Origin of the sequence: Geothrix alkalitolerans (assembly GCF_022808885.1) — a bacterium.
Classification (GTDB): Bacteria; Acidobacteriota; Holophagae; order Holophagales; family Holophagaceae; genus Geothrix; species Geothrix alkalitolerans.
In genome coordinates this window covers 1-112,071 of record NZ_JAKZLE010000002.1, presented here as the reverse complement: position 1 = coordinate 112,071, position 112,071 = coordinate 1, and the positions used below count along the sequence as shown (strand labels likewise).

At 68.9% G+C, this 112,071-nt stretch carries 103 protein-coding genes and 1 tRNA gene (1 of these 104 only partly in view); 56 read left to right on the top strand and 48 right to left on the bottom strand.

Annotation, left to right across the window (positions count from 1 at the left end; translation table 11 throughout):
• The 3 genes from metG to MLJ35_RS04565 form a co-directional block, all read right to left on the bottom strand.
• On the bottom strand, positions 1–435 hold the 5' end (the start) of the coding sequence (metG, locus tag MLJ35_RS04575; RefSeq protein WP_243383225.1) for a methionine--tRNA ligase. The gene continues 1,467 nt to the left of window position 1, outside the view; 435 of the gene's 1,902 nt are visible here — the first part of the coding sequence; the start codon lies at positions 433–435; its stop codon lies beyond the left edge, outside the window.
• A gap of 59 nt (positions 436–494) precedes the next feature.
• Positions 495–1,058: a DNA-3-methyladenine glycosylase I gene (locus MLJ35_RS04570; RefSeq protein WP_243383224.1), complete on the bottom strand. Its 564-nt coding sequence runs from the start codon at positions 1,056–1,058 to the stop codon at positions 495–497.
• A 69-nt stretch (positions 1,059–1,127) separates the two neighbouring features.
• Positions 1,128–1,595 carry a peptidylprolyl isomerase gene (locus tag MLJ35_RS04565; protein WP_243321052.1) on the bottom strand — a complete coding sequence of 156 codons (468 nt, stop codon included), beginning with the start codon at positions 1,593–1,595 and terminating at the stop codon, positions 1,128–1,130.
• Positions 1,596–1,651: 56 nt separating this feature from the next.
• Between MLJ35_RS04565 and MLJ35_RS04560 the strand changes: the two genes are divergently transcribed.
• From MLJ35_RS04560 to MLJ35_RS04545, 4 genes are read left to right on the top strand one after another with little or no spacing between them, the layout of a single operon-like run.
• Positions 1,652–2,119, top strand: a complete 468-nt coding sequence (locus MLJ35_RS04560) for a hypothetical protein (protein WP_243383223.1) — start codon at positions 1,652–1,654, stop codon at positions 2,117–2,119.
• Positions 2,120–2,166: 47 nt separating this feature from the next.
• Positions 2,167–2,592: a hypothetical protein gene (locus tag MLJ35_RS04555; protein ID WP_243321048.1), complete on the top strand. Its 426-nt coding sequence runs from the start codon at positions 2,167–2,169 to the stop codon at positions 2,590–2,592.
• Between the two features lie 11 nt (positions 2,593–2,603).
• Entirely contained in the window at positions 2,604–2,900 is a 297-nt protein-coding gene (locus tag MLJ35_RS04550) for a 2Fe-2S iron-sulfur cluster-binding protein (protein ID WP_243383222.1), read from the top strand.
• A gap of 56 nt (positions 2,901–2,956) precedes the next feature.
• Positions 2,957–3,865: an alpha/beta hydrolase gene (locus MLJ35_RS04545; RefSeq protein WP_243383221.1), complete on the top strand. Its 909-nt coding sequence runs from the start codon at positions 2,957–2,959 to the stop codon at positions 3,863–3,865.
• 34 nt (positions 3,866–3,899) lie between these two features.
• Here MLJ35_RS04545 and MLJ35_RS04540 read toward each other — a convergent pair whose 3' ends face one another.
• From MLJ35_RS04540 to MLJ35_RS04530, 3 genes are all read right to left on the bottom strand, one after another.
• Positions 3,900–4,637, bottom strand: a complete 738-nt coding sequence (locus tag MLJ35_RS04540) for a CsgG/HfaB family protein (RefSeq protein WP_243315857.1) — start codon at positions 4,635–4,637, stop codon at positions 3,900–3,902.
• Positions 4,638–4,664: 27 nt separating this feature from the next.
• Positions 4,665–4,961 carry an HU family DNA-binding protein gene (locus MLJ35_RS04535; RefSeq protein WP_279341050.1) on the bottom strand — a complete coding sequence of 99 codons (297 nt, stop codon included), beginning with the start codon at positions 4,959–4,961 and terminating at the stop codon, positions 4,665–4,667.
• A gap of 146 nt (positions 4,962–5,107) precedes the next feature.
• Positions 5,108–6,580, bottom strand: coding sequence for a leucyl aminopeptidase (locus tag MLJ35_RS04530; protein ID WP_243383220.1), 1,473 nt, complete (start codon positions 6,578–6,580; stop codon positions 5,108–5,110).
• 157 nt (positions 6,581–6,737) lie between these two features.
• On the opposite strand from MLJ35_RS04530, the gene MLJ35_RS04525 reads away from it, so the two are divergent.
• Entirely contained in the window at positions 6,738–8,021 is a 1,284-nt protein-coding gene (locus tag MLJ35_RS04525; protein WP_243383219.1) for a chorismate-binding protein, read from the top strand.
• A 118-nt stretch (positions 8,022–8,139) separates the two neighbouring features.
• Here MLJ35_RS04525 and MLJ35_RS04520 read toward each other — a convergent pair whose 3' ends face one another.
• From MLJ35_RS04520 to MLJ35_RS04485, 8 genes are all read right to left on the bottom strand, one after another.
• Positions 8,140–8,571, bottom strand: coding sequence for an HNH endonuclease (locus tag MLJ35_RS04520; protein ID WP_243321039.1), 432 nt, complete (start codon positions 8,569–8,571; stop codon positions 8,140–8,142).
• A 129-nt stretch (positions 8,572–8,700) separates the two neighbouring features.
• Positions 8,701–9,999, bottom strand: coding sequence for a DNA recombination protein RmuC (locus tag MLJ35_RS04515; RefSeq protein ID WP_243383218.1), 1,299 nt, complete (start codon positions 9,997–9,999; stop codon positions 8,701–8,703).
• A gap of 6 nt (positions 10,000–10,005) precedes the next feature.
• On the bottom strand, positions 10,006–10,440 hold the full coding sequence (gene tsaE, locus MLJ35_RS04510) for a tRNA (adenosine(37)-N6)-threonylcarbamoyltransferase complex ATPase subunit type 1 TsaE (protein ID WP_243383217.1): 435 nt from the start codon (positions 10,438–10,440) through the stop codon (positions 10,006–10,008).
• Positions 10,433–11,827, bottom strand: a complete 1,395-nt coding sequence (locus MLJ35_RS04505) for an NAD(P)H-hydrate dehydratase (RefSeq protein ID WP_243383216.1) — start codon at positions 11,825–11,827, stop codon at positions 10,433–10,435. Before MLJ35_RS04505 ends, tsaE begins: the two co-directional genes overlap by 8 nt.
• Positions 11,828–11,836: 9 nt before the next feature.
• Complete coding sequence (purN, locus tag MLJ35_RS04500) at positions 11,837–12,466, bottom strand: phosphoribosylglycinamide formyltransferase (protein ID WP_243383215.1); 630 nt, start codon at positions 12,464–12,466, stop codon at positions 11,837–11,839.
• Positions 12,415–13,419, bottom strand: a complete 1,005-nt coding sequence (gene pta / locus MLJ35_RS04495) for a phosphate acetyltransferase (RefSeq protein WP_243383214.1) — start codon at positions 13,417–13,419, stop codon at positions 12,415–12,417. The genes purN and pta overlap by 52 nt, the downstream gene beginning before the upstream one ends.
• Complete coding sequence (locus MLJ35_RS04490; RefSeq protein WP_243383213.1) at positions 13,416–13,778, bottom strand: hypothetical protein; 363 nt, start codon at positions 13,776–13,778, stop codon at positions 13,416–13,418. The genes pta and MLJ35_RS04490 overlap by 4 nt, the downstream gene beginning before the upstream one ends.
• A gap of 21 nt (positions 13,779–13,799) precedes the next feature.
• The gene (locus MLJ35_RS04485; RefSeq protein WP_243383212.1) at positions 13,800–15,137 is read right to left on the bottom strand and encodes an aldehyde dehydrogenase family protein; all 1,338 of its coding nucleotides are present in this window, start codon (positions 15,135–15,137) and stop codon (positions 13,800–13,802) included.
• 138 nt (positions 15,138–15,275) lie between these two features.
• On the opposite strand from MLJ35_RS04485, the gene MLJ35_RS04480 reads away from it, so the two are divergent.
• Positions 15,276–15,461: a hypothetical protein gene (locus tag MLJ35_RS04480; RefSeq protein ID WP_243321023.1), complete on the top strand. Its 186-nt coding sequence runs from the start codon at positions 15,276–15,278 to the stop codon at positions 15,459–15,461.
• Positions 15,462–15,479: 18 nt separating this feature from the next.
• On the opposite strand, the gene MLJ35_RS04475 is transcribed toward MLJ35_RS04480, so the two are convergent.
• Together MLJ35_RS04475 and MLJ35_RS04470 are read right to left on the bottom strand one after the other, a co-directional pair.
• Positions 15,480–16,781: an MgtC/SapB family protein gene (locus MLJ35_RS04475; RefSeq protein ID WP_243383211.1), complete on the bottom strand. Its 1,302-nt coding sequence runs from the start codon at positions 16,779–16,781 to the stop codon at positions 15,480–15,482.
• A gap of 19 nt (positions 16,782–16,800) precedes the next feature.
• Positions 16,801–17,274 carry a hypothetical protein gene (locus MLJ35_RS04470; RefSeq protein ID WP_243383210.1) on the bottom strand — a complete coding sequence of 158 codons (474 nt, stop codon included), beginning with the start codon at positions 17,272–17,274 and terminating at the stop codon, positions 16,801–16,803.
• Positions 17,275–17,350: 76 nt separating this feature from the next.
• Between MLJ35_RS04470 and bshC the strand changes: the two genes are divergently transcribed.
• From bshC to ftsW, 7 genes are read left to right on the top strand one after another with little or no spacing between them, the layout of a single operon-like run.
• On the top strand, positions 17,351–18,520 hold the full coding sequence (gene bshC / locus MLJ35_RS04465) for a bacillithiol biosynthesis protein BshC (protein ID WP_243383209.1): 1,170 nt from the start codon (positions 17,351–17,353) through the stop codon (positions 18,518–18,520).
• The gene (gene bshB1 / locus MLJ35_RS04460; RefSeq protein ID WP_243383208.1) at positions 18,517–19,236 is read left to right on the top strand and encodes a bacillithiol biosynthesis deacetylase BshB1; all 720 of its coding nucleotides are present in this window, start codon (positions 18,517–18,519) and stop codon (positions 19,234–19,236) included. The genes bshC and bshB1 overlap by 4 nt, the downstream gene beginning before the upstream one ends.
• A complete protein-coding gene (gene tilS / locus MLJ35_RS04455; protein ID WP_243383207.1) occupies positions 19,233–20,252 on the top strand; it encodes a tRNA lysidine(34) synthetase TilS in 1,020 nt (339 codons plus the stop codon). The genes bshB1 and tilS overlap by 4 nt, the downstream gene beginning before the upstream one ends.
• Before the next feature lie 4 nt (positions 20,253–20,256).
• The gene (gene ftsH / locus MLJ35_RS04450) at positions 20,257–22,185 is read left to right on the top strand and encodes an ATP-dependent zinc metalloprotease FtsH (protein ID WP_420843019.1); all 1,929 of its coding nucleotides are present in this window, start codon (positions 20,257–20,259) and stop codon (positions 22,183–22,185) included.
• Positions 22,182–22,997, top strand: coding sequence for a dihydropteroate synthase (folP, locus tag MLJ35_RS04445; protein WP_243383206.1), 816 nt, complete (start codon positions 22,182–22,184; stop codon positions 22,995–22,997). The genes ftsH and folP overlap by 4 nt, the downstream gene beginning before the upstream one ends.
• A gap of 9 nt (positions 22,998–23,006) precedes the next feature.
• Positions 23,007–24,326 carry a phosphohexomutase domain-containing protein gene (locus tag MLJ35_RS04440; RefSeq protein ID WP_243383205.1) on the top strand — a complete coding sequence of 440 codons (1,320 nt, stop codon included), beginning with the start codon at positions 23,007–23,009 and terminating at the stop codon, positions 24,324–24,326.
• Between the two features lie 8 nt (positions 24,327–24,334).
• A complete protein-coding gene (gene ftsW / locus MLJ35_RS04435; protein ID WP_243321005.1) occupies positions 24,335–25,453 on the top strand; it encodes a putative lipid II flippase FtsW in 1,119 nt (372 codons plus the stop codon).
• Here ftsW and MLJ35_RS04430 read toward each other — a convergent pair.
• Positions 25,445–26,503 (bottom strand): TIGR03936 family radical SAM-associated protein, encoded by a 1,059-nt coding sequence (locus MLJ35_RS04430; RefSeq protein ID WP_243383204.1) that lies wholly within the window; start codon positions 26,501–26,503, stop codon positions 25,445–25,447. The two genes, ftsW and MLJ35_RS04430, sit on opposite strands and share 9 nt — an antisense overlap.
• Positions 26,504–26,871: 368 nt before the next feature.
• On the opposite strand from MLJ35_RS04430, the gene MLJ35_RS04425 reads away from it, so the two are divergent.
• Positions 26,872–27,582 carry a lipopolysaccharide kinase InaA family protein gene (locus MLJ35_RS04425; RefSeq protein WP_243383203.1) on the top strand — a complete coding sequence of 237 codons (711 nt, stop codon included), beginning with the start codon at positions 26,872–26,874 and terminating at the stop codon, positions 27,580–27,582.
• Here MLJ35_RS04425 and MLJ35_RS04420 read toward each other — a convergent pair.
• Positions 27,557–28,135 carry a peptidylprolyl isomerase gene (locus tag MLJ35_RS04420; RefSeq protein ID WP_338028439.1) on the bottom strand — a complete coding sequence of 193 codons (579 nt, stop codon included), beginning with the start codon at positions 28,133–28,135 and terminating at the stop codon, positions 27,557–27,559. The genes MLJ35_RS04425 and MLJ35_RS04420 overlap by 26 nt on opposite strands.
• Before the next feature lie 137 nt (positions 28,136–28,272).
• Between MLJ35_RS04420 and MLJ35_RS04415 the strand changes: the two genes are divergently transcribed.
• The 6 genes from MLJ35_RS04415 (at position 28,273) to MLJ35_RS04390 (ending at position 35,126) form a co-directional block, all read left to right on the top strand.
• Entirely contained in the window at positions 28,273–28,734 is a 462-nt protein-coding gene (locus MLJ35_RS04415) for a (2Fe-2S)-binding protein (RefSeq protein WP_243383202.1), read from the top strand.
• Complete coding sequence (locus MLJ35_RS04410) at positions 28,731–30,878, top strand: xanthine dehydrogenase family protein molybdopterin-binding subunit (protein ID WP_243383201.1); 2,148 nt, start codon at positions 28,731–28,733, stop codon at positions 30,876–30,878. The genes MLJ35_RS04415 and MLJ35_RS04410 overlap by 4 nt, the downstream gene beginning before the upstream one ends.
• A gap of 69 nt (positions 30,879–30,947) precedes the next feature.
• Positions 30,948–31,421, top strand: coding sequence for a (2Fe-2S)-binding protein (locus MLJ35_RS04405; protein WP_243383200.1), 474 nt, complete (start codon positions 30,948–30,950; stop codon positions 31,419–31,421).
• Entirely contained in the window at positions 31,418–33,568 is a 2,151-nt protein-coding gene (locus MLJ35_RS04400) for a xanthine dehydrogenase family protein molybdopterin-binding subunit (protein WP_243383199.1), read from the top strand. The genes MLJ35_RS04405 and MLJ35_RS04400 overlap by 4 nt, the downstream gene beginning before the upstream one ends.
• Positions 33,569–33,588: 20 nt before the next feature.
• Positions 33,589–34,569: an XdhC family protein gene (locus MLJ35_RS04395; RefSeq protein WP_243383198.1), complete on the top strand. Its 981-nt coding sequence runs from the start codon at positions 33,589–33,591 to the stop codon at positions 34,567–34,569.
• Positions 34,566–35,126, top strand: coding sequence for a nucleotidyltransferase family protein (locus MLJ35_RS04390; protein WP_243383197.1), 561 nt, complete (start codon positions 34,566–34,568; stop codon positions 35,124–35,126). Before MLJ35_RS04395 ends, MLJ35_RS04390 begins: the two co-directional genes overlap by 4 nt.
• A gap of 325 nt (positions 35,127–35,451) precedes the next feature.
• Here MLJ35_RS04390 and MLJ35_RS04385 read toward each other — a convergent pair whose 3' ends face one another.
• On the bottom strand, positions 35,452–35,850 hold the full coding sequence (locus MLJ35_RS04385; RefSeq protein WP_243293811.1) for a winged helix-turn-helix transcriptional regulator: 399 nt from the start codon (positions 35,848–35,850) through the stop codon (positions 35,452–35,454).
• Between the two features lie 105 nt (positions 35,851–35,955).
• Between MLJ35_RS04385 and MLJ35_RS04380 the strand changes: the two genes are divergently transcribed.
• The 7 genes from MLJ35_RS04380 (at position 35,956) to MLJ35_RS04350 (ending at position 41,728) form a co-directional block, all read left to right on the top strand.
• The gene (locus MLJ35_RS04380; RefSeq protein ID WP_243383196.1) at positions 35,956–36,507 is read left to right on the top strand and encodes a flavodoxin family protein; all 552 of its coding nucleotides are present in this window, start codon (positions 35,956–35,958) and stop codon (positions 36,505–36,507) included.
• 67 nt (positions 36,508–36,574) lie between these two features.
• A complete protein-coding gene (trxA, locus tag MLJ35_RS04375) occupies positions 36,575–36,895 on the top strand; it encodes a thioredoxin (protein ID WP_243383195.1) in 321 nt (106 codons plus the stop codon).
• A 32-nt stretch (positions 36,896–36,927) separates the two neighbouring features.
• Entirely contained in the window at positions 36,928–37,578 is a 651-nt protein-coding gene (locus MLJ35_RS04370; RefSeq protein WP_243383194.1) for an NAD(P)H-dependent oxidoreductase, read from the top strand.
• A 157-nt stretch (positions 37,579–37,735) separates the two neighbouring features.
• A complete protein-coding gene (locus tag MLJ35_RS04365) occupies positions 37,736–38,725 on the top strand; it encodes an aldo/keto reductase (RefSeq protein ID WP_243383193.1) in 990 nt (329 codons plus the stop codon).
• A 23-nt stretch (positions 38,726–38,748) separates the two neighbouring features.
• The gene (locus MLJ35_RS04360; protein ID WP_243383192.1) at positions 38,749–39,609 is read left to right on the top strand and encodes an MBL fold metallo-hydrolase; all 861 of its coding nucleotides are present in this window, start codon (positions 38,749–38,751) and stop codon (positions 39,607–39,609) included.
• A 53-nt stretch (positions 39,610–39,662) separates the two neighbouring features.
• On the top strand, positions 39,663–41,327 hold the full coding sequence (gene hutU / locus MLJ35_RS04355) for a urocanate hydratase (RefSeq protein ID WP_243383191.1): 1,665 nt from the start codon (positions 39,663–39,665) through the stop codon (positions 41,325–41,327).
• A gap of 2 nt (positions 41,328–41,329) precedes the next feature.
• Entirely contained in the window at positions 41,330–41,728 is a 399-nt protein-coding gene (locus MLJ35_RS04350; protein ID WP_243383190.1) for a YchJ family protein, read from the top strand.
• A gap of 10 nt (positions 41,729–41,738) precedes the next feature.
• Here MLJ35_RS04350 and MLJ35_RS04345 read toward each other — a convergent pair whose 3' ends face one another.
• The 4 genes from MLJ35_RS04345 to MLJ35_RS04330 all read right to left on the bottom strand — a co-directional run bounded on the left by MLJ35_RS04345 (position 41,739) and on the right by MLJ35_RS04330 (position 46,750).
• On the bottom strand, positions 41,739–41,915 hold the full coding sequence (locus MLJ35_RS04345) for a hypothetical protein (protein WP_243383189.1): 177 nt from the start codon (positions 41,913–41,915) through the stop codon (positions 41,739–41,741).
• A 392-nt stretch (positions 41,916–42,307) separates the two neighbouring features.
• A tRNA-Thr gene (locus MLJ35_RS04340) sits at positions 42,308–42,383 on the bottom strand.
• 40 nt (positions 42,384–42,423) lie between these two features.
• Positions 42,424–44,565, bottom strand: a complete 2,142-nt coding sequence (locus MLJ35_RS04335) for a prolyl oligopeptidase family serine peptidase (protein WP_243383188.1) — start codon at positions 44,563–44,565, stop codon at positions 42,424–42,426.
• An 85-nt stretch (positions 44,566–44,650) separates the two neighbouring features.
• Positions 44,651–46,750 carry a prolyl oligopeptidase family serine peptidase gene (locus MLJ35_RS04330; protein WP_243383187.1) on the bottom strand — a complete coding sequence of 700 codons (2,100 nt, stop codon included), beginning with the start codon at positions 46,748–46,750 and terminating at the stop codon, positions 44,651–44,653.
• 123 nt (positions 46,751–46,873) lie between these two features.
• Between MLJ35_RS04330 and MLJ35_RS04325 the strand changes: the two genes are divergently transcribed.
• The 7 genes from MLJ35_RS04325 to lpxC all read left to right on the top strand — a co-directional run bounded on the left by MLJ35_RS04325 (position 46,874) and on the right by lpxC (position 54,463).
• Positions 46,874–48,205: a PhoH family protein gene (locus MLJ35_RS04325; RefSeq protein ID WP_243320966.1), complete on the top strand. Its 1,332-nt coding sequence runs from the start codon at positions 46,874–46,876 to the stop codon at positions 48,203–48,205.
• A 9-nt stretch (positions 48,206–48,214) separates the two neighbouring features.
• A complete protein-coding gene (locus MLJ35_RS04320) occupies positions 48,215–48,769 on the top strand; it encodes a hypothetical protein (RefSeq protein ID WP_243383186.1) in 555 nt (184 codons plus the stop codon).
• A 45-nt stretch (positions 48,770–48,814) separates the two neighbouring features.
• A complete protein-coding gene (tyrS, locus tag MLJ35_RS04315; RefSeq protein ID WP_243383185.1) occupies positions 48,815–50,014 on the top strand; it encodes a tyrosine--tRNA ligase in 1,200 nt (399 codons plus the stop codon).
• Positions 50,011–51,672 (top strand): DUF4388 domain-containing protein, encoded by a 1,662-nt coding sequence (locus MLJ35_RS04310; protein WP_243383184.1) that lies wholly within the window; start codon positions 50,011–50,013, stop codon positions 51,670–51,672. Before tyrS ends, MLJ35_RS04310 begins: the two co-directional genes overlap by 4 nt.
• Positions 51,673–51,810: 138 nt before the next feature.
• Positions 51,811–52,656 (top strand): SPOR domain-containing protein, encoded by an 846-nt coding sequence (locus MLJ35_RS04305; RefSeq protein ID WP_243383183.1) that lies wholly within the window; start codon positions 51,811–51,813, stop codon positions 52,654–52,656.
• A gap of 61 nt (positions 52,657–52,717) precedes the next feature.
• Positions 52,718–53,425, top strand: coding sequence for an IspD/TarI family cytidylyltransferase (locus MLJ35_RS04300; RefSeq protein ID WP_243383182.1), 708 nt, complete (start codon positions 52,718–52,720; stop codon positions 53,423–53,425).
• A gap of 117 nt (positions 53,426–53,542) precedes the next feature.
• Entirely contained in the window at positions 53,543–54,463 is a 921-nt protein-coding gene (lpxC, locus tag MLJ35_RS04295) for a UDP-3-O-acyl-N-acetylglucosamine deacetylase (RefSeq protein WP_243383181.1), read from the top strand.
• Between the two features lie 13 nt (positions 54,464–54,476).
• Here lpxC and MLJ35_RS04290 read toward each other — a convergent pair whose 3' ends face one another.
• Positions 54,477–56,084: a hybrid sensor histidine kinase/response regulator gene (locus tag MLJ35_RS04290; protein ID WP_243383180.1), complete on the bottom strand. Its 1,608-nt coding sequence runs from the start codon at positions 56,082–56,084 to the stop codon at positions 54,477–54,479.
• A 215-nt stretch (positions 56,085–56,299) separates the two neighbouring features.
• Here MLJ35_RS04290 and hisD point away from each other — a divergent pair, with 215 nt between their 5' ends.
• The 9 genes from hisD (at position 56,300) to hisG (ending at position 64,368) form a co-directional block, all read left to right on the top strand.
• Positions 56,300–57,586 carry a histidinol dehydrogenase gene (gene hisD / locus MLJ35_RS04285; protein ID WP_243383179.1) on the top strand — a complete coding sequence of 429 codons (1,287 nt, stop codon included), beginning with the start codon at positions 56,300–56,302 and terminating at the stop codon, positions 57,584–57,586.
• Between the two features lie 82 nt (positions 57,587–57,668).
• Positions 57,669–59,444: an aminotransferase class I/II-fold pyridoxal phosphate-dependent enzyme gene (locus MLJ35_RS04280; RefSeq protein WP_243383178.1), complete on the top strand. Its 1,776-nt coding sequence runs from the start codon at positions 57,669–57,671 to the stop codon at positions 59,442–59,444.
• Complete coding sequence (hisB, locus tag MLJ35_RS04275) at positions 59,441–60,025, top strand: imidazoleglycerol-phosphate dehydratase HisB (protein WP_243383177.1); 585 nt, start codon at positions 59,441–59,443, stop codon at positions 60,023–60,025. The genes MLJ35_RS04280 and hisB overlap by 4 nt, the downstream gene beginning before the upstream one ends.
• Positions 60,022–60,651, top strand: coding sequence for an imidazole glycerol phosphate synthase subunit HisH (gene hisH, locus MLJ35_RS04270; protein ID WP_243383176.1), 630 nt, complete (start codon positions 60,022–60,024; stop codon positions 60,649–60,651). Before hisB ends, hisH begins: the two co-directional genes overlap by 4 nt.
• Complete coding sequence (locus tag MLJ35_RS04265) at positions 60,642–61,355, top strand: 1-(5-phosphoribosyl)-5-[(5-phosphoribosylamino)methylideneamino] imidazole-4-carboxamide isomerase (protein WP_243383175.1); 714 nt, start codon at positions 60,642–60,644, stop codon at positions 61,353–61,355. The genes hisH and MLJ35_RS04265 overlap by 10 nt, the downstream gene beginning before the upstream one ends.
• Positions 61,355–62,107, top strand: coding sequence for an imidazole glycerol phosphate synthase subunit HisF (gene hisF / locus MLJ35_RS04260; protein WP_243383174.1), 753 nt, complete (start codon positions 61,355–61,357; stop codon positions 62,105–62,107). Before MLJ35_RS04265 ends, hisF begins: the two co-directional genes overlap by 1 nt.
• Position 62,108: 1 nt before the next feature.
• The gene (hisIE, locus tag MLJ35_RS04255; protein ID WP_243383173.1) at positions 62,109–62,756 is read left to right on the top strand and encodes a bifunctional phosphoribosyl-AMP cyclohydrolase/phosphoribosyl-ATP diphosphatase HisIE; all 648 of its coding nucleotides are present in this window, start codon (positions 62,109–62,111) and stop codon (positions 62,754–62,756) included.
• Positions 62,756–63,724 carry an ATP phosphoribosyltransferase regulatory subunit gene (locus MLJ35_RS04250; protein ID WP_243383172.1) on the top strand — a complete coding sequence of 323 codons (969 nt, stop codon included), beginning with the start codon at positions 62,756–62,758 and terminating at the stop codon, positions 63,722–63,724. The genes hisIE and MLJ35_RS04250 overlap by 1 nt, the downstream gene beginning before the upstream one ends.
• Positions 63,721–64,368: an ATP phosphoribosyltransferase gene (hisG, locus tag MLJ35_RS04245; protein WP_243383171.1), complete on the top strand. Its 648-nt coding sequence runs from the start codon at positions 63,721–63,723 to the stop codon at positions 64,366–64,368. Before MLJ35_RS04250 ends, hisG begins: the two co-directional genes overlap by 4 nt.
• Positions 64,369–64,381: 13 nt before the next feature.
• On the opposite strand, the gene MLJ35_RS04240 is transcribed toward hisG, so the two are convergent.
• On the bottom strand, positions 64,382–64,918 hold the full coding sequence (locus MLJ35_RS04240) for a GreA/GreB family elongation factor (protein ID WP_243383170.1): 537 nt from the start codon (positions 64,916–64,918) through the stop codon (positions 64,382–64,384).
• 122 nt (positions 64,919–65,040) lie between these two features.
• Between MLJ35_RS04240 and MLJ35_RS04235 the strand changes: the two genes are divergently transcribed.
• Positions 65,041–65,985, top strand: a complete 945-nt coding sequence (locus MLJ35_RS04235; protein WP_243383169.1) for an ion channel — start codon at positions 65,041–65,043, stop codon at positions 65,983–65,985.
• Positions 65,986–65,999: 14 nt separating this feature from the next.
• Here MLJ35_RS04235 and MLJ35_RS04230 read toward each other — a convergent pair whose 3' ends face one another.
• The 9 genes from MLJ35_RS04230 to MLJ35_RS04190 form a co-directional block, all read right to left on the bottom strand.
• The gene (locus tag MLJ35_RS04230; RefSeq protein WP_243383168.1) at positions 66,000–67,100 is read right to left on the bottom strand and encodes a CofH family radical SAM protein; all 1,101 of its coding nucleotides are present in this window, start codon (positions 67,098–67,100) and stop codon (positions 66,000–66,002) included.
• A 2-nt stretch (positions 67,101–67,102) separates the two neighbouring features.
• On the bottom strand, positions 67,103–67,267 hold the full coding sequence (locus MLJ35_RS04225) for a hypothetical protein (RefSeq protein WP_243286011.1): 165 nt from the start codon (positions 67,265–67,267) through the stop codon (positions 67,103–67,105).
• A 74-nt stretch (positions 67,268–67,341) separates the two neighbouring features.
• Entirely contained in the window at positions 67,342–67,665 is a 324-nt protein-coding gene (gene hpf / locus MLJ35_RS04220) for a ribosome hibernation-promoting factor, HPF/YfiA family (protein ID WP_243286010.1), read from the bottom strand.
• 68 nt (positions 67,666–67,733) lie between these two features.
• A complete protein-coding gene (gene rpoN / locus MLJ35_RS04215) occupies positions 67,734–69,299 on the bottom strand; it encodes an RNA polymerase factor sigma-54 (protein WP_243383167.1) in 1,566 nt (521 codons plus the stop codon).
• Positions 69,300–69,301: 2 nt separating this feature from the next.
• Positions 69,302–70,039: an LPS export ABC transporter ATP-binding protein gene (gene lptB / locus MLJ35_RS04210; RefSeq protein ID WP_243383166.1), complete on the bottom strand. Its 738-nt coding sequence runs from the start codon at positions 70,037–70,039 to the stop codon at positions 69,302–69,304.
• Positions 70,040–70,116: 77 nt separating this feature from the next.
• Positions 70,117–73,383, bottom strand: coding sequence for a sialidase family protein (locus MLJ35_RS04205; protein WP_243383165.1), 3,267 nt, complete (start codon positions 73,381–73,383; stop codon positions 70,117–70,119).
• Between the two features lie 52 nt (positions 73,384–73,435).
• Positions 73,436–75,184: a hypothetical protein gene (locus MLJ35_RS04200; RefSeq protein ID WP_243383164.1), complete on the bottom strand. Its 1,749-nt coding sequence runs from the start codon at positions 75,182–75,184 to the stop codon at positions 73,436–73,438.
• A complete protein-coding gene (locus MLJ35_RS04195; RefSeq protein WP_243383163.1) occupies positions 75,181–76,863 on the bottom strand; it encodes a single-stranded-DNA-specific exonuclease RecJ in 1,683 nt (560 codons plus the stop codon). Before MLJ35_RS04195 ends, MLJ35_RS04200 begins: the two co-directional genes overlap by 4 nt.
• Before the next feature lies 1 nt (position 76,864).
• Positions 76,865–77,824 (bottom strand): acetyl-CoA carboxylase carboxyltransferase subunit alpha, encoded by a 960-nt coding sequence (locus tag MLJ35_RS04190; protein WP_243293846.1) that lies wholly within the window; start codon positions 77,822–77,824, stop codon positions 76,865–76,867.
• A gap of 105 nt (positions 77,825–77,929) precedes the next feature.
• Here MLJ35_RS04190 and coaE point away from each other — a divergent pair, with 105 nt between their 5' ends.
• Genes coaE through MLJ35_RS04165 form a run of 5 tightly spaced genes read left to right on the top strand, consistent with a single transcriptional unit; the run spans position 77,930 to position 84,285 of the window.
• Positions 77,930–80,014, top strand: coding sequence for a dephospho-CoA kinase (coaE, locus tag MLJ35_RS04185; protein ID WP_243383162.1), 2,085 nt, complete (start codon positions 77,930–77,932; stop codon positions 80,012–80,014).
• Positions 80,011–80,541 carry an O-acetyl-ADP-ribose deacetylase gene (locus MLJ35_RS04180; RefSeq protein WP_243383161.1) on the top strand — a complete coding sequence of 177 codons (531 nt, stop codon included), beginning with the start codon at positions 80,011–80,013 and terminating at the stop codon, positions 80,539–80,541. Before coaE ends, MLJ35_RS04180 begins: the two co-directional genes overlap by 4 nt.
• A gap of 1 nt (position 80,542) precedes the next feature.
• The gene (locus MLJ35_RS04175; protein WP_243383160.1) at positions 80,543–81,931 is read left to right on the top strand and encodes a TldD/PmbA family protein; all 1,389 of its coding nucleotides are present in this window, start codon (positions 80,543–80,545) and stop codon (positions 81,929–81,931) included.
• Entirely contained in the window at positions 81,931–82,536 is a 606-nt protein-coding gene (locus tag MLJ35_RS04170) for an SAM-dependent methyltransferase (protein WP_243383159.1), read from the top strand. The genes MLJ35_RS04175 and MLJ35_RS04170 overlap by 1 nt, the downstream gene beginning before the upstream one ends.
• Before the next feature lie 48 nt (positions 82,537–82,584).
• The gene (locus MLJ35_RS04165; protein WP_243383158.1) at positions 82,585–84,285 is read left to right on the top strand and encodes a phospho-sugar mutase; all 1,701 of its coding nucleotides are present in this window, start codon (positions 82,585–82,587) and stop codon (positions 84,283–84,285) included.
• 60 nt (positions 84,286–84,345) lie between these two features.
• On the opposite strand, the gene MLJ35_RS04160 is transcribed toward MLJ35_RS04165, so the two are convergent.
• The 6 genes from MLJ35_RS04160 to MLJ35_RS04135 all read right to left on the bottom strand — a co-directional run bounded on the left by MLJ35_RS04160 (position 84,346) and on the right by MLJ35_RS04135 (position 93,510).
• Positions 84,346–84,579, bottom strand: a complete 234-nt coding sequence (locus tag MLJ35_RS04160) for a cytochrome c3 family protein (protein WP_243285998.1) — start codon at positions 84,577–84,579, stop codon at positions 84,346–84,348.
• Positions 84,580–84,753: 174 nt separating this feature from the next.
• Positions 84,754–86,928: a cytochrome b/b6 domain-containing protein gene (locus MLJ35_RS04155; RefSeq protein ID WP_243383157.1), complete on the bottom strand. Its 2,175-nt coding sequence runs from the start codon at positions 86,926–86,928 to the stop codon at positions 84,754–84,756.
• Between the two features lie 54 nt (positions 86,929–86,982).
• Complete coding sequence (locus MLJ35_RS04150) at positions 86,983–88,845, bottom strand: cytochrome c3 family protein (protein ID WP_243383156.1); 1,863 nt, start codon at positions 88,843–88,845, stop codon at positions 86,983–86,985.
• A 218-nt stretch (positions 88,846–89,063) separates the two neighbouring features.
• Positions 89,064–89,315, bottom strand: a complete 252-nt coding sequence (locus MLJ35_RS04145) for a hypothetical protein (RefSeq protein WP_243293854.1) — start codon at positions 89,313–89,315, stop codon at positions 89,064–89,066.
• A gap of 108 nt (positions 89,316–89,423) precedes the next feature.
• Positions 89,424–91,079: an acyl-CoA mutase large subunit family protein gene (locus MLJ35_RS04140; protein WP_243383155.1), complete on the bottom strand. Its 1,656-nt coding sequence runs from the start codon at positions 91,077–91,079 to the stop codon at positions 89,424–89,426.
• 52 nt (positions 91,080–91,131) lie between these two features.
• On the bottom strand, positions 91,132–93,510 hold the full coding sequence (locus MLJ35_RS04135) for a putative bifunctional diguanylate cyclase/phosphodiesterase (protein ID WP_243383154.1): 2,379 nt from the start codon (positions 93,508–93,510) through the stop codon (positions 91,132–91,134).
• A 252-nt stretch (positions 93,511–93,762) separates the two neighbouring features.
• Here MLJ35_RS04135 and MLJ35_RS04130 point away from each other — a divergent pair, with 252 nt between their 5' ends.
• The 4 genes from MLJ35_RS04130 to MLJ35_RS04115 all read left to right on the top strand — a co-directional run bounded on the left by MLJ35_RS04130 (position 93,763) and on the right by MLJ35_RS04115 (position 97,942).
• Complete coding sequence (locus MLJ35_RS04130) at positions 93,763–95,376, top strand: amidohydrolase (protein WP_243383153.1); 1,614 nt, start codon at positions 93,763–93,765, stop codon at positions 95,374–95,376.
• Positions 95,377–95,513: 137 nt separating this feature from the next.
• Positions 95,514–96,200, top strand: a complete 687-nt coding sequence (rpe, locus tag MLJ35_RS04125) for a ribulose-phosphate 3-epimerase (RefSeq protein ID WP_243383152.1) — start codon at positions 95,514–95,516, stop codon at positions 96,198–96,200.
• Entirely contained in the window at positions 96,197–96,952 is a 756-nt protein-coding gene (locus MLJ35_RS04120; protein ID WP_243383151.1) for a hypothetical protein, read from the top strand. Before rpe ends, MLJ35_RS04120 begins: the two co-directional genes overlap by 4 nt.
• 378 nt (positions 96,953–97,330) lie before the next feature.
• Positions 97,331–97,942, top strand: coding sequence for a hypothetical protein (locus MLJ35_RS04115; RefSeq protein ID WP_243383150.1), 612 nt, complete (start codon positions 97,331–97,333; stop codon positions 97,940–97,942).
• Here MLJ35_RS04115 and MLJ35_RS04110 read toward each other — a convergent pair.
• From MLJ35_RS04110 to MLJ35_RS04080, 7 genes are read right to left on the bottom strand one after another with little or no spacing between them, the layout of a single operon-like run.
• The gene (locus tag MLJ35_RS04110; RefSeq protein ID WP_243383149.1) at positions 97,926–98,177 is read right to left on the bottom strand and encodes a GIY-YIG nuclease family protein; all 252 of its coding nucleotides are present in this window, start codon (positions 98,175–98,177) and stop codon (positions 97,926–97,928) included. The genes MLJ35_RS04115 and MLJ35_RS04110 overlap by 17 nt on opposite strands.
• The gene (locus tag MLJ35_RS04105) at positions 98,174–99,649 is read right to left on the bottom strand and encodes a hypothetical protein (protein WP_243383148.1); all 1,476 of its coding nucleotides are present in this window, start codon (positions 99,647–99,649) and stop codon (positions 98,174–98,176) included. The genes MLJ35_RS04110 and MLJ35_RS04105 overlap by 4 nt, the downstream gene beginning before the upstream one ends.
• Positions 99,646–100,461 (bottom strand): hypothetical protein, encoded by an 816-nt coding sequence (locus MLJ35_RS04100; RefSeq protein WP_243383147.1) that lies wholly within the window; start codon positions 100,459–100,461, stop codon positions 99,646–99,648. The genes MLJ35_RS04105 and MLJ35_RS04100 overlap by 4 nt, the downstream gene beginning before the upstream one ends.
• 1 nt (position 100,462) lies before the next feature.
• Complete coding sequence (locus MLJ35_RS04095; protein ID WP_243383146.1) at positions 100,463–101,320, bottom strand: hypothetical protein; 858 nt, start codon at positions 101,318–101,320, stop codon at positions 100,463–100,465.
• The gene (locus MLJ35_RS04090; protein WP_243383145.1) at positions 101,317–106,074 is read right to left on the bottom strand and encodes an alpha-2-macroglobulin family protein; all 4,758 of its coding nucleotides are present in this window, start codon (positions 106,072–106,074) and stop codon (positions 101,317–101,319) included. The genes MLJ35_RS04095 and MLJ35_RS04090 overlap by 4 nt, the downstream gene beginning before the upstream one ends.
• A gap of 1 nt (position 106,075) precedes the next feature.
• Positions 106,076–107,026 carry a DUF1175 family protein gene (locus tag MLJ35_RS04085; RefSeq protein ID WP_243383144.1) on the bottom strand — a complete coding sequence of 317 codons (951 nt, stop codon included), beginning with the start codon at positions 107,024–107,026 and terminating at the stop codon, positions 106,076–106,078.
• Positions 107,023–109,179 (bottom strand): hypothetical protein, encoded by a 2,157-nt coding sequence (locus MLJ35_RS04080; RefSeq protein ID WP_243383143.1) that lies wholly within the window; start codon positions 109,177–109,179, stop codon positions 107,023–107,025. The genes MLJ35_RS04085 and MLJ35_RS04080 overlap by 4 nt, the downstream gene beginning before the upstream one ends.
• A gap of 108 nt (positions 109,180–109,287) precedes the next feature.
• On the opposite strand from MLJ35_RS04080, the gene hutI reads away from it, so the two are divergent.
• Positions 109,288–110,496: an imidazolonepropionase gene (gene hutI, locus MLJ35_RS04075; RefSeq protein WP_243383142.1), complete on the top strand. Its 1,209-nt coding sequence runs from the start codon at positions 109,288–109,290 to the stop codon at positions 110,494–110,496.
• A gap of 81 nt (positions 110,497–110,577) precedes the next feature.
• Here hutI and MLJ35_RS04070 read toward each other — a convergent pair whose 3' ends face one another.
• Positions 110,578–110,811, bottom strand: coding sequence for an HP1242/YdcH family protein (locus MLJ35_RS04070; protein ID WP_243293868.1), 234 nt, complete (start codon positions 110,809–110,811; stop codon positions 110,578–110,580).
• Between the two features lie 147 nt (positions 110,812–110,958).
• Between MLJ35_RS04070 and MLJ35_RS04065 the strand changes: the two genes are divergently transcribed.
• Both MLJ35_RS04065 and MLJ35_RS16095 read left to right on the top strand, forming a co-directional pair.
• Positions 110,959–111,897: an oligopeptide/dipeptide ABC transporter ATP-binding protein gene (locus MLJ35_RS04065; RefSeq protein WP_243383141.1), complete on the top strand. Its 939-nt coding sequence runs from the start codon at positions 110,959–110,961 to the stop codon at positions 111,895–111,897.
• Between the two features lie 51 nt (positions 111,898–111,948).
• On the top strand, positions 111,949–112,071 hold a 123-nt coding region (locus tag MLJ35_RS16095), incomplete at its 3' end, for an IMP dehydrogenase (RefSeq protein WP_243383837.1).

The following is a 112,071-nucleotide window of genomic DNA, read 5'->3' as shown; positions in this document are numbered from 1 at the left end:
CTGTGCCTGCAGCTCCTTGGCCTGGGTCTCGGTGACATAGGCCTCGTCGCTGACGGAGTACAGCCCCTTGTAGGTGGCCTTGTAGATGTCGCCCTTGTCCAGCAGGCGCTTGAAGAGGCGCTGCACCTGCTCGCGGTGGTCCTGGTCCGTGGTGCGGATGAAGCGGAAGTGGGTCATGCCCATGCGCTGCCAGAGGTCCGTGTAGTTGGCCACCACCTCGTCCGCCAGCTGCTTGGGCGTGATGCCCCGGGCGGCGGCGGCCTTCTCCACCTTCTGGCCGTGCTCGTCCGTACCCGTGAGGAAGTACACCTCCTCGCCACGCATGCGGTGGAACCGCGCGATCACGTCCGCCAGCACCGTGGTGTAGGTGTGGCCGATGTGGGGCCGGTCGTTCACGTAGTAGATGGGCGTGGTGATGTAGAAGGGCTTGGACACGGGGGCTCCGGATCCTTCAGTCTATCGTTTTCCGGCTCTTTTCGCGTTCGCGAAAAGAGCTAGGCTGGCTTGCGCCAGCAGATGGTGAGGTGATCGTCCACCAGGCCCATGGACTGCAGGTAGGCGTACATGATCGTGGGCCCCACGAACGTGAAGCCCCGCTTCTTGAGGGCCTTGGACAGAGCCTCAGCCTCGGGGCTCACGGCGGGCACCTCCGCCAGGGTCTTCGGATGGTTCACCTTCGTCCTCCCGCCCACGAAGGCCCACAGGAAGGCGTCGAAGCTGCCGCATTCTTTCTGAACGGCCAGAAAGGCCTGCGCGTTCTTGCGGGCCGAGAAGACCTTGAGCCGGTTCCGGACGATCCCCGGGTCCTGGAGGACGGACTCCAGCTCGGCGTCCGTCATGGCGGCGACCTTCACCGGATCGAATCCGTGGAACAGCCTCCGGTAGGCCTCCCGCTTGCGCAGGACGGTGATCCAGCTCAGCCCCGCCTGGGCCCCCTCCAGCACCAGCTTCTCGAAGAGGCGTCGGTCATCGTGCTGGGGAACGCCCCACTCCTCGTCGTGGTAGGCCACGTAGAGCGGGTCTGTCCCGCACCACCCACAGCGAATCTTCCCGTCCATGCCTTCGTCCCTCCCCTACAAAAACAGGGCGGCGACGCCGCCCTGTTTTTCGCATGAACGTCAGGAAGCTTAAGCCTCCACCACCGTCGCCTTGATGATGCGGTCGTTGGCGCGGATGGCCTGGACCACCTTGATGTCGGCGTCGGAGGCGCACTGGCCGAAGACCGTGTGCACGCCATCAAGATGCTGGACATTGCGACGGTCGCCGTTCACCACGAAGAACTGGCTGCCGCCGGTGTCCTTGCCGGCGTGGGCCATGGAGAGGGCGCCCAGCTTGTGCTGGTGGGGGTTGCCGGCGGTCTCGCACTTGATCTTCCAGCCGGGGCCGCCGGTGCCGGGCATGCCCGAGGCGCCGGGACGGGTGTTGGGGCAGCCGCCCTGGATGACGAAGTCGGGGATGACGCGATGGAAGGCCAGGCCGTCGTAGAAACCCGACTCGATGAGCTTCACGAAGTTGGCCACGGTGCCGGGGGCCTCCTTGGGGAAGAGATCCAGGTTGATGTCGCCCTTGTCGGTCTGGAACAGCACACGGGTCATGGTTCACCTCTCTGCGTCAAACCACCAGAATAGAAGGCGGATCCCCCGGAGTCAGCATGAACTTCCTGCGCGCCCTGCCCTGCCTCTTCCTGGCCTTCGGCCTCCGGGCCCAGACCCCCGGGCTCGAGGCCGTGGTCCGCGGGGGTGGAGAACTCACCCTCGATGGGATCCCCTATCGCCTGGAGCTGGCCTCCGTGGCCTCCATTCCGGCCCGGTCGGGCCTGCCGCCCCTGATCCGCCTGACAGGCCGCCTGGTCCCCGAGGAGCCCGCCCGCGCCTTCGATCTGGAGCTGAGCGTCCTCAAGAACGGTACCCTCTACCTGCTGCGTGTGGTGCGTCAGAAGTCCGGCGGTTACCCCGACTCCTGGGCCGCCACGGGGAAGACCCGGGTGCGGTTCACGCGGCTGGAAGACCGCAGCGGAGGGCGGCTGGAGCTGGCCTGCTCCGGTCCACTGACCGGCGTCATCGGCCGGAAGCCCAGGAACGCCACCTGGCATGGCTCCCTCTGGGCCGAGCTGCCCTGAGACCTCGGGGCCGTTGATCGCATATCATCAAAGGTTCCGGAGGTTTCATGAAGCTCCACCCCCTCGTTCCCGCCCTCGTGCTGCTGGGATCCGTCTCCTTCCTGGGTTGCCGCAAGATGCCCCTGACGCCCAAGACGCCCATCCCTGCGGGAACGGTCGTGTTCCGCTTCACGCGGAAGGTGCAGGGCCCGGTGGAGCTGAGTCTTGACGGAGCCCGCATCCCGGTCCAGCAGCTGCCCAAAGGGGCCACCAGTCTCATCGTGAAGGGCCTCGCCTCCGGCAAGCACCGCTTCTTCCTCACCAGCCAGCACGAGACCTTCAGCCCCGATCTCGGCGAGCTGGACATGGCTGGAGACAAAGGCCTCTACCAGATCACGCTGGTCCAGAAGCTGGATGCCGTCCTCTACGGCAAGCCGGATCCCCTGCCCACCGCCGAAGGGCTCCCCGGGGTGACCGCGGCCCTCGCCAGGTAGCGATGGCGCTGGTGGCCCGCACCCGTCAGGCGAACCTCACCGCAGACCTCATCATCGGAGGGCGGGGGACCCTGATGGACCGGTTCCTGGCCGCGGGCCTGCCCGTGGCTTCGGCCTGCTCAGGCCGGGGAGCCTGCGCCCGGTGTGTGGTCACGATCCTGAGCGGCGCCGCCCACCTGACGCCGCCCCGCCCCCATGAATCCCAGACGTTGGCTCGCAACGACGCAGGACCGGACCAGCGGCTCAGCTGCCAGTGCCAAATCACGGATCCGACCTCTGAGGTCCTGGCCACGACGGGCTACTGGTGAAACGCGGGGCCTGGTTGTCCCTGGGCACCCTGCCCCTCCTGGCTGTGGGGGGATTCATGGCATGGAAGTCCCGGGCCGTCGCCAGAGAGCTGGTGGACCCGCCCTTCTACCGTCCCCAGCCTCTGTCGCGGGTGGAGGCCACCTACCGGGAGCTCGCCACTGGCGGGGATGGAGACCCCGGCGGCGTCTGGTCCTTCGAGGAAGTGGACGGCCTCCAGCTCTGGCGCCTCCATCGGCGCGCGCCCTCCCCCGGCATCGTGCTGCTCCTCCACGGGTTCGGCGATGACCGCTGGGGCACGAGCCCGGCCCTGAAGTGGTTCCCCGAACTCGATGCGGCGATCTTCACCTACCGGCGGCGGGACGACGCCCTGCGTGCAGGCAGCACAGCCCCCGCCGTGACCTTCGGCGTGAGCGAATCCCAGGAGGTGGTCCGCATGGTCCACCACCTGGAGGCCTCAGGCCTCCCCCGCCGGAGGATCCTCCTCATGGGCCGGAGCCTGGGCGCCTCCGTGGCCCTCCTGGCCCTGGCGGACTTGGAGCGGGAGGGCCGCGGGCCCCTCGCCGGCCTGATGTGGGAAGGGGCCCCCGCCAGCAGCCGCAGCTTCGCGGAGCGCCTGGTGCGCGGACCGGCGGACCGGTGGTGGCACCTTCTGGCTCCCCCCATCGGGGCCATGGCCAGCCGAGGTGCGGGCCACATGGGCGGCTACGATCCCGCGGACACGGATCTCCTGCGCCGCACCAAGGGCCTCCGCTTCGCCACGCCCAGCCTCTGCTTTCTCGCCACCCAGGACCGCCTGGCCCCTCCCGAGGTGCAGCGGGCCATGGCCGCCCGTTTCCTCACCAGCCAGGTGATCGAAGTGCCGACCTGGCACCTCCACTGCTCCGAGGTGCTGGGCCCCCGGTATGCCGGAGCCATCCGCGAGGCCACGGACGCCTGGTTCCGGAATGAGGAAGGGGGCCGCTGAGGGCCCCCTTTCCAGGTCGCGACGGATGGACGGGCTAGTCTTCCTCGTGGGCCGCGACCGTGGCGCGCAGCAGCTTGGGCGTGATGCGCTGGACGATGGGCTCGAAGACCTTGTTCACCAGTTCCTCGTCGTACTGGACCTCGGCGCCGGTGCCCGCCACCTTCACGCTGGTGTCGTTGACCTTGTCCTCGTCCTTCCAGGCGCCCAGGATCTCGCCGGTCTCCACTTCGATGAGACGGATGTCCAGACGGCCTGAGAACGAGGCCTTCTTCACGTTCACGCTGCCGGCCACCGCGCCAGCCGTGCTGTCGCCCGTGAGCTTGCCCACCAGGGCGCCCACGCCCCAGCCGGTGCCGAAGCCGCCCTCCTTGTAGGCGAAACGGGTGACCTTGCCGGTCATCACGTACTTCACGCCCAGCAGCTTGCCGATCTTCTGGACCGTGCTCGTGTCCACCTCGCCGCTCTGCTGGAAGTTCAGCTCCTCGCGGATCTCGGAGAGCCGCTCGCGCTCGATGACGCGGATCTTGCCCCGGCCCTTCTCCATGATCTCCGTGGTGAAGAGGTCGCGGAGCTGATTGGAGATGGTGCCCATCTGGTTGCCCCAGCCGCCGAAGCGCCAGCCGTGCCAGGCATCCGGTGCGGCTTTGAATTCGAGAATGGCGATGCGGGGCAGCTTGGCCTTCTCTTCCTTGGAGAGTTTCTTCTGGGCAAGGGCCGGCGTGGCGACAGCCAGGGTGGCCAACAAGGCCAGGAGCAGCTTGCGGAAACGCATGGGGACTCCGAGGGTGGGGGTAGTTGGCTACTCGTCGATCAGCTTGCTGCGAAGCTCCTTGCCGAGCTTGAAATAGACCACGCGCTTCGGCGGCACCTGGATGCTTTCGCCGCTGCGGGGGTTCCGCCCCTGCCGCGCCCGCCGGTCCCTCAGGCGGAAGCTGCCGAACCCGCGGAGTTCCACCCCTTCACCGGTCCGTAGGGACTCGATGATGCTCTCCAGGAACGTGTTCACCAGGAGATCCGCATCCTTCTTTCCCAGTTCGAGCCGCTCCATCAAGTGCCGGGAGAGGTCAGCTTTGGTGAGGGTCTCCATCGCTTCCATGGGAACTCCGAAGGGGGTGAGGGCTCAGGTGGCTTGAAGGCAGTCCTCAATAAATCCCCATCCATGCCTTCCGGTCAAGGGGGATATCTTCACCCATTTGAAAAAAAGGGGGGCGATGCCCCCCTTTGACCAAGTCATCGGGCAGATCAGTCCATGAGCCATTCGAGAAGGAACCGGGGGCCCTCGCCGCTGGCGCCGTGGGTCCGGTAGTCCCGTTCCTTGCCCGACCAGCTGCCGGCAAGATCCACGTGCGCCCACGAGGCGTCGCCCACGAACTCCCGGAGGAAGAGACCGGCGGTGATGGTGCCGCCCCACCGGATGCCGGTGATGTTCTTCAGGTCGGCCAGCGGGCTCTTCAGCAGCTCGGCATACTCCTCCACCAGCGGCAGCTGCCAGAGATGCTCACCCGCGGCGCTGCCGGCATCCAGCAGGCGGTCCACCAGCTTCTGGTCCGTGCCCATGACCGCTGACACGCCATCGCCCATGGCCACCAGGGCCGCCCCAGTGAGGGTGGCCAGATCCACCACGTGATCCGCGCCCAGTTCCCCGGCGTAATGGAGGAGGTCCGCCAGGACGAGCCGGCCCTCGGCATCCGTGTTGAGGACCTCGATGGTCTTGCCGCTGCGGCTGCGGAGGACGTCCCCGGGCTTGTAGCTGGTGCCCGAGGGCATGTTCTCCACCAGGCCCATGAGCCCAGTCACCTGGACCGGGATCTCCAGCTGGGCACAGGCGGCCAGGGTCGCGAGCACGATGGCGGCGCCGGTCATGTCGTCCTTCATGGTCTCCATGCCCGAGGCGTCCTTGAGGGACAGGCCGCCGGAGTCGAAGCAGACGCCCTTGCCCACCAGCACCACGTGCTTCTTGGGCTTCTCCTTCGGCTTGTACTCGAGTTTCACCACCCTCGGGGTGCGCGGGCTCCCCTGCCCGACCGCCAGGACCGAACGGAAGCCACCCTTTTCCAGGGCGGGAACATCCAGCACCTCGCAATGGAGCTTGTGCTGCTTGGCCAATTTCACGGCCATTTCGGCGAACACTTCCGGATAGAGATCGCCCGCGGGGGTGTTGGCCAGGTCGCGGACGCGATGGCAGGCGGCCACGCCGGCCTCGATGGCAGGCAGCTTGCGGCGGGCCTTCCGGGTATCGTCGCCGTTGGTGAAGATCTCGATGGACGAGAACTGCTTCGGGTCCTGTTTCCCGCCCTTGAACGTCACGAGGTCGTAGTTCGCGAGCAGCGTGCCCTCGGCCACGGCGGCCTGCACGGCGTCGTGGTCCAGGGTGGACGTGGATGGCGAGAGCACCCCGATCTTCTTCCACTTCTTCTTGAGGCAGAAGCGACCAGCGGTTCCCACCGCCTTCCGGATCTTGTTGAGCGTGACCTTCTCTTCGTCGCCGAGGCCGACAAGCACCATCCAGCGGCTCTCCTTGACGCCATTGGGATGATGAAGCGGCACAACTTCGAGATAGTCCGCCTTGAAATCCTCTTCATCCATCACCTGGCGTGCGACCTTGCTGATGGCAAGTGGCAGGCGATGGCGTTCACGCCCCGAGAACACGGGGACGATCAAGGCGTCTCCCGCGAAGTCCTTACCCGTCTGTGAGCTGATATCCACTGAAGGCATGGAGGTTCCTCCTGGCCCAAGAGCCTAGGTCCTGATCGAAAAAAAGAAAAGCCTGTTTTTCGTCATTATTTGTCATGAACATCTGATTTATTAGCTGCGACTTTTTCAACACTAGCCATTAGAAGGAATTCCGGCCTCCAGTGGGATGATGTCCTCCATGGACCTGACCCCCCGGCACCGCCGGCCCATCCCTCTTCCCGGCCCCTGGCCCGACTGCGCCCAGGACCTGCTGAGGCGCGGGGCCGTCTGGCTCCATACCGGCTGCACCGGGGACGGGCTCCTCGGTCTGCCGGGGGGGCCGATCCTGGCTTCCCGGTGGTCCGGCGCCGCCTGGGCCAGCCGCCTGGATGGCAGGCCCTGGCCGGGCTCCCCCTGGAAAGCCCTGGAAGCGGCGCTCCCGGAACACCCCGGACCCTGGATCGGCGCGGCCTCCTTCGAACTGGCCTGCGATGAGGCTTCGCTGCCCCGCCAGGAGTGCGCTCCCGGCACCCTGGGTCAGCATTGGCAGGGCATCCAACAGGCACTGCACGTCCAGAACGGGGAAGCCGAGCTGTGGTCCTGGAGCGAGGTGCCCCCGGACCCGGAGGCCTGGACATCCTTTCTCTGCCCGGGGGCCCCTTTCGAATCACCGTCCTTGAGCCTCCAGGCCCGCTGGACCGAGGCCGAGCATCGGGCCGCCGTGGAAACGGTCCGAGAGCGCATCCTCGAGGGTGGCTTCTATGTGGCCAACCTCTGTGTTCCCTTTGATTCCATCTATCCTGGAGATCCCGTGGACCTGGCCCTGGGGGCCTTCAGGCGGGCCCGCCCGCCCTTCGGCGCCCTGCTGGACCTGGACGGCCTCCGGCTCCTCTCCTTGAGCATGGAGGGGCTCCTGTCTCGCCGGGGGAAACGGATCTGGTCCCAGCCCATCAAAGGCAGCGTTCCCCTGACTGGCGATGCGACGCAGGACCAGCTCGCCGCCGAGGCCCTGGCGGCGGATCCCAAGGAGCGGGCCGAGCACACGATGATCGTGGACCTGGTGCGCAACGACCTGGGTCGCCTGGCACGGACCGGCACCGTCACCGTGAGCCGCGCCATGCGCGTAGAACGCTATCCCACCGTCCAGCACCTGGTGAGCACGGTGGAAGCCGAGACCCGTCCGGGGCTGGGACTGGCCGACCTGCTCCGCGCGGTCCTCCCCGGTGGCAGCGTCACGGGGGCTCCCAAGCAGGCTGTCTGTGCGCATTTGGCCCGAACCGAAGCGGCGCCCCGGGGGTTCTATTGCGGGGCCCTCGGGTGGATCGCCCCCAACGGCGACCTCGACCTCGCCCTGCCCATCCGCACCGCCCAGATCCGCGGCGAAGCCCTCACCTACTGGGCCGGAGGGGGCATCACCCGGCGCAGCGACCCGGCCCGCGAGTGGGCGGAGCTGTTCCTCAAGACGCGGGCGCTGACGGGGTGAGTGGGGTGCCAGCTCCAAAAAGGGGGAAGACTTCCACGGAGGACAGGTAGAAATCGCGTCCTTCGACTGCCAGCAGGGCTCTTCGTGGAGGCATTTCAGGACGAAGCGAACACTCGCCTCAGGCGGCGCTGGCCCGCTTCAGCAGCTCTTCGAAGCGCTCGAAGAGGTGGGCCCTGGGGCCCTTGGGCTGGCGCTTGAGGACCATGCCCGCCTGATCGGGGGTGCGTCCCCCCTTGTTCTGGTTGCAGATGAGGCAGCACCCCACCAGGTTCTGCCAGGTGGTGGAGCCGCCCTGGCACAGGGGGACGACGTGATCCACGGTCGTGGCCTTCCGCTGGCACCCTTCGTACTGGCAGAGGTAGTGATCCCGGCGCAGGACGCGGCGCTCCAGCCGCCCGATGAGAAGCTTGGAATCGCTGCAGGCCTGAACGTTCGGGAAGATGATGAGTTCGAGACTCCCCTCCAGGCTCCCGTGCCGCTCGAAGGTGGCGGGGTTGAGCACGTGGGCCCGGCCTGCGACCACGGCGCAGAGGGCGCGCCTTCGGCTCACTTCCTGCATCGGGACATAGTTCCGGTCGACGGCAATCACCTCACCTGCCCCGTGACGTTCCCGGCCCTTCAGCATCACACCCCCGGATTGGGCCGTATCCTAAGGCATTCCTCCGATTTGTGAAGTGAATTATTCTGTTTGATTGGATAAATAAGGCATAAATGATTCCTGAAGCTCCAGTGACAGGCCCGCTGGGCCGACCTCCGGGGCCGCCTCCACGCCGGCAAGCTTCTTTTCCATCTGGTCCCGCCGGGCCGCGACATCCCCCAGCTTGCCGCTGGCCTCCTCCAGCTTCCTCTGGACCGTCGCGAGGGCCGCGCCGAAGCGGCTGAACTCCGCCTTCACCTGGCCGAGCACCTTCCAGATCTCGCTGGTCTGCCGGCTGATGGCCAGGGTCTTGAAGCCCACCTGGAGGCTGTTGAGGAAGGCCGTGAGGGTCGTGGGACCCACCAGGATGACCTTGCATTCGCGCTGCAACCGCTCGAAGAGACCCGGACGACGGAGGACCTCCGCGTAGAGTCCCTCGAAGGGTAGGAAGAGCAGCGCGAAGTCCGTGCTGCTCGGCGGCACGATGTACTTGTCGCGGATGTCCCGGGCCTGGGAGAGCAGCCGGATCTCCAGGGCCTTGCCGGCAGCCTCCACGGCGGCGAGGTCGCCGGTTTCGTAGGCTTCGGTGAGGCGCTGGTAGTCCTCCAGGGGGAACTTGGCGTCGATGGGAAGCCAGACCGGACCGTTCTCGTCAGGCCCAGGCAGCTTCACCGCGTATTCGACCACCTCCGGGGACCTCGGGCGGATGTGGACATTGGCCTGGTACTGCCCCGGCGACAGGAACTGCTCCAGCAGGGCTCCCAATTGCGCCTCGCCCAGGACACCCCTGGCCTTCACATTGGTCAGGGCCCGCTTGAGCCCGCCCACGTCCTGGGCCAGTCCCTGCATCTCGCCCAGGCCGCGCTGAACTTGCTCCAGCCGCTGGGCGACCAGGTTGAAGCTCTCGCCCAGGCGCTTCTCCAGGGCCTCGTGGAGCTTCTCGTCCACGGTGCGGCGCATCTGCTCGAGCTTCGCCTCGTTGGCCGCCTGGATGGCGTCGAGCCGTTCCTGGACCTGCTGCTGGACCTGCCCGAGCTGGGCCGCCTGTTCAGCGCGGGAGGACCGCAGGGCCTCCTGGATCGTGGCCGAAAGCAGGCGGAACCCTTCCGCCAGCTTCTCGGCCTGAGCCGTCCGGAGCTCCCCGAGCTCCGCCAGCAGAGGCCTGATCTGGGTCGAGAGCGCCTGGTGCGATTCGGCACGGTCCCTGGAAGCCAGCTCCTCGGCGTGGCGTCGCAGCGCTTCGAAGGGCGCAGGATCGGGGGGAGTCCGGCGCATGGCCGACCACGCGGCGAAGAGAGCCGCCAGACAGGCCATGAGGGAGAGGGCGAGGGAAAGGCTCATGCCCCATCATCGTCCGCTGGATCCGTCAGGGTATGTCCATTCGGCCCGGCGCCCTTCGCCCTCGGGAACCAGCACTAGCTCGGCCACCCAGTCCGTGGGCCAGGGGCCGTCCTGGCCCGCCCACTCGACCACCAGCCGGTCCCCGGGACCGATGGTCTCCTCGAGCCCCAGAGCCCAGGCGCCTTCAGGGCCCGGCCGGTAGAGATCCAGGTGGAAGAGGCGCCCCTCCGGCAGATCGTAGCGGTGGAGCACGGCATAGGTGGGCGAGGCCACCTCCTCCGGGTCGCCGCCCAACCCCCGCAGGAAGCCCCGGGTCCAGGTGGTCTTGCCCGCGCCCAGCTCGCCTCGCAGCAGCCAGGTTCCGCCCGGCGGCGTGACCTGGGCCAGGGCCTCGCCCAGGGCCTCGGTGGCGGCATCGTCGGCGAGGTAGCGCTCAGCCACGCAGCAGCCCCGGCAGCTGGTCCGCCAGGTCTCGCGGCAGCAAGCCCGCCCCCGGAAGAAGATCGGCCGCGGCCCCATGGAACCAGGCGGCGGCGGCCACGGCCTCGCGCATGGGCAGGCCCTGGGCACGGAAGCCCGCCACCATGCCCGCCAACAAGTCGCCGCTGCCCCCGGTGGCCAGACCGGGATGGCCCGTGGGATTGATCCACAGGTCCTCGCTGGCGCCACCGGCCAGCACGCTCTGGGCACCCTTGAGCAGCAGGACGCCTGGCTTTCCGGCGGCCACTTGGCGGGCCTGGGCCAGGCGCTCATCCATCAGCAACGGCCGGGGCAGCCGGAACAGGCGCGCGAACTCGCCGGGATGGGGCGTGATGGCCGTGCCAGGGCGTTCCATCCAGCGCCCCCCTTCACCCTCCTTCAGGGCGGACGCGTCCAGCACCAGGGGCCCGTCCCAGTCGGGCACCTGGGAGATGCCCCCTGGACCGGCGAGGAGGACATCGGCCTCGGGGGGCACGCTCCCTTGCCAAGGCCGCACCATGGCCTCGGGCACCTGGGCGGCCACCTCGGCTCGAACCTCGGGATCCGTCAATACGGTCACGAGGCCCGCGCCCACGCGCAGGGCTCCCAGGGCCGAGAGCACGGCGGCACCGCTCATGCCCAGGCTGCCCGCGCGGATGGCCACATGCCCGAAGCTGCCCTTGTGGGCGTCCCAGGCGCGCGGCGGGAGCGCGGGACGCTCCAGAAGCTGCAGGGCGGCCCTGGGCGTCCGATCGAGGGGAATGGGCACCACGGTGATGTCGCCGCAGGCCTCCCGCGCGGGCATCAGTCCGTGGCAGACCTTGCGGTGCCCGAAGCAGGCCGTCCGCGTCGCGCGGACGGCTTCGCCCGGGATCTCCGCAGAACTGGGGTCCAGGCCGGAGGGCAGGTCCAGGGCGAGCACCGGAAGGCCGGACGCGTTCAGGGCCCGCGCCCAGGCCAGGGCCGTCCCCTCCAGAGGCCGCGAGGTACCCAGACCGAACAGCCCATCCACCACCCACCCGCGCCAGAGCTGCATGGCCTCGGTAGGGGCCGCCGAGGTGCGGATTTCGCCACCAAGTCCCTTCCAGAGGCGGGCCTGGTGGGCCGCGTCGCCGCGCCACCCCGGCTGCGCCGATGGGGACCACACGGACACCTCCCGGCCCTCCAGGCGCGCGAGGCGAGCCAAGGCCAGGGCGTCGCCGCCGTTGTTGCCCGGGCCCGCCAGCACATGCACGGGTTCGCCTGCGGGAATCAGGGCCAGGGCTCCGAGGGCCGCATGCTCCTGGAGCACCAGGGACGGGATGCCCCAGCCTTCGATGGCCTGGCGCTCCGCGGCCCGCATGTCGTCGGCGGTGAGGAGGGGAATCATGGGAGCAGTCTAAGGCTCTTCAGCCAGATATGCCCGCAGTGCCTTCGGATAGAGTTCCATCTCCGCCGCATAGACCCGCCTCTGGAGATCCTCGGGGGTGTCGCCAGGAAGGACGGGGACGCGCATCTGGTCCAGGATCCGGCCATGGTCGTACTCGGCATCCACCAGATGCACGGTGGCCCCGGACTCGGCTTCGCGGGCTTCCAGCACAGCCCGGTGGACGTGCATGCCGTACATGCCAGGTCCGCCGAACCGTGGCAGAAGGCCCGGGTGGATGTTGAGGATCCGCCCCTCCCAGCGCCGGGGCACCGTCAGCTTCTTCAACCACCCGCAGAGGCAGATGACCTCCGCGCCGGCGGCCTCGGCAGCCAGGTAGCAGGCATCCGAAAACGCTTCGTCGGAATCGAAATCCTTTCTGACGACCGAGACCGTGGGCAGCCCCTCCGCCTCGAGCCGGGGGATGCCCCCGGCCTTGGCGGTGGAGGCGAGGCCCAGGACCGGAACGGCGGGCACACGGCCTTCCTGGCAGGCCCTGAGCAAATTCAGGGCGTTGCCGCCGGTCCCGGAGATGAAGAGCGCGATCCGCTTCACTGGAGGGCCGTCAACACCGCCACGTCCGCGATGTCCTGGGGGCTGCATCCGCGGCTGAGGTCGTTGGCCGGGCGGGCCAGTCCCTGGAGCAGCGGACCCAGAGCCACGGCGCCGCCCAGGCGCTCGGTGAGCTTGTAGGAGATGTTCCCCGCGTCCAGATCAGGGAACACCAGGACGTTGGCCCGACCCGCCACCGGCGATCCCGGCGCTTTCCGCTGGCCCACGGAGGCCAGGAGCGCGGCGTCCGCCTGCAGCTCGCCATCCACGGCGAGGTTCGGCGCCCGCTCCTTGATGAGAGCCAGGGCGGCACGCACCTTGTCCACCCGGGCATGCTCGGCGGAACCGCGGGTGGAGAAGCTCAGGAGGGCCACGCGGGGCTCCACGTCCAGCACCCGGCGTGCATTCTCCGCCGAGGCCAGGGCGATGTCCGCCAGCTGCTCCGGTGTCGGATCCGGCACCACGGCGCAATCCGCGAAGATCATGGCGCCCTGCTCGCCGAAGGCGGTATCGGGATGGATCATCAGGAAGAAGCTGGAGACGGTCTTGATGCCGGGCGCGGCGCCGATGGCCTGGAGGCAGGCGCGCACCGTTTCCGCGGTGGTGTTCAGGGCGCCCGCCACCATGCCGTTGCAGGAGCCCGCCTGCACCATCATGGCCCCGAACCAGAGCGGGTTCTTCACGGCTTCCAGCGCCTGGGCCTCCGTGATGCCCTTGGACTTGCGGCGCTCGAAGTAGGCCCCGGCCAGCTCGGGCAACAGGGGACTGGCGAGGGGATCCACCATCGCCGCCCCCTTCAGGGAGAGGCCCTGGGCCGCGCCCCGCTTCGCCATGTCGGTGGGATCACCCAGCAGGGTGATGCGACCGAGCCCCTGGTCCAGCAGCAGCTGGGCGGCCTGGAGGGTCCGGTCGTCCCGGCCCTCGGGCAGCACGATGTGGCGCTTGAGGACCTTGGCGCGATCGCGGAAGCGCGCCATCCAGCGGGCGTGATTGGCGTGGCTCATGGAAGTCTCCGGTGTCGGGTGGAGGGTTTGGGTGAGGGCGGGTCCGCCAGGAAGAGATGCGGGTCCTGGCCCGTCCGGTCGCAGAACGTGTCCGCCAGGCTGGGAGCCCCGGAACTGGGCTCATCGAGATACAGCGTCTCGACACGGTGCATGGGCAGGAAGCGGGTGCTGAGGGCCACCTGGTCGGTCTGGCCCGTACGGACCAGGGTGAGGACCTCCGCCCAGGGCGCGAGGTCGACACCCCGGATGGCGATGCCCGCGGCCTCGAGTCCCAGGAGCCTGCCCCACACCCGCTCCCGCGGGGAGTGCAGCACGACCACCACGAGATCGCCGGAACGGAAGGGCATGGACAGAGGCATGGGTCGGCTCCAGGTCGATTCTTACAGGGCCGGGCCTTCGACGATGAGGCGGCCTTCCGTGAAGCCCTCCATCGCCCACCGGGGACCTTCGAATCCATTGCCGCTGGCCCGCACCCCGCCGAACGGGGCCGCGTCCAGCCGGAAGGTGGGCGGCAGGTTCAGCAGGACGCCCCCGGCCCGCAGGCTCGCCTCCGCCAGGCGGAGGTGCCGCTGGTCCCGGCTGTAGGCGCTGGCCCGCAGGCCATAGCGCGTGGCGGCGGCCCGGTCGAGGCCCTCCTCGAAGCTATCCACAGGCGTGAGCACCGTGATGGGGGAGAATGCCTCCTCGCATTGGAAGGGGTCGTCTTCGGGCAGACCCGCAAGGATGGCGGGCGGCAACAGCGCCCCCTGCCGGGATCCTCTCAGGAGCACCTCGGCGCCCGCGGCCACCGCCCGGTCGAGGCCCTCGTCCATGCGGCGGGCCGTGGCCTCGTCGATGAGGGGACCGACCACGGTGGCGGGATCCATGGGATCGCCCACGGGCAGGGCCTTCACGGCCGCCACGAAGGCCGGGGCGAAAGACTCCCAGAGATTCCGGTGCACATAGATCCGCTGGGCCTTGGAGCAGCTCTGCCCTGCTCCGGCCACGGCGGCGGGTGCCAGCGAGCGCGCCACAGCCGCGGAATCCACCCCTTCATCCACCACCACGGCGCCGTTGCCGCCCAGCTCCAGCAGCAGCCGCTTGCCGGCGAGCACCTGCTCAAGGTGGCGCCCTACCCGCTCGGAGCCGGTGAAGCTGACCGCCGCGATGCGCGGATCCTTCGACATGGCCTCGGCCGCGACGGGATCCGAGGGCGCCAACTGGAGCAGGCCGGCGGGGGCCCCGGTGCCCCGGCGGGCCGTCTCGAACGTGTCCCAGAGCAGCTTCGAGGTGAGCGGCGCCTGGGGGCACGGCTTCCAGATGGCACTGCAGCCCGCGGCCAGGGCCGGTCCGAGCTTGTGGACCGCCAGGTTCACGGGGAAGTTGAAGGGCGTGATCGCCAGGACGGGGCCCACGGGAAAGCGCCGGAGGACCGCCCGGCAGCCATCCGCGCCGGCCATCAGGTCGTAGGGCACCGCCTCCTCCCCGAAGGTTCCGATCGCCTCGGCGGTGGCCCGCAGGGTCGCCTCGGCCCGGCCCACCTCGCCTCGTGCCAGGGTGATGGGCTTGCCGGTCTCCTGGGTCAGGAGACGCGCGAGTTCTTCTCTCGCGTGGCCCACCTCCCCGAGCCAGGCGTCGATGAGCCGCCTGCGCTCCAGGCGGGAGGCGGCCCGCCAGGCGTCAAAGGAGCCCAGGGCCGCTTCAACCATGCGTTCCCCCGCCGCTGTCACCATGGTCATCCCCCCAGGAAGGCCCAGGCTGCGCCCCGCCTCGATCCAGATTAACCCCGGCTGGGGAGCATGCGATTTGAGGTCAGTCACATCCGCGCCGACGGGGCATTGGCATGCTGGGCTAGAATCGAAGCCAGGAGCACTCCCATGACCAAGCCACTCGTCCCCGCCGATCTCCTGAAGCAGGTCCAGGCCGCGGACAAGCCGGTCCCAGTGTCCACCACCGGAAAACCGAAGGCCGATGCCCACCCCAAGCCTGTGGTCAAAGCTTCCGCCCGGCCCCAGGGCAAGAGCGGCGTCGCTCATACGCGAATGAGCAACCGCGGGAAATAGGCCCGGCGGGCACAGGTTTCAGAGAACCACCATCGCCAGGGCCGCCACCAGCGAGGCAGCCAGCATGGCCGTCAGGCGCATGCCGAAGGCACGGCCGCCGGAGATCCACGAGAATCCGGCCTTGGCGAGGGTGTTCGCGCCGATGGCCAGGACGATGGCCAGGACGGCCGTCCGGGAATCCAGGCCGATCGAGTGGACCTGGCTGCTCACCGCCAGGGTAATGGGCGTCACGTCCGCCAGCCCCGAGATCCCGGCGGTCACCAGCAATCCCCGATCCCCGAACCAGGCACGGGCCGCGGCCGACAGGAGCAGGACCGTGGCCAGGGCCAGGCCCCAGGCGAGGGCGCGTTTCAGGTGGAAGGGGTTGCGCAGGGGCATGTCGTCCGTACCGACACCCAGGCCCTCGCCGGACCGGTACATCCACCAGGTCGCAGCCAGCAAGGTCGCCACCATGGCTGCCATGGGCAGCAGGAGCGGACGGAGGAGACTCCCTCCGCCGACGACTCCCGCGAGGAAGGCCACGCGAACCGCCATGGTGGCGCAAGCCAGCATCACGGCCACCTGGCCGGCGCTCCGCATCGAAGGGTGCTCCCGGGCCTGCCTGGACATGGTGACGGCCACCACCGTCGAACTGACCATCCCGCCCACCAGGCCCGTCAGCGCGGCCCCACGCCGGGACCCGAGCACGCGGCTGAGGGCGTACCCGAGAAAATCCACGGACGCCACCAGGGCCACCATCCACCCCACCTTCTGGGGCGAGAGCACGCCCCACGGATCCAGCACCCGGGACGGCAGCAGCGGCAGAAGGATGGCGAAGACGAGGAGCAGCTGCATCGCCGCGATCAGGTCTTCGCGATGGAGCCGGGGGATCCAGGCGCGGATCCAGGGCTTGGACAGCAGGAGCAGGGTCATGATTACGGCCAGCGCCACCGCCAGCAGGGCATCCCGGGTGAGGAGCATGCCCAGCAACGGCGCGGCCAGGGCGGCGACCTCCGTGGTCAGCCCGCGGTCCGGCGAACTGGTCCGAAAATAGAAGAGGCCGATCAGGATCGCCGCGAAGGCCTGGACGGCGATGGGCATGGCAAGGCTTCCGCCCCCCACCTTCACCGAAATCCAGCCCAGAAGGGTCAGCAGGGCGAAGGTGCGCGCGCCCAGGGCGCCCTGAAGGCCCTCGACGCGGTCGGTCTCGCGGCGGTTCAGGGCCTCCTGGCTCTCGCGGCTTCGTTCGAACCCGCTGCTCTCCCGCTCCAGCCCCATCATCAGGCCCAGGGCGGCGGCCATGATGGCTTCCTTCAGGGTGGAGAAGTCGAGGGTCAGCATGGTGCGCTCCCGTTGGTCTCTAATCGGCGGGATGCCAGGTTTGGATGTGACTGATGCGTTTCAGGACTTCGGAGACCAGGCCCGGGGCCTCCGGACCGAGGCTCCGGACCCGGAACTGGTCACTGCCGGAGAGGCGGACCACATGGACCGCTGCACCGCCCGGGAAATCCGGATGCAGGCGGAGAGGGCGACCCAGGGACTCGAGATCCAACCCCTCAAGCCAGTCCTCCGGCAGCGGTGCGGTGCGGGCGCCGGGCACCCGTGCGCCGACCTCCCGGGCCTGGACCAGCACCAGGTGCCACCGACCCTCATCTTTCCCGCGCCAGCACAGGAAGGGGGGAAGGTTGCCGAACCCGATGCCGCCCTTACGGATGTCCGGCCAGGCCCTCAAGGAAGCCAAGCCGGCCGCGTCCGCCGCCTCCATGGCCAGCGCCCCGAGATCCGGCGAGGCGGGGGGAATCCAGGGTTCCACGCTCCACATGCCGTCGAGCATGGCAGATCGGTTAGGCTGGGCCCATGGGTACGACGCGCCGACTGAGAAGGCCCGAGATGAACAGAGGGGGAAGGCCGTGAATCCCAAGCCCGTCATCGCCACCGGCCAGCAGATCGGCGCCGGTTGGAGCCCCGCCCTGTCCGTGGCCAAGGCCCTCGCGGCCCTGGCCGAGGCCCGCCGAACCGGGGCCGAGGCGGTCTATTGGCTGGCCGACGAAGACCACGATCGGGCCGAGGTGGCGTCCGTCGTCGGCGTGACTGGGGGACGCCTCGCGCGGCACCGCTTCCGGTTCGACGCGAGGCTGGGCACCGCCACCGGCTGGCTGCCCTGGACTTCTGTCCACCAGGCCGAGGCGGAGGCCCTCTGGGGCCCCGTGCCGACGCCCGATGAGCCCACCCTACGCGGCCATGTCCTGGCCCTGGGTCGGGCTCTCTGGGATCGCGGTCTCCGTCCCTTCTCCCCCACGAACCCCACCGTGCGCCAGTCCATCCAGGCGGAACTGGAGCGCTGGCGGAGCCTTGGCCTGGAAGCCGACCTGGTCCGGCAGGCGGGGCGGCTGGAGGCGGAAGGCGCCCCTCTGCCCCTGGATCCACGCGTGCAGGCCGCCTGGTTCTCGCTGGACCCCCGGACCGGCCTTCGCGAGCGCCTGGACCCCGGCCAAACCCTGCCCGCGGGCCGTTGGATCAGCCCTGGGGCGGCCATCCGTCCCCTGATGCAGTCCCTGCTGATGCCCGTGGCCGCGGTGGTCCTGGGGCCTTCGGAGCGTGCCTACTGGCGGCTCTGCGAGCCTCTCTGGGAACGCGTGGACCTTCCGTCGCCGAAGATCCTTCCGCGCCCCAGTGTCTACGTGGTGCCGACGGGCTTCCATGCCACCCCGGGCCACCTGGAGGCCCTGCGCCTGGGCGCCTGGGACCGCCTCACCGCCTGGCCGGGCGAGCTCCCGAGTTCCATGTTCCAGACCACGAATCCGGACGAAAGGTGGCCGGCCTCCCTCCAGGCCCGATTCCGGCAGGAGCAGGAGCGCACGCGACAGCGGCTGGCGAAGCTGGACCGGCGCCTGCACAGAGAAGCGGCCGCAGCCATGGTGGGCGGTGACCCCGAGCGGCTCCGCCAGGCCCTCTTCCCTTTCGGCGCCCCCCAGGAGCGGGTCATCCCGGGCCTCACCTGGCTGAGGAACGAAGCCCTGCTGGAAGCCATCCTGGCGCGCATGGACGGCGCCCCCGTGATCTTGGTGGAGGAACCATGAGCCACGATCTGGATCTGCTCGCCCTGGGCGCCCACCCCGACGACGTGGAAGTCCACGTGGGCGGGATCCTGGCCCTGGCCTCGGATCGGGGGATGAGGGCGGCCATTCTGGATCTCACCAGCGGCGACCTCGGCACCCGCGGTACTGCGGAGACCCGTCGCGCCGAGGCGCAGGAGGCGGCGCGAATTCTCGGCGTGACCCGCACGGTCCTCGATTTCCCCGACGGGAGGTTCACGGAGGATGAGGCCTTCCGAATCCGCCTCATGGCGGAGATCCGCCGGATGCGGCCCCGGGTGCTGGTCCTCCCGGCCCCGGACGACCGCCACCCCGATCACCGCCGGGCCCATCGGCTGGCCCGGGAAGCCGCCTACTACGCGGGTCTGAAGAACTACCCCTGCCCCGGAACGCCCTGGCGGCCGGAGGCGGTGGCCTGGGCCGGCGGCGAGAACCCGGCCCAGCCGAACCTGCTGGTCGACGTGAGCGCTGTGTGGACCCGCCGCATGGCCGCCTTCGACGCCTTCGGGAGCCAGTTCAACCAGGATCCCTCCCAGCCCGTCACGCGGATCGCCCATCCCGCCTTCCGCCGAGGTGTCGTGGGCCGGGCCATGCACTGGGGCTCCCTGCGCATGTGCGAATGGGCCGAGGCGCTCTGGTGCGACCTGCCCGTGCCGAAGGCGCTGCTGGAACTCGTGACCCGGCTGGAACCCCCCGCATGAACCGATTCGAATCCGACCTGCTCGCGCAGATCCAGCGCCGGGGCGATGGCGTTCATGGCCGCGTGCTGGTGGCCTGCTCGGGCGGCGGGGATTCGACCGCGCTCCTCATGCTCCTGTGGACGCTCCGGAAGAGCCTGGACCTGGATCTGGCCGTGCTCCACGCGGACCACGGCCTGCGGGCGGAATCGGGGGAGGATGCGGACTTCGTGCGGCAGCTCTGCCGCGCCCTCAACTTGGATCTCGCGGAGGCCACCCTCGGCGTCAGGGCTCACGCGGATGCCCACCGGCTTGGCCTCGAGATGGCCGCCCGGGCCCTCCGGTGGGATTGGTTCCGCCAGGAAGCCAGGCAGAGCGGCGCGACAGCCGTGGCCACGGGCCACACCCTGGACGACCACACTGAGACCGTCTTCCTGCGCCTGACCCGGGGCGGCGGCCTGGGCTGCCTGCAGCCTCTGGCGCCGCGTCAGGGCCTCCGTTGGTCGCCCCTGGCGGAGATCCGCCGCGCCGACCTGAGGTCCTATTTGGCGGCCCGGGGCATCCCCTGGCGGGAAGACGCCAGCAACGCCGAGCCCTTCACGGCGCGGAACCGCTGGCGGCCCCTCCTCGACACCCTGCGGCGAGAGGCGCCCGACCTGGACCGCCATCTGTTCGAGACCCATCTCCAGGCTGAGGAGGCCAAGCACCTGGCGGGTCTGCTCATCGCTGGCTGGGAGGGCACCCGCTGGTTCATTGCCGATCATGGAATCACCTTCCGGCGAGGCGCGTGGGCCGAGCCGGAGCTGCGCTGGACGCTGGAATGCGCCTTCCGACGTCTCGACTGGCCGCGGGAGGCGGCCCTGTTGCGGGGCCTCGCGCCCTGGCTCGCCGCGCGCCTTGAGAGGGGCCGCAAGCCTTCCTCCTGGGGGAATTTCCATCTGGATTCCGAACCAGAGGGCGATTACGTGCATCTTAGGTTCAGCCGCCTTCCGGGGCCTAGTACACTGGAAGGACACTTGGGCGAAGGCCCGAAGGAGTGACCCTTTGAATTCCATGATGAAGAGCGTGCTGGTCTGGCTGGGCATCATCGCCCTCTTGGTGCTGGCCTTCCGCCAGATCCCCCAGAACAGCCGCCAGATCGAGATCCCCTTCTCGACCTTCTACACCGAGGGCGTCAGCGGCAAGTACAAGTCCGTGACGCTCTCCGGCTTCGATGTCGAAGGCACCTACAAGCAGCCCGACAAGAACCCCAAGACTGGCGAGGTCATCGAGAAGTTCCGCACCGTGGCCCCCCCCATGCAGGACCTGGGCAAGGTCATCCTCAGCTGGAAGACCGAGGGCCAGCTTGATGAGTTCAAGGCCGCCAAGCCCAGCGAGAACAACTTCGCCTATGTGCTCATGTTCTGGGCGCCCCTGCTCGTCTTCGTGGTGCTCTGGTTCGTGTTCATGCGCCAGGCCCAGATGGGCGGCAACAAGGCCCTGAGCTTCGGCAAGGCCCGCGCCAAGGGCCTCTCCAGCAGCGCCAAGCGCGTCACCTTCGCCGACGTCGCCGGCTGCGACGAGGCCAAGGAGGAGCTGAAGGAGATCGTGGAGTTCCTGAAGGACCCCGCCAAGTTCGTGAAGCTGGGGGGCAAGATCCCCAAGGGCGTCCTGCTCATGGGCCCTCCGGGGACCGGCAAGACCCTCCTGGCCCGCGCCATCGCCGGCGAGGCCAAGGTCCAGTTCTTCTCCATTTCGGGCTCGGACTTCGTGGAAATGTTCGTGGGCGTGGGCGCCAGCCGCGTGCGCGACCTCTTCGAGCAGGCCAAGAAGAGCGCCCCCTGCATCGTGTTCATCGATGAGATCGACGCCGTGGGCCGCCATCGCGGCGCCGGTCTGGGCGGAGGCCACGACGAGCGCGAGCAGACCCTGAACCAGCTGCTGGTGGAAATGGACGGCTTCGAGGGCAATGAGGGCGTCATCCTCATCGCCGCCACCAACCGCCCCGACGTGCTGGATCCCGCCCTGCTCCGCCCCGGCCGCTTCGACCGGCGCGTGGTGGTGGACCGCCCCGACGTAAAGGGCCGCCACGAGATCCTGAAGGTGCACACCACCGACAAGATCCCCCTCAGCCCGGACGTGGACCTGGAAGTCATCGCCCGCGGCACTCCCGGCTTCGCCGGCGCCGACCTGGCCAACCTCTGCAACGAGGCTGCCCTCACCGCCGCCCGCGGCAGCAAGAAGTGGGTCGAGATGATCGACTTCGAGAACGCCAAGGACAAGGTCTACATGGGCGCCGAGCGCCGCAGCCTGGTCATGACCGAGGCGGACAAGCGCATCACTGCTTACCACGAGGCCGGCCACACGGTCGTGGCCCACGTGGTGCCCGACAGCGATCCGCTCCACAAGGTCACCATCATCCCCCGGGGCCGCGCCCTGGGCGTCACCTGGCAGCTCCCGACCACGGACCGCTACAACACCACCCGCGACTACATGGAGAGCCGGATCGCCATCGCCATGGGCGGCCGCATCGCCGAGGAGATCTTCTTCAACCAGCTCAGCACCGGCGCCGCCAATGACATCCAGCAGGCCACCGAGATGGCCCGCTCCATGGTCACGGAGTACGGCATGAGCGACAAGCTGGGCCCGCTGAACTTCGGCGGCGGCCAGCACGAGGTCTTCCTGGGCCGCGACTTCGCGCAGCACCGGGAGATCTCCGAGGACACCGCCCGCCTCATCGACGTGGAGGTGCAGGAGTTCGTGCTCCGCAACTACCGCCGCGCCAAGGCCGCCATCGAGGCCCACCGCGACAAGCTGGTGGCCATCGCCGAGGCCCTCCTGGTGCGCGAGACCCTCGACGGCGAGGACATCGACATCCTCATGAAGGGCGGCACGCTGCCCCCGCCCAAGGGGGGCGGCACGCCGTCCGCCCCGGCCACCGTGGAGGGGCCAAAGGCCGATCCCGGCCTGAACCCCGCCCTCAAGCCCGCGTGAAGTCCGCACCGTTTCAATGGGGACCGCTCCTGGAGAGTGGTCCCCTTTTCCTTGGCATCCTCAATCTGACGCCGGACTCCTTCAGCGACGGGGGACGCTACCTGGATCCCTCGGCGGCCCTGACCCAGGCCCGGCACCTCGTGGCCGCCGGGGCCTGCATGCTCGACCTGGGTGCCGAAAGCACCCGCCCCGGATCCGCGGTGGTGGACGCCACCACGGAATGGGGCCGCCTGGAGCCTGTGCTCGCGGCGCTGGGGGGTGCTCTGCCGGGCATCCCCCTCAGCCTGGACACCCGGCACGCCGCCGTGGCTGCGAAGGGCCTGGACGCGGGGATCGCCGTCATCAACGACGTGTCTGGCCTGGCCGACCCCGGCATGCTGGAGCTGGCCGCCGGCTCCGTCTGCGGCCTCATCGCCATGCGCAGCCGGCGCCAGGGCGAGGGCTTTCTTATGCCCCCCTATGACGATCCCGCCCCCAAGGACGCCTCCCTGGCCATCGCGGAGCTGATGGGGGTCCGAGACCGCTTGCGGGGCGCCGGCATCGTGGACCAGCGCGTACTGCTGGACCCCGGCTTCGGCTTTGGCACCACCTTCGCCGAGGACCTTGCCCTCTGGAACGCCCTCCCCCGGCTGCCGGAGGCGCTTGCGTGGTCCGCCGCACGAATGTGCATCGGCATCTCTCGCAAGCGGTTCCTGGTGGCCCGCGCCGGCATGTCCCTCGCCCCGGATCAGCGCGACGGCCTCACGGCCGCCGCCCACGCCGAGGCTGCGAGGTGGGGATACAAAGTCTTCAGGACGCACGCCATCAGGTAAACTTCCGGCATGAGTCTCTGCTACTTCGGAACCGACGGCATCCGCGGGGTCGCCTTGCGCTCCCCCCTCACCCTGGAAGAGGTCTCCCGCTGGGGCGCCGCCTGGGCCCAGGTGGCCCGGAAAGCCGGCGTGAAGCGGATGGTGATCGGCTGGGATCCCAGGTCCAGCTCCGGCCCCATGTCCGAGGCTTTCATCCTGGGCCTCGGGATGGGACTGAGGGTGCTGGTCCTCGGCATGGTCCCGACCCCGGCCGTGGCCTGGACCGTGGCCCAACTGAGCGCGGAGGGCCCCAAGACCTGGGGTCTCATGATCTCCGCCAGCCACAATCCGCCTGAGGACAACGGCCTCAAGGGCTTCAATGAACTGGGCGAGAAGCTGGAGGAAGATCAGGAACAGGCCATCGAGACCGCCTTCGAGGCCATCCCCGAGCCGACCACCATCTCGATCCCCCCGGAGCATCTGGACCTCGGGCCCTACCTGAGGCACCTGGGCGGCATCGACCTGCCCCGGAACTTCGGCGTGGTCATCGACTGCGCCCATGGAGCCACGGCGGAGGCGGCCCAGGAGCTCTTCCGGGGCCCTGCCATCGACTGGATCGGTGTGCCCGCCGATGGCCCCTCCATCAACGTGGGCGTGGGTTCCACGCATCTCAACGCCTTGTCCGCGGCCGTGGTGGCTCGCGGCGCCCAGCTGGGCATCGCCTTCGACGGCGACGGAGACCGCTGCCTGCTGGTGGATGGCCGGGGCGACCTGGTGGACGGCGACCAGATGGTATGGCTGCTCGCCCAGGACCGCAAAGCCTGCGGGGACGCGCCGCCAGGCGTGGTGGGCACCGTGATGACCAACGGGGGCCTGGCCCAGGCCCTGGCCAGCGCGGAGATCCCCTTCGTCCGCACCCCCGTGGGGGACAAGTTCCTGCTGCGGGAGATGGCCAAGCGAGGCTGGGATCTGGCTGCGGAGGCTTCGGGGCACCTCATCCAGAAGCGCGTGGGCCCCAGCGGTGACGGCATGGCCGCCGCCCTCGGCGTCCTCCGCGCGCTCCTGCATCGGCCTGCGGATCGCCGCTGGGCCTGGGCCTTCCGCCCCTGGCCCCAGCGTCTGGTGAATGTGGTCGCCAGAGACCGCCGCGAGGTGGCGGACTGCACGGACCTGGTCGCCGCCATGGCCGCCATCGACGCCCGCTGGGGCGAAGGCGTGCGCCAGGTGGTGCGCTGGTCCGGGACGGAGCCCAAGCTCCGCCTCATGGTGGAAGCCCAGGAGACCGCCTGGGTGGACCAGGCCCTCCACGAGCTCGAGACCGCCGCCCGCCGCGACCTGGCGCTGGCCTAGGAGCGGACATGGCCCCGGATGTCCGCCGCCCCGTCGACCGCTGGCTGGTGCTGTTCGCACTCGCGCTGGTGGCGGTCGGCATGGTGTGGATCTACTCCGCCTCCGCCATCAAGGCTTCCCAGAACCACGCGGCGGCCACCGCCTTCCTGACCCGCCAGCTCATGGGTGGCGTCATCGGCATCGCCTTCATGCTGGCGCTCTCCCAAGTGGACCTGGCGCCGCTCCAGGACCATTCCCGCCCGCTCCAGATCACCTACGGGATCCTGGTGCTCCTGCTGGTGGCGGTGCTCCTCTTTGGCCCCAAGGTCAACGGCGCCCACCGCTGGATCCGCCTGGGGGCCATGAGCCTCCAACCCTCGGAGCTGTTCAAGCCCCTGTCGGTGCTCCTCGCCGCCGGTTGGATGGTGCGCCACCGCGAGGCCTGGTCGAGCCATCGCGACGCCCTGCCCAAGCTCCTGGGCCTGGCCGGCATCATGCTGGTTCCTCTGGCTCTCATCCTGCGCGAGCCGGACTTCGGGACCTCGTTCCTCATTGTCTTCGTGACGTTGATGGTGGTGTTCCTCGGCGGTGCTCCGAAGTGGATCTTCGCCGTGGCCATCCCCGTCCTGGGCGCGCTGGGAACCGCCTTCGTGGTGCTGTCGCCCTACCGCCTGGCCCGGGTGACGAGCTTCCTCAATCCCTCTGCGGACCCTCTCGGCAAGGGGCACCAGGCGCTCCAGAGCCTCGTGGCTGTCGGCAACGGCGGCTTCATGGGCGTGGGCCTCGGCGGCGGCAAGCAGAAGCTCTTCTTCCTGCCCGAGGCGCACACGGATTTCATCTACGCGGTGATCGCCGAGGAGGCCGGCCTAATCGGGACTGTGGCGATCCTGGCGCTCTTCCTCGCGATCCTCTGGCGCGGCCACCGCATCGCCCGGCGCGTGAACGACCCGTTCCTGAAACTGTGCGCCATGGGCTTTGTGCTGCTGCTGGTGGTGCAGGCTCTGATGAACATGAGCGTGGTGCTGTCCCTGGCCCCCAACAAGGGCATCCCCCTGCCCTTCATCTCCTTCGGCCCCAACAGCCTCATCGCCAGCCTGGTCTGCCTGGGGCTCCTGCTGGCCATCAGCAAGGAGGCCGGTTCAGCCTAGCTGGATCGGCTCGTCATCATCCTCGTCCACCAGGATGATGTTGGAGCCGCCGCCGAGCAGCACCGCGTCCTCGTACATGTTCTTGAGCTTGGGTTCGAAACGGTCTGCCTGGGCCAGGCGCGGGTCGGGCTTCAGGTCCAGGGCCAGGCGCACGAGACCGCGGAGCGCGGCCGGTTCGAGCCCCAGGATCGCCGCATGGATCTTCAGGGGGTTGCCTGCTTCGGAGCTCCTGGTGCGGGTCGTGCTGACGAGAACGTCTCCCTCCCATCGCAGCTCCATCACGAGCGGCCGCAGATTCAACGGCTTGACCTGCTTGCGGCCCTCGATCCGCCCCTCTTTCTCCCAGAGCCATTCTGTCGCGGACAAGAAGCCCCTGGTCCGCTGCCTGGCTCCGTTCGCCAGGTCCGCGGGGCAGGTCCAGCGCCAATGGGAAGCCTCGGCCAAGTCTGCCAACGACGAAGCGTAGGGGGGATGGGGCTCCCAGCGGTGGATCCGCAGGCCTTCTGGAAGGCGGTTGCTCAGGGCTGACATCAGAGCCTCGGGCGAACCGGCTGGTTCCACCCGGAGGACCACCGCCGCCCATTCGCAGCGTCCACCAGCCCCTGAGGGAAGCGGCAGTTCGAGATGCAGCGCTGGGTGGGGCCGCTTGCCAAGATCCAACGCCAACCGGATCCCCTCCAAGCGGAAGGCCTGGAGGAGAATCGCATGCACCTCACCCTCATCGAAATCGATGGCCTCGCCCTCTTTCGCATAGCCCACACGCACGCAGGCGCGCCGGGTGTCCAGCTGCCATGTCGCTTCGCGCCGCTTCTGGGACCGGGATGCCAGAGGCGCCAGGAGCGCGGAGATCTGCTGGAAGGATTGCGGGTCTGCAAGGTGGCGATCGGCGCGAATCAGGCAGGCCCCTTCTTCGATCAGGTCCTCTTCCACCAAAGATTGGATGAGGGCCGCCGGGTCGAAGTGCTCTCCGCGCAAGGCGTCCTGAAGAGCCCGCAGAGCGGCTGGCTCGCGGCTGGCTGATCCCTGCTCCATGGCGGCCAGAAGCGCCAAGAGCCGGGCCTGCCGGGCCAAGGCCTCGGCGGGGATGGAGGGATGGTGAGTGCGCGCGTCCACGACTCCAGAATAGTGACGCCGAACCGGATGCGCCGATGAAACCCCACTTGGATGGGCGTGCAGAAATCGAGAAAGAATTCACCTCGTTACCGAGAAGAGGTGTTGGGATTTCCACATCCTTTGTGGGAAGCGCGACTGCAATCCGGAAGAATTCCTTCCATCTCAAGCCACTTGGGTCCGTGCTGATTTTTGGTGGCAGGTTCCCGCCTGCGGCGGCAGTTGACAGCTGTCGTCGGACTCGTTCCACCGATCAATCGGACACATCCTTTGCCTTCCGCCTGCGGACCCGCCAAGCTGGAATCCACATGATCCATGACCCTTACATCGTCCCTCCCCTGCCGGCCTCCTGGCCGTACGAACCCGGCAAGCCACTCAAGCCGCTGGGCTGCCGTATCAACCTCGACCTGCCCGGTCTGGGCGGTGGCTGGCGCATCTGCACGCCGGGCGGACAGCTCATCACAGGCGAGGCCGTTCCCCTGGAAGGCGCCTTCGGCCGTGGGGGGATCCTGCGCGTCGGCGACCTGGTGATGCGCCCCTACCGCCGCGGCGGCCTGCTGCGCCACCTGAACGAACGGACCTACCGCACCCACCTCCGGTTCGCCGCGGAGCACGCGGTCCACCGCGGCCTCTGGGAGGCCGGCTTCCCCACCGTCGAGCCGCTCGGCTATGCCTGGCGCCCCAGCGGTCTCGGAGTGGAAGGCGTGCTCTTCACGCGGTTGGCCGAAGGCGATGCCTGGCCGCGCCGGTGGGACTTGAGCCTCGAACGGGCCGAGGACATCCGGCGAGCCATCGCCGCCCTCGGCGAATGGGGCCTGTGGTCACCCGATCTGAACGCCACCAACATCCTCCTGCCTCCCGGCGGCGGAGCCCTGGTCCTCGATTGGGATCGGGCCCAATTCGAGCCCTCGGGCACCGACCTGCGCCCCCGCTACCGCCGACGGCTCGAACGCAGCCTCCGGAAGCTGAGTGCGCCTGCGGAGGCCCTGGCCGTCATTGGATCTGCACCGCTTCCTTGATGAGCACCGGCTTCACGGGCAGGTTCAGGAAGTCGCTGCGCTTGTTGCTGGTCTTCACAGCCTTGATGCGATCCACCACGTCCATGCCCTTGAGGACCCGGCCGAACACGCAGTAGCCCCATGTCTTGTCGTTGGCCTTGCCCTTGAAGTCCAGCGAGGGGTTGTCCACCACGTTGATGAAGAACTCCGCGGCGGCGCTGTGGGGATCCGGGGTCCGCGCCATGGCCACGGTGCCGCGCTTGTTCCTGAGCCCCGCCGCCAAGGCGCGGTCGGCCTCATTGGGGATGGAGGCATCGGTGCGCTTCTTCCCGAGGTAGTCCACGTAGCCGCCGCCCTGGATCATGAATCCTGGAATGACGCGATGGAAGATGGTGCCGTTGTACTGGCCCTTCTTCACGTACTTCAGGAAGTTCTCCACGGTCCGGGGCGCCGCCTGTGGCTCCAGTTCCATGACGATCACGCCCATGGACGTGGTGAGCTTCACCTGAGGCTTGGGGCTCGCGCTCAGGGCCATGGCGGCGAAGGACAGGAGGGCGGCGATCAAGGGTCGCATCGGGGATTCTCCAGGGGGGGTTCCCCAGCATAGCGTCACCTCACCCCAGGTGCGCCAGAGGACAGACCCGCCGTTGCAGGCAGATCGCCGGCGGCGTAGGGTGGAAGCCTCGCCACACGATATTTCAGGGAGCTGCCATGCCCGCCACCCAGCTCACCGTGAACGGCCGCACCCGAACCGTGGATGCCGACACCGACACGCCGCTTCTCTGGGTCCTCCGGGACAACCTCGGACTCACCGGCACCAAGTTCGGGTGCGGCCAGGGCGTCTGCGGCGCCTGCACGGTGCACCTGGACGGCCAGGCCGTGAAGTCCTGCCAGACGAGCCTGAAGGAGGCTGCCGGTCGCAACGTCGTCACGGTGGAGGGCCTGTCGAAGGATCGCTCCCATCCTGTGCAGAAGGCCTGGATCGCCGAGGACGTGGCCCAGTGTGGCTACTGCCAGCCGGGCATGATCATGACCGCTGCGGCCCTGCTCAAGCGCAAGGCCCATCCCACAGACCACGACATCGACGAGGCCTTCGCCGACCACATCTGCCGTTGCGGAACCTACCCCCGCATCCGCAAAGCCGTGAAGCGTGCTGCCGGAGGTGTGCAATGACCAGCCGGCGCGACTTCCTGAAGGTGACCGCCGCCGCGGGCGCGGGACTCGTGCTCGGACTCCATCTCGAAGCCAGACCCCGGTCTGGAGAGACCACCAAAACCGCCTTCCACCCCAACGCCTTCCTGGCCATCCGGCCCGATGGCACGGCGCAGATCACTGTGCCCAAGACGGAGATGGGCCAGGGCGTGCGTACGGCCCTGCCCCTGGCCGTGGCCGAGGAACTGGACCTCGACTGGTCGAAGGTCGAGGTCGTCACCGGCCAGCCCGGCCTGGATTTCAAGTCCATGCAGACCGGCGGAAGCACCAGCGTGAGCACCACCTGGACGCCCCTGCGCAAAGCCGGAGCAGCCGCCCGCGAGATGCTCAAGGCCGCCGCGGCCGCCCGGTGGAAGGTGGACACGGCCCACTGCCGCACCGAGAGAGGGTTCGTGCTTGGGCCTGACGGACAGAAGCTCGGCTATGGCGACCTCGCCCAAGCCGCGGCGAAGCTGCCTATGCCGAAGGACGCCCCTCTGAAGAAAGCCGCGGACTACCGCCTGGTCGGCAAGCGCACGCCCCGATTCGACGGCCCGGCCATCGTCACCGGCAAGGCCATCTTCGGCCTGGATGTGCGTCGCCCCGGCCAGCGCTTCGCTGCCGTGCTGCGCTGCGCCGTGATCGGAGGGCAGCCGAAGGCCTGGGATGATGCCAAGGCCAAAGCCGTGCGGGGCGTGAAGGCGGTGGTGAAGGTGCCCACGGGCCTGGCCGTGATCGCGGACAGCACTTGGGCCGCCTTCAAGGGCCGGGACGCCTTGGCCGCCACGACCACCTGGGAAGAGGGAGCCGCGCGGGACTTCAGTTCCACTGCACTCGAGGCCAAGATGCGAGCCGCCCTCACGGGCCCCGCCGACGACGCCCGCCGCGAAGGTGATCCCGCCAAGGTCCTGGCCGCAGCCGCCAAGCTGCTGGAGGCGGAGTACAGCTTTCCCTACCAGGCCCACGCCACTGTGGAGCCCATGAACGCCACGACCGCCCTGAGCGAGGGCGCGGCTGAGATGTGGATGGGCAGCCAGTCACCGAACCGGGCTCAGGAGCGGGCCGCCGCCACCCTGGGGCTCAAGCCAGAGCAACTGAAGGTGAATGTCGCCCTCATCGGCGGCGGCTTCGGGCGCCGGCTCGGCACAGACTTCAGCACCGAGGCCGCCCAGGTGGCCAAGGCCGCCGGCGGCGGGCCCATCCAGGTGGTGTGGGACCGGGAGGACGACCTCCGCCATGACCTGCACCACCCTGCGACGCTCCACCGCCTGCGGGCGGGGATCGACGGCGCGGGTGCCCTCGCGGCTTGGACCCACCGCATCGCCGGCCCCGCCGTGCTGCGCTCCTGGACAGGAGGCCAGAAGGCACCCTCGCAGGCCACCACGGAGACCAATGGCGCCTGCGACATCCCCTACGCCATCCCTGCCGTCGCCGTGGACTTCGCGGAGGTCGAGGCGCCCACGCCGCTGGGCTGGTGGCGCGGCATCCAGATCGTGCCCAACGTCTTCGCCCGGGAGTGCTTCCTGGACGAAGTGGCCCACGCGCTCGGAAAGGACCCGCTCCGCTTCCGACTGGATCTGCTGGGCGACCGGGGCATCGTCAAATTCGGCCGGGACGAGGCCGACATCCGTCGCCTGAAGAAGGTGCTGGAGGTGGCTGCCGCCAAGGCCGGCTGGGGCCGCAAGCTGCCCACAGGCCATGGGCTGGGCCTCGCCTGCCACGCCTACGACGGCCGCACCTACGCCGCCGAGGTGGCGGAGGTCTCCGTGGTGAAGGGCCGGCTCAAGGTCCACAAGGTCACCTGTGCCGTGGACTGCGGCCTGGTGGTGAACCCGTCGGGCCTCGAGGCCCAGGTGGAGGGCGGCATCGCCTTCGGCCTCTCCGCGTTGTTCTCTCAGATCACCTGGGAGAAGGGCCGCACGGTGCAGACGGGCTATCACGACTTCCCCGTGCTCCGCCTGGCGGACATGCCTGTGGTCGAGATCCATGTGATCCCCAGCGCCGAGGCCCCATCCGGCATGGGCGAACCCCCGGTGCCGGTGGCCATCCCAGCGGTGCTGAACGCGGTCTTCGCGGCCACTGGGAAACGGATCCGGAAAGTTCCCATTGAAGATGGATTGATCTAGTTTTTCATATCGCACCCTCGATGGAGAAAAGGCGTAGCATGGGGGCCGCCATCCCAGATGGAGGTGCCCATGGCGGAGTACACCCTCTCGGTCAACGGCCAGTCCCATACGGTCGAAGCCTCCCCGGACATGCCCCTGCTGTGGGTGCTCCGCGACCGCATCAAGCTCACAGGCACCAAGTTCGGGTGCGGGCAGGGCCTCTGCGGCGCCTGCACCGTCCATCTGGGCGGGGAGGCCGTGCGGTCCTGCGTGACGCCGGTGAGCGACGTCGGCGCGAAACGAATCACCACCATCGAGGGTCTGGACCCCCACGGCGCCCACCCCCTTCAGAAGGCCTGGATCGAGACGGACGTGGCCCAGTGCGGCTACTGCCAGACGGGCCAGATCATGACCGCCGCGGCCCTGCTGGCCAGGCATCCCAAGCCCACGGACCGGGACATCGACCAGGCCATGGGCGAGAACGTCTGCCGCTGCGGCACCTACCTGCGCATCCGCGAGGCCATCCACCGGGCCGCAGGCCAGCGGAAGGAGGTGGCCCCATGAGCACCACCCGCCGTGACTTCCTCAAGACCACCGGCGCCCTCACCCTGGCCTTCGCCCTGCCTGTGCGGCTGAAAGGCACGGCGGCGCAGCCCACGGAATCCGCGTTCCAGCCCAGCGGCATGCTTCGCATCGACCCGGACGGCTCCGTCACCATCTGGGCCACGCGCACGGAAATGGGCCAGGGCGTCCGCACCAGCATGGCCATGGCCATCGCCGAAGAACTTGAAGCGGATTGGTCCCGCGTGAAGATCCTCCAGGCCTCCACCGCGCCGAGATTCGGCGACCTCGGCGTCACCGGCGGCAGCCAGACCACCCTCTCCACCACCCAAGCCCTGCGCAAGGTGGGCGCCCAGGCCCGGGAGATGCTTCTCCAGGCCGGCGCGGACACCTGGGGCGTCCCCAAATCCGAATGTCTTGCCCGGGGCGGCCACATCCAGCACCCGCCCACGAAGCGGAGCCTGGCCTATGGCGACCTGGTGGCCCGCGCCGGCAAGCTTTCGCCACCGCCGGAGCCGACGCTGAAGGCGCCCAAGGACTTCCGGATCCTCGGTAAGGATGCACGGCGCCTGGACGGCTGCGACATCGTGGCCGGCAGAGCGCAGTTCACCACAGACCTGCACCTGCCTGGCATGCTCGTGGCCAGCATCGAGCGCTGCCCGGTGTTCGGCGGGAAGGTGAAGTCCTTCGACGCCTCGGCCGCCCTGAAGGTGCCCGGCGTGAAGCAGGTGCTGGAGGTGCCCAGCGGCGTGGCCGTATTCGGCGAGGACACCTGGGCGGCCTTCGCGGGTCGCGAGGCCCTGAAGGTCCAGTGGGACGAGGGGCCGGCCGCCAAGATGGACAGTGCCTCCATCCGCAGGCAGTACGAGGAACGGCTCAAGACACCCGGCAAGGTGGTGCGCCAGGCCGGTGATGCGGCCCAAGCCCTGCCGAAGGCCGCCAAGCGCATCAAGGCCACGTACGACGCGCCCTTCCTGGCCCACGCGACCATGGAGCCCATGGTCGCCGTGGCCGACGTGAAGCCCGGCCGCTGCATGATCTGGGCGCCCACCCAGGCCCCGGGCATGGCCCTGCCCGCCGTCGAACGGATCACCGGCCTGAAGGCCGACCAGATCGAGATCCAGGTCATGCTGGCGGGCGGCGGCTTCGGCCGCCGGGCCATGGCGGACTTCATCGCGGACGCCGTGGCCTGCTCCAAGGCCGTCGGCGCCCCCGTGAAGGTGCAGTGGACGAGGCCCGACGATTTCCGACACGACGGCTACCGCCCTGCCACGCTGCACGAGCTGGAGGCGGGCCTGGACGCCCAGGGGCGGCCCTTGGCCTGGATGCACCGGTTCGTGGGGCCTTCCATCGCCGCCTCGAACCACTTCCCCTGGCCGCCGGAGGCCACCGAGCTGGCGGGCGCAGCAGACCTGGCCTACGACATTCCGAACTTGCACGTGGAGTGGGGCCAGAGCGACACGCCCGTGCCCATCTGGTTCTGGCGCGCCGTGCCCGCCAGCTTCAATCCCTTCGTCACCGAGTGCTTCCTGGATGAGCTGGCCCACGCGGCCGGCAAGGACCCCCTGGCCTTCCGCCTGGCGCACCTGCCGAAGGCCCCCCTGAAGCTGGGCCAGCACACCTTCGATCCCGCCCGCTACCGCGCTGTTCTGGAACTGGCCGCGACCAAGGCCGGGTGGCACACCCGCAAGCTGCCCAAGGGCCGGGGCCGAGGCATCGCGGCCCACGCCTACCTGGACTGCGGCACCTATGTGGCCCAGGTGGCGGAGGTGGAAGCCAAGGCGGGCGGCGGCATCCGCGTCCATCGCGTGGTCTGCGCCGTGGACTGCGGCATGACGCTGAACCCGGGAAACGTGAAGGCTCAGATGGAGGGCGGCATCGCCTTCGGTCTCAGCGCGGCCCTTTACGACGAGATCACCCTCAAGGACGGCCGTGTGACCGCCGACAGCTTCTCGGACCATCCGATCCTCCTGCTCCCGTCCATGCCCAAGGTGGAGGTCCACATCGTGCCCAGCGAACTGCCGCCGGGTGGCGTGGGCGAGCCGGGCCTGCCGCCACTGGCGCCCGCCGTGGCCAACGCGGTGTTCGCGGCCACCGGCAAGCGCCTGCGCAGCCTGCCGCTCCTTCCCCCGGCGCTGCGCAAGGCCTGATCGCAGGGCATAATCCCCTCATGCACAAGGAACTCCAGGACATCCTGGCGCTCGTCCGGGGCCGCGGAATGCCCGTGGCCCTGGCCACGCTGGTCCGCGTCGAAGGCTCCAGCTACCGCCGCCCCGGCTCCCGGCTTCTGACTGATGGCGAGCGGATCCTGCGCGGCTCCCTCAGCGGCGGCTGCCTCGAAGGCGAGGTCATGGCCCGCGCCCGGGAGGCCCTTGCCGACAGCCAGCCCCGCCTGCTCCGCTACGACCTGCGGGGCGACGCGGATCTCGTCTGGGGCAGCGGCAGCGGCTGCGAGGGCCTGCTGGACATCCTGGTGGAACGCATCGATCCCGCCATGCCACCCGAGTGGCTGGCCTGGGTCGAGCGGGCCCTCAGCTCGCGAACCCCTCTCACCCTCCACACCGACCTGGCGCCTGACCACTTGGCAATGCGCAGCATCTTCAATCAGCCGGACGCGCCGACATCCGGCTTCACCGAGACCTTCACCCCGGCGATCGCCCTTTGGATCCTGGGCGCCAGCGACGACAGCCGGCCCCTGGTGCGGATGGCCAAGGAACTGGGCTGGCGGGTGGGCCTGCTGGACCACCGGCCCGCTTTCGCCCGGCCTGAGCGCTTCCCCGAGGCGGACGCCGTTCTCTCGGGCCATCCGGCCCAGCGGATCCCTGGGCTGGGACTGGACGCGCGCAGCGCGGTGGTCCTCATGACCCACAATTACTTGAAGGATCTGGAAGCCCTGCGCGCGCTGGCGGCCTCAGGAGCCAGCTATCTCGGCCTCATGGGCAGCCGAGCCCGTAGCGCGAAGATCCGCGAGGAGCTCGCCGCGGAAGGCATCTTCCCCGGAGACCGCCTGCACAGCCCTGTGGGCCTGGACCTGGGCGCGGAGGATCCCGAAACCATCGCCCTTGCGGTGCTGGCTGAGATCCAGGCCTCCTTCCGAGGCCGGACCGGCAGCTCCTTGCGCGCCACGCGCACCACGGTATCGGCCCCGTGACCGCCGCCATCATCCTCGCCGCGGGCGAGGGCCGCCGCATGGGCGGCCCCAAGGCCCTGCTGCCCTACGAGGGAGAGACGCTCCTCCACCGCGCCGCCCGGACCGCCCTGGAAGCCGGGTGCAGCCCGGTGATCGCCGTGGTGGGCGATTGGAACCCGGGGCTCGAGGGTGTCGAGGTGCTGCCTGTCCTCAACCCCGTGGCCACGGAAGGCATGGCCAGCTCCATCCGGACGGGCATCGCCGCCCTCCCGCTGAAGATTCCGGCCGTCCTTCTCCTCACGGTGGACCAGCCTGCTGTGGACACCTCCCTTCTGCGCCGCCTCCTGGCCCTGGCCGCCACTGATCCCGACCGTCCCGCCGCCTGCGCCTACGCGGGCACCCTCGGAATCCCGGCGGTGCTGCCCCGGCGCTGCTTCCCCGACCTTCTCGCGCTGCGCGGAGATGTGGGCGCCAAGGCCATCCTCCTACGGGAAGCCGCGCAAGGCCTCCCCTTCTCCGAAGGCGCCCGCGACCTGGACTTCCCCGAGGACCTTCCCCCGGACAGCATCAGGCGCTGAGGGCGGGCTCTGCCCGACCAAAGCGCGGGGGCCCGGGGGGACATCGCGAGCGAAGCAAGCAGGCGGTCCCCCGGACAGCATCAGGCGCTGAGGGCGGGCTCTGCCCGACCAAAGCGCGGGGGCCCGGGGGACATCGCGAGCGAAGCGAGCAGGCGGTCCCCCGGACAGCATCAGGCGCTGAGGGTGGGCTCTGCCCGACCAAAGCGCGGGGGCCCGGGGGACATCGCGAGCGAAGCGAACAGGCCTCCGCCTGGCGCCTCGCTCCCGCGAGGCTCCTGCTTCCGCTACGCGGCTCGCAGAGGCGGAGCCTCCCCCCCGGACAGCATCAGGCGCTGAGCGGGGGCTTCTTCTGCAAGTGGTCGTAGCGCTTGCGAGCCTGCTCCAGCTCGGACAGGTGAGTGCCGGCCCACTCGCACAGGGCACCGAGGGGCCCGATCAGCGTGTGACCCAGCTTTGTCAGCTCGTACTCCGTGCGGGGCGGCACCTCTGGATAGACATGCCGGGACACGAGTCCGTCCCGCTCGAGCTTCCGCAGAGTCTGGGTGAGCATCTTCTGGCTGATGCCGCCCACCTGGCGGTGCAGGTCGCCGTAGCGCTGCTTCCCCTTCGCCAGCAGGTAGATGAGCAGGGTGGTCCACTTGTCCGCGATGAGATCCAGCGCTTGGCGCGTGGGGCATTGGGCGCTCAGGACGTTGGGTTCGAGGGAGCAGGCTTTACGAACCATGGGGTTCCTACCTTCCGAAATAGTGCCTACTTTCTTTTGGAATGTAAGCTCCCTAAGTTTGGGTCACGGGCCGATTGAATGCAATCGTCCAGACAGGAGCCAAAGATGACCCAGATCTCCATCGTGTTCCACAGCGGCTACGGCCACACCAAGGTGCTGGCCGAGCAGGTCAAGGCCGGTGCTGAGACCGTGCCTGGCGCCAAGGCCACGCTCATCCCCGTCGAGGACATCGAGGCGCACTGGGGGGACCTGGAGGCGGCGGATGCCATCGTCTTCGGCAGCCCCACCTACATGGGCAACGTGAGCGGCCCCTTCAAGACCTTCATGGACGCCAGCTCCAAGGCTTGGTACGAGCGCAAGTGGAAGGACAAGCTGGCGGCCGGCTTCACCATCAGCGGCAGCCCCAGCGGCGACAAGCTGAACACCCTCCAGTCGCTGATGATCTTCGCCATGCAGCACGGCATGGTGTGGATCGGCACGGCGGACCTGCCCGGCAGCGAGGAGGGCATCAACCGCCTGGGCAGCTTCTCCGGCCTCATGGCCCAGGCCGGCCAGGTCGCCCCGGAGATCGAACCCAACGAGGCCGACCGCAAGAGCGCCGCCCGCCTGGGCCAGCGCCTAGCGGAAGCCACCGTCCGGTGGGCCAAAGGCGCCTGAGGCGATTGTCATGACCGGAGATCCCGTCAAATCCGTTATTCTGGATGGGTTTCGCAGGAGCCTCCGAATGTCCGATCACATCCAGCACCTGACCGACCAGACCTTCACCGAGGGCGTCGCCCATGGCTACACAGTGGTGGATTTCTGGGCCCCCTGGTGCGCACCCTGCCGCGAGCTGGCTCCCCTCACCGAGACTCTGGCCGTGGAGCTCGCGGGCAAGGTCCGTTTCGCCAAGCTGAACGTGGACGATTTCACTCCCCTCTCCGAGCAATACGACGTCCTCAGCATGCCGACCCTGGTGATCTTCAAGGATGGCGAACCGATCGACCGGATCGTGGGCTCCATGCCCATCGACCAGCTGCGGGCCCGTATCCAGCGGTCCATCTGAACCTCATTCCCACATCTGAATCCGAGGTAACCGTGAGCATCATTCCCGGCGACAGCCTGCTCCAACAGCTGAACTGGCGCTACGCCACCAAGAAGTTCGACCCTGCCAGGAAGATCTCTCCCGCTGACTGGGCGAGCCTCGAAGAGGCCCTGATCCTTACGCCTTCCAGCTACGGCCTCCAACCCTGGAAGTTCATCGTGGTCACTGACAAGGTCCTCAAGGCCAAGCTGCGCCCCGCCTCCTGGAACCAGTCCCAGGTCGAGGACTGCAGCCACCTGGTGGTCCTCACCGCCAAGCAGGACATCACCGAAGCCGATGTGGACCGCTTCGTGGCCCGCATCGCCGAGGTGCGTGGCGTCTCCACCGAGAGTCTGGCCGGCTATAAGGGCTACATGGTGGGCGACCTGGTGAAGGGCCCCCGCCACGCCGTCATCCAGGAATGGGCCGCCCGCCAGACCTACATCGCCATGGGCAACCTGCTGACCGCCGCCGCCCTGCTGGGCGTGGACGCATGCCCCTTCGAGGGCATCGAGCCCGCCAAGTACGATGAGATCCTGGGCCTCAAGGGCAGCGGCTACACCACCATCAGCGCATGCCCCCTGGGCTACCGGGCGGCGGACGACAAGTACGCCGCCACCCCCAAGGTCCGGTTCGAAGCCAAGGACGTCGTCGAGCACCGCTGAACCAGCCCGATCGCGGCACACAGATCTGGAAAAACTTTTTCACCACCAAGGCACCAAGACACCAAGAAAAGCGGGCGCCCCTGCTCATGCAGTTCTTGGTGCCTTGGTGCCTTGGTGGTAAGTCTTTTTCTCACGTATCAAGAGCGGAGGAGGTCCCATGCTGACCCGCACCCTCGGAACCCAAGGGCTCACGGTGTCGGCCCTCGGCCTCGGCTGCATGGGCATGTCGGACTTCTACGGCCATCGAGATGATGCCGAATCCATGGCCACCCTCCGCCACGCCGTGGACCGGGGCGTCACCCTCTTCGACACGGCCGACGTGTACGGCCCCCACACCAATGAGGTCCTGGTGGGCAGGGCCCTGGCTGCGGTACGGGACAAGGTGGTCATCGCCACCAAGTTCGGCATCCTGCGCGACCCGACCAATCCCGCGGCTCGGGGCGTCTGCGGGCGTCCCGACTACGTCCGCAGCTCCTGCGAGGCCAGCCTGAGGCGCCTGGGCGTGGAGGTCATCGACCTCTACTACCAGCACCGGCAGGATCCGGAGGTTCCCGTGGAGGACACCGTCGGCGCCATGGCAGAGCTCGTGAAGGCCGGGAAGGTCCGCTTCCTGGGCCTGTCCGAGGTGAGCCCCGCCACCCTGCGCCGGGCCCACGCGGTGCACCCCATCAGCGCCGTGCAATCCGAGTATTCGCTGTGGACCCGCGATCCCGAGGGCGGGCTGCTTCAAGCCTGCCGGGAGTTGGGTGTGGGTCTTGTGCCCTACAGCCCCCTGGGCCGCGGATTCCTCACGGGCCAGATCAAGCGGTTCGAGGACTTCGAGCCGGACGACTACCGCCGGAACTCGCCCCGCTTCCAGGGGGAGAATTTCCAGAAAAACCTGGACCTGGTGGCCCGTCTCCAGGACATGGCAGCCGCCCGGGGCTGCACCGCCTCCCAGCTGGCCCTGGCCTGGGTGCTGGGCCAGGGGGCCGATGTGGTGCCCATCCCCGGCACCAAGCGCCGCAACCGTCTGGACGAGAACCTGGGCGCCCTGGACCAGGTGCTCTGCCCCGGCGAACTGGTGGAGCTTGGCGGCCTTTTCCCCCCGGGGGCTGCCGCAGGCGCCCGGTATCCCGAATCCATGATGCGTCTGGTGGGCCGGTAGCATCCAAGAAGACGGGAGGCGCCATGGCCCGCCGCACGGATGTCCCAGCTGACAATGTCCCCGGCCCCTTTTTCGTGGACCGCACCTGCATCGACTGCGGCACCTGCTATCAGTTCGCCCCGGAAACCTTCGCGGGCGGAGATGACCGGGCGCGGGTGCATGCGCAGCCAGGCGATACCGAGGCGCGCCTTCGAGCTTCCATGGCCCTGGTGGCCTGCCCCGTGGGCTCCATCGGGACCGACGACAGGACCAGTGTTCCCGCGGCCACCAAGGCCTTTCCGCATCCCGTGGCGGAAGACGTCTATTTCTGCGGCTACACCAGCGAGAAGAGCTTCGGCGCCTGGAGTTACCTGATCCGGCGGCCCGGGGGCAACGTGCTGGTGGATTCCCCCCGGGCCTCTGAACCGCTCATGAAGAACCTGGAGGCTTTGGGGGGAGTCGCGATGATGGTCCTCAGCCACAAGGACGATGTGGCCGACCATGCGGCCTACCACGCCCGGTTCCAGTGCGAACGGATCATGCACGTGGCGGACGGCTTCACCGGACTGGAGCACCCGGTGGACGGCGACGAGCCCATCCCGCTGGCGGAGGACCTTCTCCTCATCCCCACCCCGGGCCACACGGCCGGGAGCGTGTGCCTGCTGCACCGGGACAACCTCTTCACCGGCGACCACCTGTGGTGGAACCCGGTCCAGGGGCGACTCTCCGCGTCCCGCACCTATAACTGGCACTCCTGGGCACAACAGCTTGACAGTCTGGAAAGACTGCTCACCTTCGAGTTCACCTGGGTGCTGCCGGGGCACGGGAGCGTCCACCATACGGATTCCCCGGCGGCCATGCGGGCCGATCTGCAACGGGCCCTGGCTCTCCTCCGACGGTCTTGATCGCCGTCCCGGGCGGGCCGTGGGAAACTAGGGGCCCTCCGTCGGAGTCCCCCATGACCACCGCATCCGAAGCCCCCGTCCTCTCCGCGCCCCGCGGCACCCACCTGCACTGCAAGGGCTGGGTGCAGGAGGCGGCCCTGCGGATGCTCATGAACAACCTGGATCCCGAGGTGGCCGAGCGCCCCGAGGACCTGGTGGTCTATGGCGGCCTGGGCAAGGCGGCCCGCAATTGGGACTGCTTCCATGCCATCGTGAAGGAGCTGAAGCACCTGAACGACGACGAGACGCTGCTGGTGCAGAGCGGGAAGCCCGTGGGCGTGGTGAAGACCCACCCCGACGCGCCCCGCGTCCTCATCGCGAACTCCAATCTGGTGCCCAAGTGGGCCACCTGGGAACACTTCCGCGAGCTCGACCAGAAGGGCCTCATGATGTACGGCCAGATGACGGCCGGGAGCTGGATCTACATCGGCAGCCAGGGCATCGTGCAGGGCACCTACGAGACCTTCGCCGAGGCGGCCCGCCAGCACTTCAAGGGCACGCTGGCCGGCACCTGGACGCTGACCGCCGGCCTGGGCGGCATGGGCGGCGCCCAGCCCCTGGCCGTCACCATGAACGGCGGCGTCGCCCTCTGCGTCGAAGTGGACCAGACCCGCATCCAGAAGCGACTGGATACCCGCTACCTCGACGAGTGGACGGACAACCTTGACACCGCCCTGGCGCTGGTCCAGCAGTACGTGGACGCCCACGAGGCCCGCAGCATCGGCCTGCTGGGGAACGCCGCCGAGGTGCTGCCCGAGATCCTGAAGCGCGGCTTCCAGCCGGACCTCGTCACCGACCAGACCAGCGCCCACGACGAGTACAACGGCTACATCCCCGCGGGCCTCAGCCTGGAGCAGGCCGCCGCGATGCGGAAGGACCAGCCCGAGGCCTATGTGCAGCGCGCACTCTCGTCCATGCGCACCCACGTGGAGGCCATGATCGAGTTCCAGTGCCGCGGCGCCGTCACCTTCGACTACGGCAACAACATCCGTGCCCAGGCCCAGCGCGCCGGCTGCGGGAACGCCTTCGCCTTCCCGGGGTTCGTGCCCGCCTTCATCCGGCCGCTCTTCTGCAAGGGCATCGGTCCCTTCCGCTGGGCGGCCCTCTCGGGTGATCCCGAGGACATTGCAGTCACCGACGCCGCCATGATGGAGCTGTTCCCCCAGAACGAGGGAATGATCCGCTGGCTGAAGGCCGCCAAGGAGAGGATCGCCTTCCAGGGCCTGCCCGCGCGCATCTGCTGGATCGGCGCCGGCGAACGCCACCTGGCGGGCCTCAAGTTCAACGAGCTGGTAAGGACCGGCAAGGTGAAGGCCCCCATCGTCATCGGCCGCGACCATCTCGACAGCGGCAGCGTGGCAAGCCCCAACCGCGAAACGGAGGCTATGAAGGATGGTTCCGATGCCGTGAGCGACTGGCCGTTGCTGAACGCCATGACCGCCGTGGGAGGAGGCGCCTCCTGGGTGAGCTTCCACCACGGCGGCGGCGTGGGCATGGGCTACAGCCAGCACAGCGGCGTGGTCATCGTGGCCGACGGCACCGAGCGCGCCGACCGCTGCATCGCCCGAGTCCTCTGGAACGACCCCGCCATGGGCGTCTTCCGCCACGCCGACGCCGGCTACGAGAGCGCCCGCGACCACGCCGAAGCCATCGGCCTGCACATCCCGATGAAGGGCTGACCATGTCCCGTCCCTGCCCCTGCACGTCCAAAAAGCCCTATGACCGCTGCTGCGGCCCCTTCCATGCGGGCACGGCCGCGCCGGAGACGGCGGAGGCCCTGATGCGCTCCCGCTTTTCCGCCTACGCCCTTGGCAAGGTGGACTACCTCATCGCCACCCGACCCGAGGCCAAGCGGGACGAGGAGAACCGCGACGAGCTGCTGCAGTACTGCAAGTCCGTGAGCTGCGTGGGGCTCAAGATCATCAGCAGGGAGAAGGGCGCCAAGGGCGACGACACCGGCGTGGTCACCTTCCACGCCAGCCTCCAGGCCAACGGACGCCGCACCCTCCACATCGAAACCAGCACCTTCGCCCGGGAGAACGGCCGCTGGGTGTACGTCGACGGGGTCGTGAAGTCCTAGGACCCGCCGTTCAGAAGACAACCAGGGTGCGAGTGCGCAGCTTCTGCACCAGCAGGCCCAGGGGGATGAAGAAGATCCGGAGCGCGGGGCTGTGCCGACGGCGGTCGTCTCGAGAGCGCAGGGCACGTCGCTCGGTTCCGGCTTCGCGATCGTAATTCAAGGGGCTCTGACTGATCCGTCGATTCATCTTCGGGTCCCCTCCCGGCTAGAAATATACGGCAAGAAGGTAGGGTCCGCCCTAAATCGCTTCCATCACACGGGAATTGCCTGCCCGTCGGCCAAGTCGGTCTGCAGCAGGAGGCCGACCCACTCAGCGGGGTTCGAACCGGCGCCTGGCTTTGCCGGGTGCAGGTCCCGCTTCGGATTTGAGGGGGGGGGGCGCTGACCTACTCCAGCGGGATTCGAACCGCACCCGGCTACGCCGGGCGCCGGCCTTCTGCGGCGCGACATCCAGTCGCGCCTCGGGCGGTCCCACTGGACCTCAGATCCTCGCGAGGCATGCGTCGCGGGGGCAGGTTCGAATCCCGAAGGGATTACTCCAGAGAAAAGGGCCCCCCGCGTGCGGGGGGCCCTTTTCTCTGGAGCCAACTACAGGATTCGAACCTGCGACCTGCTGATTACGAATCAGCTGCTCTACCAGCTGAGCTAAGTTGGCGCTGGCCTCCCAGTTTGCCCTGGGAGGCCGCTGGAATCAACTACTGGAGGAAGCCGGAGGGCAGCTTCATGTGGAGGTTCTTGACGAGGAAGGCCCACAGATCGGCGCGCTCGGCGATGAGCTTGCGGGTGGGCTTGCCAGCGCCATGGCCCGCGTTGGTCTCGATGCGGGTGAGGACCGGGGCGGGGCCAGCCTGATCGGCCTGGAGGGTGGCGATGAACTTGTGGCTGTGGGCGGGCACCACGCGGTCGTCGTGGTCGCCTGTGGTCACCAGCGTCGGGGGGTACTTCACGCCGGGCTTCAGGTTGTGGAGTGGCGAGTACTTGATGAGGTTGGCGAAACCCTCCGGCGTGTCGCTGGACATGTAGTCGCTCTTCCACATCCACCCGATGGTGAAGGTGTGGTACCGCAGCATGTCCATGACGCCAACGGCGGGCAGGGCGGCGCCGAAGAGATCCGGGCGCTGCGTCATGCAGGCGCCCACCAGCAGGCCGCCGTTGGAACCGCCCTGGATGGCGAGCCGGGGGGTGCTGGTGTACTTCTGCGAGATGAGCCACTCGGCGGCGGCGATGAAGTCGTCGAAGACGTTCTGCTTCTTCTCCCGCTTGCCGGCTTCCCACCATTCCTTGCCGTACTCGCTGCCACCCCGGAGGCAGGCCACGGCGTAGACGCCGCCCATCTCCATCCAGACCTGTGAAATGGGCGAGTAGCCGGGGGACTGGGCGATGTTGAAGCCGCCGTAGGCGTAGAGGAGCGTGGGGTTGGTGCCATCCAGCTTCAGCCCCTTCTTGTAGGCGAGGAACATCGGCACTTTCGTTCCGTCCTTGCTGGGATAGAAGACTTCCTTCACCTCGTACTCGGCGGGCTTGATGTCCACCTTGGGCTGGCGGAACACCGTGCTCTTGCCGGTCTTCAGGTCGTAGCGGTAGAGCGTGGGCGGCTGGTTGTAGGAAGTGAAGGTGTAGAAGGTCTCGGTGTCCTGGCGGCGGCCGTTGAAGCCGCTGAGGTTGCCGAGCCCCTCCGGCTTGATCTCCTTGAGAAACCGGCCCTTCAGGTCATAGAGCTTCACCACGTTGAGGGCATCCACCTTCCAGGTGATGGCCAGGGTATCGCCGAACAGATCAGCTCCCGCCAGGACGTCCCGACCCTTCCCTTCAGGGACGATGGTTCGCCAGGCCTTCGGGCTCGGGTCCCTCAATTCCACGGCCACGATGCGATGGCGCGGCGCGCCGGCGTCGGTGTGCACGTAGAACGTGTCGCCGTCATTGCCAAGGATGGAATAGGATCCGTCGTACTTGTCGAAGAGCGGCACGACGGGACTGCCGGCCTTGCGGAGGTCTTTCAGGAAGACGCGGTTCTTCCGCTCAGTGCCCTGGCGCTGGAAGATGACGAGCCAGTGGCCGTCGTCGGTGACCTGCGCGCCGAAGCCCCAGTCCGGCTGATCGGGACGCTCGTAGACCACCGCGTCCTTCCCGGCGGGATCGCCCAGCTTGTGGAAGAACAGCTTCTGGTTCTTGTAGACGGCGGTCAGGGCCTTGCCGGCCGCCACTTTGGGATAATCGGTGTAGTAGAACCCGCTGCCGTCCTTGGCCCAGTCGTTGACAGCCATGCGCCCGGCCGGGAAGGCATCCGGAAGATCCGCGCCCGTGGCCACGGTGCGAACCTTCCAGGTGCTCACGTCGGAGCCGCCCTTGGACAGGCTGTAGGCCACGAAGGCGCCGTCCTCGCTGAAGCGCAGCCCACCCAAGGCCACGGTGCCGTCCTGGCTCAGGGCATTGGGATCGAAGAGCACGCGGCCCTTCTCCTCCAGCCGCTCCGTGAGGTAGACCACGGCCTGGTTCTGGAGGCCGGAGTTGTAGGAGTAGACGTAGTACTTCCCGTGCTTGCTGGGCGCACCGTACTTCTCGTAGTTCCAGAGGCGGGTCATCCGGGCCTCGATGGCCTTGCGCTCGGGGATCTGCGCCAGATAGGCCTGGGTCACCTGGTTCTGGGCCGCAACCCAGGCCGCGGTCTCGGCGGAGTGATCATCCTCCAGCCAGCGATAGGGGTCGGCCACCTTGGTGCCGAAGTAGTCGTCCACCACGTCCGCCTTGCGGGAGGCGGGATAGCTCAGCGGCGCCTGGGCCATGAGGGCAGTCGCCGCCAGGGCCAGCGCGCACGCGCGGGATCGGATGCAGGTCATCTGGGAACCTCCGGAAACATGGGGAGGCTCCCAGCATACCTCGCATCACTATGTTTTCTGCAGGAAACGCATCGAAAATCGCGGATCAGGGGGTCTTCATGCCCAGGTTCTTCACCAAGAAGGCCAGCACATCGGCCCGCTCTTCGATGACCTTGGCCGTGGGCTTGCCTGCGCCATGTCCTGCGCTGGTCTCGATGCGGGTGAGGATGGGCGCGGGTCCTGCCTGGGCCGCCTGGAGCGTGGCCGTGAACTTATGGCTGTGGGCGGGCACCACGCGGTCGTCGTGATCGCCCGTGGTGATGAGCGTCGGCGGGTACTTCGTGCCGGGCTTGATGGTGTGCAGGGGCGAGTATTTCATGAGGGTCTCGAAGCCCTCCTTCGTCTCGCTGCTGCCGTAGTCGCTCTTCCAGCCCCAGCCCAGGGTGAACTTGTGGAAGCGCAGCATGTCCATCACGCCCACCTCCGGCACCGCGGCACCGAAGAGGTCCGGGCGCTGGGTGAGGCAGGCGCCCACCAGCAGGCCGCCGTTGCTGCCGCCGTTGATGGCCAGCTTCGGTGTGGAGGTGATCTTGTGGGCGATGAGCCACTCGGCGGCGGCGATGAAGTCATCGAAGACGTTCTGCTTCTTGTCTTTGCGGCCTGCGTCGTACCACTCGAGGCCGTACTCGCCACCACCGCGGAGGTTCGGCATGGCGTAGACCCCGCCCATCCCCAGCCAGACCATCCGCGAGACGGAGAAGGCAGGCGTCAGCGACACGTTGAAGCCGCCGTAGCCGTACAGCAGGGTCGGGTTCTGGCCGTCGAGCTTGATCCCCTTCTTGTGCACCAGGAACATGGGGATCTTCGTGCCGTCCTTGCTGGGGTAGAAGACCTGCTCCACCTCGTAGTCCGCGGGCTTGAAGGCCACCTTCGGCGCTCGGAAGACGGTGCTCCTGGCGGTCTTCAGGTCCAGGCGGTAGATGGTACCGGGGTAGGCGAAGCTGCCGAAGGTGTAGAAGGTTTCGGTGTCCTGCCGCCTCCCGCTGAAGCCGGTGACCGTTCCCAGGGTGGGCAGGGCCAGCGCGCCGGCCTTCTTCCCCTTCATGTCATAGAACTCCACGGCGGAATGGGCATCGCGCATCCAGGTGGCGATGAAGCGGTTCCCCACGAGGGAGACAGATTCCAGGACATCCCGGCCCTTGGCCTGGGGAATGATCTCGGTCCAGTTCGCGGGCTCAGTCTGGCCCTTCCGGATGGCCACCAGCCGGTTGCGGGGCGCCCCCTGGTTGGTGACGACGAAGAAGCGGTCACCCTCGTTGTCGACCACGCCATAGGAGGCGTCCATGCGGTCCAGGAATGGCTCCACGGGGCTGCCGGGCTTCGTGAGGTCCTTGAGGAACACGCTGGTCTCGGGGTTGGTGCCCTTGTTCCCGGTGATGACGAGCCAGCGGCCGTCGTCCGTGACGGTGCCGCCGAGGTACCACTCGGGCTGATCCGGGCGCTGGTAGATGAGCGCGTCCTCGGACTGGGGGGTGCCGAGCTTGTGGAAGTACAGCAGGTGGTTGTTGTTCACGCCCGTGAGCGCTCCGCCTTCCTTCGGGGCCTCGTAGCGGCTGTAGAAGAAGCCGGTGCCATCCTTCAGCCAGGAGGCGCCGCTGGCCTTGGACCAGCGGATCTCGTCGGAGAGATCCTTCCCGGTGGCCACGTCCCGCACCTTCCAGGTCTGCCAGTCCGAGCCGGCCACGGAGACGGAATAGGCCATGAGGCCCCCATCCTCGGTGAAGCTCGCGCCGCTGAGGGCCACGGTGCCGTCCTTGCTCAGGGTGTTGGGATCAAGGAGCACCCTTCCCTTCGCCTTGGGGTCCTCCGTCACGTACAGGACCGACTGGTTCTGGAGGCCGGTGTTGTAGGAGTAGAAATAGCGACCGCCGCGCTTGAAGGGGGCGCTGAACTTCTCGAAGTCCCAGAGGCGGGTCATGCGCTCCCGGATCGTCGCCCGCTGGGGAATCTGGGCGAGGTAGGCGAAGGTGACCTTGTTCTGGGCCTCCACCCAGGCCTTGGTCTCGGCGCTGTTGTCGTCCTCCAGCCAGCGGTAGGGATCGGCCACCTTGGTGCCGAAGAAATCATCCACGACGTCGCCTTTCCGTGTGGGCGGATAAGTCAGGGGGGTCTGGGCGGACAGGGCGGTGGTGATGGCAAGAGCCATGGGGAGGATCCTCATGCGGTGGTCTCCAAACGGGCTGACATTGTCCCACCAACGAAAGGCCCATTCCCAGCCGTGCATGGCCGGCCGCTTGGTGGTAGGCTCCGGCCAGCCCTGGAGGTCTCTTTGGTCCCACCATCCAGCAAGAAAGTCTTCGTCCTGGATACGAACGTCCTCCTGCACGATCCGAACTCGATCCTCCACTTCCAGGAACACGATGTGGTGCTGCCCATCGTCGTCATCGAAGAGATCGACCATTTCAAGAAAGACCAGACCGAGATCGGCCGGAACGCGCGGACGATCTCCCGCATGCTGGACAAGCTCAGGGCCAGCGGCAGCCTCAGCCGCGGCGTGGCCTTGGGCGATGGCGGATCCCTGAAGGTGGATGTGGAGAGCCACCCCCTGGATCTCGGTATCCTCCGCGAGGACAAGCACAAGGCCGACAACCAGATCCTGGCCTGCGCCAAACAGCTTCTCGGCACGTCCAAGGAGAAGGTGGTCCTTGTCACCAAGGACACCAACCTCCGCATCAAGGCCGACGCCATCGGCATCCTGGCCGAGGACTACACCACGGACCGGGTGGAGATGGATGAGCTCTACTCAGGCCACAAAAGCTGGGAGGTGGATCCGGCCCAGGTGGACCTCCTCTACGACGGCGGCCTCCCGCCCGACCCCGAGCTGCACCTCCAGCCCAACCAGTTCGTCACCTTGATGGACCGCTCCAACCCCAGCCACACGGCGCTGGCCCGCTTCATGGCCGGCGAGGCCCTTCTCCGGCCCATGCGCCGCATCGAGGCCTATCCCTGGGGGATCAAGCCCCGCAACCGCGAGCAGCAGTTCGCCATGGAGCTCCTGCTGGATCCCACGGTCCAGGTGGTCACCCTGGTGGGCAAGGCCGGCACCGGCAAGACCCTGCTGGCCATCGCCGCAGGCCTGCAGCAGGTGGTGGATGACGAGGCCTACGACAAGATCCTGGTCAGCCGCCCCGTCATGCCCATGGGACGCGACCTGGGCTACCTGCCCGGGGACGTGGGCGAGAAGCTGCGACCCTACATGCAGCCCATCTACGACAACCTCGAATTCATCGTGGCCGCCAACACCGAGGCCCGGCGCCGCAGCACCATGACCGCCGGCCAGTTGGAGGAGGCGGGCTACCTCAGCGTCGAGCCTCTCACCTACATCCGGGGCCGCAGCATCCCCAAGCAGTACCTCGTGGTCGACGAGGCCCAGAACCTCACACCGCACGAAGTGAAGACGATCCTCACACGCGCCGGGGAAGGCACCAAGGTGATCTTCACGGGCGACCCGTACCAGATCGACAATCCCTACGTGGATTCCAGCACCAACGGCCTCAGCTTCCTCGCGGACCACTTCAAGCATCTCGATGTATCCGGCCACGTCACCCTGATGAAGGGTGAGCGCAGCAAGCTGGCAGAATTGGCGAGCAACCTGCTCTAGGAGCCCCATATGGCAGATTCCTCCTGGGACAACGGCGGACACGGCGTCCCCCTCAAGCCGGGCCTGCCCCTCTGGGCGAAGGTCGCCATGGGCTGCGGCATCGCCTTCCTGGTGGCCCTCGTGACCTGCGTGGGCGGCGTCGCCTATGTGGCCAACAAGGCCAAGAAGGATCCCGAAGGCTTCAAACAGAGGGCCATGAGCGCCGTGGCAGACCGGCTTCGTCCCGACTGGGAGGACTTTCGCGCCGTGGTGGAGCAGCTCCGGACACCAGAAGGCTGCCAGGCCTTGTACCGTGCCAATCCTGGACTATCGAAGACCTGGCCCACCGAGTCCGAATTCCTGGATGCCTCTTCCAGGTGGCACAAGGAGATCCTCCCGGCCCCAGCCGAGCTGACCTTTGACCTCATGGAGCATGGCGGCCTGCAGATCAACCACACCTTCGGGAGCCAGGTCAAGGTGGGGTGGAGTCCCAAGGGAGGCCGGTCCGTCTACGTCACCTTCGAGCGCGCTCGGAAGGCGGGCGACCGGGGTCCGCGCCTGGTCGCTGAGCTCGATGTCCGCTGACTGATCTGGATTGAGGATCTGCGGGTTTTCCGCCAAGATTCAAGCATGACCGCCGCTTTCGGATCCGTATCTGACGCCCTCGCCCTGCTCATGAAGGGCACCGTGACGTGCCACAAGGTGGAACAGCTGGAAGCAAAACTGAAGGAGGGGCGGCCCCTGCGGATCAAGGCGGGCTTCGATCCCACAGCGCCCGACCTGCACCTGGGACACGGCGTGCTCATCCGCAAGATGGCCCAGTTCCAGAAGCTGGGCCACGAAGTGACATTCCTCATCGGGGACTTCACCGGCCTCATCGGCGACCCCACCGGCAAGAAGGCCACGCGTCCGCCCCTGTCCCGCGAGGAGGTGCTGGCCAACGCGGAGACCTACAAGGCCCAGGTCTTCAAGATCCTCGATCCCGAAAAAACCAAGGTGCGCTTCAACAGCGAGTGGCTTGGCCCCCTGCACGGCGAGCAGTGGATCCGCCTGGCCTCGCGGTTCACCGTGGCGCAGATGCTGGAACGCAATGATTTCGCCAAGCGCATGGAGGCCCGCGAGCCCATCTCGCTTCACGAGCTGCTCTACCCCCTCACCCAGGCCTACGATTCCGTGGCCCTCCAGGCGGATGTCGAACTGGGCGGCAATGATCAGCTCTTCAACCTCATGCAGGGCCGCATCCTCCAGGAGGCGTCGGGCCAGAAGCCCCAGGTGGTGCTCACGGTCCCCCTGCTGCTGGGCCTGGACGGCGTGGAGAAGATGTCGAAGTCCCTCGGCAACTACATCGGCTTCATGGAGGACCCGGACACGCAGTTCGGCAAGGCCATGAGCGCCAGCGACGCCCTCATGTGGGACTGGTACCTGCTGCTCACGGACAAACTCCCCGCCGAAATCGAGGTCCTCCGCCAGGGCCATCCCATGGACGCCAAGAAGGCGCTGGCCCGCCAGATCGTGTCCGATTTCCACGGCGCCGCCGCAGGCCGCGAAGCCGAGGAGCGCTGGGTGCGCCGGTTCTCCGAGCGCAGCCAGGAGGAGGCTCCCGAGGTCGCCATGCCCCCCACGGATGGCGAGGTCCCCCTCAGCCGCCTGCTGGTGGACCGCGGCCTGGCCGCCAGCCGCAAGGAGGCCGAGCGCCTCATCGGCCAGGGCGCCGTCAGCCTGGACGGCCAGAAGGCAGGGGATCCAGCCCTGCGGCTGGCGCTGCGGTCCGGCCAGTCAATCCTGGTGAAGGTGGGCAAGCTCAAGCTCGAGCGCTGGATGATCTCATGAGCCTTCCAGCCCTCAAGGACCTCTTCGCCCGGCATCGGACAGGAGCCACCGGCCTCTGGCGCCTGGGCCAGGAACCCAACCGGATCGTCTATTTTGAAGCCGGGAACGTGGTGTTCGCCGCCAGCAGCCACCCCCAGGACCGCCTGACCCACCTGCTGGTGGAACGCGGCAAGCTCACCCAGGTCCAGCTCGACTACGCCATGGCGAACCTCAATCCGACCATGTCCATCGGGCGGAACCTCATTGAAATGGGGTTCATCACCCAACGGGATCTGCTGGACGTGGCCCGGGCCCAGGTCGAGCGGGTGGTCTGGGCGGTCATGGCGGAAACCCTGGAACGTCCGGCCTTCGAGGCCAAGGCTCTCGATGCCTCCACGGTCCGTCTCCCCTTCGATACCCCCGCCATGCTGCTGGCGGGCGTGCTGAACCTCCAGGATCGCGAGCCCCTGCTGGCGGAACTGGGCCCGCTGGACCAGATGGTGGCCCTGGAGGTTCCGCGCCTTCCCGAGCTCAACCTCCCCCCCGACCTGGTCCGCCTCCCCGGCCTCCTGGGCGGCCAGCGAACCCTCCTGGACTTGAGCCGCGAGGCCGGGGTCGAGCCCTTCCGCCTGGGGGCCTTCGCGCTGTACCTGAGGGAGATGGGGTGGGCCCGCCTGCAGATGGCCCCGTCGTCCCCCGAAGCTCCCCGGGCCCCGGAATCGGAACCCATCCTGATCGCGCCTGTGCCGCCCCCCGCGGCATTGCCGGTTCCGCCGCCTTCTCCGGCCATCCCCTCCCTGATCCAGGCCATCGAAGCCAGCCAGGTCCCCACCACGAACCTGGAGCACCTCTCCGAAGCCCTGGACCAGCTGGGCCCAGAGGACAAATGGGAGGAGGCCGGCCAGGGTGGCCTCCAGCCGCCGCTCTCGCAGGAACGCTCCCTGCCCATCCATCAGACCGCCGCGGGCAGCACGGAACCTCCTGATTTCGAATCACTTGAAACCAGGAAGACCTCCCGACGCCCCCTCTACCTGTTCGGGATTCTTCTGCTGGTCGCGGGTCTGTGGGGCGGTCTGCGGTGGTACCAACGGAACCCTATCATTCTTCCAAAACTGGCCAAGCCTTCCCCGCTGAACCCTCCCGCGCCGGCACCGAAACCGGAACAGCCCATCTCCGAGGCCGCCCCGGGGGTCGAGGTGAAATCAGAGCCTAAGCCTGAGGCCCAACCCGCCCCGAACTCCGACGCGAAACCGGTTTCCGAACCAGCCCGGGCGGCCCAGGTGATTCCCCCGGCCCAGCCGAAGGCCGCACCCAAGCCCTCGGTTTCCTCCCAGACTGATCGCCTGAAGGCCATCCAGGCGGGCAACTGGAAGCTGGCCCACAGCCAGGGCTTGGCCCTGTGCGCCGCCAGCCATGGCAAGTGGTCCCTGCGCCTGGAAATCGCGTGCCAGGGCGATACGATCCAGCGCGCAGCCAGTCTCCTGAGGAGTCAGAATCCGGACCTCTTCCTCCTGCCCATGACCATGCGGAACGGACGCACCTGCCATCAGATCTTCCTCGGCACCTATGAATCGGAGTCCGCAGCTCTGGCGGCCGCTCGGCGGCTTCCGCCCCCCTTCCTGGCCGAAGGGAACCGTCCCAAGCCGTTCAGGGTGGACCAGATCCCCAGCCGGCAATAGGCATAAGCAGCGGTTTCGTTGCACATATTCCTATTCCAATTTACAGTCCTTTACAAAAGGGCTAGGCTTCGCCATACTTTATATGTATACGAACTGGTCCATTAAACGTGACCTGTTGATCTTTGTTTGTGGAGCCCGATGCTGTCACCCTTCCATCCCACCAATTGGAGCAAGGCCTGTGCGCTCTGGATCCACGAGATCCACATCGCCTTCGACCCTCCGACGCCGGTGGACCCAGGCAAAGGCGGGTTTCTCAGAGTCATGCGCTGGAGCACCCCTCGGGTGGCCACCCTGGTCGCCCTCAGCTTCACCCTCCACTGCACCCGTCCCCCGGCGACCTACGCCTCCCCCTCCGCCGGTTCCCGCGATGGCGCCCGGCCTGCGGATGGCCAGGCCTACGTGGAGGAGGGTGTGGCCAGCTGGTATGGCGGGGATGACGATGGATTCGCTGGCCGGCAGACGGCCAGCGGGGAAATATTCGATCCGGAGCAGTACACCTGCGCCCACCGCACCCTTCCCCTGGGCAGCTTCGTGGAAGTCGAGAACCTGGAGAACCGAAAGCGTGCGGTCTTCCGGGTGAACGATCGCGGCCCCTTCATCAAGGGAAGGGTATTGGACCTCTCCAAGCAGGGCGCCAAGGACCTGGGGTTCCTGGGCCGTGGGACCGCCCGCATCCGCCTGCGGTCCGTGGATGCCATGGGCCTTCCCACGGCGCTGGATCCGGCCGTCGACCATGCGGACCCCTTCGTGGTCCAGGTGGCAGCTCTTTCGGATCCCAAGAATATCGAGTCACTTACGCGTGAACTTGAAAACACCTTCGGTGTCGTGACGCTCCAGAGCGCCACCACCCGCGGCGGCTTGGCCGTGAAGCGGGTCCGGGTGGGCAGCTACACCAGTCGCCAGGACGCCGAGCAGGCGGCCGAACGACTCGCCAAGCTCATGAAGGACCGCGGTGTCGAACCCTTCATCACCCGTCAGCGCTGACATGGTCCTGGGGGAACCGCCTGCTCGCTCCGCTCGCGATGTCCCCCCCGGGGCCCCCCACGTGGCGCCCGGACCAAGCGCGCTCGCCACGCCTGATCACCTGCACCCCTACTTGATCATCCCGGCCGGGGGGCGGGGCCTGCGCATGGGCGGCGGCCTGCCCAAGCAGTTCCGCGATTGGGGCGGCCGCCCCCTGCTCCAGGCCACCGTGGAAGCCTTCCTGGCCCCCGGCATGCCCCACCTTGCAGGTATCGCCTTGGCCGTGCCTGAAAGCCACCTGGAGGAGACCCGCTCCTGGTCCTTCAGCGTGCCCTGCTGGGTGGTGCCGGGTGGCGACACCCGGCAGGCCTCCGTGTGGGCCGCCCTCCGGGCCCTGCCCGACCAGCCCCTCGCCCCGGTCATGATCCACGACGCCGTCCGGCCCTTCCCTCCGGCGGCTCCGTTGTGGGAGGCCCTGGACGCGCTGAACCAGTTCGACGGCGTCCTGCTCGGCGAACCTTCCACCGACACCCTCAAGCGGGTGGACGAGAACGGTCGGGTGCTCGGCACCGAACCCCGGGAGGCTTTCTTTCGGGCCCAGACCCCCCAGATCGCGCGCCTGGGCACCTGGCTCAACGCCTTCCGCGCCGCCGACGCCTCGGGCTTCAACGCCACGGATGACGTCGCCCTCCTCGAGCGACTGGGCCTGGCGGTGAAGCTGATCCCCAGCCCCAGCTCCAACCTGAAGCTCACCACCCCCGAGGACTGGGAGCGCACCCGGCCAGGCTGACCACGGTGTGTGGTGGATGGACCCACATCCATCCCTTTTTCATAACAAGCCAAATCATGAAATGATTTGACTAGTATAACGGCACAGAAATGGCTTGTCTGCCTGCGAGGACGAACCATGCCCCGCAGCACCACACCCCAGACCCTGAGCCGCGAGATCACCCTCTCGGGCCATGGCCTGCATGGCAACCGGCCCTGCTCGGTGCGCCTGGTGCCCGTGGCCGAACCTTCGGGGATTCTGTTCGTCCACACGCCCACCGGCACCGCGATCCCCGCCAAGGCGGATCTGGCGGGTGACCTGGTGCTGGCCACCACCCTGGTGAAGGATGGCGTGCGCCTCCAGACCATCGAGCACCTGCTGTCGGCGCTCATGGGCCTGGAAGTGGAGCACCTCCGCATCGAGGTGGACGCCGAGGAGCTTCCCATTCTTGATGGCAGCGCCGCCCCCTGGGTGGAGGCCATCCTGCAGGCGGGCGTGAAGGGCCTGGAAGGCCGCCGCCGCTTCATGAAGATCACCCAGCCCATCGAAGTCCGGAACGGCGACCGCTGGATCCGCGCGCTCCCCTACGATGGCCTCCGCCTCCGCTACGTCATCGACTTCCCCATCCCCGCCCTGGGCCGCCAGAGCCGCGAGCTGAGCCTCACCCCCGACAAGTACCGCCGGGAACTGGGCGCCGCTCGCACGTTCTGCCTGGCCCAGGAGATCGACTTGATGCGCGCCCGCGGCCTGGCCCTGGGCGGCAGCCTCGACAACGCCGTGGTCTTCGGCGCCGACGGCCCCCTGAACGAGTCCCTGCGCTACGAGGACGAAGCCGTCCGCCACAAGATGCTGGACCTGGTGGGCGACCTGGCGCTGCTCGGCGCGCCCCTGCTGGGCCTCGTGGAGGCCCACGCCGCCGGCCATGCCCTGCACGTCGCTTTGGCCCAGGCCATCCTCGCGACCCCCAGCTGCTGGGAGTGGACCGAGGAAGCCGAGCCCGCCAGTGTGCGCTTCTTCTTCCAACCCGCAGGGCTCACCGCCGCGGCGCAGCCTGCCTGAACCTTCTGGGGTGTCAGGGGCAGGCGGTCTTGAGGGCTGCCTTCAGTTCGGCGAAATCAAAGGGTTTCCTCAGGAGCCAGACTCCCGGGTACGAAGACAGGGCGACTTCCAGCAGGTGGTCCACTCGGCCGGTGGAGAGGAGCACCGGCAAGGTCGGATGGGTCCGTCGGAGCTCTTTCAGGGTTTCAACGCCAGTCATCCCCGGCATGTTCTGGTCGAGGACCACCAGGTCGACCTCCAGCCCACCGCGCAGCAGATCCAGACCCTCGCGCCCAGTGGCGGCCAGCTCGACCCGGTGCCCCCCATGTTCGAAAAGGGCCGAGGTCGATTCGCGGATCAGCTCCTCATCGTCCACGAGGAGGATCCCCAGGGATCTCACGGCAGGAGCCCGGTGCGAGGTCGGCTCTGCTGGCTTGCGGGGGGCCCGTGCCAAGGGTGGGAAGTGGAGCACTGCGGTCGTGCCGCGGCCCGGTTCGCTCCTGAGCTCGCAGGTGCCGCCATGGGCCTTCATCACGCCATAGACGATGGAGAGCCCGAGCCCCGTGCCCTTCCCGAGGGGCTTGGTGGTGAAGTAGGGATCCAGGGCCTTGGCCATGATCTCCGGGCTCATGCCATGGCCCGTGTCCTCCACCGACACCTCCACCCCGGCGTCATCCAGGTTCCGTGATCGGAGGGTCAGGCGGCCACCGGTCGGCATGGCGTCCATGGCATTTACACACAGGTTCATTACCACATTGGCAAGGGAGGATGGTTCCCCCAGCGCCTCTGGCGCAGACTCATCCAGGGCCAGCACCAGCTCCACCCGGTTGGGAGCGGCACGGGACATCAACTCCGCCTCCTGCCGCAGGATCTGGTTCAAGTCCACCGGGATGGCGTCCTTCAGACCGTCGCGGGCGAAATCCGTGAGGCCCTTCACCAGAGTCCGCCCCCGAAGGACGGCTTTCAGCAAGAGGTCGAGGTCCCGGACCGAAGCAGCGTCGCCCTCCAGGCGGTTCCTGAGAACCGTGGCCAGCCCCAAGATGGCGGCCAGCACGTTGTTCATGTCGTGGGCCACGCCGCTGGCGAGGCTGCCGACGGATTCGAGCTTCTGGTGCCGCAGCAGTTCTGCCCGGACCCGCCGCTCAGCCTCCTCTGCCCGCTTGAGCTCCAGTTCGTGGGCACAATGCACGGCCACCAGCTGCAGGAGGGATTCGGCCAGATCACGGTCGACGAGAGGTCCCCGGCCCATCACCGCGATCAGGCCGATCGGCTCCCCTCGTGAATCCCACAGTGGGATTCCGAGATAGCATTCCGCGGCCATGTCCCGCAGCAGCAGATCCTCGGGAAACAGCTGCCGGATGTTGCTGGGATAGCAGCACAGGGTCTTGCCCATGACGTTCTCGCAGGGCGTCCCCCGTAGGTCGTACTCCAGGTCCGGAAGGATCTCACCTGCGGCATAGAGCCCCAGTGTACGGGCTCGCCTCTGGTCCGGAAGGAGCTCGTCGATCAGGGCGTACTCCACTTCCAGCTTCTCACCGAGGAACTTCGCCAGTGCGGGGAAGAAGGCCAACTGCGAACCTGCCCAGCCCCGCTGCGCTATGAAGACCAGGGTCTCCTTGATCTGGTCGTCCAGGTTGGTCATGGTGGCATGGCCCCGCGCAGTGGCGCCCGGCGCGCCATACCCCTCGATGCTAGGCGCTGAAGATGGGTGGCCGCAATGATCCGTCACTGGAAAGAATCTGCCTCGCATGGTTCCGGCTTGCACATTCGTTCCCCAGATGCCACGCTTTGTTCTTCACCCATGAGGTGCACAGGTGTTGCTTCATCTCTTCCAGTGACCTGACCGACCGGGCAGCGGTGCCCGGGTGGATCGCCACCCTGGCGCGTAGCGGAGAGACGGAGGAGGACACGCGGAGGTCCGTCACGGGCATCCTGGCGGAGGTTCGCCGGGAGGGCCTCGACGCCGTCCTTGCCTGGACCCGGCGCCTGGATGGCGTGGACCTGGATCCCGCCGCGCTGCGGATTCCCACCGTGGTCCTGGAGTCGGCCCGCCTGCGGCTGGAGCAGGAACGGCCCGATCTCATGGCGGCCCTCCGGGAGATGATCGGGCATGTCCGGCGCTTCGCCGAGGGTCAGCGAGGCTGCCTGCGCGACCTTGAGCTCCCGCTGCCTGAAGGCGGCACGGTGGGGGAGCGCTGGTGCCCGCTCAGGACGGCCGGCGTCTACATCCCCGGCGGCCGCGCGTTCTACCCCTCCACCCTGGCGATGACCGTCATCCCCGCCCAGGTGGCCGGGGTCAGCCGCATCGTCGGTGTGACGCCGCCCAAGGCACAACCCACCTTGCCCGGCGCCTGGGGCGTGGATCCGCTCGTGCTGGCTTGCGCCGCAGAACTGGGCCTCACGGAGCTCTACCCCTTCGGTGGTGCCCAGGCCCTTGGTTGGCTGGCCTTCGGGGAACCCGCCGTGGACCTGATCGCCGGCCCCGGCAACCGCTTCGTGGCCGAAGCCAAGCGCCAGCTCATCGGCACCTGCGGCATTGATGCCCTGGCGGGCCCCACGGAGCTGCTGGTGATCGCGGACAGCAGCGCCGATCCCGCCTGGCTCGCCGAGGATCTCATGGCCCAGGCCGAGCACGACCCCGACGCCGCAGCCGTTCTGGTGAGTGCCGACCGCGCCCTGCTCAAAGCGGTGGAGGCCGAACTTCAGACCCGAGTGGCCGCTTCGCCCCGCCGCGTCATCCTTGAGCAGAGCCTGGGAACGCACGGGCGGCTGGTCTGCGCCGAGCGCGGCCTGGCCATCGCCCTGGCACAGGCCTGGGCGCCGGAGCACCTGGAGCTCTGCGTCCGCGACCCGGAAGTGTGGCTGCCCTCGCTGACCACCGCCGGAGCCGTGTTCATCGGCAGCGCCAGCGCCGAGGCCTTCGGCGACTACGGCGCCGGGCCCAACCACGTGCTGCCCACGGGCCGCAGCGCCCGCCACACCAGCCCCCTGGGCGTGGCCACCTTCCTCAAGCGCCAGAGCCTGCTGCGGCTCTCCGCCGCCGACGCGGCCGCCATGTCCCCCTGGGTCGAGAAGCTGGCGGAGGCCGAAGGCCTCACCCACCACGGCCGCAGCGCCGGCCTGCGCGGCCATCACCACCCCTAGGGAGCGCCTCCTCGCCGAGCGCTCCGTTCCGCTTCTTCTCCCAAGAGGCCTGGTTTTCTCCTACTCTCATCCCGAGTCGCCCATGTCCTTCCTCCGACCTGACCTCGCCGACCTGCCCGCCTATCGGCGGCCTCCCGAGCCGCCCACCGGCCTCCGCCTGCACATGAACGAGGCCGGGTCCGACTGGCCGACCGAGGCCCGCGAAGCGCTGCTGGCGCGGCTCCAGTCCATGCCTTTCAACCTCTACCCCGAGCGCCAGGAGGAACTCACCGAGCGCCTGCGGAAGCGCGTGGGCGCGCCCGAGGGCGGCCTGCTCCTGGGTCCCTCCAGCGGGGCCCTGCTCGACCACGTGGCCATGGCGGGCCTGAGCTTCGGCGACACGGTGGCCATCCCGGATCCGGGCTTCAGCCTCTACCCCATGCTGGTTCGCCGGAACGGCGGCCAGGTGCGGAAGATCCCCCAGAGCACGGGCTTTCCGCTGGAGCCCTGGTTCGAGGCGCTCGACTGCCGCCAGATCTGGCTGACCCTGCCCAACAACCCCACGGGCGCCTGGGTATCGCCAGAGGAACTGGAAGCGCTGCTGGCCGCCGCCGCAGCTCGTCCGGTGCCCCCCCTGGTGGTGATGGACGAGGCCTACGCGGAGTTCGCCCCGGCCACCCACCGCCTGGCCGTGGACCGCTATCCGAATGTGGTGCTGCTGCGGACCTTCAGCAAGGCGCTGGCCTCCGCCTCCTGGCGCCTGGGCTACCTCCTGGGCGACCCCGCCCTGGTTTCGAAGCTGGCCACCCTGCAGCTGCCCTACTCCATCCCCTCCGCCAGCCTGGAGGCCCTGGACGTGGCCCTGGACTTCGCGCCGGCCTTCGAACCCGCGGTGCGGGCCCTGCCGGAGCGGCGCGACCGCCTCTCCGCCTCCCTGGCCGCCTCCCTGCCTGCGCACCGCGCCGCCCCCAGCGCCGGCAACTTTCTCCACGTGACGCCGGATCCCTCGGATGCCCTGGAGGCCGCGGGCATCAAGGTGCGCCGCCTTCCCGGAACCGGTGCCGCGCGGGTCACCATCGGCACGGAACCGGATACCGCCCGCGTGGCCGCGGTCCTGGGCGCGGCGCTGCCGAGGCCCGAGCCGCGACCGCGCCGTCGCCTGCTGGTCCTGGACATCGACGGCGTGCTCATCGACGCCGACCGCAGCTTCCTGGAGGCCGTGGCCCGGACCCTGGCGGAGCTGCGGCCTTCCCTGCCCTGGTCCGATGGGGCCTACCGAGCCTTCAAGCGCCTGGGGGGCTACAACAACGACTTCCGGCTCGCGGCCGGTGCTCTGGCCCTGGCCGAAGTGCATGGCGACGTGGACCTCCAGCCCGTGATCGAAGCGGCGGACGGCCGCGGCTTCCCGGAGCTCGACACGCGGACGGAAGCCCTGGAGCCCGCGGCGCAGGTCGTGGTGCAGAAGCACTATGCGGACACCATCCGCCTAGAGCGCCCCCTGGTGGACCTGACCGAGCTGCAGGCCACGGGCTGGGAGCTGGCGGTGCTCACCGGGCGGCCGCCCGAAGAGCTGGACTTGGCCTGGAAGGTGCTGGGCTTCTCGCTGCCCGCCGTCTGCGACGCCGCGCCCCACCTGCGCAAGCCCGAGCCCGCGGGCCTGCTCCAGCTGGCGGACGCCTACCGGGCGGAGGAAGTCGTCTTCGCGGGAGACACCATTGATGATGCCCGCTGCCTGCGCGCCGCCGCCGAGCTGAAACCCGAAGTGGCCTGGCGCTTTGCGGCCGTGGGCCCAGACCGGGCCCGCTTTGCCGCGACAGGAGATGTCCAATCCGTGACCCTGCGCGGCCTGCTGCCCACGCTGACCCAGGAGAAGCCATGAGAACTGCCACCCTGACCCGCGCCACCACCGAGACCCAGGTGAAGCTGAGCCTCTCCCTGGATGGAGGCGAGGCCCGCATCCGCACGGGCCTGGGCTACTTCGACCACATGCTGATGCAGCTGGCGAGGCACGGCGGCTTCGGCCTCGAGGTGGAGGCCACCGGCGACCTGCCCGTGGACAGCCATCACCTGGTGGAGGACGTGGGCCTCTGCCTGGGGGACGCCCTGAAGTCCGCCCTGGGCGATCGGGCCGGCCTGGCCCGCTTCGCCCACGCCTACGTGCCGCTCGACGAGGCCCTGGCCCGCGTGGTCGTGGACCTCTCGGGACGGCCCTGGTGCGAATTCCACGCGGACTTGCCGCCGATCATCCTCGGCGACGGCTTCCAGGTGGAGATGGTGCGTGAGTTCTTCATCGCCCTGGCCATGCGCGGCGGCCTCGCCATCCACGCGGACCTCATCCGCGGCGTGAACACGCACCACAAGGTCGAGGCCCTCTTCAAGGCCCTGGCCAAAGCCCTGCACCAGGCCACCCGCCTCGAAGGCGCGGAGGTGCCCTCCACGAAGGGGACCCTGTCCGCATGAGCGCCCTCACCCTCATCGACTACGACGCGGGGAACCTCGCCTCCCTCGAGGGGGCCCTGGAGCGCCTGGGCTTCAGCTACGTCCGGGCGGCCTCGCCTGATCAGGCCGCGGCGTCCGGCCCCGTCGTGCTGCCCGGCGTGGGCCACTTTGAGGCGGCCCAGCGCTCCCTCCGGGAGCGGGGCTGGTGGTCCGAGCTGCCGGGCCTGGTGGCCGGCGGCCGCCCCCTGCTGGGCATCTGCCTGGGCCTCCAGCTGCTGGCCGAAGGCAGCGAGGAGGCCCCCGGCATCCCAGGGCTCGGCCTGATCCCCGGCCTGGTGCGGCGCCTGGGCCCCGGCGTGAAAGTCCCGAACATGGGCTGGTGCCAGGTGCGCCAGGCCCGCCCCCACCCGGCCCTTCCAGACGCCTCCGGCGCCTGGCTCTACTTCGTGCACAGCTATGCCCTGGAGCCCACGGACGACACCTTGCTCGTCGCCGAGCACGGCCGCCCCTTCACGGCGGCGGAGGCCCGGGGTCGCGTGATGGGCTTCCAGCCCCACCCCGAGAAGTCCGGGCCCGACGGCCTGAGGCTGCTCCGCGCCGCGCTCGCCTGGATGGGCGCTGCCGCTCAGGAGGCGCCATGCAGCTGATCCCGAGCATGGACCTGATGCAGGGCCGCCTGGTGCGGCTGCGTCATGGCGACCGCAGCCAGGCCACCTTCTACGGCTTCACGCCCGAAGCCTGGGTGGAGCAATTGATCGAGGCCGGCGCCCGCCGCATCCACCTGGTGGACCTGGACGGAGCCTTTGGCGGCCCCCGCCAGGGCACCTTCACCAGCTTCCCCGCCCGCTTCCCCCAGGTGCGCTTCCAGCTGGGGGGTGGCCTGCGGGACCGGGCCGCCATCGAGGCGGTGCTGGCCCTGGGCTTCGACGCCGTGGTGGGCACCCTCGCGGTGGAACAGCCCTCCGCCCTGCGGGGCCTCCCGGGCGACCGCATCGTGGCCGCCCTGGACCTCAAGGGCCAGCGCATCGTCACCCGGGGCTGGCAGACCGACAGTGCCTGCGAATCCACAGACGTGTTCGAGGCCCTGCTCACCCTGGGCTTTGACCGGGCCCTCGTCACCGACGTGAGCCGCGACGGGACGCTGGAGGGGCCAGGACTCGAAGCCGCTGCCTGGGTCGCCCGAGAGGGCTTCCGCGTTCAGGCCTCCGGCGGTGTGAAGGACCTCTCGGACCTCCCGGCCCTGGCCGCGTTGCCCGGCGTGGTGGGGGCCATCAGCGGCAAGGCCCTCATGGAGGGGCACATCCCCCTGGAGGATCCCCGCACACGGACCGCTCTGGAAGGAGGCGCCTGATGCCCGCCAAGCGCGTCATCCCCTGCCTCGACGTGAAGAACGGCCGCGTGGTGAAGGGCATCCAGTTCAAGCAGCTCCGCGACCTGGGACATCCTGTCGAGCTGGCCCGGCGCTACGACCAGGAGGGCGCGGACGAGCTGGTCTTCCTCGACATCGCCGCCTCCCTGGAGAACCGCGGCACGCGGGAAGCCTGGGTCCGCGATGTGGCGCGGGAGCTGAGCATCCCCTTCACCGTGGGCGGTGGCGTCTCCAGCGTGGACGACGCCCGAAGCCTGCTGCGCGCCGGCGCCGACAAGGTGGCCGTGAACACGGCCGCCGCCCTCCGCCCGGAGCTCGTGGCCGAGCTCGCGGATGCCTTCGGAAGCCAATGCGTGGTGGCCGCCGTGGACGTCAAGCGCGACGCCGACCTGGGCTGGCGCGTCTACCTCAAGGGCGGCACCGCGCCCACGGAGCGGGCGGCCGTGGAATGGCTCTGGGAGCTCAACGACCTCGGCGCGGGCGAGATCCTGCTCACCTCCATGGACCAGGACGGCACCGGCGACGGCTTCGACCTGCCGCTGCTGGACCTGGCCTCAGAGCTGCCCATCCCTCTCATCGCCTCCGGCGGCGCCGGCCAGGAGGTCCACTTCCTGGAGGCCCTGGAGCACGGCGCCGACGCCGTGCTGGCCGCCACGCTCTTCCACGAGGGCATCCTGCCCATCCCCCGCCTCAAGGCCTACCTCACCCAGCAGGGCCTCTCCATCCGGATCTGACATGGACCTCGACACGCTCCGCTACGACTCCCAAGACCTCATCCCCGGCATCGTGCAGGATCGCGCCGGCGAGGTGCGCATGGTGGCCTGGCTCAACCGCGAGGCCCTCCAGCTCACCCTCGACACCGGCTTCGTCACCTTCTGGAGCCGCTCCCGCCAGGCGCTCTGGGTGAAGGGCGAAAGCAGCGGGAACCGGCTCCAGGTGGTCCAGATCCGCCCGGACTGCGATTCGGATGCCCTGCTCATCCTCGCGGAGCCCGAGGGCCCGAGCTGCCATCGCGGCACCCGCAGCTGCTTCGATGCCGCTCCCGAAGGAGGCCAGGCCCCCGGGCCCTGGCCCGCCACCCTTCCCTGGCTTGGACGCCTCGAAGCTCTGCTGACCTCCCGCAAGGCGCTGGCGGATGTGGACGGCAGCTACACCCAGAAGCTCTTCGCCCAGGGCGTGGACCGCATTGCCAAGAAGGTGGTGGAGGAGGCAGGCGAGGTGGTCATCGCCGCCAAGAACGACAACCGCGGCGAGTTCCTCGGCGAGGCCGCGGACCTGCTGTTCCACCTCGACATGCTCCTGCTGGAGCGTGGCGCCAGCCTGCTGGACGTGGTGGAGGTGCTCCACCGCCGCCACGCCGACCGCACGGGAGGGCCTGCCTGATGGCCGTCCGCACACCCCACTTCCCCGACCTGCTCTTCAACTCCGCCGCCCGGCTCCGCCGCTGGGAAGACGCCCTCATGGGCCACTTCGCGGCCCACGGCTACCGCGAGCTGCACCCCTCGCTCGTCCTGCGCGAAACGGTGCCCGAAGGCGCCCTGCGCTTCTTCGACGGCGACGATCTGGTGGCCCTCCGCTGGGACTTCACCGTGGCCCTGGCGGGCCTCCTCACCCGCACCTTCCCCGCGCCGCCGGACCGCGTGGCCTATGCCGGCGCCGTGTTCCGGCGGCCCGTGCAACCTTGGGAGGCGGTGGAACGTTTCGAGGTGGGCTGCGAGCGCATCCAGCCCGAGGGCGAGCCCGCCGCCGAGGCCGACGTGGAGCTGGCCCGGATGCTGATGGCCGTGCCTGGCCTCCTGGGCCTGAAGAGCGCCATCCTCCACCTGGGGAACGCGGCGCTGGTGCGCCGCCCCCTGGAGGCCGAAGGCCTGTTCGGTGAGCTGGCAGACGCCGTGGTGGCAGCCCTCTCCCGTCGCGCCCCCCACCGGGTGCGGGAGGCCCTGGACGGCCATCCTTCTGCCGCACGGCTGACGGCCCACGCCGAAGCCCTGCTCTCTGAGCTCGACGGCCCCGGAACCCTGGGCGCCCTGGCCTCCAGCCCCTACGCGACCCTGCTGGAGGAGGAAATGCACCACATGGACCGTGCCCTCCAGGCCCTCCTGCCCATCCTCCCGCCCAACCTCGAGCTGAGGGTGGATCTGGCGGACGTGGCTGGTCTCGGCTTCTACACGGGCCCCACCCTGCGCCTGTGGGCCCCCGGCGCCCAGCAGGAACTGGCGGCGGGCGGTCGCTACGACCGCCTCTTCCCGGGCTTGGGCCGGCCCTGGCAGGCCGCGGGCTTCTGTGTTCGTCTGTCGCGTCTGCTCGACCTGGCCGTCACCCGCCCCGACCTGTTCGAGGAACCCCGATGAACCAGACCCTGCTCATCGCCTTCCCCAAAGGCCGGCTCGGCGACGAGCTGGTGCCCCTGCTGGCGGGCACACCCCTGGCCCTCGACGCGGCGGCCCTGAAATCCCGCGTCCTGCGCATCCCCACCGCCACCCCCGGCGTGGCGGCCCTCCTGCTCAAGGGCGCGGACCTGCCACGCTACGTGGCGGCTGGCGTCGCCTCGCTGGGCATCGTGGGCTCGGACACCCTCGACGAGATGGACATGGACCTTTTGGAGCTGGCGGACCTGGGCTTCGGCGCCTGCCGCCTGTCGCTCTGCGCAAAGGCGGGCGTCAGTCTGGATGACCTGCGCGCCAAGCCCCACCTGCGCCTGGCCACCAAGTTCCCGAAGGCCACCGAGGCCTGGCTGGCCCGGGAGGACCTCACCGCCGAGCTGGTGCCCCTGAGCAGCAGCGCGGAGCTGGCGCCCCTGCTGGGCCTGGCGGACGCCATCGTGGACCTGGTGCAGACTGGCGGCACCCTCAAGGCCCACGGTCTCGTGGAGACGGCCATCCTCGGCCGCTCCTCCGCCCGCCTCGTGGCCGCCCGCGGCGCCTACCTCAGCGAACCCGGCCGCATCCGTCCCCTGGCGGACATGCTGCTCGGGGCGTTGAAGGCAAAGCCCTAAGACCTGGCGCAGATCACTCCGGTGCGCCCGAGCGGACACTGAGGACCTCCAGCCGCATCGTCCCGGCAGGTCGCCGCCACACGACCTCGTCGCCGGATTCGGCGTTCAGCAGAGCCTCGCCCAGCGGCGAGACCCAGCTGACCTTCCCCCGGGAGGGATCGGCTTCGTCCTCGCCGACGAGGGTGTACGTCGTGATGACGCCGGCTTCGTCGCAAACCTCCACGGTGGCCCCGAAGTGCACCCGGTCCCTCGACTTGCCATCGGGGGTCACCAGAACGGCGCGGTTCAGGCGCTCCTGGTAGTAGCGCAGGTCGCGCTGGACGATGGCCAGCTCCTGGGGGTTGGCCAGCTTGCCCTCCGCCAGCAGCAAGCCCTGGCGGGCCTCCAGGTCCTCCTTCACGTCCTGCAGCTGCCGCAATCCGGCGGGCGTCACATAGTTCGTGTGGGGGCTCTGGGGCCGATCGGGGAGGACTTCGGGGCGCCCCGCGTCATCCGGATCCTTGATGAAGGCTCGATTCACCGTGTCGCTCTGATATCGGTTGGGGGACATCCAGGGGTGCCCCTGGACGGCCGCTGCCCATGGTGAGTCCTGCGGCCGGATCAGATCAAGCCCCGGAGGCCCAGAACTGATTCTGGAGGCTACACTCAGGGATTTCCTCTTTTCAGGACACCATGGACTCCCACCTCCGCCGAACGCCCATCGATGACGACCTGGGCCTGGGCCTCCAGGCCGGCCGTGAACGCGGAGTCAACAAGGACGGCTCCTTCAACGTCCGCCGCCTGGGCCTGCCACGTTTCCGCCTTTACGACCTCTACCACCATCTCATCACCATGGGCTGGGGGCGTTTCCTGGGGCTGTTGTTCCTGGCCTTTCTCGCCACCAATGCGATCTTCGCCTTGATGTACCTGGGCATCGGCATGGAACAGTTCACCCGCCAGGGGGGGATGGCGTTCCGGGAGCGGCTGCAGGACGCGTTCTTCTTCAGCGCCCAGACCCTCACCACGGTGGGCTACGGCCACATCAGCCCCCAGGGGTTCCTCGCCAACGCGGTCGCCGCGCTGGAATCCCTCCTGGGCCTCCTGAGCTTCGCCCTGGCTACCGGCCTCCTCTACGGACGGTTCTCCCGGCCCCAGGCGTGCCTGCGGTTCAGCAACCTCGCCGTGATGGCCCCCTATCGGGGCTTCGACGGCTTCATGTTCCGCCTCGTGAACATGCGCAGCAACGAGCTCATCGAGGTGGAGGCCACGCTGAGTCTCTCCCTCCAGGATCCGGCCTCGACCACCCGGCGCTTCATCCTGCTGCCCCTGGAGCGTCCGAAGATCCACCTGTTCCCCTCCAGCTGGACGGTCGTGCACCCCATCGATGAGACCAGCCCACTGTTCGGCCTGACCGAGGCCGGCCTCCGCCGTGCCAAGGCCGAATTCATCGTGCTCATCAAGGCCTTCGACGACACCTTCTCGCAGACCATCTACGCTCGGACGTCCTACACCGCCGACGAGGTCCGCTGGGGGGCCCGGTTCAAGCCCATGGCCTTCATCGGGCCGGACGGCATGACCGAGATGGATGTGGCGCGCCTGGACGCCGTGGAGGACCTGGCTCCCGCCCACCGGGACTGATCACGGGGGCGGGCTCAGCCCTGGATTTCGCCGTAGATGTTGTCCCGCTGCCAGGGCTCGTAGCCGGCGGCGCGGATCATGCGGGTCATCTCGTCCTTGTTCACGCTGTAGCAGGTGCCCGCCGCGCTGACGACGTTCTCTTCGAGCATGAGGCTGCCCATGTCGTCGCAGCCGTAGTGCAGGGCGACCTGGCCCGTCTTGCGGCCCATGGTGACCCAGCTGCTCTGGATGTGCGCGAAGTTGTCGAGGAAGATGCGCGCCACGGCGATGGTGCGGAGGTACTCCACGTCCGTGGGCTTGGGCACCTTGCCTTCCCAGGGCGTGTGGCCGCTCTGGAAGGGCCAGGCGGCGAAGGCGGTGTAGCCGCCGCCATTGTTCCGCGCCAGGGCCCGGTCCTGCTGGTCCCGCAGGGCCTCGAGATGCTCGATGCGCTCGGCCATCGTCTCCGTGATGCCGAACATCATGGTGCCCGTGGTCTTCACACCCTCCTCGTGGGCCGCCTCCATCACTTCCAGCCACTTCTCGCGGCCGCCCTTGAGCGGCGCGATCTTCTTGCGGATGCGGTCCACCAGGATCTCCGCACCACCGCCGGGGATGGAGCCGAGGCCGGCTTCGCGCAGGTCGGCGATGGTCTTGCCCAGGGTCTGGCCGCTGAGCTTCGCCATCATCTGGATCTCCACCGGCGAGAAGCCGTGGACCCAGATGCCCAGGTCATGGTGGAGGTAGCGAACCAGGTCCAGGTAGTAGTCCCAGGGCAGATCGGGGTTCACTCCGCCCTGCAGCAGGAAGCCGGTGCCGCCGATGGCCTGGGTCTCCTCGGCCTTCTGTTTCAGTTGTTCCTTGGTCAGCACGTAGCCGCGGCTGTCCCCGGGCTTGTGGTAGAACGCGCAGAACGTGCAGTAGACGTTGCAGACGTCCGTGTAGTTCACGTTGCGGTCGATGACGTAGCTCACGCGACGGGGATCGTTGTGGCGATCCCTGGCGGCGGTGGCGGCTACGGCCAGGTCGGGCAGTTCCGCCTGCTCCATGAGCACCAGGGCTTCCGCGGCGGACACGCGACGGCCCTGGAGAACGCCCTCCAGGATCGCCTCAGAGGTATCGAGGGCCTTCAGCATGCCTAGACCTGGTACCCCATGACCTGGAGGCACCGGCGGCAGACGCACTCCTGACCGGGGATGCCGTGCTGGAAGTGCTCCAGCGTGTAGGGATTGCGGCACTTCTCGCAGATCTGGGTGGGCTCGGTAGTGGTCTTCGGGGCGTAGAGATGGGTGGGATCGGGCATGGCGGACTCCGGAACCTCCAGGATATCAAAGGCGGTCCCGGAGGACCGCCTTTGATTCGGAAACGCGGGAATCGCTACTCTTCGACGGCGCCGGCCTTGGCGCTTTCATGGGGCCGGTCGTTGCGTTTGCCCTGATGCTTGTGGGCCTGCACATCCAGCTTCTCGATGGCCTGGGTGATGCTGGCATACATGTCGGCGGTCGTGGCCGAGGCCACGAAGGCGTTGGCGCGGGTCTTCAGGGTGATCTCCGCCTCATGACGGTGCTTCTCCACACCCAGGATCACATGGACGTCGATGATGTCGTCCAGATAGGTGGCCATCTTGTCCAGCCGCTCTTTGGTGAACTGCTTGAGGGGCTCGGTGAGCTCCACGTGACGGCCGGTGTAGTGGACCTTCATGGGACACTCCTGAAAGGGGCCGGGTGGCCCGGGAATCGTGGAACCGGCGCAGGAGGGGCCTAGGCCCGCTACCGACGTCGACGCTGGGAGGCCGGAGGAATCTTGAGTTCCTCACGGTACTTGTTCACCGTTCGGCGGGCCACCTTGATGCCGTCCCGCTCGAGCAGGCCGGCGATGGCCTCGTCGGACAGCGGCTTGGCAGGGTCCTCGGCCTGCACGAACGCCTTGATGCGATGTTTGACCACGGTGGCGGAGATGTCCGAATCCTTGGGACGCGCCGAGAAGAAGTAGTTCAGGTCGTAGAGGCCCTGGGGCGTGTGGATGGTCTTCGCCTTCACCACACGGCTGATGGTGCTCTCGTGGAAGCCCGTGGCCTCGGCCACGTCGCGCAGCACCATGGGGCGCAGGCTCTCGATGCCGTGCTCGAGGAATTCCTTCTGGAGTTCCACGATCTGCGCGGAGACCCGCAGAACGGTGCGGTTGCGATCCTCCACGCCCCTGATGAAGTCCCGCGCGCTGCGGAAGCGCTCGCGGATGAAGTCCTTGTCGGACTTGGCCTCGCTGGAGGCCAGGAACCGCTGGTAATCGCCGTTCACGCGCAGGCGGGGGAGGCCCTCGTCGTTGAGGTAGATCTTCCAGTTCCCGTCCTCGCCCTTGAGCACCACCACGTCCGGCTTCACCACCCGTTCGCCCTCGGGGTCGAAGGCCCGTCCCGGCGAGGGGTTGAGGTGCTTGAGCTGGTCCATGGCCACGCACAGCTCTGCGTCCGTGCAACCCAGGGCGCGGCGCAGCTTGGCGCTGTCCCGCTGGGCCAGAAGGGCGGAGTGATCGTGGATGATGCGCACCGCCAGGTCGTCGGGCTCGGCGCCGGCGTGACGGAGCTGGAGCAGCAGGCTCTCCTGCACGGTGAAACAGCCGATGCCCGAGGGATCGAATTCCTGGAGCACATCGAGGGCTCCACGCAGGGCTTCCTCCGTGACGCCCATGTCCGCCGCCAGCGCGACGGGCGTGGTCTCCACGGAGGGCTGATCCGGATCCAGACGCAGGAAACCTTTGGGGTCCAGGCGATCGATAAGGCGCTCCACCAGGGCGGCGCGTGGATCCTCGTGCTCCAGGGTTTCGTAGAGCTGACCCACCAGGTGGTCCTGGAGCGATTCATTGGCGCTGAGGCGGTCCTCCCAGGAGAGGCGATCCTCCTCCGGCAGGTTGCTGGTGCGGGGGAGATCCTGATCCCAGCTGTTCTCCGCACCCAACTCGGTCTCCTGGACCTGGGCCACCCCCTCCTCAGTGAACTTCTCCAGGTCGCTCTCGGGATTCATCTCACCCGCCGCATCCAGGATCGGTCCCAGATCCATGGTGTCCACCCCTTCGGGCAACTCCACGCCCTCGGCGGCCTGGTCGGAGGTGGCTTCCGTCACATCCGAATCCCGCCCTTCCTCGATGGCCTCGAGGGTCGGCACTTCGTCGCTGTCGTCGGCAAGCTCCAGCAGGGGGTTATCCTCGAGCTCGCGCTCGATGGTCTGCGACAGTTCCTGCAGGTTCATCTGCCACAGCTTGAGCTTCAGCTGCATGGCAGGTGTCAGCGCGAGGGTCTGGCTCTGGGCCAGCCGCTGGGAGAGGTAGGGGCCCGCCACCATCAATCCAACCTGAACCGGTCGCCCAGGTAGACCCGGCGGATGTCCGGATCCTCTGCGATCTCGCTGGGCAGGCCGTGTTTCATGATCATCCCGTCCGCCAAGATATAGGCCCTGTCGGCGATCTGCAAGGTCTCGCGGACATTGTGATCCGTGATGAGAACGCCAATGCCTCGCGCCTTGAGGTCATCAATGAGGCCCTGGATCTCCAGTACCGACTTGGGATCCACACCGGCGAAGGGCTCGTCCAGGAGCATGATCCGGGGTTCGGTCACGAGGGCGCGCGCCAGCTCACAGCGGCGTCGCTCGCCGCCGGAGAGGCTCATGCCCAGCGTGTCGCGCACCTTGCCCAGGTGAAAATCGGCCAGCAGCCGCTCGCAGCGGTCCTTCTGCTCCGCCTTCGGGATGGGCTGCAATTCCGCCAGCGCCATGAGATTTTCCCACACCGTCAAACCCCGGAACACGCTGGATTCCTGAGCCAGGTAGCCGATGCCCAGCCGCGCCCGCCGGTGCATGGGCAACGCGGTCACATCCTGCCTCAGCCACCGGATGTCTCCGCGGTCCGGGGCCTCCACGCCCACCACCATGTAGAAGGTCGTCGTCTTGCCCGCGCCGTTCGGCCCCAGCAGCCCCACCACCTCGCCCATGCCCACGCAGAGGCTCACGTCCCGCACCACGGTGCGGTCGCCATATCGCTTCTGGAGGTTCACGGCCTCGAGGCAGGGGGTGGGCTCTGTCATGGTTCTATCAGAACATACTGCCCCGCCCGATGGCGCTGAAGGCGCGCGCCGTGACCGGCGCGCGGAAGGGAAAAGCTTCAGCGGAGGGCGCGGCCGGGGGTGTATGGGGCCTTGGCGGCATCCAGGGTTTCTTCCAGGGACTTGAGCGCCACCTGCGCCGTGTCGAACCGGCTCTGGAACGCCTTCAAGGCATCCTCGGCCCAGGCCAGGTTCTGGCGCTGGGTGCCGGTGGGCAGCTGGGTGGTGGCCCACACGCTGCCGGTCACGTCGCTGATGCGACCCACGATGCCCGGGGCCGTGGGCTCCTGGTACCTGGCCACGGTGGCGTCTCCGCTGAGGAGGGTGCGCAGGTCCTTCAGCTCCCCATGGAGCTTCCTCGCCTGCTCCAGACGCGTCGCATCGGCGGCAGGCGTCTCCAGCAGCGCCTTGCGGACGAAATCGAGGCGGGTCTGCACCTCACCCAGCCGCTCGGAGGCGCCCATGGCCCGGCGCTGGGCCTCGCCCATGCGGGCACAGAAGGCGCTGTACTCAGTCCACTGGGCTGCGGTGAGGCGGTCCGCGTCGAGGGGTTTCACGTCGAACGCGACGGGACCCGCCACGGGCTTCAGCACGCCATCCACCTGGAAGGAGAGGGTGGCCTGGTATCGCCCGGGCGCCGCCAGGGCGCCACGATCACCGTAGTCCCAAGGATCCCGGTCGCCCGCGGCCTTGAGGCGGATGGGGGACGGGTCCTGGAGGCGGAGGTCCCACGCCATGCGGTGAAGGCCCTTCTCGGGCTTCGCGGCAAGGCGCCGGACGATCTGCCCGTCGCCCGCGGCGATGGTCAGCACCACCGCGGGCGGGATCTCCCGGTCCTCGGCGCGGAGCGCGTCCCAGGCTGGAATGGCGGGATCCTGGCCGGCCTTGGCGGCCTCCTTCTCCTTCTCGTGGCGCTGGTTCTTCAGGGCCTTCGGCTCTTCCTTCACGTGGTAGGTGAAGACGGCGCCGAAGGGCGGATTGGGCGAGAGGAAAAGCGAGTCGCCCTGGAAGGATTTCCCCGGCCCGCCGAATGGGACAGCGGGGATGTAAGCCTGGGCCGACCTCAGGCCGTAGAGGTGCGCTTCGGCCACGAAGTCCTCCGGCTTGGCCTCGCGCAGTGCGGTCAGGTCATCGAGGATGAAGAAGCCACGCCCGAACGTGGCCACCACCAGATCACCCTCCCGCGCCTGGATGGCCAGGTCCTTCACGGCGATGTTCGGCAGCTTGGAGAACTTCGACCAGGACTTGCCGGCGTCGAGGCTGAAGAAGAGGCCGAACTCCGTGCCGCAGTAGAGCAGCCCCTCCCGGGCGGGATCCTCGCGCACGGTGTAGACGCTGCCGCGCTCCGGCAACCCGGCGGCGATGGATTCCCAGGTGCGCCCGCGGTCGCGGGAACGCAGCAGGTAGGGTCGGAAGTCGCCCGTCTTGTGGTTGTCGAAGGCCGCGTACACCGTGTCGGCCTGATGGGGGCTCGCCGACAGGCAGGACACGTAGGTCAGGTCGGGCACGCCGGGAAACCGGTCCGTCTTGCGCCAGGCCTTGCCGCCGTCCTCACTGACCTGGAGCAGGCCATCGTCGGTGCCCACATAGAGCAGGCCCTCGGCCCGGGGACTCTCCGCCAGGGCCACGATGTTGCCGAAGAAGCTGGTGGAGGTGTTGCGGGCCACGGCGTCCACGCCCCACACCTTGTCCATGATCTTGAGGCGGCTGCGGTCGATCTTCCGTGTCAGGTCCGGGCTCACGGCGGTCCAGTTGTCGCCCCGATCGTCGCTGCGGAAGAGCTTTTGGGCGGCGAAGTAGAGCCGCTTCCCGCTGTGGGGACTGATCAGCAGCGGCGCGTCCCAGTTCCAGCGGAAGGGCTCCTCGCCGGGCGCGGGCTGGGGCTGGAGCTCCACCCGCTCGCCCGTGCGGCGATCGAAGCGGGCCAGGCCGCCGTACTGGCTTTCAGAGTACACGGTGTTCGGATCGTCCGGATCCACCTGGCTGTAGAAGCCATCTCCGCCCTGGGTCACGAACCAGTCCTGATTGGTGGAGCCGTGCAGGTTCCGTGTGCGGCTGGGGCCGCCCATGGAGAAATTGTCCTGGGTGCCGCCATAGATGGTGTAGAAGGGCTTCGCGTTGTCGACGGCCACCCGGTAGTACTGGATGATCGGCAGGTTGGCGGTGAAGACCCAGGTGGCGCCCCGGTCCCGGCTCTCGTACAGGCCTCCATCGCATCCGGCGAGCAGGTGCTCGCTGTTCGCGGGGTCGATCCACAGTGCGTGGTTGTCCACGTGCTTGTGCTTCTCACCCACGCGGCGCCAGGTCTTGCCGCCGTCCTCGGTCACCTGCATCCAGGTGTCCATGGAATAGACGCGCTGGGGATCCTTCGGATCGCAGAAGAGTTCCTGGTAGTACTGGGCGCTGCCGGAGACCTGTTCGTTGCGGCGCTCCCAGGTGCGGCCTCCGTCCGTGCTCCGGAAGAAGCCGCCGGCCTTGTTGGCGGCTTCGATGGTGGCGTAGACCGTGTCCGGCTCGCCTTCGGGAACCGCCAGGCCGATGCGGCCCATATCCTCCTTGGGCAGGCCATCCTTGATCCGGGTCCAGGTCTGCCCGCCATCCAGGCTCTTGTGGATGCCGCTGCCCGGTCCGCCGTCGATCATGCCCCAGACGTGGCGCCGCCGCTGGTAGGTGGCCGCATAGAGGACGTCGGGATGCCGCGGGTCCATCACCACGTCGGTGACGCCCGTGTGCGCGTCGACCGTCAGCACGGCCTTCCAGGTCTTCCCGCCATCGGTGGTCTTGAAGAGCCCGCGATCCCCGCCGTCGTTCCAGAGGGGCCCCTGTGCAGCCACGAAGACCACCTGGCTGTTGCGCGGATCCACGAGGATCTTGGCGATGTGCTCGCTGGTCTTGAGCCCCATGTTCTCCCAGTGCTTCCCGCCGTCGAGGCTGCGGTATACGCCATCGCCGTAGGCCACCGAGCGCTGGGAGTTGTTCTCGCCGGTGCCCACCCACACCGTGGTCGGGTCATGGGGATCCACGGTCACGCACCCGATGGAGAAAGAACCTTCTTTGTCGAAGAGGGGCGTCCAGGTGGCGCCGGCGTTCACGGTCTTCCAGACCCCGCCGGAGGCCACGGCCACATACCAGGTGTCCGGCCTGTGGGGATCGACGGCGATGTCCGACACCCGTCCCGACGTGACCGCCGGCCCCAGGTTCCGGAGGGGCATGTCCACCAGGGGCGAGTCCTTCCGGGCCTGCGCGGCCTTGGACGGCGGGGCAGCCAGCACCGGCACGACCGCCAGAAGAAGGGCCAGGGATGGCAGGGACCGGAACCGGTTCATGGTGCCTCCTATTACGATGTTCAACCCATCATGCCCGAGACCGGCCGGGGATTCACCACCCGGGTCCCGCGCCCTTGCCGCGCACGCGGCCTTGCCATTTGGCTGTCTGGGTCCCGGGCTCGAGATCGAGGGCCTCGCCCTGCCCTTCGCCGAGGCGGCCTTTGAGCGTGACCGCGCCCTGGGCCTGGATCAGCTTCGCCGTGCGGTCCGGCCCCACCACGACCGTCACCTTGTCCGCCGCCAGGCGCCACCCTTGGCCCTGGCACTCCACACCGCCGCTGAGCAGGATCTTCTGGCCTTCGCTCTGTCCCTGCTCGGCTCGCAGGTACAGGTCCCCGTCGGCCGCGGCCAGGGTGCCGTTCAGGCCTTCCGGGAAGGCCACCGTTTCGCCCTTCCTGAGGATGCGTGGGCCGGACAGGCGCTCCCGCAGGCGGCTCCAGGCCGCGGGCCGGCCCGTGAGGGTCCAGAGTGTGTCCTCCCAGACAAGCCGCGCCCCCCGCAGGTTGCCTCCGGAGAACAGGTTCACCTGCACCGGCCCTTCGATGGTCCACGAGTGGGGATCGCCCTGCCCCGCCCCGCCGCTGAAGGTTCCATCCTCGCCGCGGCCCATCACCGGGGACTGCAGCTTCCAGCGCCGGGTGGCCCGCTCCACGGAGATGCGCGGGGAGGACAGATTCCGCCGTCCCCAGGTGAGGATCGGATGCCCCTCCGCCACGGCGTGGCCCACGGGCAGGGACTCAGGAAGATCGCCACCCGGCTTTTCCCGCATGAGCACCCGCGGGGCCCGGAGCACGAGGCGCTGGCCATCCATGGGCTGGTCCCACACCACGTTGCCTTCCAGGCGCAGCCCGGCGGGCGTCCACCGGGCACCCTCCGTGGAGAGGGTCTCCTCGCCTTCGGGTCCCGCACGCCGGGCCCGGAAGGCCCGGAATTCCACCTGCTGGAAGGTCGCCCCGGGCGCGGGCCGCGGCGCCACGCCGCCCTTGGCGTCGCCGTGCCAGCCATCGGAGCGTTCGAAGGACAGGGGAGCCGGCCAGGTGACCATGTCCGGGGTCAGGTCCGCCACGGAGGCCTGCAGCGATCCCTCGGTCAGGCGGGCCTTCACGCCCTCCAGATGACCCGTCTGGAAGCCGGGCATGGCCCAGAGTCGCTCGGCCTCCATGGCCTGGAGGGTGGCCGGTCCGGTCCCGGCGGGAGGGGCCTGCCAGCGCACGGGGCCCTGGTCCACGCGGAAGCGGCCATCCGCCTCGCGTCGCCAACCGGCGGGCAGGTACCATACGCCCCGGGCGGAGCCTTCCAGGGCCTCCCAGCGCAGGGGCGCCAGCCCCTCCCATTCCCCCCCGACCCAGCGCAGGGCGGGGCCGGCGTTCTCCACGCGGCCCTTGCCCAGGAGCGCTTTGGTGGCCGGATCGGCCACTTCTAGGTCCAGAGGGCCCTCGAGCGCCCACACCCCCGCTTGGCGGTGAGCCTTGGGCGACAACATGCGCCATTGTCCGGTCTGCTCATCCAGGCGCCCCGTCACCGTCTCCAGGTGGAGGTCCTCCTCCGAGCCTTCGATGGTCCGGTAGGTCAGCACCATTCGGTTGGGCCCCAGCTGCTCCGTGAGCGTCCCCAGGGTGCCCTTGGTGCCGGCGCCGAAGAGGGGATCGCCGCTCGCGGTCCGTCCGGGCATGCCTTCGTTGCCCACCATGAGGAAACGCAACGTGAAGCCCAGGGTCCCCGCCGCCAGGGCCCAGCCCAGGCCCCGCCAGAGCGGGTGCCGTGCAGGGGGGAGATCCTGGAGCAGGGCCCGTACCTTCATGGCGCCATCTCCCCGAGCGGGGCATCCACCAGCCAGGAACGGCCCCAGCGAGCGCTGCCCTGGGGCGTGGCGGATACGCAGAGCCGATCCCCCACCTGCGGCTGTGCAGGGCGCGCGTGGCCGGCGAACCAGGTGACGGGATCCGACAGGCCTGCCAGGCGCAGCTTCCAGTGGTCGGCTCCGAACGAGGACGAGGAGGCCACCGGGCCCTCCAGTCTCGCCAGGGGCGGCGCGAACCCTTGGCCGAAGGGCTCCAGGCGGGCCAGATCCGCATCGTCCGGAAGGTCCCCGGGCGCGCCATCCACCAGGAGCGGCTGAATCGTTCGCCCTCCGGCCTTGGCCTGCGCAGCTTGTGACTGGGCGCCCCGCTCCAGGGCCTGGCGGACGAAGGCCAGCCGCGAGGCCTCGAAGCTGAGGCCCGCGGCCGCGCGGTGGCCGCCGCCGCCCAGGATGAAAGGCTGGGCCAGGACCAGCAGCTCGCCGAGGTCGTAGCCTTCCGGAGCCCGCAGGCTGCAGTGCGCCACGCCGTCGATCACCGTGCAGACACCCGCGGGTCGTCCCGTGGCGCGCATGCGGTGGCCCGCCACGATGCCGATGACGCCCTTGTGGGCGGTGGGATCCAGCGCCAGATCGAAAGCCGCGCCGTCCGGGCGCGGCAGACGAGAGGCCAGTTCCTCCTGGATGGCCCGGCGCTCCTGGTTGAGCGCCTCCACCCGGGCCATCAGCACCTCGGCCTCGGCCGCGTCCCGCGTGAGCAGGAGGCGCACGGCATCCTCCGCTCCACCCATGCGGCCCACGGCATTGAGCCGCGGCGCCAGGCCGAAGGCGATGTCCTGCCCGCCCAGGGCACCTTCCTTCTTCGCGGCCCGCAGCAGGGCCGCCAGGCCGGGGCCATTCTTTCCGCTCAGGGAATCGAGCCCCCGGCGCACCAGCAGGGCGTTCTCGTCCCGAAGCGGCATCACATCCGCCACGGTGCCGATGGCAACCAGCTTGAGCATCCCGTCCAGGAAGGCCGCGTCGGCGCCCGTGGGATGGGGCACGGCGCCGAGCAGGGCCTGGGCCAGCTTGAAGGCCACGCCCACGCCCGCCAGAAAGGGGTTGGCGTAGCCGCCGAGGTGGGGATGCACCACGGCGCAGGCTGGCGGCAGCTCCGGGCCCAGCGCATGGTGGTCCGTGATCACCCAGTCCAGGCCCAGTTCCGCGCTGGCCTTCACCTCCGCCAGGCTGCGCACGCCGCAGTCCACGGAAACGATGAGCCCGGGGTCTCGGGCTTCCTTCAGCTCCCGGATGCAGTCCAGGTGCAGGCCGTAGCCGTCGGAGAACCGGTTGGGGATGAAGAAGGAGACATCGGCTCCGATCCGCTCCAGGGCCCGCACCAGCAGGGCCGTGGCGGTGACCCCGTCCACGTCGTAGTCGCCGTAGACCACGATGCGCTCACGGGCCTCCACGGCGCGCCGGATGCGCGCCACGGCCGCGTCCACGCCCGGAAGCAGGTGCGGATCCGTGCTCCGCGCCCATGAAGGGTCCAGCCGCCAGCCCAGGTCCTCGGGCCGGTCCACGCCCCGCAGCCAGGCCAACCGCGCCAGGCGCGGCTCCAGGTTCCAGGCCGCGGCCAGGGCCTTCCAGGGCGACGGCCCCGCCGGGATCTCCCGCCGGAGAGCCCAGATCTTGGCATCCATCTCAGCCCACGCTGCCCATGCGGGCGAACTTCTGGTACCGCTCCTCCACCAGCTGCTCGGCGGACAGCTCGGACAGCTCCGAGAAGGCCTCGATGACCGCCTCCTTGAGGGCGGCGGCGGCGGCGTCGAAATCCGAGTGGGCGCCGCCCAGGGGCTCCTTCACGATGCCGTCGATGACGCCCAGCTCCAGCAGGTGCGGGGCCGTGAGCTTGAGGGCCTCGGCGGCCTTGGAAGCCTGGCTCGCATCCTTCCAGAGGATGGAGGCGCAGCCCTCGGGCGAGATCACGGAGTAGATGGCGTTCTCCATCATGAGCACGCGGTCGGCCACGCCCAGGGCCAGGGCCCCGCCGCTGCCGCCTTCGCCCAGGACGATGGCCACCACCGGCACTTCGAGCTTGGCCATCTCCAGCAGGTTGCGGGCGATGGCCTCGGCCTGGCCGCGCTCCTCGGCGTCCACGCCCGGGTAGGCTCCCGGGGTGTCGATGAGGCAGAGGACGGGTCTCTGAAACTTCTCAGCCAGCTTCATGAGGCGCAGCGCCTTCCGATAGCCCTCGGGCTTGGGCATGCCGAAGTTGCGGAGGATCTTCTGCTTGGTGTCCCGGCCCTTCTGCTGGCCGATGATCATGACGGGATTGCCCTCGATCCAGCCCATGCCGCCCACGATGGCCGCGTCGTCGCCGAAGCGCCGGTCGCCGTGCAGTTCTTCGAAGCGCTCGCAGATGCGCTCCAGGTAGTCGAGGGTGTAGGGACGCTTGGGGTGGCGGGCGAGCTGGGCCCGCTGCCAGTCCGTGAGGTTCGTGAACAGCTCGGCCTTCAGCTTGTCCAGCTTCTTCTGCAGCTTTTCCCGTTCTTTCGACTGGGAGGGGTCCATCTCCATGGCCCGGATCTGGGCCTCCAGCTCGAGCACCGGCTTTTCCAGCTGCGAGAGATCCATGGCCTGTTCGGGTGTCGCGTCTTTCATGTGACCTCGGGTCAAGAAGAGGAACGAACCAGTGTAGCCGAGACTCCGGATTCAGGCTCCGTGCCGTTCCGGGGCGGTTGAGCGCAGAATCAAGAGGGAGCCGCCATGCTGACGTCACCCTTCCCCCTCCTTGGCCTCACCGGCGGCATCGCGGCGGGCAAGAGCTTCGTGGCGAAACAGATGGCGGATCGGGGCTGGGCCGTGATCGATGCCGATGCGCTCGCCCGGGAGGCGGTGCGGCCCGGCGGTGACGGGCTGGCGGCCGTTGTGGCGGCCTTCGGGCCCGGCTGCCTCCAGGTGGACGGCACCTTGGACCGCGTCTGGATGGGGGTCCATGTGTTCGCGGACGACGGGGCGCGGGCCCGGCTGAACGCCATCCTCCATCCCCGCATCGAGGCCCTCCTGGCGGAACGCCTCCTGGCGCTCCCTCCCGGCACCCGCGGCGCGGTGGTGGACGCGGCGCTGTGGGTGGAGCGGGGCCGGGCCCACCACTTCGACGCCTTCTGGACCGTGGACGCTCCGGAGGACCTGCGGCTGGCGCGCCTCCTGGCCCGGGACGGCATGCCCCGGGAGGCGGCCCTGGCCCGGCTTCGGGCCCAGGCCTCGGCCCCGGAGCGCGCGCTCCATGCGGACCTGGTGATCCCCAACGACGGCAGGGACCTCGCAGAGATCCTCGCGGGAGCCGAGGCCTCCCTTCTGTCAAACTGGAAGATCCGCCGCGCGCGGACCTGGAGATCGCCGATGCCTGCACCCTTCACCGCCGACCAGCTCCGCGAGGTCCTCACGGCCCTGCTCCACAGGGGCGGCGACTACGCCGAGGTTTTCGTGGAACGGCGCCGGGCCCATGCCCTGGGCATGGACGACGGCCGCATGGAGGACGTGCTCTCCTCCGAGACCTTCGGCGCCAGCCTGCGCCTGATGGACGGAGAGACCACCCGCTTCGCGGATCTCATCGCCCCCGCCTTCGAGGAGTTGGTGGAGGCCGCCCGGACCCTGGCGGCGCCGGGCACCGGCTCGTCTGCGGACGTCCCCGCCCTGGCGTTGAAGATCCATCCCACCCCCAGCCCCGTGGAGCGGGATCCCGATACGGTGCCCCTCGACGAGAAGGTGGCCCTGGTGCGCCGTGCCGAGGCCCTGGCACGGACGGAGGCCGAGGCTCTGCGTCCCGGCGCGCTGAAGCAGGTGTCCGTGGGCTACGGCGACAATACCCAGGGGGTGTGGATTGCCGCGGCAGAGCGAAATGACCACATCTGGACCGGTCGACTGACCGAAGACCACCGCACCCAGGGCGTCCTGCGGGCCAATGTCACCGCCGGCGATGGCAGCCAACTCCAGACCGGCTACCAGGCCCTGGGCGAGACGCGGGGCTTCGAGCTGTTCACGGACGAGGCCGTGGCCCGCACCGTGAAGGAGGCCGTGCGCCTGGCCATCCAGGCCCTCGACGCCCAGCCCGCGCCTGCGGGCACCTTCCCCGTGGTGCTCAGCAGCAGCGCCGGCGGCACCATGATCCACGAAGCCTGCGGGCATGGCCTGGAGGCGGATCTCGCGCTCGCGGGCATGAGCGCCTTCGCCGGCAAGCTGGGCCAGAAGGTGGCCGCCGACGGCGTGACGATCATCGACGACGGCACCCTGCCCCACATGCGCGGCAGCCAGGCCATCGACGACGAGGGCAACCCCGTCAGCCGCGTGGTCCTCATCGAGAACGGCGTGCTGAAGGCCTACCTGCAGTCCCGCAAGACCTCGCGGAAGATGGTCACGGAGCCCACGGGCAACGGCCGCCGGGAGAGCTACCGCCACCTGCCCATCCCCCGCATGCGCAACACCTTCCTGGCCGCGGGAAGCGAGGCGCCCGAAGCCATCCTGCGCGACCTGGACCGTGGCCTGCTGGTGAAGCACATGGGCGGGGGCCAGGTGGATACCGTCACGGGCAACTTCGTATTCCAGGTGACGGAAGGCTACTGGGTGGAGAACGGCGAACCTAGGTATCCCGTGAAGAACGCCACCCTCAGCGGCTGCGGCCCCGAAGTGCTGAAGCAGCTCACCCGCATCGGCAGCGACCTCCACCACTTCGACATCGGCACCTGCGGCAAGGACGGCCAGGGCGTGCCCGTGAGCGACGCGCTGCCGACCATCCTCTGCCCCTCCCTCGTGGTCGGCGGCACCGCCGAGCCCCTGCCGAGCGTGATTTGACGGAAGCGCGCCTGCGGGTGGTGCAGGCCGACATCACCACCCTTGCCGTGGATGCCATCGTGAACGCCGCGAACAGCAGCCTCCTGGGCGGCGGCGGCGTGGACGGGGCCATCCACCGCGCCGCGGGACCGAGGCTGCTGGAGGAGTGCCAGGCCATCCGGAACCGCCAGGGCGGGTGCAGAACGGGACGGGCCGTCATCACGGGCGGTCACCGTCTGCCCGCGACGTTCGTGATCCACACGGTCGGGCCTGTCTGGCAGGACGGGGACTCCGGCGAGGACGACCTGCTCGCATCCTGCTACCACGAGAGCCTCCGCCTGGCCGAGGCCCAGGGATGCCGTACCGTGGCCTTCCCCGCCATCAGCACCGGCATCTACGGGTTCCCCGCGGACCGCGCCGCCGGCATCGCCATCAGGGTCTGCCGCGAGTGGCTGGCGGCCCACGACCTCCCACAGACCATCACCCTCGTGGCCTTCGATGGCCCTGCGCTGGCGATCCTGCAGTCCGCCCTCAAGAAGGAAGCCTGACATGACTGATCCGTTCCGCACCTTCATTCCCGAGTCCCTCGAAGCGCGCCTCCAGGACGGCATCCAGCACGCCCTGAAGCTGGGCGCCGAGGGGGCCGAGGCCTTCGTCTCCGTGTCCCGCGGCCGCAAGGCCAAGGTGCAGAACGGCGCGCTCGAGGACCTCACCACCAGCAAGCGCGGGGGCCTGGGCGTGCGCGTGATCCGGTCCGGCGGCCAGGGCTTCCGAACCGGCCTGGCCACCACCACCGACCTGGCCGCGGCGAATTTCCAGGAGCTCTTCGCCCAGGCCTGGGAGTTGAGCGCCCTGGGGGACGAGGATCCCTGGCTGCGGCAGGCCGATCCCGAGGGCACGGACGATCTCCCCAGCCGGTTCGATGCGGCCGTCGAAGCCCTCACGCCCGAGCAGCGCATCGCCTGGGCGCTGGAGCTCGAAGCCGAAGCCCGGAAGGCCTCCCCGAAGGTGGCCGCCGTGCGGGAGTCGGCCTGGAGCGACGGCTCCGGCGCCAGCCTGCTGCTCACCCAGAAGGGCGTCCGCACGCCGGATGTCTGGTCCAGCTGTTCCGCGGCCATCGAGCTGGCCGTGGCCGATGGCGACGAGCGGCAGGCAGCCTGGCACTGGGATGTGGCCCGCCGGCCGGGCCTTGACCTCGCCGCCATCGGCGCCGAGGCCACCCTCAAGGGCGAGCGGAAGCTCCATCCCCAGCGGCTGCCCGCCGGGAAATACCCCGTGGTGCTCCACCCAGAGGTGGCCGTGGACCTGCTGGGCATCGTGGCCGGGATGCTCGACGCCGAGTCCGTGATCAAGGGCCGCAGCCTCTTCGCCGGCAAGCTGGGCGAACCCATCGCCTCGCCTCTCCTCACCCTGGTGGACGATGGCCGGCTCGCCGAAGCCCCGGGGCGCCCGGCCCTCGGCACGGAGCCCTGGGATGCGGAGGGTCTGCCCACGCGGCGCAACGTCCTCATTGAGGGCGGCACCCTGAAGACCTACCTCCACACCCTCAAGACCGCCGCTGAGCTGGGCCAGGCGCCCACGGCCAGCGCCGGCCGCGGCTTCGGCAGCCAGCCCGGTGCCACCACCTTCAACCTGTTCCCCCTGGCCGGGGACACCGCTCCCGACGCCTTGTACCGCATGGCCGGTAACGGCGTGCTCATCACCGAGATCATGGGCCTGCACACGGTGGATCCGGTCAGCGGCGACCTCAGCGTGGGCGCCTCGGGCCTCCGCATCCGCGATGGCGTGCTCGCCGAGCCCGTGGACAAGCTCACCTTCGCGGGCAACCTTCGGGACTTCCTCACCCACATCGTGGCCCTGGGCAGCGACCTTCGCTGGTACGGCGGCAGCGCGGGGCTGAGCCTCCTGCTGGAGGACATCGCCCTGGGAGGCGCCTGATGGGCCGCGAATTCTGGGACACACGCTATTCGGAAGCCGAGCTGACCTACGGCGCCGAGCCCAACGATTTCCTGAAGGAGATGGCGCCGCGCATCCCGCCAGGCCCCGTGCTGGGGCTGGGCGAGGGTCAGGGCCGCAACGCCGTGCATCTGGCCACGCTGGGCCATGCGGTCACGGCCGTGGACCAGTCGCCCGTCGGCCTGGCACGCGCGCAGGAACTGGCCACCAGCCGAGGCGTGTCCCTCTCCACGGTGGTCGCCGACCTCGCGGACTTCGACTTCGGGGTGACGCCCTGGAGCGGCATCATCTCCATCTTCTGCCACCTGCCGTCGGCCCTTCGACGCGATCTGTACCCACGCTGCGCCGCGGCCCTCGTCCCCGGCGGGGTCTTCATCCTGGAAGGCTACACGCCCCGCCAGCTGGAGTACTCCACCGGTGGGCCGAAGGAGCCGGATCTGCTAGACACCCTCGACGAGCTGCGGAGTCTCCTGCCCGGCCTGGAGCTGGAGGTGGGCCGGGAACTGCTGCGAGACATTCGCGAAGGCGCCCACCATCAGGGTCTCGGAGCCGTTGTGCAGGTGGTGGCCCGCAAGCCCACCACGTGACCTTCCGGACCTGATCTGCAATCCTGGAATGTTTCCCAAGGACCTTCCATGAGCCTGGATTCCGCTCGCGCCTACCTCGCCTTCCCCCACCTGGAGCCGGAACTTCGGGCAGAGCTGGAGCCCATGCTCAAGGCTGCCGAGGCCGGAGATGCCAAGGCGGCGGCCGAGCTGGAAGACCGCTTCTCCGAGCCTCTCGCCTTCGGCACCGGAGGCCTCCGGGGCTTCATGGCCGCGGGGCTGCGCCGCATGAACCGACCCAACGTTCGCCGGGCCACCTTGGCCCTGGCTGCCGTGACCCAGCGCCGGGCCCCGGGCAAGAGGGTGGCCGTGGTGGGCTATGACACCCGGATCAACTCGGATGTCTTCGCCGCCGAGAGCGCCGCCGTGCTGGCGGCGGCAGGCTACCAGGTATTCCTCGGCACCCGCCCCCTGCCCACGCCCTTCCTCTGTTTCGCCATGCGACGCCTGGGCTCAGCCTGCGGCGTGATCCTCACCGCCAGCCACAATCCCAAGGAATACAACGGCTTCAAGGCCTACAACGACCTGGGCGGCCAGGTGGTGGAGCCTTGGGACACGGAAGTGGAGGCCCACATGGCCACCCTTCCCCTGGTGCCCGAGCCGCCGGTGGCGCCGGCCGGCCGCATCCAGCCCATTCCCGCAGAGGTCGAAGAAGCCTACCTCGCCATGGGCCAGGATCTGCTCCAGCATCCCGTGGCCTTCGAGGCTGCCCGCATCCTCTACACGCCCTTCCACGGCACCGGCGTGGCCTTCGTGCCCGCCCTCTTCGAGCGGGCCGGCCTGCCGCTCACCCTCAGCCCCAGCCAGGGCATCCAGGACGGCACCTTTCCCACCGCCCCGCGCCCCAACCCCGAGGAGCTCGCCGCCTACGCCGCGCCCCTGAAGGAAGCAGAGGCCATGGGAGCCGAAGTGATCCTCGCCAATGACCCGGACGCGGATCGCATCGGCGTGGTGGCCAAGCGCGACGGCGCCTGGGAGCTCATGTCCGGCAATGACCTGGCGGGCCTCACCCTGGATTATCTCTGCACCCAGAAGGGCCGCAAGGGCGCCGTGGTGAGCACCGTGGTGACCTCCGACTTCATGGCCGAAGTGGCCCGCCACCATGGCCTGCCCGTCGTGTGGACCCTCACGGGCTTCAAGAACATCGCCGTGTGCATGGACCGCCTGCTGGAGCTGGGCGAGCCCTATGCCTTCGGGGCCGAGGAGAGCTACGGCATGCTGCTGCCGCCGGACCTCCGGGACAAGGACGGCGTCACCGCGGCCCTTGTGGTGGCCGAGATGGCCGGACACTACAAGGCCAAGGGACAGACCCTGTTCCAGGCCGTGGAGGCCCTCATGGCCCGGGTGGGCTCCTTCCACAACCGCCTGGTGAACCTGGAGGATCCTCGGCCGGGCGGGGCCAAGCGTTTCGCCGAGGCCATGGGCCGCATCCGTGCGGCGGGCCTGGCCTCGCTCGGCGGCGAGAAGGTCGTCAGCTGGGAGGACTTCCAGACCGGCCTCTGGCATGGCGACGGCCGCACGGAACCCATCCTCGACCGCCCTGACCAGCGCGACCGTGCCCTGGCCATCCCGCGCAGCAATGTCCTCAAGTTCCGCCTGGAGAGCGGCGCCTTCGCCGCGTTCCGTCCCAGCGGCACCGAGCCCAAGCTGAAGGTCTACCTCCAGGGGCGCGGCGAGGCTGCCCAGCTGGACCGCCTGGAGGCCGAGGCCCGTTCCCTGCTCGGCCTTTGATCACCCCCAGAAAAAGGGCGGCGCCGTTGCCGGCGCCGCCCTTTTTCTGGGGCAGGAGGACTACTTCTTCTTGAAGGTGGTCAGCTTGCCCTCGGCCCAGCCGTGGCAGTCCTTGCACTGAGCTTCCTTATATTTGGCGAGCATCTTGGTGGTCGCGGCATTGAACTTCTTGTCCTTCGGCGCGCCCTCGTGGCAGGCGGTGCACTTGGCGCCCTTCACGGTGGTCATCTTCGCCATGGCCGCCGGGGCGGCGGCGAGGATGAGGGCGGTGGTGAGGAGGGTGATGCGGCGCATGTCAGCTCCTTCATAGGGTGGTGATCCGATCCGCGCGGGATCAGGGTGAGGGGGAAAGGCAGATGGACGGCCGGAGTTCCGGTCGCGACCACCCGGCCCCACCCGGGAGGGCGGGGCGCGGATCTGCGGGGTCGTGGTGTGCCAAAGATCGGGTGGATCCGGTGCTGAGCGGTCTCAGTGCGCGAGGCGCGAGGTCATGGCGTAGATGATCAGGAAGAGCAGCACGAGGCCCACGCCGAAGAAGATGTAGCCGGCGCTGCGGGCGATGCCCTTCCAGGCCTCCCACTCATCCTTGACGCGGAAGCTGTCCAGGCGGCCTTCGGCCACCAGACGGTCATACCAGCGCTTCCGCTCGTGGAGCATTTCCGACTTCGAGATGCGGCCCGAGAAGATGACCGTATCCATGGGGAACTTCTCCAGCCGGAAATGGGTATTGAAGAAGTGGACCGTGAAGATGAAGCCGGCTGCCAGCAGGGCCTCGTCGGAGTGCACGATCAGCGAGACGTTGATCATCCAGCCGGGCATGAACTTGCTGAAGAACTCCGGGAACCACATGATCAGGCCCGAGACGCCGATGGCAAAGACGCCCCAGAACACGGCCAGGTAGTCGAACTTCTCGAAGTAGGTCCAGCGGTCGAACTCGGGACGGGGCCCCTTGCCGAAGAACCAGCGGTTGTGGGCCACGAAGTCCTTCAGGTCCTGCTTGGTGGGGATCATGGAATCGGGAAGGGCCATGGCCGTGAAGATGCGGCTCAGTCGGATGGAGCCTGTCTCGGGATCCTTCAGGAAGCCGCGCCGCTGCCAGAGATGGGCCAGAGTGGTGCTCACGTGCAGGGCGAAGTAGACAAAGGTGATCACCGCACCGAAGTGATGGAGGGTGCGGGCGACGTCGGCCCCGCCGAAGAAGCGGAAGATGGCCTTCGCCCAGTTGGTGTAGTAGAACTTCAGCGGCATGCCGGTAACGGTCAACAGGAGGAAGCTCGTCACCACCAGGATGTGGAGGAACCGCTCGAAGGGCTGGAAGCGGGTGAACTGCTCGTCATCCTCCTGGATTTTGATCTTGGCCTCGCGGAACTGCTTGGAGTCGTGGCGGTAGAGCCAGATGGAGCGGAACAGCCACAAGATGGTGTGCGCACCGAACAGGGAGAAGGTGCACACCAGCAGCGTCGTCATGACCAGGAAGACGTAGTGCAGCACCGGATAGTTCTTGCGGTCCATGGGGTTCGCATGGGGCGCGTACTTCGCGAAGCTGACCGAGGCATTGGCATGGCACTGCTTGCATGTGTTGACGATATTCGCGGGGGAGAGGCGGGAGTTCGGATCCGCGGCCCGCAGGACATCATGGTGGCCGTGACAGTCGTAGCAGGCGGCCACGGCGCTGGCGGTGTTGGCCTTGCCCAGGGCCATGGCCTTGCCGTGGTAGGTGTCGCGGTAGTGCTCGAGCCGGTCGGCGTGGCACTTGCCGCAGACCATGTCGCTGCCGGCCTTGAAGTGGCCGCTCACCGGCGTCTCGATCTGGTGGGCCGAGTGGCACTGGATGCAGACCGGGCCGCGCGGATCGCCCTTGATCAGCAGCTGGCCGTGGACGCTCTGGTTGTAGACCTCCTCGACCTTCACGTGGCAGCGGCCGCAGGTCTTGGCGACGTTGGCGTGGTTGATGGGCGAGCTGCGGTCCACGCTCCGCTTGATGTCATGGACGCCGTGGCAGTCGTTGCAGCTCGGCGCCACGATGAGCCCCTTCACCAGCAGGGCCTTCCCGTGGATGCTCTCCTGGTACTGGGAGGCCACCGCCGGATACTTCATCTTGTATTCATCGGTGAGGTTCTTGTTGGCGTGGCACTTCGCGCAGGTCGTCGACAGGTTCATCTTGTAGACCGGCGAGTCCGTCTGCTTCACGGGCACGATGTAGTGGTTCCCGTGGCAGTCCACGCAGCTGGCGGCGGCAGAAGCGCCCATGGCCTGGCTCATGCCGTGGATGCTGCCCTGATAGACCTTGGCCTCCTCGGTGTGGCAGGTTCCGCACTTCACCTTCGGCACCGGGTTGCCATCGCCCGGATGGTCCTTGTGGAGCTCTGCATGGCAGGTCTTGCAGGAGAACGAGGCGTGCACCGACCCGCCGAACCGCGCCGCATCCACGAACAAGGGCACGGTGGTGCCATTCGGCCCCTCCTTGGTGAGGTCCTTGTCGCTGTGGCAGTCGAAGCAGCTTTCCTTGGCGGCCGCCTTGGCAGGGGCGGCCTGCAGGGGCGCCGAGGCGAGGAAGAGGCCGGCGAGAAAGGCCAGCAGCAGGCTTCCGCCTCGTCGCCTGGCGGCGGCGGGAGCCTGAGTATCGGTAGAGGTCCAGGTCATGGGGTTGGTTCCTATGGGGTGGGGAGGGGTCAGTGATGCGCTAAGGGGGTGGCATCAAGCGTCGTGGTGTTGTGTTCCGTGTTTCTCGATCGTCTTCCGGTAGTACTCGGGCCGGGTCTCGCGCATGTGGTCCGCGGAGGCCTTGCCGTTCAGCCAGGCCAGGTCCATGGGGTAGACATCGGGATCGAAGATCACCAGGTACCAATGCCAGACGAGGATGGAGAGCGTGGCCAGGATGGCTTCGTACCAGTGGGCCGCCGTGGCGGCGTCCAGGACCCACTTCGGGAAGTGGCGCAGGCTCCAGTTCTCGGCCCACAGCAGGACGCCCGTCACGGCCATCACCACGGTGCCCCACATGAAGGCCCAGTACTCCATCTTCTCGGGGTAGCCGAACATGCCGAAGGTGGGACGTTCCTTGATCAGACCCAGGTTGAACCGGAACATGTTGAAGATGTCCTTGGCGTCCTGCCAGGAGGGGAGCAGCTCCACGAGGATGATGCGGTCCCGCTTCGACAGGGCGAGGTGGACGAAGTGGAACACCGTGCCCGCCATCATCACCACGGCCGCGACGCGATGGACCACACCGCGGAGGCTGGAATCAGGGTCGAAGGACTGGAAGAGCTTCACCCAGGCGGATTCCGGGAACTTCAGGGCGAAGCCCGTGATGACGAGGGAGATGAAGCTCACGATCACCATGCCGTGGGTGATCCGGAACGTCAGGTTCATGCGCGGGAAGCCCTCGTGGGTAGCGCCGTGGTGAGGCCCGCGCCGCAGCTTGGCCAGCCAGTCGAGGAAGTTGTGCAGCAGCATGAAGCCGATGGTCAGGGGGATGAGGACCAAGTAGGCCAGCCGGATCCAACGCACGGAGACATGCTCCGTCATGGTGGCCGTGCGCACGTGGATGGGAGCCGCGGCGAGCTTCTCCCCGGCGCCCGGATGACACTTCCCGCAGGTCTGGGCGAGGTTGGCCGGGTTCACCGTGGACCTGGAATCCGCCGAGGGCAGGATGTTGTGCACCCCATGGCAGGATGCACAGTTGGCGGCGGACTTCCCACCACCGCGGACCGCGAGCCCGTGGAAGCTGTCCTGGTAGGCGGGAACCTTGTCGCCGAACCCGTAGCGGGTGTTCAGGCGCTCATCCCCATGGCAACGGCCACAGGTCGTGGCGGATACCCGGGCCGCGTTCACCAGGGAACCGGCTTCCGAGGGCGCCAGGATGTCGTGCTCGCCGTGGCAGGTCGTACAGGTGGGGGAATCCTTGGAGCCGCGCTTCAGGGCGAGGCCGTGGATGCTGTCCGCGTAGGCGGCCTGGATGTCCGGGTGGCAGACGCCGCAGGTGTCCGCGACGTTGGCCCGGTTCACCTTCGCCTGGGGATCCCGCGAGGCGAGGATGTCGTGGCTGCCGTGGCAATCGGAGCAGGAGGCCGCAGCGGCGTTCCCCTTGGCCACTTCGCGCCCATGGACGCTCAGACGGTAGGCCTCCACCGGCTTGACGAAGGGGATCTGGTGCTTGGAGAGGAAATTCGGGTTGGAGTGGCAGGTGCCGCAGGTGTCGGCGAGGTTCTTCTTGGCCACCTTCGAGGCGGGATCGCTCGCGCCGAGGATGGCGTGGGCTGGGCCGTGGCAGGAAGCGCACGTAGCCGCGTCGGTCATCCCGTTCTGCTTGGCGACGCCGTGGACACTCTTCTTGTAGGCCTTGACCTGGTCCGCGTGGCAGTCCGCGCAGTTCACCGGCGCGGGCTTGTCGGCATGGGGCAGCCTGGTGATGCTGCTGTGGCAGTCCGTGCAACCCATGCTTCCATGCTTGGTGGTCGCGAATTTCGCCAGATCGATGTCATGGCAGGCGACACAGTCGTTGGCTGAAGGGGGAGCGGCGGCGAGGAAGGCGGAGAGCAATCCAGCGAGCAGCAGACGCATAGCTACCTCACATGTCAGCTATCACCCTAGCGCGGTTACCTCCCAATAAGATACCTGATGGTGATTTAGATCACGGACCGATCCAGACCCGAAATCCTTGTATGTTCTTAGTTACATGTCGCTACAGATGTCGGAATTCATTGACAGGACACCCCACGAGTACAGAAAAAACCGGGCGGGAGACCCGCCCGGCGAGATCGGGAGCCCGCGTCAGCGGCTCACTTGCCCTTGTAGTCCTTCAGCCAGTTCAGGTCGACCTCGGCGGCCTTCTTCTTGGCCTTGGTCTCTTCGAGGAACTTGCCGCGCGCGGTCATCTCGCCACCCTTCTTGGCGGCGCCCACGTGGCAGGCCTTGCAGTCCTTGACGTCGGTGAAACCCAGCTCCTGGGCCTTCTTGACGAAGGGCATCTTGGCCTGGGCGGGAAGAGCGAGGAGCAGGGCCGCTGCGGCGGTGAGGATGGCGATACGCATGATGCCTCCGGGATGGGGTCCCGCAGGAGCGGGACGGGTTGGTCACGGTAATGCAATTCGGATGCCTGGACCACTCCTTCAACCGACATTTCGGCCTTCTGATGTGACCTAGAGCACCAGATGCTCCTGGTACTCCCCGAAGACGGCGCGGAGCGCGTCGCAGATTTCTCCTACCGTCGCTTCAGCCTTCACGGCGGCGAGGATGCGCGGCATGAGGTTCTCCGTGCCTTTGGCCGCGGCGGACAGCTCCGCCAGCCGCGCGGTGGTGACGGCCTGGTCCCGGCCTGCCCGAACGGCGGCCACTTGGCTCCGCCGGGTCCCGCCCAGAGCCTCGTCCACCCGCAGGAGGTCCGGGGCGGCCTCGCCGCTGATGGCGAACCGGTTCACGCCGACCACGACCTGGGTGCCCTTCTCCACGGCCTTCTGGTAGGCATAGGCGGCGTTCTGGATCTCCCGCTGGGGCAGGCCCTTCTCGATGGCGGCGACCATGCCGCCCAACTCGTCCACCTTGGCCAGCAGCGCTGAGGCCCGGGCTTCCAGCTCATCCGTCAGGGATTCGATGAGATAGCTGCCCGCGAAGGGATCCACCACGTCCGCCACGCGGGACTCATGGGCCAGGATCTGCTGCGTGCGCAGGGCGATCATGGCGCTCTGCTCCGTGGGGAGGGCCAGGGCCTCGTCCCGGCTGTTGGTATGCAGGCTCTGGGTGCCGCCGCAGACCGCGGCCATGGCCTGCACGGTGGTGCGCACGATGTTGTTGTCCGGCTGCTGGGCCGTCAGCGTGCTGCCCGCCGTCTGCGTGTGAAAACGCAACATCTGGCTTTTTGCATCGGTCGTCTTGAAACGTTCCTTCATGATCCGCGCCCAGAGGCGGCGGGCGGCGCGGAACTTGGCCACCTCCTCGAAGAACTGGTTGTGGGCGTTGAAGAAGAAGCTCAGGCGCGGCGCGAAGGCCTCCAGCTTCAGGCCCGCATCCAGGGCCGCCTGCACATAGGCGATGCCGTCGCCCAGGGTGAACGCGATTTCCTGGGCCGCGGTGCAGCCCGCCTCGCGAATGTGGTAGCCGGAAATGGAGATGGTGTTCCAGTTGGGCACCTGGTCCGCGCAGAAGGCGAAGATGTCCGTGATGAGGCGCAGGCTGTGGCGCGGCGGAAAAATGTAGGTGCCGCGGGCCATGTACTCCTTAAGGATGTCGTTCTGGATGGTGCCGCTCACCTTGTCCCAGGAAACTCCCTGTTCGTCCGCCACAGCCAGGTAGAGGGCCAGCAGCACCGAGGCCGGGGCGTTGATGGTCATGCTCGTGCTGACCTTGTCGAGCGGGATGTCCCGGAACAGCGTCCGCATGTCGTGGATGGAGCTGATGCTCACGCCCACCTTGCCCACCTCACCCAGGGCCATGGGATGGTCGGGATCCATGCCGATCTGCGTGGGCAGGTCGAAGGCCACGGAAAGGCCCGTGGTGCCCTGCTCCAGCAGGTAGCGGTAGCGGGCGTTGCTCTCCTCGGCGGTGGCGAAGCCGGCGTACTGACGCATCGTCCAGAGCCGGCCCCGGTACCCCGTGGGCTGCACATGCCGCGTGAAGGGGAACCTCCCGGGCGCGCCCAGGTCGCGCAGGGGATCATGGTCGGCGAGGTCCGCGGGCGTGTAGCTGTTCTTCAGCGGGATGCCCGAGCTGGTCTCGAAGGCCACTTCGCGGAGTTTCGCGGGATCCTCCACCACCGTGAGCTGCGCGCGCACCTGGTCCAGAAAATCCTTCTGATACATGGGGCCTCCGTGGAATCCACGATAGCATCGGGACTCCGGCCCCTGGCGGGTCCTAGGTCACCATCACCATCTGGGATTCCCGGTCCTCCTGTTCCAGGACACTGGCGATCGCCTCCGCCGGCACCGCCTGGCCGAACAGGAACCCCTGGGCGCCGTGGCACTGGCGCTCCCGGAGGAAGGCAAGCTGTCCCTCGGTCTCCACGCCCTCGGCGACCACCTGCAGGTTGAGGCACGCGCCCATGGCGATGATGGCCGTGGCGATGGCGGCGTCGGTGGGGTTGTGCTCCAGATCGCGGATGAAGGACTTGTCGATCTTGAGGGTGCTGACGGAGAAACGCTTGAGCTGCGCGAGGGACGAGTAGCCCGTCCCGAAATCGTCGATGGAGACGTGGATGCCCAGAGCCTTCACCTCGTCCAGCACGGCCACGGCCAGCGCCGGATTCTGCATGACCACCGTCTCCGTGATCTCCAGCTCCAGCCACTGCGGATCCAGCTCCGTTTCCTCCAGGATCCGCCGCACTGTGGCCGCCATGCCGGCCTGCTGGAGCTGGTAGCCGGAGAGGTTCACACCGATGCGCATGGGACGAAGGCCCTGGGCCTGCCACCGGGCGCCCTGGCTGCACGCCTCGCGCAGCACCCACTCACCGATGGGGAGGATGAGCCCGGTCTCCTCAGCCAGCGGAATGAACTCGGAGGGTGGGAGAAGCCCCAGATCGGGATGCTCCCAGCGGACCAGGGCCTCGATGGCGGTCATCCGGCCCGTGTCCACCTCCACTTTCGGCTGGTAGAGCACGCGGAACTCGCCGGCCTCCAGGGCGTGGCGAAGCCCGGTGGACAGCACGAGCCTCCGCTCGGCGTCCTGGTCCATCCCCGGATGGTAGAACTGGTAGTTGTTCCTGCCCCGGCTCTTGGCGTGGTACATCGCGCTGTCGGCCTTCTTCACCAGGGCTTCGCCACCCTCGCCATCCTCCGGGAAGAGGCTGATGCCGACGCTGGCCGTCACGAAGATCTCCTGGCCGCCGATGTGGAAAGGCCGCGCCAGCGGTCTGAGAAGCCTTCCCGCCAGAGCCGAAGCCTCCTTGGGATCCTGCACATCGTTCAGGGTCACGATGAACTCGTCGCCCCCGATGCGGCTGACCGTGTCGCTTTCGCGGATCGCGGTCTTCATCCGTTGCGCGGCCTGGCGCAGGAGCTCGTCGCCCACCGCGTGGCCCAGGGTGTCATTGATCAGCTTGAAGCGGTCCAGGTCCACGAACAGCACCGCGAGGCTCCGGCCGGACCTCCGTGCCGCCTCCTGGGCCCCATTCAGTTTCTCCAGCAGGGAAGCCCGGTTGGGCAGGCCCGTCAGGCCGTCGAAGTGGGCCATCCGAAAGAGCTGCTCCTCGGCCTGCCGCCGCGCAGTCACGTCGCGGCAGATGCACCAGACCATTCCCGGACGCCCGTCCTTGAGGGTCGGGGCGAGGTTCCCCTCGACGGAGATGCGGGTCCCGCTCCTGGCCAGGACGTCGGCCTCTATGGTGGTTCCCCGTGCCTCCTTCATGGCCCGCCCGAACTCCTTCAGCAGGCGGGCCCGGTGGTCCAGGTCGATGAGATCGAAGAAGGTGGTGGTCTCCAAATCCTGGAGGCCGTACCCGAGGGTCCTCACCCAGAGGGGGTTGGCGTACAGGAATCGGCCTTCAGGCGTGAGGCAGACGATCAGGTCGTTCGCCGTGTCCACGAACTGCTGAAGCTGGGCCTCGCGGGCCTTCAGGGCCCGGTGCTCCCACCGGATGACCCCCATGAGGCGGGCCGTGATGAAGGCCACCGCCGCATTCAGGATCGCGGCCCAGGACCAGATCAAGCACAGGTAGAGCGGATTGGCGCCGAGGCCTGCCGAGGTGAAAGGCATGGCCACCGGGGGCAGAAGTCGGAGATAGTGCCCCGCCAGCATGAGGCCGTGCATGGCCCCGCCGATGGCGCCGACGGCCCAGACCTCTCGCGGGCGGGGCAGCAGGAAGGCCGCCTCCATGGTGGCGATCAGGTAGGCCGGCCAGAACCAGCTGGACGGCCCTCCGCTGAAGTGGATCAGGACCGTGATGAAGAAGAGGTCCAGCAGGATCTGGGCGTGATCCGAGTACCGGAACCCTCTCACACCGAACCAGCCTTGTTGGAGGACCAGGCTGTAGGCAGCCACGGAAGCCACGGCGCCTGCAAGAAAGGCCAGCTGGGCTTGGGTGAGGAAGACCCTGTAGGCGCTGACAGAAAGGATGCCGCCGGCGAAAAGCCCATAGGCGCCGATGATCGCCAGCAGGATCCAGCGGGCCATGGCCACCAGCCTTGCGCGGGTTTCCTGGTCGGTCCAAGGAGCGGTCCCGAGGGGCATCCGCCCGGCCGCCAGGAAGGCGCCCGAGTCGGTCTTCAGCCAATCTGCGGTTTCGGTCCAGGGTGACACGGGCCTCCTTATTCATTACCCAATGGTCAACTGTCTGCGATCCCGGGGGATTCGTCAGTGATGACCGTCACCCGGCCAATGGATCTAAATAGGTGTAATATAAAATTTTATACATCAATTATCACATTTTTATACCAATTCGAGCTCGGATCACCCGCCCATCCAGCCCCCCTTCCCGCCCGCCATCCTCCGCACCCTTCCGGGCTGAATCCTCGCGAAGCTATGCTTCCAGAAACCCCGAGGGACCCGCCCATGCCGATGCCACCCGCCACCCCCCCCGTTTCCTACCGCCTGATCAAGGGCGCCGATCTGTGGACCGACCAGGGCCAGCAGCACGGCCAGGCCGTGGTCGTGCGGAAGGGGAGGATCCTCGCGGTTGGCCCTGTGGAGGTGCTCACCAAGGCCCATCCGAAAGCGCAGCAGGTCGAGCTCCCGGGCGGCACCCTCCTGCCCGGGCTCATCGAAGGTCATGCCCATGTGGGTGGACTGGGCGCCCTCAGCCGGAAGGCCAACCTCACGGGGCCGGCGGATCTTTCAGGCACGCTGGAGCGCCTCCGAGCCTGGACTGCGGCCCATCCCAAGGGCTGGCTGCTGGGGCGGGGCTGGGACCAGAACCGGTGGCCGGGCAAGGCCTTTCCCAGGGCGGCGGACCTGGACGCCATCACGGGGTCCCGGCCCGCCTTCCTCCAGCGGGTGGACGGCCACGCGGCCTGGGTGAACACTGCCGCGCTGGCCCTGGCGGGCATCGGCCCCAAGACGCCGGATCCCGAGGGCGGCCGCATCCTCAAGGATGCCAGTGGAAAGCCCACGGGCATCCTCCTGGATGCGGCCGTGCAGCTGGTGGAGAAGCTCATCCCGGAGCCCAGTGCAACCGAGCTGGAAGCAAGGCTCAAGGCAGGCCTTGCCACCCTGCGCGCCAACGGATTCACGGCCGTGGCCGACATGGGCGCGGGCGCACGCGAGTTGGCCGCCTACCGGCGCCTGGCCGCCGCGGGGGCCCTGCCCATCCGCGTGTTCGCGTACATGAACCACGATCACGCGCTAATGCTGCGGGAACTTCGGCAGGGCCGGGCCAAGAGCCTGTCCTTCTTCCAGGTTCAGGGCGTCAAGTTCTACCTGGACGGCGCCCTGGGCAGCCGCGGGGCACGTCTGCTCGCCCCGTACGCCGATGAGCCCTCCACCCAGGGCCTCTGGGTCACGGATCCCGCCAAGGTCGCACTGGACGTCTCCATCACCATGCGTGCCGGGTTCCAGCCGGCCATCCACGCCATCGGCGATGCCGCGAACCGGGCTGCCCTGGACCTGATCGCCGCCGCCGAGCGCAAGGCCGGCCGCTCGAGCAACCTGCCTCCGCGCATCGAACACGCCCAGATCGTCACCGCCGAGGATGCGGCCCGCTTCGGCAAGCTCGGCGTCGTGGCCAGCATCCAGCCCGTCCACTGCACCTCGGACCACAGCTGGACTCCCGCCCGTCTGGGCCCCGATCGCGTGGACGAGGCCTTCCCCTGGCGGGCCCTTGCGAACGGCGGGGCCCTGCTGGCCTTCGGGAGCGATGCCCCGGTGGAGGACCCCAATCCCTTCGTGAGCCTCGCGGCCGCGGAGACGCGCCAGGACCCGGCAGGCGATCCGCCCGGTGGCTTCCTGCCCGCGCAGCGCCTCACCCGCGCCGAGGCGATCCGCGCCTACACCAGCGGCAACGCCGCCGCCCTGGGTCATGCCAAGGAGCTGGGCACCCTCCAGAAGGGCGCCGTGGCCGACCTGCTGTGGGTCCAGGTCCCACTGGGCTCCCTCTCCCCCGAGGCGCTCCGCAAAGTGAAGCCCGGGCGGCTGTGGGTGAACGGGGTGGAGGTGCCCCTCGGGCACTGAAACAAGGACCTCCACGAAGGGCACGAAGCAAGGCACGAAGGCACGGATGGATGGCTCTTCGTGCTCTTGTATTTCCCTTTGTGTCCTTCGTGGAGGTCTTTAACCTCGATGAAGACCGCCTCTGGAATACTGGAACCATGAGCCTCCGCCCCGCTTCCCCCCTGCTGGCCCCGTCCCTGCTCTCCGCAGACTTCACGCGGCTGGGCGAGGAACTTCGGATGATCGCCGCCGCGGGCGCCCAGGTGGTGCACGTGGACGTCATGGACGGCCGCTTCGTGCCCAACATCACCATCGGCCTGCCTGTGGTGGAGAGCCTGCGCAAGGCCACCTCCCTGCCCCTGGACTGCCACCTGATGATCGTGGAGCCCCTCCGCTATGCCGCCGACTTCGTGAAGGCGGGCGCCGACTGGGTGAGCATCCACCAGGAGGCCGATCCCCACCTGCACCGCACCCTGGCCGCCATCCGTCAGGCCGGCGGCAAGGCGGGTGTGGTGCTGAATCCGGGCACGCCCGTCGAGACTCTGGTGGATCTCGTCGGCGACTTCGACTTCGTGCTGCTCATGAGCGTGAACCCCGGCTTCGGCGGCCAGAGCTTCATCCCCCGGGTGCTCGACAAGGTGAAGCGCCTGGATGCCCTCCGGGTCCAGCGCGGCGTGCCCTTCTTCATCCAGGTGGACGGGGGCGTGAGCCTGAAGAACGCCGCGGACCTCATCCGTGCCGGAGCCGATTGCCTGGTGGCCGGCAACGCCGTGTTCAAGGCCGAGGATCCCAAGGCCGCCGTGGCTAGTCTGCTGCGCGAAATGGCCACTGGGCGGCAGGCATGAGGCTCGACCTCGAGCGCTACAACCGCCTGCTCTGGGCCGTGAACGGAACGCTCCTGCTGGCGGGCCTGATCGTTCTGCTGATCACGGGCCTCACTGCGCTCTGGCCCTCCCGCGACCGGGGGCAGAGCCTCCCGGCCGGCGTCCCGGCGACCGCCGCGGATGCTCCCTCCCAGCCCGCCATCCTGCGCCTGGGCCTCCCGAAGTCCCTGAAGGGCACGGACATCCTGCTCGTTCCCGTGGAGGGACTCCCGCAGGAATCCGAGGAACCCCGAGGCATCGGGAGCTACAGAAAGGGCGCCCCGAGCGTCCCGCTCTTCAACCTCCTTTTCGTGGACGCGAAGACGCTGGCCTCCCGGCCCTTGCTCACCCGGAAAAGCCTCATCCTCCGCTACGACACCCTTGAGGATGGGGAAGAGACCAGAAGCGCCCGGGTCGACGGCCTGGTGGTGAGCATCGTCGATGCGAACACGAACGGGAATGGCCGACTCGACGAAGGCGACGAGGCCCGGATCTGGCTCTGTGACGCGTCGGGCCGCAATCTTCGCGCGGTCACGGCCGCCGGAACCACATGTGGAAATTGGCACTACGACAGCCTCCGCCGAACGGTCTATCTGGTCGTGGAAACCCGGAGTGATGCTCGGAAGGCCGAATCGGCGGAGGTGCTCGCAGTGCCCATCGATGGTTCTCAGCCCACCCGTCCGCTGGCATCGAAAGCCCAGATGGACGAGCTGCGGAACCTGCTGCAGCACTGATTCCGGCCCAGCGGAAACCGGTCTCCAAAGGGCCGCAACATTCCCGGCCGGAGGATGGAGCAGCATGGCCTGGCACTGATCCTGCTTTTCCAGCATCTTATCCAATGCCTCCATCGAGGACGTGGAAAGGAGGAGCCCATGACGCGCCATCGAACGTCCAGCACTTTGGTTCTATCGCTTCTGGCAGTCTTGGCCATGCCGGCCTCGGCCCAGCACGACCGACGGGAGGAAGGCTCCCGGCCTGATCGCCCGCGCGAGGGCCGCGCCCCCGAACGAGGCCCTGAGCGGGGCCCCGAGCGCGGCCGGGAGCAGCCATCGCCCATGCGGGCCGCGCCCCAGGCACCCCGCCCCTCGAGGGATATGGAGCGGGCCCGCCCCATGCCCGGCCCCGAACGCCAGACCCGGCCCGAGCGGCAGGAGCGACAGGAGCGGCCGGAGCGCTTCGCCCGACCCGAAGGGCGCTCTGAAGGGCGCTCTGAAGGACGCATGGACCGGCGCGAGGCTCATGGCGCCATGAGGTCCCCCTCCGATCGCCGCGAAGCCTCCCGCCCGCAGGGTCGGGAGGTCCGCCCCTCTCCGCGCGCCGCCGAAACCGCCCGTGCCTGGCAGTCCCGGGACACCTGGCGCCGCGACGCCTGGCCGGCCCGTTCCAGCTGGCGTGAGCATCGCGCCCAGCACTGGGAGCGTGATCACCGGACCTGGGCCCAGCGCGGGGGGTATGGCGGCTACCGCATTCCCGAGCCGCAGTTCGTCTCCCGCTTCGGAGTCAGCCATCCCTTCCTCATCGGCAGCCGCCCGGTGATCTACCAGGGCTACCCCCGGTTCCGCTGCGGAGGCTACTGGTTCCTCATCGTGGATCCCTGGCCGGAGTTCTGGGTGGACGACTGGTACATGGCCGACCGGGTGTACATCGACTACTACGGCGACGGCTACTACCTGGTCAATCCCCGCTACCCGGGCATTCGCATCGCGATCACGGTCTTCCTGTAGCGATGAGCGCCTCCTTGGCGCCGCGCCTCAGGCGCTTGACTTCCCGCTCCCGCCGCAGCGCCTCGGCCTTCGAGGCGCAGGCCTCACGGTAGGCCAGTTCCAGGGGACCCCGGCCGCGGGTGTACTTCGCCCCGCGGCCCTCCTGGTGCTGCTTCAGCCGCGCCGCCACATCGAGGGCGATGCCGCAGTAGAGGGTGCCGTCGCCACACTGGAGCAGGTACACCCACCAGGTCATGGCGTCCGCCACGAAGGCGGAAAGGCCTCGGCGAGGATCTGTTCCGCCGTGGCGCCATGAGCCGCACGGAACCGCGCGGTGCTGAGGCAGAGACCTGCATTGTGGCCCCAGCCCCGTCCCTTCAGCCGGAGGGAACCGTCCGTTAGCATCTCGGCTTCGCAGACATTGCTGGGCCAGGCAGTCCAGCCGTACCGCCGTCCCGCGGCGAGGCGCAGCGCCTCCACCGCGTAGGGCCCGGAAGCCCCGAGCATCATCCCGAGTTGCCCCGGCCTCAGGCCGACGGCCACATCCCGCTTCAGGACCGCGACCTGCGTGGCATCCAGGGTGCGTTCCCAGGCCACCCAGCGATCTCCCGGCACCTCCGGAGCGGCGCCGGCCTCGGCCGGCCCGTCGCCCCAGACTTCCCGGGGGCTCAGCGGATGTCCGCCGGCGGAGCCCGTGAAGAAGGCCCAGCGGGAATCCAGGTTCAAGACCGGAGCCGCCTCTACGGCCCGGGTCGTACCCGGCATGGCCCGGCCCCGCACCACCGCGCAATGGGTCAGTGGACAGAGAGTGCCCTCCGGGTGCTGCCGGGGATGGCCGTCCAACCACCGATCCAGCACCGCGGCCAGGGCGCGCCGGGCCTCGAAGGGCGAATCGGCGCCGAGCTCCCCCTCGGTGGCCGCGGCGATCCAGGCCGTCCTGGAGGTCGTCCAGGCCAGGCACCAGCCGTGGCGCTCGGCCCGGACCTGCACCGTGCCCCGAAGCGGCGCGATCGGAAAGCCCGCCTGGAACCGGATGGTCCCCTGGAAGCGCCAGACCCTCCCGAGGCGATGCGACAGGCGATGTCCATTCACAACCATGGGGCCCCGCAGGCGCTCCGCGGGCCAGACCACCGTGACGGTCTCGGCCAGAACGGGGGCTTCCTTGACCCAGCGTTCCACGGTGGCACCGGTCCTGCCTGGCGTGGGCGGCAGGGGACCGCCGTTCAGCCAGGCCCGCAGCCAGCGGTAGGCCCAGGCCTGCTCGCGGGTGGCGCCTGCCGCCAGGGCGCGGTCCAGGCGCGCCTGGACGCCTGCCGGCGGGGCGGCGGGCCAGGTCCTGGGCGGTTTGGCATGACCTTCCGCCCACAGGCACCGCGCTTCCTCCAGCCAGCGCCGGAGGTGCGCGTCCCGAAGGCGCCGGTGGACCAGTTCGTGGCGCAGGAGGGCGCCGAGGTCCCGCCGCCGCAGCTGCTCCCAGGGGCGAAGATGAAGGGTGTCTCCCAGCCACTGGCCACTGCGCCCCGGGGGCGCGCCGGTGGCCGTCTCGAAGGCGATCGAATCCGGGTGGAGTCGGACCCGCCAGGGCCCAGGTGGCCAGGGCCCGAACCCCGCCGTGGATGCGAAGGCCGTCCGCAGCGAGTCCTCCATCGCGCTCTGATTGGCGCCGTCTCCTTCGATCACCGGTGGCGTGAACGGCGGTGCGGGCGCCGGGGCGACCAGCAGGATCAAGGCTTCAGCCCCAGGATCTCCCGGATGCGCGTCATGCCCTCCTGCTTGCCCCGCCCCCGCGGCAGGTGGAGCACCACAAGGACCGATCGACGGCCGCCCGCCACCCAGGCGCTCGTGGCGGATGGATCGCCGGGCACCGGGCCCGTGCCGGTCTTGAACCACCAGTCCTCTTTGCCGAACAGGTCCTTCACCTCCACCCAGAAGCCCGCCAGGAAGCGCTTGCCGAAGGTGACGACCTCCGCCTGGCTCGGATCCATGAGCCAGCGCAGGAAGGCTTCGGGGCTGGTGCGCAGCAGGTCGCCGTCGCCTACCCAGGCTGCAGTCAGCGGCGGCAGCCCCTCACCCGTGGGCATCCGGCGCCCGAGGAAGGGCTCGAAGGCCTCCTCGAGCCGAGCCCTGGCCGCATCCGGGCCGTAGTCCTGCACCCAACGTTCACGGGAACCCGCGATCCAGGCCAGGAACGCGAGGTTGCAGCTCTCCTGGAGGGCCCGGGCCAGATCCACGCGGCCATGACCTTCGCGATTCCAGCACACGAAGGGCCCATCGGCGCCCTTGCACCGGTACTGGACGCCGGAGGCGGACCACTCGCTCCCTTCCAGCTTCATCCAGATCAGCTTGGCCAGGCTGCCCATGGGGGCTTCCCTGCGCGCCTCGCCATAGGCATGCACCTCGCCATCCCCCAGCGTGATGGCGAAGCCTTCGCCGGGCCGGAGGATGGGTGCCCGGGCCGCAATCAGCACCGCTGGCGTGGGACCGGCCTCCGGCGCCGGCTGGGCAGCCAGCAGGCAGGATGCGAGCAGGAGGCCGATCAACCTAGGGTTCCACATCGAAGGTCCCCAGCATGACAGGGCCGGAACCCGGCAGGATCAGGCGTTCCCAGGTCCAGCGGCGCTCCTGGTCCGTGCCACCGTCGAGCACGGCCTCCACGTGGATGCGGGCAGGCTTGCCTCCCCGCCAGCCCCCGGTCCACTTCAGCGCATAGGTCCCCGGCGGCGGCGTGTCGTGGGTGTACTCGCCGGACCAGCGCAGCATGCCGCCTGAAGGCGTGCGGCGCCCACCCTGCGCCAGGGCCCCGTCCGGTTCCTGCACCTGGAGGCTGCCGCTGGCGTACTCATCGTTGACCTGGAGGCTCACCACCCGGAGCCGCGTGCGGGTGGTGGACACCCACCAGCTCCGGACCACCTTCAGGCCCGAATCCGGCTCCAGGATCTCCAGCCGGTTCTCGCCGTTCTGGGCCGTGAGTTCCATGTTCAGAGTGGTGCCAACGCTGGCCTGCCAGCGCATCGAGGCGCCATTGAGCCACACCAGCAGGGTGCGCGACCGCCAGGCGTTGCGGGCCGCCTCCGCCTCCCGCGCCAACCGCTCCCGGCGCAGCTGATCGGCGGTTCTGGTGTCCTCGGCCGGCGGCTCGTAGCCGCCCTCGTCCTCCTCCTCGAAGAAGCGCTGCTGGGGCTCGTCCTTGGGCGGGTTCGGATCCTTGGGGTCCACCAGCTTCACCTTCAGCGCCACGGCGCGGTCGCCGGACCAGCCGCCCAGGGCGGGCGACACGTCCATGCGCCAGAGCTTCAGGTCCGGCGCGTAGGCCGCGGCGGGAGATTGGGTCGGGCGCGGTTTCTGCGCCCCGAGGAAGGTGGCCGACAGCAGCAGGGAGAAAACCAGCCCGGCCTTCATCGCGCACCTCCATCCACCACCTTCAGGTCCAGCCCGTCGCTGGTGACCCACTGCCCCTCGTTCGACATGAGGCTCAGCTTGGCGGGCCTGAGCCGGTAGTGGCCCGCCATGCCCGCCCGCAGGAGGATCCGGACGGTCTGCGTGTCCCAGCTCCAGGTGTGGGGGAACAGGAACGTCACCTTGTCGGCATGCACCTCGATCCGCGGCTTCACCCAGCGGTCCGAGGCCCCTTCCTCCGTGAAAGGCTTCCCTTCGAGCACGAAGCCCTCGAGCTTCACGGTGGGGTTGAGGCCGCCGGGGATGGGCACCTCCAGCATCACGTAGTCCGCGTCGCGGTCCGTGCGGAAGGACACCTGCATCCATGCCTCCTCGCCGGCCTTCATCGTCCCGGTCCAGGGCTGGCGGATCCAGCCCTGACTGGCATTGCCGGTCTCCTGGGGCGTCCTCAGGCGCCAGAGGTCACGGGTCACGGACATGCGCAGCGCCGTGGACGCGTCGCCCTTGGGCACGCCCGCGGCGCTGCCGGGCACCTGGTAGGCGTAGGTCCACACGAGCAGCCCCCTGCCGCTGGCGCTGACCGTGACGGGCTTGGGTTCGGCCATGGCGAAGGTGCCGGCCCGGGCTTCCCGGGCATTCCAGCGGCGAGCCTGCGGCCGTTCCTTGAAATCCCAGGTGGGACCCCCCTGCACCGAGGCCTGGATCGCGAGCGCCCCCCAGTCCAGCCTGCGGCTCTTCATGAGGTAGGGCAGCAGGTCCACGATCTGGCCCGTGCTCCAGGTGGAGTACCAGCCGTAGCCGCGGTACTCCGAGGCCAGGAACGTCTCGCCCTGACGGATCAGCGGCGAGTGCGGGCGCACCAGGCAGAGGGCCTTCAGCGCCATCACCGTGGGCACCACGTCGCCGGAGGCATAGCCCCACCAGACGTCGCGGCGACCCTCCCAGCGGGCCAGCCCGCCCTTCACCACCGCCCGCTGCTCCAGGCGCTCGGCCAGGGCCGCCGCCTTGGGATGCTTCGCCTGGGCGGCGGCCAGGGCCACCAGGGCCAGCACATGGTCGCCGGACCACCGGCCTTGGAGCACCTTGTCCGCCGCGCTCTCCACCAGCCCCGCGATGGGCTCGCCGGTCTGGGCCAGGGAGGCCAGCAGGAAGGCCGCATCCGCCTGGGGATCGGCGGTTTGCCCGTGGCTGTTCCGCCCGCGCTGGGCCGCCGTGGCCTGATCCGCCTGCCGCGCCACCTGCTGGAAGAGGGCCATGGCGGCAAGGCGGCCTCGGCGGTAGACGCCTTCGTCCACGGCATAGCCCAGGCGCTTCATGGTGGCGAAGCTCTGGATGGCATAGCCGGTGGTGTGGGGGTTGGCATCCAGGCCGAAGTCGTTGGGCGCGTACCAGCCCCAGCCGCCGTTGGGTTGCTGGTAGCCGTAGACCTTGAACACGCCGTCCCGGATGTTGCGGTCCAGGTTCGTGAGCTGCTTCCAGTCCAGGTCCGGCATGGCGCCCTGCTTGACCAGGTCGGCCACCAGCAGGTTGGGCACGAAGCTGGACAGGGTCTGCTCCACGCAGCCGTAGGGATAGCCGATGAGGTAGGGCAGCGAGGGCGCGGCCAGGTGCTCCAGGTTGCCCACGGGCGTGAGCACCAGGGCCGCCTCGCCTTTCGCCGAGGGAGGCGCCGGGATCGTGACCGTCTGGCTGCCGCCGTCCAGCAGGATGGAGCCTGAGAGGGAGGCCGGCACCAGCTGGTCCAGCACCGCGACCTTCTGTCGCTCGGCGTCCTTCAGGCCGCCGCCCTCCACCCGGGCCGTGACTGTCAGCGGGCCGGTCTTGTCCGAGAACAACGGCAGGGCGAAGCGGTACTCCCCCTGGTCCTGCAGGGTGAAGGTGCCTTCGGGCGTTCCGGAGAAGCGGCCGTTCTGCACCTCCAGGCGGATCCGGCCCTGGATGGGCTGGCCCGAGAGGTTCCGCACCAGGGCGATGGCCCGGGCCTCCTCCCCCACGCTGAGGGTGCGCGGCAGCGTGAGGGCCACCTGCAGGGGCTTGGAGGCGGGCTTCGAGGCCCGTCCCACGCCCACTTTGGTGTCGGCGGTGATCGCCGTGGCCGTGGCCCGCCAGGCCGTGAGGTTGTCCGGCAGCACGAGGTCCACGCTCGCCTTCCCGTCCCGCCCTGCGGCCACGAAGGGCGCCCAGTGGGCCGTGTCCTTGAAGTTCTGACGCACCTTCTCGTCGTCATCGGCCTTGAAGTCGCCCCGCTTCGTCTGCTTGAGGCTCCACACGGGCCGCTGGCGGCGCAGCAGGTCGTGGAAGCTCCAGTCCGTGGAGCCGGACCGCAGCACGCCGTGGCGGCGCGTGGGATGGAAGAAGCGCACGGGATCGGGGTTCAGCTCCTGGCTGAGGGCGTAGATGGCCTCGTCCACCACCCCCACGCTGAGGTCCGCGGTGGCGGGCTTCCCGGCGAAGTCTTTCACTTCCACGGACACCTTCATGGGCTGGCCGGGCTGGTAGCGCTCCTTGTCCGTGGTAACGGCCACGGAGAGGCGGCGGTCCCGCTTCGGCACACGAAGCGGCACCTCCACCATCTGGCGGCGGCCCTCGCTCACGATCTCGAAGACAGCCCAGGCGTTCGGCTGCATGGCCGTGGTGACGGGGATCTCCACCATCGCGGTGGTGCCCTGGACGATCCGGCTCTGGTGCCGGCCGAGGTCCTCATGCTCCAGGGCCCAGTGCAGTGTCAGCTTGGGCCTCGGCAGCTGCACGAGGACCCGGGCCGTGTCGCCGGGCTGGTACTCGGGTTTGTCCGCGGCGGCGCGGAGATCCGGCACCGCGGGCAGCGGCGTGCCCTCGGCCGCCACGGTGATCTGGCGCTGGGCGGTCACGGGGCGGCCCTTCGAATCGCGGGCCTCGGCCACCAGCAGGAAGGCGCCGCCTTCCGGGATGCTCAGCATGGCCTGGGGGCCCGGGGCGGAAGCCACGGTCTCGCCGGGCTTCAGGGCGTTGGGACGGGACCACCAGTACGCGGTGTCCTTCTGCGCCACGATGCGGGCGGCGCGCAGGGAGATGGCCACGCCCGGCACCTCCTTGCCGTCCAGGTCCAGGGCGCGGGCCGTGACCTGGAAGGGCTTCCCAGGCAGGGCCACCTGGCGGTCCGAGGCGATCATCAGCACCAGGTCGCCGGCGGCGGCCCGCACCTGGGCCTGCCCGCTGTTCCGCTGACCCGACGCGTCGGCCACCTTCACCACCATGCGCCAGAGGCCGTCGCTCTCGGCCTTGAACGTGGGCAGATCCGCCTGGCCCTCCTCGTCCAGCTCCAGCTGGCCGCTCTCCATGAGCTCGGGTGCCGGGCCGGCGTCCTCGTCGTCCCAGATCCAGCGGGACTTCGGCGGCGCAACCTTGTAGAGGAACCAGTCCGCCTTGGCCCCGCGCACGGCGGCGCCGTAGAAATACCTGGCGTTGGCGTGGAACGCCAGCGTGTCGCCCAGACCCACCTTGGCCTTCGCCGCCGTGACCTTGACCTCGAAGGCGGGCTTCACGAACTGCTCCACCTTGAACTCCGCCTGGCCCGGCCCCTGCGGCCCCTGGAAGACGAGGCGGTAGAGACCCAGGCGGCCCGCGCCAGGGAGGGTGAACTGGGCGGCGTAGGTGCCCGTCTCCGCGTTCAGCAGCTTGGCGTGGCCCTCGGTCACCTTCGTGTCTTCGGGATCGAGCACCGTGAAGGGGAGGTCCGCGGCGCCGCCCGCCACGCGGTTCTCGCCGTCCTCCACCCGGCGGAGGATGGCCTTGGCGAAGACCTCCTGGCCCGGCCGGTAGAGGGGCCGCTCGGTGAAGGCATAGAGGCGCTGGCGCACGGCCGCGGAGCCCTGCCCCTCGCTGGCCAGCAGGGCGAAGCTCGCCCCGCTGCGGGCCAGCACCACCCGCCGCACGCCGGGCGTGGCCGCGGCCTCGGCCGTTCCCGAGCCGTCGAAGGCCAGGGGCTGGGCCTTCGGACCCTCGAGGATCTGGCCGGCCACGCCGGCCTTGGCAGAGCCGTCCCGCGCATCGACCGCCCGCACGCGGATCCGCGAGCCATCCTGTTCCGACAGCAGGGCCAGGTCCGTGACGAGCCACGGCACATAGGCCGCGTCGCTGCCGCGCAGCACTTCCACCAGGTACAGGCCGGCGGCCTGGGCAGGCAAGTCCACCCGGCTGAGGAAGCCATCGTCTCCGGACTCGTCGTCCGGATTTCCCTTCTTCCCGGCGACGTCCTCGCTGATGCGGGGCACGAGTTCGGTGACGAAGGTGATCCCGGGTTGGCCTTCGATGGGCAGGGCAGCACCTTCGCGGATCCGGTCCGGCGAGGTGCGGGCCGAGCGCAGGCGGTCGGCCTGCTTGGCGGCGTCCCGCAGGGCCTGGGTGGCCGTGCGGTGGACTGTGACGAAGGCGCGCCGGCCGCCCCACAGGACCGCCTCTCGCAGCAGGTCGAGGGGATCCTGGACGCCCCGGCCGCCTTCGGCCGCGGCGCGGCCCCGATCCGCCAGCACCTTCTTCAAAAGGGATTCGGGATCCTCCACGCGGTAGATGCGGATGCGCGCCTCGGCCGGGATGGGCCCGGCCGCCTCCAGCTGGCCAGGCTTCCCGGGCAGGGTGGGCCTCAGGTTGGCGAAGGCGCCGGTCCATCCGCCCTCCCGCCAGGGGGCCTCGGCGCCGCGCTTCTGGGCCGTGCCCGTGGTGGGCACCAGCAGGATCGCGGGCAGCAGCAGGGTGAGGAGCGGACGGAACCAGCGCATGTCAGGACCTGGGAGGGAGAGGTTCGGAGGCCGCGTCCGCCAGCACCCGCCAGCGGAAGAGGCCCAGGAACGCGGGGTTCTCGGGCAGGGGACGGAAGTCGGGATCGGGATGGTGCATCAGGTCGTCGAGGCGAGCCCGGCGGACCTCGCCGGGCTGCCGGGAGGCGCCGCTGCCTTCGGGACCCGTGTGGTAGAGCAGCATGGGCGCGCCATCCACATCAGGCCGTACGAAGGCCATGGCGTGGTCGGGCTGGGCGTGGGCCCCGCCCCGGGCGAAAAAGAGCAGGTCTCCCGGCTTCGCCAGGGCCAGGTCGCGCCCCAGCGGCACGCAGGACAGTTGCCGGAGGAAGGCGCCCTTGGCAAAGGGACGGGGCCCTTCCGGTGTGGGGAATCCCTGACGCCACGCAGCCGCGAAGGCCGGCGAGGGATCCTGCCCGGGAGCGCCGTCCGTGAAGGCCACCCGCGCCCGCCAGCCTGCGGTGTGGGCCGCCAGGGCCTCCCGGAAGGCGAAACGCAGCAGGCCGGCGCAGTCCCGCTGGGCGGGCTCCCAGGCGGGGCTTGGGGCCTCCACCTGCTGCTCCAGGAGTGCCACGAACCAGTCCCGGAAGGCCTCACGATCACCTTCATCCAGGAGAGCAGCGGACCCGTCAGCGGCCCTTGGAATGGACAGAGACTGTCGGAATCCCGGCCAGGCGTGGATGACGGCCTGGGCAGGAGCCGTCGCGCGGAGGAAGAAGCCGTCCCGGCTATCGCCCCAGGCCGCCGCCCCGTCCACCCGCGCGCCCCAGGCCGGTCGGCGCAGGCCCAGCAGGGAGCGGCTGTCCAGGCGGACCCTCGCGACGGGGTTGGACGGATCCATCTCCAGGAACGCCCGGTGGCGCACCGGGGCCAGGGCCAGGAAGGCCACGGCCCCCGCGGCCAGGGCCGCGGACAGGAGCCGGATCGGCGTCATCGCGGACGCCCCTCCAGGCCCGCCGCGGTCCAGTCCCACTCGATGCGCACCGGCCCCAGCGCCTTCAAGGCTCCCAGGAAGGGCCCGAGGCTGGCGGCCAGCTCCGCCGTCGCGTCATCCTGGCTCGAGGCCTCGCCGATCCACCACCCGCCCCCGCTGCGGCTGCGGAGGAAGGCCAGCAGCAGATTCTCCAGCTCGGAGGAGGCTCGGGCGCCATCTACTTCCATGCGAGCCCAGGCCCGGGAGTCGCGGTCCGCCAGGGTGGGCGCCTGGCCCTGGAGGCCAGCGGCGACGGCCTTCACCGCGCCCTCGTCCGTGCCCAGCACCAGCGTGTCGGCCACCAGGGTCCAGGCCGGGCGGAAGGCCTGGGCTGTGAGGATGCGGTGCAGCTCCGCCGCCCCGAAGGCCTGCTTCTGGTTCTGACCCTTGAAGAGCCGCGGCAGCACCTTCTTGAGGAGGTTCTCTGCCTGCGTCCGCCGGGCGGGCTGCACGGGGAGAGCCAGGGCCACGCTCGGGGCCATGCCTGGCTCGCCGAAGCCCCCGAAGGCGGTCACCTTCCCCTCCTGCTGGAGCCGCATGGCCCGCCAGGGATCCTCGCGCCGCAGCTTGGCCAGCTCGGTCAGGGCCGCCTTTTCCGTCCCCGTCAGCGGCGGCGCCGTCACCCAGCCGTTCCAGAAGAACGCCGCGCCGCGAAGGTCGAGGCAGGTCTGGAGGGCCTGGGCGTCCTGGCGCAGGGCCGCCCGCTGGCGCTGGCGCTCCTGAGCCGCCGCGAGCGCCTCTTGGTAGGCCTTCATCTGATCCGGGCTCAGGGTCCGGCCTCCGTCCGCGAATGCGGGCATCGACGGCATTCGGAACTCCGTGGCATCGTCCACGCGGAGGACCGCCTCCACCAGCTTCTCGGTGGGTCCGGCGCCCAGGGCGACCGCCAGGGCCCCGGTGCGGGGCGCGGCCTTGGCCACGAAGGGGTTGGGCCAGGTGCCCTGCTGGGCGTTCGCCTGCCGGCGACGGAGGGCCTGGACCTCGAAGGCCGCATCCGCGCCGATGCGCGGCGCCAGCCAGAAGGAGAGCTCCGTGTCCGGCGCCATGGCTGACAGGGCCACGCGGGCCCATTCCGGACGCTCCCCCAGGGTGGGCACGGGGCCCGGAAACAGCAGGGCCCGGAGAGGGGCTTCGCGATCGCTGATCCAGGTACCCTCGGCCATCTGGATCAGGTGGAAGACGCCGCCGGAACCGCGCAGCTGCTGGACTTCCGTGGACGCGCCAGGGCCTGTCCATGTCACCACGCGGGATCGCGCGCCGGAGCTGGAGGGGTTCAGACGCAACAAGGCCATCGTCAGCTGGGTGCGCGCCGGCAGGTCCCCGGGGATGAAGACCAGCGTTCCCTGGATCTCGTCCGCACCGGGGCGCGCGGTGCCATAGTGCAGCACCCAGGCCTCGCGGTTTGCCAGAGGTTCCAGGGCCGGCGAGGCTTTCTTCAGCCAGGGCTCCAGGTGGCGCGCTGTGAAGCCCAGCCGGCTGCCCTGAGCCAGCGCCGGCAGGATGCCCTGCGCGTCGGGGCCCGTACCGCCGCCGAGGGCCACCAACTTCTCGAGGCCCGGGCGCAACGCCTTCAGGTGGATGAGCACACCAGGCTGGGCGGCCCGGCCCAGACCCTTCGGCAGCACCGCGTTCCCTCCCTGGGTGAAGAGCGCCGGGCTGGGAATCCACTGGAACCGCCATCCGGCCTTGTCCAGATGCAGGCCCAGCCCGTGGGTCCAGGGGCGGTCCACACGATCCGGCGCCCCGAGGTAGGCGAATGGATCGCTCCCGGATTGGCGGAAGCCGAGGCGATGCAGGGCAAGGGCGACCTCCGGATCCCTGGTCTTCAGCCCCTCCGAGGCCCAGACCGAGGGCGTCCGCTGGTTAAGGAAGGCCAGCGCCGCGCGCTGGGCCTTTCCGCCCTGCTTGAGGTGCTCCATGAACTGCGCCCACTGCTCGCCCTGGGTCATCTGGGCGAAGGGAACGGCCTGCCAATTCCGCTGGCCACGGGCATCCGTGCGGTAGGTGGACCAGTGCGCGGCGTACTCCCTGGCCCAGGCCGGCACGCTTTCCTGGGCCGCCACGGGCGCCAGGACCACTCCAAGCACACACAGACTCTGCGCGAGTCGCCTCATGCCACGCCCCCTGCCCCGCACTGGAACCTCCGGTGTCGAGCGATGCTATCAAGCCAGGGACCCGGCGCAAGGGACCTCTTGGGAATTTTTTGCTGGCAGACTGAACCCATGTCGGACCGCCGCGTGCTCGTGAACCTCCGGGGCCTGCTGACCCCCGATCCCGCCCGGGCTTGGGCGGTGGATCGCATTCCCGACGCGGCCCTGGCCCTGGACGGCGGCCGGGTGGCCTGGCTGGGCCGGGCGGCGGACCTCCCGACGGAATGGCGGAGCGCGCCCAAGGTGGATGGCGGCGGCGCCTGGGCCACCCCGGGCTTCGTGGACCCCCACACCCACCTGCTCTTCGGGGGCAACCGCTCTGGCGAGTTCAACCGGCGCCTCCACGGCGTCAGCTATCAGCAGATCGCGGCGGAAGGCGGCGGCATCCGGGAGACCGTCCGTGCCACCCGCGGCGCCACGGTCGCGGAGCTCGTGGCCTCGGGCGAAGCGCGGCTGAAGGCCTTCCACGAGCGCGGCGTCGTCCACCTCGAATGCAAGACCGGCTACGGCCTGGAGCTGGAAACGGAATCCCGCCTCGCGGCCGCCTACGCCGAGCTCAAGGCGCGCGGGTGGAGCCTGGACGTGACCCTGCTGCCGGCCCACGACCTGGCGCCGGAATTCAACGGCGATGCCGAGACCAACGCCCGGGCCGTGGCCGAGGACTGGCTGCCGGAGCTGGTGCGCCGCCACCCCGGTGTGGCGCGCTTCTGCGATGTATTCGTGGAGACGGGGGTGTACACCGCCGACCAGGGCCGCCGCATCTTCGAGGCCGGGAAGCGCCTGGGGCTCGTCCCCCGCGTCCATGCCGACGAACTCTCCTGGACCGGCGGAGCCGAGCTGGCCGCGGAGCTGGGGGCCGCCAGCGCGGACCATCTCATGTTCTGCAGCGAGGCTGGCATGAAGGCCATGGCCGCCGCGGACGTGACGCCCGTGCTACTGCCTGGCACCACGCTGTTTCTCGGCATGCGGGACTGGGCGCCGGCCCGGAAAATGATCGAGGCCGGCTGCCGCGTGGCCCTGGCCACGGACTTCAACCCTGGTTCCTGCCCCTGCCTGGATCCGCTCACCATCCTGCGCCTGGGCTGCCTGCAGCTCCGCATGACCTTCGAGGAGGCCTTCACGGCCATGACACTGCATCCGGCCCGCAGCCTCCGCCGCGAGGATCTGGGCCACCTCCACCCCGGCGCCCGGGCTGAGGTGCTGCTCTGGGATGTGGACGACATGCTGGAGCTGGTCTACTGGGTCGGAGAGCCCTACCGGCCAAGGTTCCTACCGGCGTGATGCAGGAAGATCTCCATGCCCCGGTCACAAAAACGAAGCCCCGGGCCGATTCCCGGGGCTTCTCCTGCGAGTGCGGAAGGCCTACTGTTCGGCGTGCCTTGAGGCCTCCTGCACGATGGAGTAGATGCGTTCCTTGGCGCGGAGTTTGGTCTTTTTGAGCTCCACCTCTTCGAGGGATTCCTTGGCGGAGAGGGTGGGTTTCCTCTGGAGGTCGCACAGGCGCGTGTCAGCGGCTCTGTGCTCTTCCATGAGCTTGCGGAATTCGAAGTGCTCCTTCATCAGGCGCTCCTGGAGATCTGGGCGCAGGAAATCCATGAATCCTCCTTGCCTGGGCGGGCCTCTACCGGGCCCGCAGGGTGATCAGGTGGCCCAAGGGTAGGACCCCCCCGGGAGGCGTCAAGGGGCAATCAGGGGCTCTATGGAACCCGTTGACTTCCATCACTTCCATGCCATTCTCGGGCCATGTCCCTGGCCATCGACGCGCTGCTCCTGGAACGGGTGGACGGGGTCCGCCTGCTCGGGCCGCTGGACCTCCACCTGGCCCCCGGGGACCGCCTGGGTCTGGTGGGAGAGAGCGGGTCGGGCAAGAGCCTTCTGGCCCAGGCCCTGTTCGGTGTCCTGCCTCCTGGAGTGCGGGTGGCGGGGGGAAGGTTCACGGCTTTCGGCATGCCCATGCACCGCCCAGGTCGGGAACGGGACCGCATCCGGGGCGCCAGGATGGCCTGGGTGCCCCAGGACCCCCGGCAGATCATGAACCCGCTGCTGACCCTGACCCAGCACCTGACCCTGCTGCCGGGAGTCCATCGGAGAGAATCACCTGGGGCGGCCCTGGCCCGCCTCACCCCGCTGCTCGAGCGGCTGCGCCTGCCCACCACCCCGACCTTCCTGGACCGCTTCCCCCACCAGGTCAGCGGCGGCCAGAGGCAGCGGCTGGCGCTGGCCATCGCCCTTTCCTGCGATCCGGAGCTGCTGGTGCTCGACGAGCCCTCCACGGCCCTGGATCCAGCGGCACAGCTGGCCTTCCTGGAGGTTGTGCTCGACCTCCAGCGGGAGCGGAACCTGGGCTTTCTGTGGATCACCCACGACCTGGGCTTGGCGGCGCGGGCCTGCGACCGCCTGCTGGTGCTCTATGGCGGCGAGCCTGTCGAGACCGGACCCACCGCACGCCTCCTTGAAACCCCGCGGCACCCCTACACCGCGCGGCTTCTGGCGGGCGCGCGGAGGCAGCCTTCACGGGATGCCGGCTTTCTCCCCGCGCCCCAGGACCGCCCGCCGGGTTGCCCCTTCCAGCCCCGATGCCCCGACCCTGCCGGGACCTGCGACACCTGGGGCCCATGGCGCGGAAGTTCCCGGGACGGCCTGCGTTGCGAGCGCCCGCTGGAACCCGCGCCTCTCCCGTGAGACCATGGGATGCAAGGTCCCGCAGGCTGCGGGTCCGGAAAAAGGCTCCCCATGCTGACCTTGCCCCTGATGCGCGCCCTCACCTTCGACGACGTCCTGCTCGTCCCCGGGTACTCGGAGATCCACCCGAACCAGGTGGACCTGGGCACCCGGCTCACGAAGGACATCGGGCTG

Bases quoted from the DNA above. Each gene is read 5' to 3' on its own strand.
- MLJ35_RS04570 (WP_243383224.1), bottom strand. From the start codon at position 1,058: ATGGACGGGAAGATTCGCTGTGGGTGGTGCGGGACAGACCCGCTCTAC.
- MLJ35_RS04565 (WP_243321052.1), bottom strand. From the start codon at position 1,595: ATGACCCGTGTGCTGTTCCAGACCGACAAGGGCGACATCAACCTGGAT.
- MLJ35_RS04560 (WP_243383223.1), top strand. From the start codon at position 1,652: ATGAACTTCCTGCGCGCCCTGCCCTGCCTCTTCCTGGCCTTCGGCCTC.
- MLJ35_RS04555 (WP_243321048.1), top strand. From the start codon at position 2,167: ATGAAGCTCCACCCCCTCGTTCCCGCCCTCGTGCTGCTGGGATCCGTC.
- MLJ35_RS04545 (WP_243383221.1), top strand. From the start codon at position 2,957: ATGGCATGGAAGTCCCGGGCCGTCGCCAGAGAGCTGGTGGACCCGCCC.
- MLJ35_RS04540 (WP_243315857.1), bottom strand. From the start codon at position 4,637: ATGCGTTTCCGCAAGCTGCTCCTGGCCTTGTTGGCCACCCTGGCTGTC.
- MLJ35_RS04535 (WP_279341050.1), bottom strand. From the start codon at position 4,961: ATGGAAGCGATGGAGACCCTCACCAAAGCTGACCTCTCCCGGCACTTG.
- MLJ35_RS04530 (WP_243383220.1), bottom strand. From the start codon at position 6,580: ATGCCTTCAGTGGATATCAGCTCACAGACGGGTAAGGACTTCGCGGGA.
- MLJ35_RS04525 (WP_243383219.1), top strand. From the start codon at position 6,738: ATGGACCTGACCCCCCGGCACCGCCGGCCCATCCCTCTTCCCGGCCCC.
- MLJ35_RS04515 (WP_243383218.1), bottom strand. From the start codon at position 9,999: ATGAGCCTTTCCCTCGCCCTCTCCCTCATGGCCTGTCTGGCGGCTCTC.
- MLJ35_RS04505 (WP_243383216.1), bottom strand. From the start codon at position 11,827: ATGATTCCCCTCCTCACCGCCGACGACATGCGGGCCGCGGAGCGCCAG.
- purN (WP_243383215.1), bottom strand. From the start codon at position 12,466: ATGCAGCCCCCAGGACATCGCGGACGTGGCGGTGTTGACGGCCCTCCA.
- pta (WP_243383214.1), bottom strand. From the start codon at position 13,419: ATGAGCCACGCCAATCACGCCCGCTGGATGGCGCGCTTCCGCGATCGC.
- MLJ35_RS04490 (WP_243383213.1), bottom strand. From the start codon at position 13,778: ATGCCTCTGTCCATGCCCTTCCGTTCCGGCGATCTCGTGGTGGTCGTG.
- MLJ35_RS04485 (WP_243383212.1), bottom strand. From the start codon at position 15,137: ATGACCATGGTGACAGCGGCGGGGGAACGCATGGTTGAAGCGGCCCTG.
- MLJ35_RS04480 (WP_243321023.1), top strand. From the start codon at position 15,276: ATGACCAAGCCACTCGTCCCCGCCGATCTCCTGAAGCAGGTCCAGGCC.
- MLJ35_RS04475 (WP_243383211.1), bottom strand. From the start codon at position 16,781: ATGCTGACCCTCGACTTCTCCACCCTGAAGGAAGCCATCATGGCCGCC.
- MLJ35_RS04470 (WP_243383210.1), bottom strand. From the start codon at position 17,274: ATGCTCGACGGCATGTGGAGCGTGGAACCCTGGATTCCCCCCGCCTCG.
- bshB1 (WP_243383208.1), top strand. From the start codon at position 18,517: ATGAGCCACGATCTGGATCTGCTCGCCCTGGGCGCCCACCCCGACGAC.
- tilS (WP_243383207.1), top strand. From the start codon at position 19,233: ATGAACCGATTCGAATCCGACCTGCTCGCGCAGATCCAGCGCCGGGGC.
- MLJ35_RS04440 (WP_243383205.1), top strand. From the start codon at position 23,007: ATGAGTCTCTGCTACTTCGGAACCGACGGCATCCGCGGGGTCGCCTTG.
- ftsW (WP_243321005.1), top strand. From the start codon at position 24,335: ATGGCCCCGGATGTCCGCCGCCCCGTCGACCGCTGGCTGGTGCTGTTC.
- MLJ35_RS04425 (WP_243383203.1), top strand. From the start codon at position 26,872: ATGATCCATGACCCTTACATCGTCCCTCCCCTGCCGGCCTCCTGGCCG.
- MLJ35_RS04420 (WP_338028439.1), bottom strand. From the start codon at position 28,135: ATGCGACCCTTGATCGCCGCCCTCCTGTCCTTCGCCGCCATGGCCCTG.
- MLJ35_RS04415 (WP_243383202.1), top strand. From the start codon at position 28,273: ATGCCCGCCACCCAGCTCACCGTGAACGGCCGCACCCGAACCGTGGAT.
- MLJ35_RS04410 (WP_243383201.1), top strand. From the start codon at position 28,731: ATGACCAGCCGGCGCGACTTCCTGAAGGTGACCGCCGCCGCGGGCGCG.
- MLJ35_RS04405 (WP_243383200.1), top strand. From the start codon at position 30,948: ATGGCGGAGTACACCCTCTCGGTCAACGGCCAGTCCCATACGGTCGAA.
- MLJ35_RS04400 (WP_243383199.1), top strand. From the start codon at position 31,418: ATGAGCACCACCCGCCGTGACTTCCTCAAGACCACCGGCGCCCTCACC.
- MLJ35_RS04395 (WP_243383198.1), top strand. From the start codon at position 33,589: ATGCACAAGGAACTCCAGGACATCCTGGCGCTCGTCCGGGGCCGCGGA.
- MLJ35_RS04385 (WP_243293811.1), bottom strand. From the start codon at position 35,850: ATGGTTCGTAAAGCCTGCTCCCTCGAACCCAACGTCCTGAGCGCCCAA.
- MLJ35_RS04380 (WP_243383196.1), top strand. From the start codon at position 35,956: ATGACCCAGATCTCCATCGTGTTCCACAGCGGCTACGGCCACACCAAG.
- trxA (WP_243383195.1), top strand. From the start codon at position 36,575: ATGTCCGATCACATCCAGCACCTGACCGACCAGACCTTCACCGAGGGC.
- MLJ35_RS04365 (WP_243383193.1), top strand. From the start codon at position 37,736: ATGCTGACCCGCACCCTCGGAACCCAAGGGCTCACGGTGTCGGCCCTC.
- MLJ35_RS04360 (WP_243383192.1), top strand. From the start codon at position 38,749: ATGGCCCGCCGCACGGATGTCCCAGCTGACAATGTCCCCGGCCCCTTT.
- hutU (WP_243383191.1), top strand. From the start codon at position 39,663: ATGACCACCGCATCCGAAGCCCCCGTCCTCTCCGCGCCCCGCGGCACC.
- MLJ35_RS04350 (WP_243383190.1), top strand. From the start codon at position 41,330: ATGTCCCGTCCCTGCCCCTGCACGTCCAAAAAGCCCTATGACCGCTGC.
- MLJ35_RS04345 (WP_243383189.1), bottom strand. From the start codon at position 41,915: ATGAATCGACGGATCAGTCAGAGCCCCTTGAATTACGATCGCGAAGCC.
- MLJ35_RS04335 (WP_243383188.1), bottom strand. From the start codon at position 44,565: ATGACCTGCATCCGATCCCGCGCGTGCGCGCTGGCCCTGGCGGCGACT.
- MLJ35_RS04330 (WP_243383187.1), bottom strand. From the start codon at position 46,750: ATGGCTCTTGCCATCACCACCGCCCTGTCCGCCCAGACCCCCCTGACT.
- MLJ35_RS04320 (WP_243383186.1), top strand. From the start codon at position 48,215: ATGGCAGATTCCTCCTGGGACAACGGCGGACACGGCGTCCCCCTCAAG.
- tyrS (WP_243383185.1), top strand. From the start codon at position 48,815: ATGACCGCCGCTTTCGGATCCGTATCTGACGCCCTCGCCCTGCTCATG.
- MLJ35_RS04310 (WP_243383184.1), top strand. From the start codon at position 50,011: ATGAGCCTTCCAGCCCTCAAGGACCTCTTCGCCCGGCATCGGACAGGA.
- MLJ35_RS04305 (WP_243383183.1), top strand. From the start codon at position 51,811: ATGCTGTCACCCTTCCATCCCACCAATTGGAGCAAGGCCTGTGCGCTC.
- lpxC (WP_243383181.1), top strand. From the start codon at position 53,543: ATGCCCCGCAGCACCACACCCCAGACCCTGAGCCGCGAGATCACCCTC.
- MLJ35_RS04290 (WP_243383180.1), bottom strand. From the start codon at position 56,084: ATGACCAACCTGGACGACCAGATCAAGGAGACCCTGGTCTTCATAGCG.
- MLJ35_RS04280 (WP_243383178.1), top strand. From the start codon at position 57,669: ATGTCCTTCCTCCGACCTGACCTCGCCGACCTGCCCGCCTATCGGCGG.
- hisB (WP_243383177.1), top strand. From the start codon at position 59,441: ATGAGAACTGCCACCCTGACCCGCGCCACCACCGAGACCCAGGTGAAG.
- hisH (WP_243383176.1), top strand. From the start codon at position 60,022: ATGAGCGCCCTCACCCTCATCGACTACGACGCGGGGAACCTCGCCTCC.
- MLJ35_RS04265 (WP_243383175.1), top strand. From the start codon at position 60,642: ATGCAGCTGATCCCGAGCATGGACCTGATGCAGGGCCGCCTGGTGCGG.
- hisF (WP_243383174.1), top strand. From the start codon at position 61,355: ATGCCCGCCAAGCGCGTCATCCCCTGCCTCGACGTGAAGAACGGCCGC.
- hisIE (WP_243383173.1), top strand. From the start codon at position 62,109: ATGGACCTCGACACGCTCCGCTACGACTCCCAAGACCTCATCCCCGGC.
- MLJ35_RS04250 (WP_243383172.1), top strand. From the start codon at position 62,756: ATGGCCGTCCGCACACCCCACTTCCCCGACCTGCTCTTCAACTCCGCC.
- hisG (WP_243383171.1), top strand. From the start codon at position 63,721: ATGAACCAGACCCTGCTCATCGCCTTCCCCAAAGGCCGGCTCGGCGAC.
- MLJ35_RS04240 (WP_243383170.1), bottom strand. From the start codon at position 64,918: ATGTCCCCCAACCGATATCAGAGCGACACGGTGAATCGAGCCTTCATC.
- MLJ35_RS04235 (WP_243383169.1), top strand. From the start codon at position 65,041: ATGGACTCCCACCTCCGCCGAACGCCCATCGATGACGACCTGGGCCTG.
- MLJ35_RS04230 (WP_243383168.1), bottom strand. From the start codon at position 67,100: ATGCTGAAGGCCCTCGATACCTCTGAGGCGATCCTGGAGGGCGTTCTC.
- MLJ35_RS04225 (WP_243286011.1), bottom strand. From the start codon at position 67,267: ATGCCCGATCCCACCCATCTCTACGCCCCGAAGACCACTACCGAGCCC.
- hpf (WP_243286010.1), bottom strand. From the start codon at position 67,665: ATGAAGGTCCACTACACCGGCCGTCACGTGGAGCTCACCGAGCCCCTC.
- lptB (WP_243383166.1), bottom strand. From the start codon at position 70,039: ATGACAGAGCCCACCCCCTGCCTCGAGGCCGTGAACCTCCAGAAGCGA.
- MLJ35_RS04205 (WP_243383165.1), bottom strand. From the start codon at position 73,383: ATGAACCGGTTCCGGTCCCTGCCATCCCTGGCCCTTCTTCTGGCGGTC.
- MLJ35_RS04200 (WP_243383164.1), bottom strand. From the start codon at position 75,184: ATGAAGGTACGGGCCCTGCTCCAGGATCTCCCCCCTGCACGGCACCCG.
- MLJ35_RS04195 (WP_243383163.1), bottom strand. From the start codon at position 76,863: ATGGATGCCAAGATCTGGGCTCTCCGGCGGGAGATCCCGGCGGGGCCG.
- MLJ35_RS04190 (WP_243293846.1), bottom strand. From the start codon at position 77,824: ATGAAAGACGCGACACCCGAACAGGCCATGGATCTCTCGCAGCTGGAA.
- coaE (WP_243383162.1), top strand. From the start codon at position 77,930: ATGCTGACGTCACCCTTCCCCCTCCTTGGCCTCACCGGCGGCATCGCG.
- MLJ35_RS04175 (WP_243383160.1), top strand. From the start codon at position 80,543: ATGACTGATCCGTTCCGCACCTTCATTCCCGAGTCCCTCGAAGCGCGC.
- MLJ35_RS04170 (WP_243383159.1), top strand. From the start codon at position 81,931: ATGGGCCGCGAATTCTGGGACACACGCTATTCGGAAGCCGAGCTGACC.
- MLJ35_RS04165 (WP_243383158.1), top strand. From the start codon at position 82,585: ATGAGCCTGGATTCCGCTCGCGCCTACCTCGCCTTCCCCCACCTGGAG.
- MLJ35_RS04160 (WP_243285998.1), bottom strand. From the start codon at position 84,579: ATGCGCCGCATCACCCTCCTCACCACCGCCCTCATCCTCGCCGCCGCC.
- MLJ35_RS04155 (WP_243383157.1), bottom strand. From the start codon at position 86,928: ATGACCTGGACCTCTACCGATACTCAGGCTCCCGCCGCCGCCAGGCGA.
- MLJ35_RS04150 (WP_243383156.1), bottom strand. From the start codon at position 88,845: ATGCGTCTGCTGCTCGCTGGATTGCTCTCCGCCTTCCTCGCCGCCGCT.
- MLJ35_RS04145 (WP_243293854.1), bottom strand. From the start codon at position 89,315: ATGCGTATCGCCATCCTCACCGCCGCAGCGGCCCTGCTCCTCGCTCTT.
- MLJ35_RS04140 (WP_243383155.1), bottom strand. From the start codon at position 91,079: ATGTATCAGAAGGATTTTCTGGACCAGGTGCGCGCGCAGCTCACGGTG.
- MLJ35_RS04130 (WP_243383153.1), top strand. From the start codon at position 93,763: ATGCCGATGCCACCCGCCACCCCCCCCGTTTCCTACCGCCTGATCAAG.
- rpe (WP_243383152.1), top strand. From the start codon at position 95,514: ATGAGCCTCCGCCCCGCTTCCCCCCTGCTGGCCCCGTCCCTGCTCTCC.
- MLJ35_RS04120 (WP_243383151.1), top strand. From the start codon at position 96,197: ATGAGGCTCGACCTCGAGCGCTACAACCGCCTGCTCTGGGCCGTGAAC.
- MLJ35_RS04115 (WP_243383150.1), top strand. From the start codon at position 97,331: ATGCCCGGCCCCGAACGCCAGACCCGGCCCGAGCGGCAGGAGCGACAG.
- MLJ35_RS04110 (WP_243383149.1), bottom strand. From the start codon at position 98,177: ATGACCTGGTGGGTGTACCTGCTCCAGTGTGGCGACGGCACCCTCTAC.
- MLJ35_RS04095 (WP_243383146.1), bottom strand. From the start codon at position 101,320: ATGAAGGCCGGGCTGGTTTTCTCCCTGCTGCTGTCGGCCACCTTCCTC.
- MLJ35_RS04090 (WP_243383145.1), bottom strand. From the start codon at position 106,074: ATGCGCTGGTTCCGTCCGCTCCTCACCCTGCTGCTGCCCGCGATCCTG.
- MLJ35_RS04085 (WP_243383144.1), bottom strand. From the start codon at position 107,026: ATGACGCCGATCCGGCTCCTGTCCGCGGCCCTGGCCGCGGGGGCCGTG.
- MLJ35_RS04080 (WP_243383143.1), bottom strand. From the start codon at position 109,179: ATGAGGCGACTCGCGCAGAGTCTGTGTGTGCTTGGAGTGGTCCTGGCG.
- hutI (WP_243383142.1), top strand. From the start codon at position 109,288: ATGTCGGACCGCCGCGTGCTCGTGAACCTCCGGGGCCTGCTGACCCCC.
- MLJ35_RS04070 (WP_243293868.1), bottom strand. From the start codon at position 110,811: ATGGATTTCCTGCGCCCAGATCTCCAGGAGCGCCTGATGAAGGAGCAC.
- MLJ35_RS04065 (WP_243383141.1), top strand. From the start codon at position 110,959: ATGTCCCTGGCCATCGACGCGCTGCTCCTGGAACGGGTGGACGGGGTC.